Raw genomic sequence first — 109,607 nt, forward strand, 5'->3', positions numbered from 1 at the left:
GGGCTCGAAAGCGTCAGGGAGAACGCGACCGGGGCCGACGTCGTCACGGTCGAAGGCTGAGCCGTCGCTACAATTCCTTTTAGGGAGGGTTTTTCCGACAGCGCCACATAGCCGGTGGCGATGAGAGATTCCGTGAGGGCCGGCAGCGCCGGAGGCGAACGATGAAGGGCAACGACCAGCAGGCGTACGACCGCGGGACGTCCCTGTTCTCGCCCGACGGCCGGATCTATCAGGTGGAGTACGCACGCGAGGCGGTCTCGCGGGGCGCACCATCCGTGGGCGTTCGGACGGCCGACGGCGTCGTCCTCGCGGCCCAGGCGCGGGCCTCCTCGACGCTGATGGAGTCCGAGTCCATCGAGAAGCTCCACAAGCTCGACGACCACGTCGGCACCGCGAGCGCGGGCCACGTCGCCGACGCCCGTCAGCTCATCGACTACGCTCGGCGGATGGCACAGGGCAACCGCCTCCGCTACGGCGAATCGGTGGGCGTCGAGACGCTGACCAAGCACGTCACCGACCACATCCAGGAGAACACCCAGCGGGGCGGCACGCGCCCGTACGGCGCGGCGCTGCTCGTCGGCGGCGTCGAGAACGGGCGCGCACGCCTGTTCGGCGCGGACCCGTCGGGGACGCCCCACGAGTGGAAGGCGACCGCCATCGGCGGCTCGCGCAGCGAGATCCAGGAGGTGCTCGAGGAGGGCTGGACCGACCAGCTCTCGCTCGATGGCGGCATCGACCTCGCGCTCCGCGCGCTGCTCACGGCCGATGACGAACTCGAAGCCGGCGACCTGAGCATCGCCACCATCACCGCGGCGGACGGCTATCGGGCGCTCTCGACCGACGACATCGAGGACCTGGTCGGCGGGATCGACGTCGAATCCGCCGACGACGAGGAAGAGTAGCGCCGCGCTCGCCGCACGGTTCCCGAACTCGTTTTCGGAGTCAGATTCCGCCGGGAGCGACGTCCACGGGCGACGACGCCCGCGGGACCATCGCCGGAATCGGACGACTTTAGCGACCCGCGGTCGTTTCCGGACGCATGTCCCTCGCGACGCTCGACCGACTCCGCGTGTTCCCGATCAAGTCGCTCGACGGGGTCGACGTGGACGCCACACGACTCGGCGACGCCGGTGGTCTCGCCGGCGACCGGGAGTTCGCCATCGTCGACGGCGAGTACGTCAACGGGAAACGGGAGCGGGCCATCCACCGCGTCTCGGCCGCCTACGACCTCGACGCTCGCACGGTCTCGCTCGCCGCGCCCGGAACGGACGACGGCGCGTTCCACCTGGACGGGGACCGCGAGGGGATCGAACGCTGGCTCGGCGAGTTCCTCGGCTACGACGTCTCGCTCGTCGCGGAGCGGCCGGGCGGCTACCCGGACGACACCGAGGCGGCGGGGCCGACCGTGATCTCGACCGCCACGCTTCGGGCGGTCGCGTCCTGGTTCGACGGCATCGACGCGGACGGCATGCGGCGTCGGCTCAGGGCGAACGTCGAACTCGGGGCCGACGACCCGTTCGTCGAGGACCGGCTGTTCGGCTCGCGGGGCGAACACGTGGCCTTCACCGTCGGCGGGACGCGACTGGAGGGCGTCAACCCCTGTCAGCGATGCGTCGTCCCGTCGCGGGACCCCGACACCGGCGAGGAGCGTCCCGGGTTCAGGAAGCGGTTCGTCGAGCGACGGCGCGAGACGCTCCCGGAGTGGAGCGACGGCGACCGGTTCGACCACCCGTTCCGGGTGATGGTGAACACGACGGTCCCGGAGTCCGCCCGGGGTGAACCTCTCCGCGTCGGCGACGAGGTGGCGGTGCAGGGGACGGTCGCCATCGAGGCGTAACCCGCGTTCAGACCGCGTCCCGCTCGGACTCGATGAGGTCGACGTACGCCCCGGTGACCCGCTCCAAAATCAGCTCGCCGGCCTCCGCGGTCGCCTCCCGCGGGTCGCCGAGGACGCCGGTTTCCGTGATCGATTCGAACCCCTCGCTGAGCAGCCGGGCGGTGCTCACCTCCCCCTCGTGTCCGGGTTCCAGGCGATCCGTCCGGACGAGCCCCTCCTCGACGGCCATGACGATCGCCGTCTCGGCCGCGCCCGCGTGGATCACGGGCTCCTCGTCGAGCCCCGCCTCGCGCAGCCCCTCGTTCTGTAGCGACATGAGTTCGTGGAGGTCGGCGACCGCGATCACGTTCGCGTCGACCTCGCGGGCGAGTTCGGGCGCGACGGTGTTGACCGGCGCGAAGTTGCCGCCGTGGCTCGGAACGAGCGCGACGTGCTCGAAGCCGTGTTCGTCCAGCGACCGGCAGTACGCGCGGATGGTGTCCATCAGCGTCTCGGCGGGGACCGTGATCGTGCCGGGGAACTCCATGTGGTGGCCCGAGCAGCCGGGTCTGATGGTCGGTGCCGCGAGCGCGTCGCCCAGTTCCGCCGCGATGCGTCTCGCGAGTTCGTCGCCGGCGAGCGTGTCCATCACGAGCGGCAGGTGCGGCCCGTGCTGTTCGACGGAGCCGACGGCGACGACCGCGGTCCGGCTGCCGTCCTCGAGCGCCGACTCGACTTCCGTCCAGCTCAGCTCCTCGAGCAGGACCGACGTGCGAGAAGACATCAGGTTGTAGCTACGGACCGGGCCGAACGAGTCTGCGGGTTGCGGACACTATCGCCGGGATCTCGCCGGTGGAACGGCGTTCGAGGAGGAATCTTCAGCTGCCGTCCGCCCGCTCCTCGTACTCCTCGGGCGTGTACGTCTTGATCTCCAGGGCGTGGACGTCCCGCGTCATCGCGTCGCCGACCGCGTCGTAGACGAGCTGGTGCTGCTGGACGAGCGACTCCCCCGCGAAGGCGGGCGAGACGACGACCGCGGCGAAGTGCTGGTCCTCGTGGTCGGGATCCGGCGCGCGCGGCGTCGTCACCGTCGCCTCCGCGTCCTCGATGCCGGCCTCGATCGCCGCTTCGACGTCGTCGGCGTCCATGGTCATACCTCCCGGTGGGCGCCGAGAGTGGAAAAGCGGTCGGATGTGCGGACGGCCGCCGGCTTATTCGAGGACGTAGCGGTCACCCTCGCGTGCGACCAGCCCGTTCGTCCGGAGCGTCTTCAGAATGGCGTACAGCGAGATGCGTTTCATGTCCAGTCCCTCCAGGAGCTCCGTCTCGGTGACCGCGCCGTGGGTCGCCAGATACAGGTAGACCAGTTTCGCGCGCGGCGAGGAGAGCTCGCGTGGCACGCGCTGCATCGTCGGCTCGACGTCACCCATCGACTCGGATCGGATCTGCGCCTGCATCGTCTTACGTCTCCCCACCGCTTCGACACCCGTAAAACCTCGGTACGACTATCGTCGAAACGCCGGGGAGAGCCCCCCACGACCGCGAAACGTGGCGGTTCGAGGCTCGTCCCGAACCGGAGCCTCACGACGTCGGCGCTCGTCGAGGTCGAACTTCGACTCGTGACGGACCGCCCCGGCAAAATTCGCGTCCCGGTCGGCGTGGGCGGCGTGGTCGGGTCAGTACGACCGGATCTTCGGCTCGTACTCCTTCTCCTCGCCCTCGAGGATGACCGGGCGGTACCACAGCTGTGGCGTGCCGTCGTTCCAGGACAACAGCGTGTGCTTTAGCCACTCGTCGTCGTTGCGCTCCTGGAACTCCGCGCGCCAGTGTGCGCCGCGGAACTCCTCGCGGGCGAGCGCGCCGAGCGTGATCGCCTCGGCCAGATCGAGGATGTTGCGCGTCTCGATCGTCTGGATGAGGTCGGTGTTGAACGTGCGCGAGGGGTCCTTCACGAACACGTCCTCGTAGCGCTCGCGCGCCTCGCGGACGTCCCGGAGCGACTGCTTCAGCCCCGCCTCCTCGCGGAACACGTTCACGTTCGCGGTCATCGACTCCTGGACGTCCGCACGGATCTCGGCGTGCTGGATGCCCTCGTCCTTCTCGAGCAGTTCCTGCACGCGCTCGCGCTCGGTCTCGACCGCCCGTTCGAGCACGTCGTCGCCCCCGACCGCGGCCGCGTCGGACTCCGTCGCCACGCCGCCGTCGGCCGTGGCGTCGTCCCCGGTCGCCTCGTCCTCGACGCCGGGCCCCCCGACGGCGCCCGGTTCGACGGGCGTGTCGACCTCACCGAGTTCGTACTCGCCGCGCTGGCCGGTCTCGATCTCGGCCTCGCCCAGATCCTTCCCTGCCGCGTGCTGGCCGGCGCGCTTGCCGAAGACGATGAGCTCCGGCAGCGCGTTGCCGCCGAGGCGGTTCGACCCGTGGACCGAGGCGCAGGCGCACTCGCCGGCCGCGTACAGCCCCGAAATACAGGTCTCGCCGTTCTCGTCGGTCTCGATGCCGCCCATCGCGTAGTGCTGGCCGGGCTTGACCGGCATCGGCTCCTCCAGCCCGTCGACGCCCTCGAAGTCCTCGGCGAGGTGGAGGATGTTCTCCAGGCGGTCGATGATGCGCTCCTCGCCGAGGTGGCGCATGTCGAGGTGGACGTACTCGTCCTCGATGCCGCGCCCCGCGTTCACCTCGCTCAACTCGGCGCGGGCGACCACGTCCCGTGAGGCGAGTTCGCCGTCGTTGCTGGCGTAGCCGTACTCGAACATGAACCGCTCGCCCTCCGCGTTGTAGAGGATGCCGCCCTCGCCGCGGACGCCCTCGGAGATGAGCACGCCCGTGCTGGGCAGGCTCGTCGGGTGGAACTGGACGAACTCCATGTCCTCCATCGGGACGCCGGCGCGGTAGGCCATCGCCACGCCGTCGCCGGTGTTGGAGACGGCGTTGGTGGTGTGATCGAACACCTGCCCGGGGCCGCCGGTCGCCAGGATGACGCCGTCGTTCGCGCGGAAGCCCGACAGCTCGCCGCTCTGGATGTCGTAGGCGACGACGCCGTGGCAGCTCCGCTCGGTCGGGTCTTCCTCGTCGGTGACCGCGAGGTTCGAGACGTACCACTCGTCGTAGACGGTGACGCCCCGCTTGACGAGCTGCTCGTACATCGTGTGGAGCAGCTGGTGGCCGGTTTCCGCGCCGGCGTAGGTGGTGCGGGGGAACGAGAGGCCGCCGAACGGTCGCTGGGAGACGCGGCCGTCCTCGTCCCGCGAGAAGGCCATGCCCCAGTGTTCGAGCTGGATGACCTCCTCGGGCGAGTCCTGACAGAGCGTCTCGATTGCGGGGGCGTCCCCGAGGTAGTCCGAGCCCTTCATCGTGTCGTAGGCGTGGTCCTCCCAGGAGTCGCCCTCGCGCAGCGCGGCGTTGATGCCGCCCTCGGCCGCCCCGGTGTGGCTTCGCACCGGGTGTAGCTTCGAGACGATGGCAACGTCCGCGCCCTCCTCCTGGGCGGCGATGGCAGCGCGGAGCCCCGCGCCGCCTGCGCCGACCACGATGACGTCGTGTTCGTACATTGTGTGTGGTGTGTGTCGGTGGTGGAATTCGTCGGTCGTTACCAGAACTGCAGGTTGCTCTTGACGGCCTCGCGCTTCAGCTCCTGGATGTGCTCGGTGAGCGGGATGTCCTTCGGGCAGACCTCGGTACAGGAGAACTGGGTCTGACACCGCCAGACGCCGTGTTCCTGCTCGATGACGTTGAGCCGGTGTTCCTTCACGTCCTCGCCCTCGCGCTCGTCCATGGCAAAGCGGTACGCCTTGTTGATGGCCGCGGGGCCGAGATACTCGTTGTCGCCCGCGGCGATGTTACACGAGGACATGCAGGCGCCACACCAGATACAGCGCGTGGACATCTTCACCTTCTCGCGGTTCTCGGGCGTCTGCCGCTGCTCATCGAGTTCGCCGTCGGGCAGCTCGTTCGTCTGGAAGAACGGCTCGACGGCCTCCATCTGGTCGTAGAAGTGCTCCATGTCGACGACGAGGTCCTTGCGCACCTCGGCGTGCGGGAGCGGTTCGACGCGGACCGGGTCCTCGAGGTCCGAGAGCTGGGTCTTGCACCCGAGGCGCTGGCGACCGTTGATGAAGAACGCGTCAGACCCGCAGATCGCCTGCCGGCAGGAGTGCCGGAACGTGAGCGAGGAGTCGAACGTGTCCCGCGCGTGGATGAGCGCGTCGAGGACGGTCATCCCCTTCTCGAACGGGACGTGGAAGTCGTCGAAGCGGGGCTCCTGTTTCCCCTCCACCTCGGGGTCGTAGCGGAACACCTTGAGGTGGACCGTGTTCTCCTCGGCCGCGGCCTCCTCCTCGGCGGCCTCGCGCTCCCGCCGCTCGCGGGCGGCGCGGGCCTCGGCCTTCTTCTCCATCCGCGCCCGCTGGGCGGGCGGGAGCGACTCGGTCGGCTCCGTCTCGACCGCCTCGGTCTCCGATTCGGTGTCTGGAAGTTGCGTGCTCATTGTTAGAACGTCGGGAAGCCGGCCCACGCGTTCGCGGTGCGGATCCCTTGCACGACGAGGATCGCGCTAGCGAGCACGAGGACGTACTTGACGACCCGTTTCCTGGTTCCGGTAAGCCCCTGGTTGACGAGCGCGTTGTAGACGCCGTTCACGCCGTGGAACGTCGCCGTCACGAGGAACAGCACCATCAGCGAGTAGTAGGTGAGATCCTGCATCCGGATGCTCGACGCCATGAACGTCACCTCGTCGGCGTGGTTCACGAAGTGGAGCAGGAAGAAGTGGAACGCGAGCACCACGACGAGGAACGCCGCGGTGATGCGCTGCCAGAGCCAGCGGCGGCCGCCGCGCTCGAACGAGGAGTAGCGCTCGGCCATCAGCCGAACACCCCCGAGAGGAACGTCGGCACCGACGCCACGACGATCGCCCCCGTCAGCACCAGCGACGCGTAGAAGCTCCGGTCCTGTGCGTCGAGGCCGACCCCCAGGTCCACGAACAGCAGACGGACGCCGTTCAGGATGTGGAAGACGGCGACCGCGAGCAGCCCGATCTCGAGGAAGCGTACGACGAGCAGCGACTCCAGCCCCTGGATCGTGGTCGTGTACGCCGCCTCGCTGGACGTCGCGGTACTCAACACGGCGATGTGGGTGAAGAGGTAGCCCACGAGCACCCAGCCCGTGAACTTGTGGAACACCCAGGCCCACATGCCCGCCGAGAACTCCCGCCACCGGCCGAAGTCCTCGACGAGGCCCCTGTCGTACGACTGGCTCATGCGTGGTCGTGGCTCGGTCCCAAGGGGGTATAGTAGTTACGTGTACGGCAGCGTGGGCGTGGGGTTGGAACCGTTCGCGGACGCGGTCCCGTCCCGCGCGACGTCGCGAACGCGTTCGCGGGTCGCCGACGCGGTCACGTTTCGCCCGTCCCGTTCGGCGACTGCTGGCGCTCGAGGACCCGGCGGGTGCGCTCGTCGAGTTCCACGAGGTGACACAGCGGGTTCCCCGGGTAGACGACCGGGTTCTCGAGCATTCCCACGAGCACGCCGGTGAACGGCGCCTCCACGCGAACGGCGTCGTGCTTGAACGGGTCGCTGACGGTGCAGACGACGTCGCCCTCGTGGACGAGCGCGCCGCGGTCGAAGTGCATGTCCACGATGCCGCCGGCGTCCGCGCGGATCCACGTCTTCTCGCCCGACCCGGAGATGACCGTCCGCCAGCCGGGCCAGCGGACCGACCCCGTCTCCCGGAGGCCGAACTCCGCGAAGACGCTCAGGACGCCTTCGAGGGCGTCGTCGATGAGCGGGCGCTGGAACCGGTGGGCCTCGCCCATCTCCACGGTGATGGTCGGCGTGTCCACCGCGGCCGCCTCCACGCGCAACATCCCGGAACTCCCCTCGCTGTCGATGATGACGTTCGTCCCGTACGCGCGGGCGACCCGGGCGACCGCCGGATCGGACATGTCGGCGCGGACGTGGAGCATGTTCGTCCGACCCCGCGTCGAGGTGTGGAAGTCGAGGCCGATGTCGCAGGGTTCGATGAAGTTCCGGAAGATGCGGTCGGCCATCCGCTTGGCGCTCGTGGAGTCGGCCGCGCCAGGGAACGACCGGTTCAGGTCGCGGTCGTACACCGGCAGGTAGCGCTGCTGGGCGAGGAACCCGGGAACGTTCAACACGGGCAGACAGACCAGCGTGCCCGCGAGGTCCGAGAGATCCCACTCGTGGGCGACCTCCCTGACCACCTCGATGCCGTTGAGTTCGTCGCCGTGTGCGGCCGCCGAGAGGAACGCCGTCGGCCCGTCGCGCTCGCCGTTGACGATCGTCACGGGGATCCTGACCGGGTCGCCGAGGTACGTCTCGCTCACCACGAACCGCAGGTTCCGTCGCTCGCCGGGTTCCACCGTCCCCCCGTCGTAGGTGAACGCCCCGTCCTCGCTCATACCCGGAGGTGGACGGCGGATGGTAAAAAGGGTGCACGCCGGAACGACCCAGTCGTCCCGACGACGACGGTCGATCGGGAGTCGCTCCGTCCGGCGCGTGCCGTCCTCACAGCCCACGGGGGCCGATTCGACCGGGACCTCTTTACTCGCGCCGAGTGACCGTTTCGTATGGACGAGGACCCGGTTCGCGTGGGCGTGCTCGCGCTCCACACGAGCAAGGAGTCGAAGGCGATCTGCAACGCGGTCGAGGACCTGGGACACGAGCCGGAGTGGCTGCGCGAGGAGAACGCGTCGGTCAGCATCGCGGAGGGCGCGGTCGAACTGGAGCCGGACGTCGACGTGGTCGCCAACCGGATGCTGCTCTCGAACACCGAGGAGCCGGCCGAGGGCCTCGGGCTCGCGGGGACGTTCGCGCGGGCGCGGCCGACCCTGAACCCGCCCGAGGCGGTGCTCACCGCGGTCCACAAGTTCGCCACGGCGGTCGCGCTCTCGGAGGCGGGCATCCGCGTCCCGGATGCGCTGCTGGCGCTCTCGAACGCGCGGCTCAACGACGGCCGGGAGCGGTTCGCCCCCGAGGGCGTGTACAAGACCGCCATCGGCACCCACGGCGGCGGCACCTGGAAGCTGGACCTCCGCGAGCCGGTGAACCCGATGGTCGGCAAGCGGCAGGCGTTCCTGCAACAGCTCATCGACCGCGACGAGACGCGTCACCACGACACCCGCGTGTACGTCGTCGATGACGAGGTCGTCGGCGCGATGAACCGGTACGCCCCGGAGGGCGACTGGCGAACCAACGTCGCGCTCGGCGGCGACGTCGAGGACGCGACCGACTCGCTCCCCGGGGAAGCCCGCGAGATGGCGCTCGCGGCGACCGACACGGTCGGGCTCGACTACGCGGGCGTCGACCTCGTGCAGGGGTACGACGGCTGGTACGTGCTCGAAGTCAACCCGACCGCGGGGTTCAAAGGGCTGTTCAGGGCGACGGGCCGCTCGCCCGCCCCTCACATCGCAAAGCTCGCCATCGAGCGCGGCGGCGGCAGCGTCGACGACGAGCGCGTCGCCGAACTGACCGCCGTGCTCGACGACTCGCGCCCCTCGTGCATGCCGTCGCTCGCCCAGCAGCGGCCGAAGGACACGCCGCTGATCGGGTACATCGAGGAGGTCGTCGTCGCCGGCACCCGGGGCTCGACGCAGGCGTTCGCCAAGTCCGACACCGGCGCGACCCGCTCGTCGATCGACACGAAGCTCGCCGCCGAGATCGGCGCTGGCCCAATCAAGAGCATGACACGCGTGAAATCCGGGAGCGTCAAGCGCGGGAAGGCGCGTCCGGTCGTCGACCTCGTCATCGGCATCGGCGGCGACCAGCACACCGTCACCGCGAGCATCGAGGACCGCTCGCACATGGAGTACCCGCTGTTGCTCGGCCGGGACATCCTTGAACACTACCGGGTCGACGTACGGCGTCGAGCGGACGAGTCCCGGAACCGCGAGCGCGACGAGGAGGAGGAGGAGACAGGCGAGGAGTAAGCGGTCGAGGGTCGGCCTGCGGGCGAGCCCCATACCCGACATCGCAGCCGACCCGAAGACAGACCCCTTTTCCGTGCGCACCTCGACTCGCGAGCATGGGCTTCGGTAGCTACGACGAATCCGAGCAGGAACGGAAGCAGTCAGGCGACGGCCCCGGCGACGAGGCGACCGTCGACGCACACGAGAACGAACACGAGGGGGAGATGACGTTCGACACGGGCGCGTCGACCGACGACCTCGTCTCGAAGCTGCAGGAGATGAAGGACGACCCCGACGCGGACGAGGAGTGAGGACGACGGATACCGGGAGGCTTTAGCCCCACAGCACCCTTCTCGCCATCGAACGGTACCATGAACGACGACGCACACGACGTCCTGCGGGAGGACCCGGTGATGGCCGGGCTCATCGAGCACCACGACCCGTTCTCCGAGGCCGACTGGTCGGAGTTCGAGCGGCTCTGCGTCTCCATCATCAATCAGCAGCTCTCGACGGCGAGCGCCGCGGCCGTGAAGGAGCGGGTGTTCGACCTGCTGGCCGGGGGAGTGACGCCGGATTCGGTGCTCGCGGCCGAGGACGCCGCGCTGCGCGAGGCGGGACTCTCCGAGATGAAGGTCGAGTACCTTCGGAACGCCGCGCGGGCGTTCCAGGAGCGGGATTTCACCCGGGAGGGGCTGGCGGACCACTCGGACGCGGAGGTCGTCGAACGCCTCACCGAGATCAAGGGCGTCGGCGACTGGACCGCGCGGATGTACCTGCTGTTCGTGCTCGAACGCGAGGACGTCTTGCCGCTCGGGGACCTCGCCGTCCGCCGCGGCATCGAACAGCTGTATGGCGACGGCGGCGAGCTCACCCGCGACGAGATGCGCGAGATCGCGGAGGCGTGGCGACCGTACCGCTCCGTGGCGACGCGGTACATCTGGGCGGCCTACGAGTCCGCCTAGGAGTTCCTCGAACTGGTCCCTCTCTCGACGTTTCGGTCGCCATGGCACTTGAGCAACCGCCTAACCGCGGCGTTTGGAGCCGACTATCGGGACGCAGGGGGCGCGTCGTGACCCGGCGTGATCGGAGGCGAGCGACTAACTTTGGGCGTCCGTCCCGAACCGGCTCGTGTCCTTGCGATGACGACCGACCAACCGCGCCCGGACCCCGTCGAGGAGGGCTGGCGGGACCTCCCGCTGGACGGCCGGGTGGCGATCCAGATCTTCGCGTTCACCGAGAGCGGGGAGCTGTCGGCCGACGCCTGGGTCCACTCGACCCACTGGACCGATCCGGTTGCGAAGCGATAGCGCCCCGGGACGGCGCTCCGACGCCGGAACCGTGGAACGGCGACCCGATGAACGGGAACGGCGACCCCTGACAACGGGAACGCCGACCGGGAAAACGGGAACGGCAACCCCGGTGAACGAGGTTTCTGTTCACGCGTGCGCGAGGGGAAACGTTGAATCCGGGCCCGTCCCACCCGCCTACCATGGACGCATCAGACGTGGAGACGGTGGCCGTCCTCGGTGCCGGGAACATGGGGCACGGAATCGCCGAAGTCGCCGCGCTCGCCGGCTACGAGGTCCGGATGCGCGACATCAACGACGAGTTCGTTCAGGACGGCTACGACCAGATCGAGTGGTCGCTGGGCAAGCTCGCCGAGAAGGACCAGCTCTCGGAGGGCGACGCGCAGGCCGCCCTCGACAGGGTCACGCCGCTGGTCGACATGGCGGAGACCCTCGAGGGCGCGGACCTCGTCATCGAGGCCGTCCCCGAGAAGATGGACATCAAGAAGGACGTGTACGACGACGTGGTGAAACACGCCGCGGCGGACGCCGTCTTCGCCTCCAACACGTCGAGCCTCTCGATCACGGAGCTCTCGGAGGTCACCGACCGGCCCGAGCGCTTCTGCGGGATGCACTTTTTCAACCCGCCGGTGCGGATGCAGCTCGTCGAGGTCATCTCGGGCGAACACACCGACGACGGCACCCTCGAACTCGTCGAGGACGTCGCCGAGGAGATGGGCAAGACGCCGGTCCGCGTCCGGAAGGACTCGCCCGGCTTCATCGTGAACCGCGTGCTCGTCCCGCTGATGAACGAGGCGGCCTGGATCGTCCACGGGGGCGATGCGACGGTCGCGGAGGTCGACTCCACGGCCAAGTTCGACGTTGGGCTCCCGATGGGGAGCTTCGAACTCGCCGACCAGGTCGGCATCGACGTGGGCTATCACGTGCTCGAGTACATGCACGACGTGCTCGGCGACGCCTACGAGCCGTGCCCGCTCCTGGCGGAGAAGGTCCAGAACGACGAACTCGGCAAGAAGACCGGCGAGGGCTTTTACGACTACGAGGACGGCGGCGTCGACATCCCCAACGACGCCGGCCGCGAGGACGTCACCCACCGCCTGCTGGCCGTGATGGCCAACGAGGTCGCCGGCCTGATCGGCAACGACGTCGCCGACGCCGACGCGATCGACCGCGCGGTCATGCTCGGCGCGGGCTTCCCCGACGGCCCCGCGAAGATGGCCGACGCCGCAGGCCTCGACACCCTGGTCGAGACCCTCGATGACCTCCACGAGGAGACGGGCGCGGCGCGCTACGAGGCGGCCGACTACCTCCGCGAACTCGCCGAGGCCGGGGAGGGCTTCCACGGCGGGAACGGGGACGGCGAGTCGGACCCGACGGAGTTCGACACGATCAGGCTGGAGCGTGACGGGAACGTCGGCCGCATCGTTCTCGATCGGCCCCACCGGATGAACACGGTGTCGGCGGAGATGCTCGAGGACCTCTCGGTCGCCATCGACCTGCTCGACGCGGACGAGGAGGTCCGATCGGTGCTCGTGACCGGCGAGGGCGAGCGCGCCTTCTCCGCGGGCGCGGACGTCCAGAGCATGGCCGCCGGCGGCGCGGACCCCATCGGCGCGGTCGAACTCTCCCGGCTCGGCCAGTCCACGTTCGGCAAGTTCGAGTTGGCCGACGTGCCGGTCGTCGCCGGCATCGACGGCTACTGTCTCGGCGGCGGGATGGAGTTCGCGACCTGCGCGGACATGCGTGTCGCCTCCGAGCGCTCGGAACTGGGCCAGCCCGAACACAACCTCGGCCTGCTGCCCGGCTGGGGCGGCACCCAGCGGCTGAGCAACATCGTGGGAGAGGGGCGCGCCAAGGAGATCATCTTCACCGCGGATCGGTACGAGGCCGGTGAGCTGGCCGAGTACGGCTTCATCAACGAGGTCGTCCCCAACGAGCGGCTGGAGGAACGCGCGCTCGAACTGGCCCGCGACCTCGCCGCCGGCCCGCCGATCGCACAGCGCTACACGAAGCGCGCGATGCTTCGCGGCCGCCACGACACCGACGCGGGACTGGAGATCGAAGCGCAGGCGTTCGGCCACCTCATGGGGACCGACGACCTGATGGAGGGCGTGACGGCGTTCATGTCCGACGAGGAGCCGGAGTTCGAGGGGAAGTAGTCGAACGGTTCACCGAACGAACCTTTTGCGAGCGGCGGCGACTCGATGGTTCGATGGCTCTCCAGTTCGCGGACTACGGCCCCGGGGTCGCCTTCATCTTCGCCGTGGGCCACCGCTTGCGGTGCTCTTCCACGAACTCGGCCACGCCGTCGTCCCACTTCTCGTCTCGGGTGCCGAGGTGACCGTCCCACTCGGTAGGAATCCGAATCGGGACGTGCGAGTCGGCCGACTCCGCGTCGGTTACGGCGTCTCGGGCTACTCGTCGCTCACCGGACTCCGGGGTTCGTGAACTACTCCGGCGGGTCGCTCGGTCGTCGCGCTCACGTCGAGACGTATCTCGGCGGCCCGGCGACCACGCCGTTCCTGCTCGCGGTCACCGTGTTCGTCGTCCCCGCCCTCGACGGTGCCGCTCGCGTCGCCGCCTTAGTGCTCGCCTACTCGTTCGGAATCCAACTACTCGTCACGCTCGCACCAGTGGAGTACCCAGACTGGTGGGGCACGTACGCCGGCACGAAAAGCGACGGTCGTCGGGTGCTCGACGCCCTGCGGGGGGCGTAGTTACTCGCTCTCCGCTTCACGTAGCTCCCGGTAATCCGGCAGGAAGTCGTCCTGCAACACGCCGTTTCGACCGCCGTCGACCGTCAGGTGCGCGCCGGTCACGAAGCCCGCCTCGTCGCTGGCGAGGAACGCGACCGCTGCGGCGACGTCGGCCGGCACGCCGATTCTGCCGGTCGGGTGGATGCGCGCCAGTTCAGCGCGCCGCTCCTCGGACATGTCCGAGGTGGTGCGGTCGATGGCGACCCAGCCCGGGTTGACGGTGTTCACCCGCACGTCCGGGCCGAAATCGAGCGCCACCGCCCGCGTCATCCCGTTGATGCCGGCCTTGACCGCGTTGTAGGGGAAGATCCGCGGGCCGGTCGAGAACGCGTGGTTCGAGGACATGTTTACGATGGCACCCTCGTCCATGTGTTCGCGGGCGTGTTTGGCACAGAGCCAGTAGGAGCGGAAGTCCGTCTCGAGGACGAACGCCCAGTCGTCCATGTCGGCCTCGTCGGCGGCGGTGTACGTCTCCACGCCGGCGTTGTTGACGAGGACGTCGAGGCCGCCGAAGCGCTCGACGGTCGCCTCGAACAGCGCGACGATGTCGTCCGGGTCACGCATGTCGGCCCGCACGAACTGGGCCTCGCCGCCGGCGTCCTCGATGGCCGCGACTGTCCCTTCGCCTGCGTCGGTCGAACGCCCGGTGACGACGACGTTCGCGCCCTCGGCCGCGAGCCGCCGGGCACAGCCCGCACCGATGCCCCGGGTCGACCCCGTGACGACGGCTGTTTCTCCGTGGAATCGGGAGGGGAGCTTCGTGGCGTCGATGGGGGAGTTGTCGATGCTGGTCATTGGTCGTTCAATGGGTCGGTCGCGGGGGACTTCACGTCTGCTACGTCTTCTGCGTCTTCTGATGCGTGATTTTCGGTCGTGCCGTGGTTTTCCTCGGTCGGAACGGCTCGAAAGCCCCCGGCTTCTGCGCTCGCGCGCCTCGCTGCGGTGCTTGCGTCGTTCGCGGGACACGTCCCGCGAGCTCACGAGAGCAGAGCTCTCGTGAACGTCGTGCTTCCCGCAGAAGCCGGCCCCGTTCAGTCCCGCCCGGTGGGACGGTCGGGTCGTCGCGTGGGCTCCCCACGCCTCCCCGGCGGGCGCGGCTCGCTCCCTCCGGTCGCTCGCGTGGGCACCCGCCGCATCCCCCCGACCGTCAGCCGGCCAGCGTCCCGGTGGACTACCGACGTCGTGCACGGTCGGTAGTCGGGGCAGCGACGCTCGACCGGAAAGCCGGCAGGGTGGGACTGGAAGGGGCCGCGGGGGCTTCCGAGGCGTTCAGACCGAGACGAGCGACTGGTTCAGGCAGGTCGGCGCACGCGGGGGTTTCCGCGGTCGTCACTGGAGTACCAGACTCAGGCGCTCCCGTGAACCGTCCGCCATCGCCGAACGATCACCACTCCGCAACCGACCCGTCCGGCCGACGCCACACCGGATTGTGCCAGTCGTCGTGGCCGTCACGCTCCTCCAGCACCTCGCGGTCCACCTCGATGCCGAGCCCCGGGCCGTCCGGCACCGGTACGAAGCCGTCCTCGTACTCGAACACCGAGTCGTCGACCAGATAATCGAGCACGTCGCTCGTCTCGTTGTAGTGGATGTCGAGGCTCTGCTCCTGGATGAGCGCGTTCGGCGCGACCGCGTCGAGCTGGAGACAGGAGGCGAGCGCCACGGGGCCGAGCGGGCAGTGAGGCGCGACCGAGACGTCGTACGCGCCGGCCATCGCCGCGATGCGCTGGACCTCGGTGATGCCGCCCGCGTGGCTCAGGTCCGGCTGGATGATGTCGACCGCGTTCTCCTCGAAGATCCGCTTGTAGTCGGTTCGGTGGAACATGCGCTCGCCGGTGGCGATGGGCACCGAGGTCGAGGCCGCGATGTCCGCGAGCGCGTCGTTGTGCTCGGGCAGCACCGGCTCCTCGACGAAGAACGGGTCGTGGGGCTCCAGGGCCGCGACGAGCTGCTTCGCGGCGGTCTTCGTCGCGCGGCCGTGGAGGTCGACGCCGACGTCCACTTCCGGCCCGACCGCCTCCCGGACCGCCCGCAGGCGCTCGGCGGCCTGGTCGATCGCCGCGGGCGACTCGACGCGCTCCAGTTCGGGCGTCCCGTTCATCTTCAGCGCCGAAAAGCCCGCGTCGACCTTCTCGCGGGCGGCCTCGGCGACGCCCTCCGGTCGGTCGCCGCCGACCCACTGGTACACCCGGACGCGGTCGCGGACCGGGCCGCCGAGCAGCTGGTGGACCGGCGCGCCGAAGTGCTTGCCCTTGATGTCCCAGAGCGCCTGGTCGATGCCCGCGATGGCCGACATGAGCACCGGGCCGCCGCGGTAGAACCCGCCGCGGTAGAGCCGCTCCCAGTGGTCCGCCACGGGGAGCGGGTCCTCGCCCAGCAGGTAGTCGTCCATCAGCTCCGCGACCGCCTCCTTCACGCTGCGGGCACGTCCTTCGACGACTGGCTCGCCCCAGCCGACCGTCCCGTCGTCCGTCTCGACGCGGAGGAAGAGCCACCGCGGCGGCACCGCGTACAGGTCGTAGTCGACGATTCGCATACGCGGGGCGATGAAACGCACCACCAAAAGGCCGCCGTCACCGGAACGTCACGTCGAGCAGGTCGGCCGCGTCGCCACGGACGCGGCGATACCGGGGCTCGTTCCCGTCCCGCTCGACCGCGAACGCCTCGATCTCGATGACGAGTCGGCCCCGCCCCGGAACCGTCGCCCGCACGATGGGGCCGGTCGCGGTCACGACGACGTACGGCGGCGCGGCCACCGGCTCGGCGGGCAGCGACGTTTCGAGCGCCGCGACCGCGGCGTCCAGCAGCGCCGGCAGTCGACCGAGTGCGCCGGCCCGCGAGAGCGTGGCCCGCATCGGCGGAACGACGGCGTCGCGGTCCGCCGTTCCACGCGTCCCCGTCGGTCCGTCCTCCTCCCAGCCGGCGGCGACCGCCTCCGCACGGTCGGCCACCGTCTCCAGCAGGTCGCCGTGCTCGGCGAGGATGCGTTCCCGGACGAGCGCGGCGTCCTCGTTCACGGGCTCACGTGTCGCGCCGCGCCGCCCACGCGCGTCGGTGCCTGTCGGAAAAGCATCCGGAAACCCGCTTACCCGCCGAGGAAGTCCTGGCGGACCTGCTCGTCGGCCAGCAGCGCCTCGCCCGAGTCGACGTAGGCGTTCTCGCCGTTGACCAGCACGTAGCCGCGGTCACAGCGCCCGAGCGCCTCCTTCGCGTTCTGCTCGACCATCAGCACCGACGTGCCGTCGTCGTTGATGCGGTCGATGCGGTCGAACATGTCGGCGACGAGGTCGGGTGCCAGCCCGGCCGACGGCTCGTCGAGCAACAGCAGGTCCGGGTCCAGCATGAGCGCGCGACCCATGGCGAGCATCTGCCGCTGTCCGCCCGACATCGTCCCCGCCGTCTGGCTCTCGCGCTCCTCGAGGATCGGGAAGCGGTCGTAGATGTCGCGGATCCGGTCCTCCGGGACCTCGTCGAGGATGTACGCGCCCATCTCCAGGTTCTCCCGGACGGTCAGCCCTTCGAAGACGTTCTCGTTTTGCGGGACGTACCCGATCCCCCGGTGGATGATCTCCTCGGGTGCGAGCCCGTGGATGGACTCCTCCGCGAACGTGATGTCGCCGCCCATGTACGTCGTCAGGCCGAACACCGACTTCATCACGGTCGACTTGCCGGCCCCGTTCGGCCCGACGATGGTGACGTACTCGCCGTCAGCGACGTCCAGGTCCACGTCCCTGAGGATCTGGAGGTCGCCGTAGCCGGCGTCGAGATCGCGGACCCGCAACAGCGCGTCCTCGTCGGTCGTCGACTCGACCGCCGCCGTCGCGCCCCCTTCCGTTTCGGTTTCTGCTCCGGCGTCGGCTTCGGACGCCATCACACCTCACCTCCGAGGTACGCCTCGACGACCCGTTCGTTCCCCTTGATGTCGGCGGGCGCTCCCTCCGCGAGGACCTGCCCCTGGTGCATGACGATGACGTGTTCGCAGTTGTCCATGATGACGTCCATGTCGTGTTCGACGAGCAGGAACGTGTTCCCCCGCTCGCGCAGTTCGTGGATCCGTTCCAGTAGCTTCTCCTCCAGCGTGGGGTTGACGCCGGCGAGCGGCTCGTCCAGCAGGACGAGATCCGGATCGGTCAGCAGCGCCCGGGCCATCTCCAGCAGCTTGCGCTGGCCGCCCGAGAGGTTGCCAGCGTACTCCTCGGCGAGGTGGTCGATCTCGAAGAACTCCAGTTGCTGCCACGCCCGCTCGCGGAGCTCCTCCTCCTGTTCGATCACGCCGCCGCGGAGGCCGGGGAGCACCGAGTGCCAGAACTTCTCGCCGATCTGGGCTTTCGGCGCGAGCATCATGTTCTCGAGCACCGTCATGTCCTCCAGTTCGCGGGCGATCTGGAACGTCCGCACTAGCCCGCGGTTGGCGATGCTGTGGGTCGCCAGCCCGGTGATGTCCTCGCCGTGGAACCGGACGGTCCCGCTCGTCGGGCGGTGGACGCCGGTGATGAGGTTGAACGTCGTGGACTTGCCCGCGCCGTTGGGACCGATGAGGCCGGTCAGCGAGCCCTCCTCGACGGAGAAGCTCGCGCCGTCGACGGCGGTGATGCCGCCGAACGTCTTGTGCAGGTCTTCGACGAGGAGGGGCGGTTCCTCGCCGGACTCCACCGTGGCCGACTCCCTCGCCGCCTCGTCCGTGTCGGGCGGGGCGCCGGCGCCCTCACTCATCGTCGCCACCCCCGTCCCTCGCCGTCGGCCGAACTCCCAGCGGAATCGCCGCGGCCTCCTCCTTCCGGTGGCCGAGCAGGCCCTCCGGGCGGCGCTGCATCAGCCAGATGAGCAGCACCCCGACGAGGACGAACCGGAGCGCGGAGATGTTGTTGAGCATGAACGCCAGGAACGGGAGCACTTCCCCCTCGAGGAACGGCCCGACGGCTGCGGGGAACGTCGCGGGCGTCGTGTCGAACTCGACGTAGTTGAGCACGACGCGCCGCAGGAACGTCGGCCCGGTCCAGAGCAGCGAGGCGAACAGCGCCCCGCCGAGCACGCTGCCGGTGTTCGAGCCGGCGCCGCCGATGATGAGCGCGACCCAGATGTAGAACGTCAGGATCGGGCGGAACGAGCCCGGGTTCGTGTAGCCCTGGCTGCCGTGCCAGAAGATGCCGCCCAGCCCCATCAGCCCGCAGCCGAACATGAACGCGACGATCTTGAACCGCCGGGTGTCCTTCCCGAGCGCCTGGGCGACCTGCTCGTCCTCGCGGATCGCCTTCAGCACGCGACCGAACGGCGAGTTGCCGACCCGCACGAGCAGGACGTAAAACAGCGCGACGCCCCCGGCGAGCACGAACAGGTAGGCGATGTCGACGATGACCGGCGGGGTCAACGCGAGATCGAGCGTGAACGCGGGGAGCGGGACGAACCCGAGCCAGGAACTGCCCGGCGGGATGAGTTCGATCCTGAGCCCGCTGAACAGCGGGAACAGTACGGAGCCGAGCAGCGCCGGCTCGCTGCCGGTGCCCGCGCCGCCGTAAAACAGGATCCGGATCGGGTTCGTCGGCATCGAGATGCCCCCCGCGCCGCCGGTCCCGGTCTCGATCCCCGTGAACGGGACCGCGAACGTCTGGAACGTCTGTGAGGTGAGCGTGAGCCTGATGATCTCCGAGAGCGCCACCGTAACGATTGCGAAGTAGTCCGCCCGGAGCCGCAGCGCCGGCAGCGCGGCAAGCAGCCCGACGAGCGAGGCGGCGAGCACGCCGCCGAGGACGCCGATCGGGAGCGGCAGTCCGAGCCCCGGGACGCCGCCGACGCCGGCCTCGACGGGCCCGGAGAGGATCGCCATCGTGTAGATGCCGACCGCCATGAAGCCGACGACGCCGATGTTGAACACGCCCGCGTACCCCCAGTGGAGGTTCAGCGCCAGCACCATCATCGCGTACACCGCCGTGAAGAAGAACACCGACTGGAGCGAGTTGACGACGCCGTTGAACGCGAAGTCCAGCGCGATGGCGAACAGGAAGAAGCCGACCGTGACGTGGCCGAGCACGATCAGCAGCTTGTCCACGTCCGAGGTCATCCAGCGCTCGTCCAGCCAGGCGACATACGGCTCGGCCGGTGGCGCGGCGGCGACGTACAGCGTCCCCGCGAGCACGAGCGTGTAGAGGAAGCCGATGAGGCTCCCGCCGACCGGGAGCGAGCCCAGATCGAACGAGAACACCGCGAAGAACAGCAGCAGGCCGACCAGCAGGTGGCCGAAGGCGGTTCCCCACGCGACCGCCCCGCCGGTCGCCCACTGCGTGCGGAACCAGTCCCGGTACTCGTTCCAGACCGGCACGTCGAAGCGGCCGGCTCGGCCCGCCACGGGTTCGTCGCTCACGAGTCCGCACCCCCGTTCGGACGGGCGTGGAGTGGCCGGCCGGCTCTCATGCCGTCGTCACCCCCGAGAAGATGCCCTCCGGCTTGAACAGCAGCACGAAGATCATCACCGCGAAGGCGGCGACCGTGGAGAACTCGTTGGGGATCCAGACCAGCGAGAGGTTCTGTGCGACGCCCATGACGATCCCGCCGAACATCGCCCCGTAGATGGAGCCGATGCCGCCGAGGATCACCGCCGCGAAGATGAGCAACAACAGCAGCCAGCCGAACTGGAAGTTCATCGTCCCGCGCTCCAGCGCGATGAGGAAGCCGCCCGCGCCGGCGAGGCCGGCGCCGATGACCCAGGTGAACCGGATGACGCGCTCGGTCGGGATGCCCGTGATCCGGGCGAGGTCCTCGTTGTCGGCCATCGCACGCATCGCCTTCCCGAGTTTCGTCCGCTGGAGCAGGAAGTGGAGCCCGAGCATCAGCCCGCCCGCGATGACGACGAGCGTGAGCTGGTGTGCGCCGACGTCGATCACGCCGCTCCCGACCGCGAACGAGAACTCGGGTGCGGCCTGGGAGTTCGTCAGCCCCCGCGTCCGCCCGCTGAACACGATGAAGATGACGTACCGGAGCGCGAGCGCGACGCCGATGGAGGCGATGAGCAGCGAGATTCCCTCCTCGCCGCGCATCGGCCTGTAGACGACGCGGTCGATGGCGAGCGAGAGCAGGATCGTCGCCGCCCCGGCGACCAGCACGCCGGCGATGATCGCCAGCGGCGTCGTGGCGATGGAGACGCCGAGTTCCCGCGTCGAGACCTGTCCGATGACCAGCAGCGTCGTGAGATCGAACTGACCGAAGCCGGCGATGAGCCACGTCACCGCCCAGCCGGCGAAGGCGCCGCTGGTGACGTAATCGCCGTGGCTGAAGTTCGCGAAGTTCAGAATGCTGTACGTCATCGACAGGCCCACGCCCGCGAGCCCGATGGACAGGCCGACGACGAGTCCCTCCCACAGATAGCCGACCAGCGTGGCGGCACCGAGGCCGCCCGTCGCCAGCCGTCGCAGGAGGTCCACAAACAAGATTCCACAGAGCACCGCGGTCACGATGACCGGAAGCCGGTCACCGAGAGCGCGACGTCCGCGCGAGTAGGAGTCGCTAATACTCATTGTGATTCCCTCTCACAGAATCGGGGTCCTTTGAGGGAGTTAAAGGTTCCCTCACGCGGGCGCGAACATGAAAAGGTCGCCGACGAACGTTCCCACGGATCCACGCTCGATGGACGGTTCCCGCACGTCCGGGACCCCACAAGGACCAAGCGCCGCGCCCCCGTGGAGGTCGGCATGGACGGCGTCACCATCGAGGCAGCGACGATGGAGGACGCTGATCGGCTGACCGACATGTGGGTGTCGCTCGCGGCCGGCCAGCGCGCCCACGGCTCCTCGCTCCGCGCGGACGCCAACCGGGCGGTCGCCCGCGACGCGGTGGCCCGCCACGTCGTGGCCGGCGGCCTCCTGCTCGCGCGTGGGTCGGACGGGATCTGCGGGTTCGTCATGTTCGGCCCCGAGACGGGCAGTTACGAGCAGGACGTCGAACGCGGCGTCATCAGGAACCTCTACGTTCGCCCGGCGGACCGCGACCGGGGCATCGGCTCCCGGTTGCTCGCGGCCGCCGAGGCGACCCTCGCGGACGAGGGCGCGGACGTCGCCTCGCTGGAGGCGATGGCCGCCAACGAGGACGCGCGCCGGTTCTACGACCGGGCGGGCTACGAGGAGCACCGGATCGAACTGGAGAAGCCGCTGGGGGCGGCTGAAAGCGATACCGATTCAAAGGAGGGGGAGTAATCGCCGACTGCGCCGGGGGAGCATGGGCGGTGCATGCACTCGACTTGTAATCGAGACTTCGCGGGTTCGAATCCCGCCCCCGGCTTCCGTCCTCCGGTGCGGATCCGGGATCGATCCCTCGTTCCGGTTTTGAACCGGGGCTCCCAGCACCACGGGACCTATTCGACCGTGAGCGACAGGTCGGCATCGATTCGGAGCCGCGACTCCCCGTCCGGCCCGGCGTAGGTGACCGTCGGCTCCGTGGCGTCGAGAACCGAGAACTCCCTCGTCATGGCGACGCCGAACCGTTCCCACGCCGACGTCTTCCGCCCGTTGTGGTTGAGCAGGTCGAACACGGCGGGGTGGCGCGTGTGGGTGAGCAACGGGGGCGAGACGCGATCGAACCCGCAGACGAGACAGCCGAGTTCGGCGACCGCGCCGATCCCGAGGTTACAGTGGGGACACAGCGACTCGACGTCGCCCTCGTGTTCGTGACAGACGACGAGTCGACACTCGCTCTCGCTGCCACACTCCGGGCACGTGTCGGCGGCGAGCATGCCGACCTCCCGTTCGAACCGGTCGTGTACCAGTTCGAGCACCTCGTTCGGGCCGCGATCCGTGAGGCCCGCAGGGGGGTACACGAGCGCCGAGAGCGTCCCCGGCGGCGTGTAAGTCAGGTTCAGCGTGCCCGCGCAGTCCCGACAACGCGTGAACACGTGCTCGTTCCGATAGGAGACCGTCACCTCCCCGCCGCATGCGAAGCAGGCGGCGTCAGTGGCGATCGGGCCGAACCGCGGATCGTCCGTGAACGTGCCGCTCAGCACCGACCGAACGACCGTCCTGCCGGCCTGCCGCATCGCGTACCCGCCGTCGACCTTCTCGACGAACTGGCCCCTGAGCCGGCTCAGATGGTAGTTGAACTTGCCGCTGTCGGGCTCCCCGACGGCGTCCTGCAGCTCGGAGTAGGTGATCGCGCTCCGCTCACGCCCGACGCGTTCGGTGGCTTCATAGAGGGAAAACAGGATGGCGAGCCGGAGCTCGTCGCCCAGCAGGGCGAACGCGGACTGCGGGGAGAGGCCCTCCTCGCCGGCGTGGTCCATGCGAACGGGTACGACCAGCGTCCGGAAAACGTTGTTCAAAATTGACAGCGTTCTCGAACTGAATCAACACCCGTCGCTTCGACGGAATCTCGCGGTCTCACGCCGCGCCCCCGACGCGTGTGGCGGTTCCGGCTCACGAGCGAACATGTGCGGTCCGGTCGGCCCGGACGACGGCCGGGCTTATCCCTGAGCGGCCCCTCCGATGGGGTATGACCGACCACGAACTGGCGACGCTCGCGGGCGGCTGTTTCTGGTGTATCGAGGCGGCGGTCAAGGAACTCGACGGCGTCGTCGAAGCGACGTCGGGTTACGCCGGCGGGCACGTCGAGAACCCCTCCTACGAGAAGGTCTGCAGCGAGACGACGGGCCACGCGGAGGTCGTCCAGGTCGAGTACGACCCCGAACGGATCACCTACCCTGACCTGCTTCGCGTGTTCTTCACCGTGCACGACCCCACGACGCTGAACCGGCAGGGGCCCGACGTGGGCGAGTCGTACCGGTCGGCGGTGTTCTACCACGACGACGAGCAGCGGGAGACGGTGGAGGCGTTCATCGAGGAACTGGAGGCCGTAGGGGCCTACGAGGACCCGATCGTCACGGAGGTCGAACCGCTGGAGGCGTTCTACGAGGCCGAGGCGTACCACCAGGACTACTACGAGAAGAACCCGAACGACGGCTACTGTCAGTTCAACGCCGACCCGAAGATCCGGAAGGTCCGCGAGAAGTTCGCGGACAAGGTCAAACGGAGCGCCTGAGTCGACGCCGACTCACGACGCCGCGGTCGGAACGACGCTCAGTCGCTCCCCCGGCCAGCCGTCCCGCCGCCGGTCCCGAACCGCTCGGTCCCCCACCGCACGAGGGCGGGGAACCGACGGACGAGCGCCAGTCCGATCCGCGTGGGCCAGTCGGCGTAAACGACGGGGCCGGTCGAGTCGATCTTCCCGGCGAGGTTCCGGCCCACCTCGGCCGGGTCGCTCATCATCCACGGCGGGAAGCCGAGTTCCGCGGCCGAGCGCGTGTTCGTGAAGGGCGGGTGGACCACGGTGACCGAGACGTGCTCGTCCCACAGTTCCAGCCGCAGCGAGCGGACGAGCGCCTCGACCGCGCCCTTCGTGGACGCGTAGCCGGTGAGCCCCGGCGTGCCGACGAGGCCGACCCCGGAACTCACGTTGTGGATGATCCCTTCTCCCCTGGCCCGCATGTGTGGGAGGACGGCCCTGATGGTCCGGACGTACCCGAAGTAGTTCACCTCGAACTCCCGGCGCGTGTCATCGATGGTCTGTTCCGCGAACGGGGCGTAGTTGAACATCGCGGCGTTGTTGACCAGGACGTCGATCCGTCCCCACTCGTCGAGGACTCCGTCAATCGCCGTCTCCACGTCGCCATCGACCGTCACGTCACACTCCGCGACCCGCATCCGGTCGGGGTTCGCCCCCCGAACCGGCTCCAGGTTCCCCACGTCGACGTCGAGTCCTGCCACCCGATAGCCGTCCGCGAGGAGCGCCCGCAGCAGGCCGTGACCGATCCCCTCGTTCGCGCCGGTAACGACGACGACGTCGTCCGTTACGCTCCCGTTCATCGTCCCATACCGAGGCTCTCCACCCATATAACCGCATAGACGGGTCCGGGTCGGGCCCACCACGCCGACGGTTGTGTGGCGGCACCGCGGTGACGCGAAAGGGCCTCCCCTCCGGGGGCCGTGGCGTGGACCACCGATGGACGGAACCACGGCACCCGACTTCGGGCTGGAGAGCACCGCGGGCGAGGAGGTCACCCTCTCGGAGACGCTCGACTCCGGGCCGACGGTCGTCCTCGTCAACCGCGGTCACTGGTGTAGCTTCTGTGCGGAACAGCTCGGCACGTTCAGCGAGGTCGCCTACGACCTCTGGTTCAACGACGGGGTGGACGTGCTCCCGGTCGTCACGAGCGAGCGCGGGAAGCTGGTCGAGATGCGCGACCGGTTCGACTTCGACTTCCAGCTGCTCGCGGACCCGGACGGCGCGGTGGCCGAGCAGTATAGCGGCACCGAGGAGACGAGCCACGGCGTCACGGGCATCGCGGGGACGTACGTGATCGACACGAACGGCGAGGTCCGGTACGAGCAGGTCGCCGAGCGCGTCGACGACCGGACGTACGGCAACTGGGTCCGCTACTTCGTCCGGAACGACTTCGAGGACCCGTTCGGCGAGTAGCCCGACGGCGTCGATTCCGGACCGAACTCGGGAGGGGTGGAATCGACGGGAACGCTTTTGCCGCTCGCGCGACCTGTCACCGCATGGACGGTGCAGACCGGTTCTTCCTCGTCGTCGTGGCGCTCATCTTCCTGTTCACGCTGGTCGGCGTGCTCGTCAGTTTCCTCTGAGCGGGAGCCGCACTCCCATCGAAAAATCCGTACACGAGCCCCGACCGAACGGGCCGCCGGGAACCGGGCTACACCCGGGGTTCCGCTTCCTCGACGTCCGCCAGCCGCCGGTTCTTCAGGGCGTCCCCGGTAGCCCCGTCGAAGATGTGGACGGCCTCCTCCGGGAAGCGCGCGACGGCGGTGGCGCCGGCCTCGACCGAGCGCATCCCGCCGACGGTGGCGACGAACGTCTCCGGGTCGTCACCGAACGTGAGGTAGACGGAGTTCTCGTTGCCCATCGGCTCGACCACGTCGACGACCGTCTCGTACTCGTGGTCGCCGCCGGTGGCGTCGACGAGTTCGACGTCCTCGGGCCGGATGCCGAGCGTGACGCGCTCGCTGTCGCCCAGCGACGAGGCGCTCTCGTCGCTCAGCGGGTACGAGAAGTGCTCGCCGACGAGCGTGTCGCCCTCGACGGTCATCTCGAAGAAGTTCATCGACGGCTCGCCGATGAAGCCCGCGACGAAGCGGTTCGCCGGCTCGTGGTAACACTCCAGTGGTGTGCCGACCTGCTGGAGTTCACCGCCGTCGAGCACCGCGATGCGGTCGCCCATCGTCATCGCCTCCGTCTGGTCGTGGGTGACGTACATCGTCGTCACGCCCAGGTCCTCCTGGAGGCGCTGGAGTTCGGTCCGCATGTTCGAGCGGAGCTTCGCGTCGAGGTTCGAGAGCGGCTCGTCCATCAGGAACACCTCGGGGTCGCGCACGATGGCGCGCCCGAGCGCGACCCGCTGTTGCTGACCGCCGGACAGCTCCGAGGGCTTGCGGTCGAGCAGCTCGCCGATGCCGAGCGTTCCGGCCGTCTCCTCGACGAGTTCCCGGATCTCCGCGTCCGCCATGTCGGTGGACTCCTCCAGCCCGAAGGACATGTTCTCGCGGACCGTCATGTGCGGGTAGAGCGCGTACGACTGGAACACCATGGCGATGTCCCGCTCCTGGGGCCCCATGGCGGCGATGCTTTCCCCGCCGAGCAGGATGTCCCCGGACGTGACCGTTTCGAGCCCCGCGACCATCCGCAGGGTGGTTGATTTGCCACAGCCGGACGGGCCGACGAGCACGAGGAACTCCCCGTCCTCGATGTCGACCGACACGTCGTCGACCGCGACGATGTCGCTACCGTCGTCGTCGGTGAACACCTTGCTCAGGCGTTCGAGTGCGAGTTCTGACATGGTTACGTTGCGACCCCCTCGGCGAACTCCTCGCCGAATGCGATGTAGACGACGAGCGTCGGCAGCGCGGCGACGAACGCGCCGGCCATCCGAAGCCCGAAGTCGACCCCTTCGAGCGACGCTCCGAGCCCCGCGAGCTTGAGGGTCACGGGTGCGGCCGGGCTCGAGGCCGATGAGACCAGGATGAGCGCGAACAGCAGGTCGTTCCAGATCTGGGTGAACTGGTAGATGAGCACGACCGCGAACATCGGCGTCGACAGCGGGAAGACGATGCGGCGGTAGATGCGCCGCAGCGTCGCGCCGTCGAGCCGGGCGGACTCGAGCATCTCCGTGCTCATCGACTGGTAGTACGACCGGAAGAGGATCGTACAGATCGGGAGCCCGTACGCGACGTGGGCGATGATGAGTTCGATGATCCCGGCGTACTCCGACGGGATGCCGAGCAGCCCCCAGATCGGAAGCTGTCCCAGCGACAGGACGTTGAACACCTGCGAGAGCGGAACCAGCACCGCCTGGTACGGGATGAAGACGCCCGCGACGAACAGCATCAGCACCGGAACCTGGTACTTCCAGTCGACCAGCGTCAGTCCGTAGGCCGTGAGGCTCCCGATGAGCGCCGACAGGATGGTCGCCGGAACGGCGTACAGCAGGCTGTTGAACACTCCGACGGTCAGGGTGTCGAACGCCCGCTGGTACTTCGCCAGCGTCGCCCCGTCGGCCGGGAACTCGGTGAACGGCCAGATCGGCGGCGCGTACGGGGCCGTCCCGGTGACCGCGCCGGTGGTCTTGAACGACGTGACGAGCCCCGCCTCGATGGGGGCGAGGAAGAACGCCACGAGCAGTCCGAGCGTCGCGTACAGCGCGACGCGGTAGCCGTCGATGGACGCGAGCAGGGAGTCGTCGCGTCCGCGTGTCTCGGTACTCATAGGTTGTCCTGCGTGTACTGGTGGTAGAGGTACGGGCCGACGACCGCGAGAGCCATCACGAAGAGGATGACCGCGATCGACGCGCCGTACGCCCAGTTCGTGTTGCTGTACGCCTCCCGGACCATCTTCGTGGCGAGGATGTCCGCCCCGTTAGGCGGGCGATACCCGCCGACGAGCGAGTAGAGGAAGTCGAACGCCTTCAGCGCGAACACCATCAACACGACGGTGGCGCTGATCGTCGCGTTCCGAAGCTGTGGCACGATGACGCGCCAGTACATCTTCGGGACGCTCGCGCCGTCGACCTTCGCCGCCTCGAAGTGCTCGTCCGGGATGGCCCGCAGCGCGGCCAGGTAGACGACCATCGTGTAGCCGCTGAACTGCCAGACCAGCGCGAAGATGACCGCCCAGAGGACCAGATCGGAGTTACCGATCCAGTCGTACGGTCCCAGGCCGACGACCCCGATCACGGAGTTGACGATCCCGCTGTCGAGGTCGTACATCCACAGCCAGAACTGGGCGGTGACGACGAACGACAGGCTCATCGGCAGCAGGTAGATGGTGCGGAACGTGTTCTCGAACCGGATCCCACGGTCGACGAGGATGGCGATGAGCAGCCCGAACACGAGCGCGACGACCGTGAACGCCACGAGCAGGATCAGCGTGTTGACCGCCGCGTCGATGACGAGCGGATCGTTCGCCGCCCGGACGTACATCTCGAAGTCCAGGTTCGTGTAGTCGGGCGAGCCGAACCCCGTGAAGTCCGTGAGCGAGATGAGGACGTTCCAGCCGATGGTGCCGTACACGAAAAACGCCATCAGGAGGAACGGCGGGAGCCAGAACGGGGACGATTCGACGAAGTCGCTCCCCAGTCGGTCGTCTATCCACTCCCTGATTCCGCCGTCCGCGTCCTCGCGGCCGTCGGCGTCCCCGCGGGTCGCCGTGACACCGCCGTCGGTGGCGACGCGGTCGCCGTCGGGTCCGCCGTTCCCGCCGCTGGCCGGCTCCCGCTCGCCGCCGGCCCGGTCCGAGCTGCCGCGACGGCGGAGCCTTCGGAGTAGTTCCGTGAAAAATCGTTGCATTGGTGTCCAGTAGCCGTCTTAGCCCTGAACGACCGACATGAACCCGTCCGTGGCGGCCTCGACGTCGTAGGGCCCGGAGAAGTCGTTCGTGATGACGTTCTCCAGGTCCGTCATCTTCTGCGGTTCGACCGCGAGACCGTGTGCGATCGTCGGCGGCAGGTTCTCGGCGTTCTCGAAGTCCTCGATGGTCTCCACGAGGTACGGGCCGAACTCGCTCGTGTCGACGCCCGTCCGCGTCGGGATCGAGCCCTTGTACTGGTTGAACGCGACCTGTGCCTTCTCGCTTCCGACGAACTCCATGAACGTCCTCGTGTTCTCCGGCGACGGGTTGTCGCTCGGCATGATGAACGAGTCGATGTGGAACGTGTAGAGCCCCTCCGTGCCGGGGAACGTCTTGTGGCCCCAGTGCTCGTCGTAGTTGAAGCCCTCCGCGTTCCGGTACGCGCCCGCGGCCCAGTTACCCTGGTGGATGAACGCGGCCTCGCCGTTGATGATCTTCTGGTTGGCAGCCGTCAGGTTCGTGGAGGCGGCGTCGTCGTTGATGTAGTTCTCGAGGATCTCCCGGGTCGTCTCGAAGGCGGTCCGGACGGCGTCGCGGCCGCCCTCGCCGTTAACCGCGCTCATGTACGCGTCGTACCCGCCCGTCGAGAGCAGCACGACGCCGACGAGCTGGAGCGTCGTCCACGCGCCCTGCATCGCCTGGGCCATCGGGACGGCGTCCGTCTCGTCGCTCACCGTCCCGAGCGCGTCGAGCAGCGCGTCCGCGGAGTTCAGGTCGTCGGGGTTGACGCCCGCGGCCTCGACGACTTCCGCGTTGTAGAACAGGCAGTTGAGCCGGTGGGAGCCGATCGGCATGGCCCGGTACTCGCCGTCGTACTGGCACAGCTCGGCCGCCTCGGGAATGTGGGCGTCGGTCATTCCGTTCTCCCACACGTCCGTGAGGTTGCCGAGCACGCCGTCGTACTTGGTCAGGTTCTTGCCGGGCCACCCGGCGAAGGCGCTCGGCGGGTCACCGCTGTTCAGCCGGTTCGCGACGACGGTGTCGAGGTTCTCGTTCCCGCCGCCGCCGATGGGGCTGAAGTTGGTCGCCATGTCCGGATACTCCTCCTCGAACGCCGCGACGAGGGCGTCCTCGGCCGCGGCCCCGTCGCCGCCGGTCCAGCCGTGGAGGACTTCCAGTTCGTTGTTCCCGCCGCCGCCGATACCCATACAGCCCGCGAAGCCGGTGAGGCCCGCGGCTCCGGCACCCGCCGTGCCTTTCAGGTAGTCTCGTCGTGTGAGTTCCGTGTTCTTCATGGTCTTCCCTCCGTGAGAGAGGTCATCAGACTCTTCCGCGAGGTGCCACTTAACCCTTTCTCAAGTTAACTCCGTTACGAGTGAATTCCAAACCGGACCGCGTGGACCGAACAAATCCCGGAGATATTGGCTTCTTCAGGCAGTTTCCGCTGGTCGCCGCTCGGCCGCCGTGGTTCGAGGTGAGTACCAGCAGTGTACCATACCCTTGTCACGTCCCTGCGGGTCGGTGCCGAGTCGCGCCCGCCTCGTCCGATCAGGGTCCCGAACGGCAGACCGTCAGGGGACCGGCTCGTCCGTCCCGGCGAGCGCGTTCAACAGCGTCACGGCCTCCGGTTTCGACAGCGGTTCGTTCGCGTTGCCACAGTGGGGCGACTGGACGCAGGCCGGACAGCCGTCCGCACAGTCACAGCCGGCGACGAGCCGGGCCGTCCGGGCCATCAGGTCGTCCGCGAAGCCGTAGGCGGCACGCGTGAGACCCACGCCGCCCGGGTAGCCGTCGTAGATGAACACCGTCGATCGACCGGTGTGACCGTGATACGGCGTCGAGAGGCCGCCGACGTCGCCCCGGTCACAGAGCAGCGAGAGCGGCATGAGCGAGATCATGCCGTGTTCGGCGGCGTGGATGCCGCCGTTGAACCCCGCCTCGCCGCCGATCGAACGCATGTCGGACTCGACGTCGTCGGGGACGGTGTAGTAGAGCGCCGTCGTCCGGAGCATCGTCTCCGGGAGGTCGAGCAGCTGGGTGCCGAGCGTCTCGCCGGTGGAGCCGTCGCGCCGCTCGAACCCGGTGATCTGCTCGGTGACGGTCACGTCCGCGAACCGGAGCGGCGTGTCCGGACGCGCCTCCAGCGCCGTCGAGCGCCGGTCGGCCTCCACCGTCACGTCCTTGTCGGTCAGCACGCGGGTGTAGTAGTCGGCCCAGGTCGGCTGGAGGCGGGCGACGTCCCGCTCCAGGTCGAGGTCCGCGACCTCGTAGGACTGGCCCTGGTGGTGATAGATCGCGCCCGGGTGGGCGTCACGGAGCGCGTCCGAGAACGAGAGCGAGGCGACCTGCTCGTTCGACCGGGCGTCCAGCAGGTCGATCTCGCGCTCGTCGATGGTCCGGAGGCTCATCGAGTGCTGCGGGCTCTCGTCGCCGGCGTGGGTCCAGCGGACGCCGTCCGCGGTGGTTCGACGCTCCAGGGTCCCGATGGCCTCCAGATCGCCCACCAGGTCGGGGAACTCCTCGCCGAAGTGCTCCTCGTCGGCCGGCGAGAGCCAGTTCTCGGCGGCCGCGCAGGCGACGTGGCCGGGAAGCAGTTCGTCGTTCTCGGGGTCGACCATCGCTCGTTCTGGCTCGCCCGCGAAGAACTCGTCCGCGTTTCCCATGACGTACTGGTCGAGCTGGTCCTCGCCGCCGACCATGACCACGAGCGCGGGGTCCTCGCCGCGGCCCGCCCTGCCGGCCCGCTGGAACGCCGACATCCGCGTGCCGGGGTAGCCGTCGAGGATGACGACGTCCAGGCCGCCGACGTCGACGCCGAGCTCCAGGGCGTTCGTCGACCAGACGCCGCGGACCTCGCCCGAATGCAGGCCGTCCTCGATCTCCCGACGCTTCTCGTGGGTGAGCGCAGCCTGGTACGCTTCCACGCCGCCGGCGAGGTCGTGGTGTCCCCGGTTCCGGAGTTCGTCGGCCGAATCGGTCGCGTAGCGCTCCGCGGTCTGTCTCGCGCGCGTGAAGACGAGCGTCTGGTAGCCCTTCGAGACGAGGTCACAGAACAGCCGCTTCGCCTCGGTGTGGCTGGAGCGCCGCCGGCCGGACTGGCCGTCCGCGACCTCGTCCTCGTACTCCGGCGGGTTCCAGAGCAGCCAGTGGCGGGGCCCCCGCGCCGAGGCGTCCGCCTCGACCAGCGTGTAGCCGTCCGCCGGTTGGCCGGTGACCCGGCTCGCGTGCTCGACCGGGTTGCCGATCGTCGCCGAACAGCAGACGAACCCCGGGTCGGCGCCGTAGCGCTCGCAGATCCGGTTCAGCCGGCGCATCGTCAGCGCGACCTGGGAGCCGAACACGCCGCGGTAGCGGTGGACCTCGTCGATGACGACGAGTTCGAGCGAGGAGAAGAACCACTCCCAGTGCCTGTACGCCCACGGGAGCAGCGCGTAGTGAAGCATATCCGGGTTCGAGAGAAGCACCGTCGGCTGCCGGTCCCGGACGCCGCGCTTCTCGGAATCCGAGAGCCGGCCGGTGTACTGGTCGACCGAGACTGGGGACCCGAAGCCGAGGCCGGCCGCGAGGTCCGAGAGCGTCTCGGACTGATCGGTGATGAGCGCGTTCTGGGGGGCGAGATACAGCGTCCGGCCGCCGTGGTCCAGCGCGTTCTCGAACGCGGGCACGGTGTAGGCGAGCGATTTCCCGCTGGCCGTTCGCGTCGCCAGCACCACGTCGTCGCCGTCCCGGACCGCTTCGACGGCCTCGGCCTGGTGCTCGTAGAGGCGGTCGATGCCGCGCTCGGCGAGCACGTCGGCGAGCCGGGAGTCCGGATCGAGGTCGGCGAACGCGGCCTCGCGGCCGGGGAGGGTGCGTTCGGCGGCGACCTGACCCTCGTAGTACGGGCGGTCGCGGAGCCACGCGACGGTGTCGTCCACGGGCGCACTGGGGCGGCCGCCGGCTTACGGATTCCGGTCGCGTGGGGACCGCGCTCGGTCGGTGGACGTCCTTCACTTGCGCTCCGACCCGCGACGTTATGCCCGGCGCGCGACACACTCCACCATGGACGACTCGTTCACGCTGGAGACGCCGGGCGGGACGCTCACCCTCGACGACTCGTTCCTGGACGCGTCCCGGGACGACGTCCGCGAGCAGGCGGCGGCGTACGCCGCCGGCGAGCGCACGGCGTTCGACGTGACCGTCCGCTACCCCGACTCGTTCACCGGTGACGTGATGCGCGCGATGGCGGCCATCCCGTACGGCGAAACGCGGACGTACGGCGAACTCGCGGCCGACCTCGACACCAGCCCCGTCGCGGTCGGGGGCGCCTGCGGGCGGAACCCGGTCCCGCTGGTCGTCCCGTGTCACCGCGTCGTCGGCGCCGACGGCCTGCGCGGGTTCTCCGGTGACGGCGGCGTCGCCCACAAGCGCGCCCTGCTGGAACACGAGGGGGCGTTCCCCCACTGTGCGGACGACGGGCTGACGCGGCAGGCCACGCTGTAGGTTCGGTCGTCGCGGTCCCTCGCCCGGTCGAGTCGCCGTCGGACGACCGTTTCGCCGTCAGCCGGCGTCACCCGGTCCCCCTCCTCGCCGTCCCTCGTCCCCACGACGATCGAACCCTGGCGGTCTGCCGACGGATGTGCTTTTGTTCCCCGCGACGAACCCGTTTCCATGTTCCCGCCGCTTCCGTACCTGGAGTGGATCGAGGGCCGTCCGGCCGCCGCCCGCCACGATCTCGCGTCGAGCGACCTCCGTCCGAACCCGTCCGGGTCGCCGCCGGCGCTCGTGCCCGGGCGGCTCGCCGACCTGCCGGACCCGGACGGCGGGACGACGCTCCGCGAGTACGTCGCCGCCGAGTACGACGTGTCGCCGTCGCGGGTCGTGCTCGCGGCCGGCGCGACCCACGCGAACTTCCTCGCGGTCGCAACGGCGGGCGCGCTGGCGGCAGAGCGCGACGACGCGGCGGACCCGACGCTTCGCGCGGTCGTCGAGACCCCCGGCTACGGGCCGCTGGTCGAGACGCCGCGGGCGCTTGGCATCCGGACCGACCGCTTCCGCAGGCCGCTCCCCGACGCGACGCTCGACCCCTCGCGCGCGGCCTCCGCCATCGAGGAACCGGGCCTGGAGCGCCGGTTCACCCACCTGACGGTCACGAACCGTCACAACCCGACGGGGGTGCTGGCGAGCCGCACGGACCTCCAACGGCTCGCCACGATCGCCCGCGGGAACGACGGCTACCTCCTCGTGGACGAGGTGTACGCGCCCTACGTCGCCGAGTCGACCGGCGACCGCGGGTTCGGCGGGCCGACGGCGGCGGGACTGGACGGGGCCGTCACCGTCGGCTCGCTGACCAAGTTCCACGGCCTCGGTGGCCTCCGCGTCGGCTGGCTCGTCGCGCCCGAACGGTTCGCGCGACGGGCCGAAGCGGTTCGTAACCACGTCCCGGCGCTCGCGGACCCGAGCGTCGCGCTCGCGCGGCGGTTCTTCTCGAACCGGGACGCGGCCGTCGCCGACGCCCGGGACCACTGCGCGGCGAACCACGACCTGCTGGCGGAGTTCGTCGCCGGGCGGTCGGACCTCTCGGGCCCGGTTCCGGACGGCAGTTCCTTCGCGTTCCTCTCCCACGAGTCGGCCGACGGCGACGACGTCGCCGAGGCCGCCTGGGGGGCGGGCGTGCTGGTCGTTCCGGGCCGGTTCTTCGGCGAGCGCGGCGGCTTCCGCGTCTCGCTCGGCGGCGGTGAGGAGGCGTCCGCGGCCGCGCTCTCGGCGCTTGGATCAGTGCTCGACGGGTTCTGAGTCGGCGGGGTTCCGTCCCGCGATCTCGGTACGCTCCTCGCCCTCGGTCCGATCCCCGTCGGTCGGCTCTTCGTCATCGGCTCGCTCCGCTCCGTCGTCGGATTCGCGGAAGCCGCGGGCGAAGGAGAAGCCGGCAACGAGCGCGAGCACGCCGACCGCGCCGACCGCGATCCAGCCGAGACTGGTCGCCAGCGGAACGCCGTCGAAGCCGCCGATGGCGGCGAAGATCCCGACGACGGTGAGGTAGCCGGCGACGGGCAGCGCGAGCAGGCGGTTCATGCCTTCGGGTTCGTCGGGGCGGGCTTAACGGTTGCTCGTGTTGGTGGTCAGTTCCGTTGACTGATGGGGTATCCTCGTTGGCACCGGTGTCGTGATTCAGGTTCTTCGTTCAGAGTGGGGGTGAACTTTCTGTTCGATACAGCAGACCTACTTACCGTCCCGTCTTCCCTTCGGGTGAACGCTAGGTGCAGGTCAGATACGAAGCTCTTCTATTGAATTCGTCTCGGCAGCCAAACTTTATTACCAAATTCGGGCTTACAAGGAGTAATCTGATGATTTCAGGCCTTTCCGGCACAGAAGTTTCATCTGTAGTGTTAGCAGCTTTGATTGCCCTGTTTCCTATTCTCTACCCGAAATATTCTTTATTCATCAAAGAGGCACGCATTGGTATCGAATCGTTGAGAGACTGGGACGAAACGGGGATCCAAAACGACCAAAATAACAGAGTCCAAAAGCAAAGCTATCTGGAGCCGGGCGATACTGGATTTTCGCAAATCGAAGCTGCTCTTGATGACCGGATCCCTCCAAATCGAACAATTAAGCGATTTATACAGATACATTCTGACAAACCCGATAGTCGAGGGGGTATTGCTTTTGGAGGGGGCAGCGTTAGAAGCATTGAGCAAGCCGTATTTTTAGCGGAATTTGAAAATGATGACTCCCAAATACTGCTACAAAGACCGTTCGAGATCGAGAGCATTCTCGAACTTGACGAGTTAGAGCAAATTGTACGGAACCAAGCAAAAGCGAGAGCGCATCAGTGGACAGTCTTTCTGGTATTAGTTTGGACAGGTATCTCGATAATATCCACAACATAGCTCTCAAATTAGATTAGTGATGGTTCCGAGCCAGAACAGGATAATTTGACCACCGGTTCAACGATAAAGCACTGTAACTTCGCAGTTCAACACACCGATTCGCCCGCTTCCTCCTCTCAACCCCGAACTGTTCCGAGGACCCGCGCCGGCAGCGACCCGGACGGATGGACGTCGAAACGCGCTAGACCCTACTCGTCAGCGAGCGCGTCGGCGAGCTTCTCGACCGGGTGTGGCGGCTCCTCGGCACCGTCCCGATCTTCTAGCTGGGAGCGACACGACGCGCCGGGCGCGACGACGGTGTCGCCGCGGCTCCCCTCGACCTGGTCGTAGAGGATGCCCGCGACGGCCTTGCTCATCGAGTAGTGTTCGGCCTCGTAGCCGAAGCTGCCGGCCATGCCACAGCAGGTCGAGTCCAGCGGGTCGACGTCGTAGCCGGCCCGCCGGAGCACGCCCACCGCGTGGTGGTCCTTCTTGGTCGCCTTCTGGTGGCAGTGGCCGTGGTAGGTGAGCGACTCGTCGGCCGCGCCACCGCCTCGCCCGCGCTCGTCGCCGCCGTCGTCGCCGTCCCGTCCGAACGCCATCGCCTCGTCGAGCCGGAACGCGTCGACGTACTCCATCACGCCGTACGTGTTGTTCGCGACGAGCGCCGCGTCCTCGTCGGGGGCGACGACCTCGTCGCCGGTCGGGTCCGGGTCCTCGACCACCTCGCCCCTGAAGTCCAGCATGTCCGACTGGAGCATCACCGCCTCCGAGGGCTCCACGACGACCACGTCGCGCCCCTCCCTGATCCGCGGCGCGAGGTCGGCGACCGCCTCGTCCAGGTGCTCGCGGGCGCGGTCGAGGAAGCCGAGCGAGTGCGCGGGTCGACCGGTGTCCTCGACGTCCGCGAGTTCGACGCGAACGCCCGCGGCCTCCAACGCTCGGACGGCGGCCTTGCCCGCGTCCGGGTGGTTGTAGTTCGTGTACGTGTCGGGCAGCAGGACGGCGACCCGGTCCGCGTCGGCCTCGGGGATGGCCGGCCCGCCGCGCGACGCGAACCAGTCGCGCAGCGTCTCGCGGTGGAACGTCGGGAGGTCGCGCTCGCGGGCGATGCCCAGCGCGTGTTCGGTCACCACGTCCGCGCCGGGGAGGTCGCTCGCCCAGTTCGAGACCGGCGCGAGCGCCGAGCCGAGTTTGCTCAGGGTGTTCACCTCGGCGAACAGGCGCTCGCGGAGGCTCGCCCCCTCGCGCTCGTGGTGCTCGTGGACGACCTCGGCCTTCAGCTTCGCCAGGTCGACCCCGCTCGGGCAGTTCACCTTACAGCCCTTGCAGCCGACACAGAGGTCAAGCACCTCCTCGCGGAACTCGTCGGTGAACGGGTCGCCCGGCAGGTCGCCCGAGAACGACTGACGGAGCAGGTTCGCTCGCCCGCGCGTGGACTGGATTTCCTCGTTCGCGGCGCGGAACGTCGGGCACATCACGCCCCCGGTCGTGGACTGCTTGCCGCGACAGCCGCCACAGCCGTGACAGAGTTCGGCCATGCCCGCGAAGCCGTTCTCGTTCCGCCAGTTCAGTTCGGGTTCGAAGCCCGCGTCGAAGTCGTAGGCCGAGTCGAACCGGAGGTTCTCCGTCAGGTCGGCGTCGCCACAGACGTTCCCGGGGTTCAACAACCAGTCCGGGTCGAACGCGGTCTTGAGCGACCGGAACGTCTCCCAGAGCTCGTCGCCGTACAGCTTCCGGTTCCACTGGGTTCGCGCCCGGCCGTCGCCGTGCTCGCCCGACACCGACCCGCCGAACTCGACGACCAGATCCGTCGCGCGGTCCGCGATGTCGTACATCGTCTCGCGGTCGTCCACGTCCTTCGTGTTGACCAGCGGCCTGACGTGGAGCACGCCCGGCCCCGCGTGGGCGTAGAAGGCGGCGAACGTGTCGTTGTCCGCGAGGATCTCCTCGAAGCCGGCGACGTACTCCGCGAGGTGCTCGGGCGGCACCGCACAGTCCTCGATGTACGAGATGTGCTTGGCGTCGGAGGTGCGGCTGAGGAGGATCGGCATGCCGGCCTTGCGCATCTTCCAGAACGTCGCCCGCCGGTCGGCGTCGTGGGCTTCGAGGGCGGCCTCGGCGCGGACCGGCGCGTCGGCCTCGACCCGTCCCTCGGTCGGATCCGCATCCGTCTCCGTTCCCGGAACGCGGTCGGCGACCAGATCCGCGACCTTCCCGCGCCCCTCCGCGTCGTCCCCGGCGTAGAACTCGACGAGCAGCACGGAGTCGGTCCCCTCCGGGAGCAGATCCACGACCGGGCCGAACTCCGCCGTCTCGCGGGCGAGTCCGAGGAACACGTCGTCCATCACCTCGACCGCGGCCGGGTCGTGTTCGAGGATGGGGCCGACGTCCTCCATCGCGTCCGCGAGCGACGAGTAGGTGAGCAGCGCGACCGCCTTCGTCTCGGGCACGGGGACGAGCGACACCTCGACCTCGGTGACGACCGCGAGCGTCCCCTCGCTGCCGGCCATGAGCCGGCCGAGGTTGACCACGTCCGCCTCACCCCGCTCGCCGTTCGCCTCCTCGACGAGCACGTCCAGGTTGTACCCCGACACGTTCCGCTTCATGTCCGGGAACCGCTCCTCGACGGCGTCGGCGTCCTCCTCGAGGATCCGGACGACCTCGGCGTAGATCCGTTCGCGGACGCTCCCGTCCGGGTCGCCCGCCTCGCGCATCGTCTCGACCGCGACGTCGCCGAACGTCTCGACGCTCCCGTCGGCGAGCACCACCTCGCATTCCTCGACGTACGCGTCCGTCTTCCCGTACTTCAGCGAGTGTGACCCGGTGGAGTTGTTGCCGACCGCGCCGCCCATCGCCGACTTGTCGCGCCAGGCGGGGTCCGGCGCGAACTTCAGGCCGTCGGGCGCGAGCGCCTCGTTCAGATCGCCGAGGATGCACCCCGCCTGGACCCGCGCGCGACGGGCGTCCGCGTCCGTCCCGAGGATGCCGTCCATGTATCTGGTGAAATCCAGCACGACCGCCTCGTTCACCGTCTGGCCCGCGAGCGAGGTGCCGCCCCCGCGCGGCAACACCGGAATCCCCTCGTCCGCGCAGTAGCCCATCACCGCGGCGACGTCCCCGGTCGAGCGGGGGAGCACGACGCCGATCGGCGTCACCTCGTAGGCCGACGCGTCCGTCGCGTACAGCTGTCTGGAGTAGGTGTCGAAGCGGACGTCGCCCTCGACGCGCGTCTCCAGGGCGGCAACCAGGTCCGGTCGGGCGACCTCCTCGGAGGTGAAGTCGTAGTCCGCCCCCTCCAGCGCCGGATCGCCGGAGGGAGTCGGTGCGTCGGAACTCATTGTCGGTGGTGTGGGTCCGAGTCGCATAAGCCCGGTGAACGCGGCGACGCTGGGTGGCCGTGCGCGGACGAGCGGGAGCGCCTACGGAAGGCGGCAGATGACACGCGTTAACGCAACACACAAGCGCCGTCGGCCGAAGACGCTGGTATGAGTACGGAGACGCTCGACTCGTTCCGAAGGAACGCCGAGCACCACCACGCGACCGTCCACGAAACCGCGCCGGAGGACGTCCGCTCGACGGTGGCCTCGCTTATCGACCCGCCCGCCGTCGGCGTCGCCGCCGGCTACGACCTGCCGGCGGGAATCGAGACGAACCCCACGCCGACCGAGCTGTCGGCCGCGAACACGGGCGTCACCGTCGCGAGCGTCGCCATCGCGGACTACGGGACGCTCGTCCTCGAGGACGACGCGGCCGGGAGCGAACCGGCCTCGCTGTTCCCCGAGCGACACGTCGCCATCCTCCGGACCGACGACGTCGTCCCGAGCATCGCCGATGCGCTCGGGACGCTCGGGCCGAGACTGCGCGAGGGAGCGAGCGCGATCCTCGCCACCGGCCCGAGCGCGACCGCCGACATGGGCGAACTCGTCCTGGGCGCGCACGGCCCCGAGGCCGTGGACGTGGTCCTGGTGGGAGAGGACGCGGATGCGGGCGAGACCGCCGGAGACGGGGACGAAGCCGGCGGGGAGGCCGACCGATGAGCGAAGCGCGGGAGGGGAAAGCCGAGAAGCTCCACAGGCTCCTGGAGACCGAGGGCGACGCGGTCGCCGAGAACACCCGCGGCTTCAACCGCGGCCGCTACGAGTCGACCGACGACCTCCCGGCCTACGAGGCGCTGAAGGACGAGGCGCGCGCGATCAAGGAGGACGCCATCGAACGCCTGCCCGAACTGATCGAGGAACTGCGGGAGGCGGTCGAGTCGAACGGCGGGACGCTGTACGTCGCCGACGACGCCGCGGACGCGAACGAGTACGTGCGCGACGTCGTCACCGAACGCGGCGACCGGGTCGTCAAGAGCAAGTCGATGACGACCGAGGAACTGGAGCTGAACGAGCACCTCGAGGGGGCGGGCGTCGACGTCACCGAAACCGACCTCGGCGAGTGGGTGCTCCAGATCGCGGACGAGGCGCCCTCACACATCGTCGGCCCGGCGCTGCACAAGTCCAGCGAGTCCATCGCGGAGCTGTTCAACGCGCACTTCGATCCCGACCCGCCGCTCTCGACGCCCAAGGAGCTGACGAACTTCGCCCGCGACATGCTGCTGCAGGACATCGAGGCGGCCGACGTCGGCATCACCGGCGCGAACTTCGTGACGGCCGACTCGGGCACCATCGCGCTCGTGACGAGCGAGGGGAACGCCCGCAAGACCGCCGTCGTCCCCGACACGCACGTCGCCGTCGCCGGCGTCGAGAAGGTGATCCCGTCGGTCGAGGACCTCGCACCGTTCCTCGAACTCATCGGCAAGTCCGCGACCGGCCAGGACGTCACCTCCTACTTCTCGCTGTTCACGCCGCCGATCGCGTCGCCGCCGGTGGCGTTCGACCGGCCGGACCGACCGATGGGCGAGGACCCAGCCCGGCGGGAGTTCCACCTCGTCCTCGTCGACAACGGCCGGACGGCGATGCGCGAGGACGAGGACCTGCGCGAGACGCTGTACTGCATCCGGTGTGGCGCCTGTGCCAACTCCTGCGGGAACTTCCAGTCGGTCGGCGGCCACGCGTTCGGCGGCGAGACGTACACGGGCGGCATCGCCACCGGCTGGGAGGCCGGGGTCGAGGGGCTCGACAGCGCGGCCGAGTTCAACGACCTCTGTACCGGCTGTTCGCGCTGCGTGCCGGCCTGTCCGGTGAAGATCGACATCCCGTGGATCAACACGGCCGTCCGGGATCGGGTGAACCACGCGGACGGCGACGGGTCGTTCGACTTCCTCGTCGAGGGGCTGACGCCCGACGAGGAGCCCGGTGGGCTCGCCCCGGCCAAACGCCTGTTCGGCAACTTCGAGACCCTGGCGAAGTGGGGGAGCCGCACCGCGCCGCTCTCGAACTGGATCGCCGGCAGCAGGCCGGCACGGTGGGCGATGGATCGCTTCGTGGGCGTCGCCGCCGAACGCGAGTTACCGGCGTTCCAGCGCCGGACGCTGGTGGACTGGTTCGAGTCGCGCGGGAGCTGCGTCGCCCCGGAGGACGCCACCCGGGAGGCGGTGCTGTACCCGGACGTCTACACGAACCACGTCGCCGTCGAGCGGGGGAAGGCTGCGGTCCGGGTGCTGGAGGCGCTCGAGGTACGCGTCGTCGTTCCCCGCCGGACGGCGGTCGGCAGCGGGCGAGCGCCGCTCTCGCAGGGGATGGTCGACACGGCCCGCCGGCAGGCCGAGCGGTGCCGCGACGCACTGGAGCCGGAACTCGACGCCGGACGCGACGTGGTCGTCGTCGAGCCGAGCGACCTCGCGGCGTTCCGGCGGGAGTACGAGAAACTGCTCCCGGCCGGGGACTTCGAGCGCGTTTCGGGGTCGAGCTACGAGGTGCTGGAGTACGTGTTCGGCCTGCTGGAGAACGGCGCCGACGAAGGGCGCCTCTCGGCCGGCGACGACGAGCCGGTGGACTATCACGCCCACTGCCAGCAGCGCACCCTGGGGCTGGACGAACACACCGTCGCGGTGCTGGAGCGGCTCGGCTACGACGTCACCACGTCGGACACGGAGTGTTGCGGGATGGCCGGGAGCTTCGGCTACAAGTCCGAGTACTACGAGCTGTCGATGGACGTCGGCGAGCCACTCCAGCAGCAGTTCGGGGAGGACGAGCGGCGCGTGCTCGCGTCGGGGACCTCGTGTGTCGACCAACTGGAGGCGCTGCTGTCGCGGCCGGCGACGCATCCGATCGAACTGCTCGCGCCCGACTCGTCCGCACGGTGAGTAAGTCGTCCGCGCGTTGACGGGCGTCTGACGGGCGTCCGCCCGTGGGGACGCTTTTAAGACCCGGCGTTCCGTTCGCGGCTGTATGGACGCAGACGGCTCCCCACAGGAGATCACGACGCTCGTGGGACGCGAGGTGTACTCCAACAACGGGGTCTTCGTCGGCGAGGTCGAGGACGTCCGCCTCGACCTCGACGGGCAAGCAGTGACCGGGCTGGCGCTCACCGAACTGAACGGGGAACTGTTCTCGGGCCGCATCGAACCCGGGAAGGGCGTGATGGTGCCGTATCGGTGGGTACGCGCCGTCGGCGACGTCATCCTCGTCAACGACGTCGTCGAGCGCCTCAAGGACGACGAACACGAGGAAGCGGTCGCCTGAGCCCGATCGACGGCCGAACCGCCACTCCGATTTTCTCGCTACCAACCTCCGAGCGGCGACGTCCGAGGCGGTTTCCCGGCCGGGTCAGGAGCCGTTGGTGGCGTCGCCGCCCGAACTCGACCCCGAGCTCTCGACGCCCATCGCGTCGAACAGCTTCCTGCGGACCGCCTCCTCGGAGAGCTGGAGGAGCGTGTCGCGGTTCGACTCGCTCGCCTCGATGCCGGTGAACAGCCCGAGCGGGATCTCCGCGTTCCCCTGCGTCGAGTGGCCGGCGGCCTCGCCGATGTCCGAGAAGCCGTCCTGCAGCACGGTGCCGATGTTGATGCGGATGTCCTTCGAGCGCGCCGCGAGGTAGATGGTGTCGTCCGCGATGCCGAACACGGCGGAGGTCGTGATACCCTCGAGGTCGAGGAGTTGCTGGGCGGCCTGCGCGAGCGCCTCGCGGTCGCGGATGAACCCCGCGTTCGAGACGAGGTGGCTCCCCTGGACCTCCCGGTTCTGGATGGCCTCGGCGAGGACGTCCAGCGTCTCTGGCGACATCGACGGGGACTCGACCTCCTCCAGCATGTCGTGGTCGGCGAACGGGTGGAGGTACGCCGCGGCGGTGAGGTCCGCGGGCGTCGTGTCCCGCTTGAAGTCGACCGTCTCGGCGCGGATGCCGTACAGCAGCGCGGTGGCGACCGTCTCGCTCGGCGAGAGGTCGAACTCCTGGATGTACTTCGTGAGGATGGTCGAGGTGGCCGAGACGTTCTTGCGGATGTCGGTGAACTGCGCCTCGATCGGCTCCTCGGGCACCTCGTGGTCGATGTAGATGTCGACGTCGGAGTCGACGTCGAGTTCGTCGGCCTCGGAGTAGTCGACGATCGCGAGGGCCCCGTACTCCGAGAGCGGGGGGGCGTCTTCGCGTGCCAGCAGGTCGATGCCGAGCGTGTTGACGAACGCACGGTTCTCCTGGTGGCCGATCTCGCCGTCGTAGAGGATGTCGGCCTCGACGCCGTACTCGTCCGCGATGGCCCCGAGCGCGACCGCGGAGGCGATGGAGTCGGGGTCCGGGTTGTCGTGTGCGAGGATGGCGAGGCGGCCGTCAGCGCTCGAAATGATGTCGGCGAGCTGGCGCGCCTTGTACTCCAGTTCGCCCGATTCGAGCGAGCGGAGCGCCGAGTCGGCGATGACCGTCGAGGGGGTGATCACCACGTCCGCGCCCAGTTCCGTGAGTTCGTCCTGGCTCACCGGGTCGGAGGCGCGCACGACGACGTACTGCTCGCCGTCGTGGTCCCGGATGGCCCGCACCGCCTCCTTGTTCGCGTCCACGTCCGAGGAGAGGATGAGGATGACGTCGCGGTCGGCGACGACCCCGGCGACGTCGTCCTCGGCGATGTCCTGGACCTGCGCGTTGAGGTCCTGGTCGCGCAGGGCCTCCACGCGGGCCTCGTCCTTGTCGAGGATGAGCACGTCCTTGCCCTCCTCGGTGAGTTCGTCCGCGACGGCGTGCCCGACGCTCCCACACCCCAGGATCGCGTAGGTAGACATCGAGGAAATCGTCACCCCAGCACTCATTGGTGACTCGCCGTCGGGGGTGACGGGCCTTAAGCGGTGATGTTCGTTCACGCCCGCGCGGCGGGTGGGAAGCGGAAGGCATTTTACACGCACGGCGGAACGTAGACTCGCCGAGGGCCGGTAGCTCAGTTAGGGAGAGCGACGGACTCTTAATCCGTCGGTCGGGGGTTCAAATCCCTCCCGGCCCGTGGAACGAGACGGTGAGCGGAGCGAACCCTCGAGTGGAACGGAGAGGGAGGGATTCGAACTAGACCGGGCGCGCGCAGCGAAGCGAGCACGTCCGGGCGTGGTTCAAATCCCCGGCCCGTTTTCTCTCGGACGCGGACGACGACCGACGAGCGGCGCCGCCGTCAACGGTAGGCGGAACCGGGGCCAGGTTCCAGCACGACCCCGCGTAGGGGTACTCCCCAAAAGCACCAGTTGACCACCGCTTCCTCCGAAGTACTCCCTCCCGGCCTGGCCAATCTACAAGTACAGTCGAGTGGTATGCGTACACATGGCTATCTGTCCCCACTGCGATCAGTCCATCACCGACTGGGCGGAGCGCATCGAGGGCGCGACCCACCCCCCGAGCACGCCGAAAGTGTGGACGTGTCCGAACTGCGACGTCGTTCTCGGCATCTCCGACTGGGGGATGCGAGCGGAGTGAGTCCGGCGACTTCGCGTCGACGCGGCGCCGGATCGAACGACCCGCGGTTCAGTGTGCCGACATCCCGGAGACGACGTTGAGACAGTAGACGCCGGCGACGATCAGTCCGACGCCGACGACGCCTGCGGGGTCGAGCGTCTCGTCGAACACGACGACGCCGATGGCCGCGACGCCGACGATGCCGAGCGCCGCCCAGGTGCCGTAGACCACGCCGATGGGAAGGTCTTCCAGCGTGAGCGAGACTAGGTAGAAGGCGGCGGCGTAGCCGGCGACGACGCCCAGGCTGGGCAGCGGGCGCGAGAAGCCCTCCGAGAGTTTGAGCGAGGTCGTTCCCAGCAGTTCCGAGAGGATCGCCACGCCGAGCAACACGTACGGGTTCATACACCCCGGTCCTCACAGGCGTCTGATAGGCGTTTCGAGAGCCCGTCGGCAGGATGGCTGGCCGCCGGACCGTGGCCGTCGTCGGACTCACTACTCGGGTCCGTCCCTGCGGTTCGGCCCAGACCGGCCCGTTCCGGCGGTTCGACCCCGACCGGTCTCAGTTCACGAACGGGTCCCGCTCCATCAACGCCAGCAACTCGGCGACGAGAACCAGTTCGGGCACGACCGCCTCCGCCGAAGCGGGACCGCCGAAACAGGACTGCTCGGTCGTGAACCCGACCCATCCGTCACGCACGCCCCACTCCAGGTCCGGCCCCTCCTCGACTCGCCACGAGGCGGCGTCACCCTCCAGCGACGTCCTGGTGAACCCGCGGTAGAACGTCGTCGCGGCGTCGCCCCCGACGACTGACTCGTCGAGGGGCGACGTCTCGCGCCCGAGCGCGGTCGGCGGGCCACAGACGACCAGTGGCCGACCGTCGTGCTCCGTCGTGTAGACCACCTCCTCGGGGAGCACGTGTGGGGGCGTGGTGGAACTCATCGGGCTGTTCTCCGCGGGAACGCGAATAAGGCTGTCGTCGGCAGTGACAGGGGCGTCTTCACGCAGTCCCGATTCTTCACGCAGTCTCAGTCGTCATCGCGCCCGCACGCGACGGAGACGTCGTAGGTGACCGGCAGCTCCTCACAGTCCATGATCTCGGCGATCTGTTCGGCGGTCAGGCTCCCCTCCTCGCGGGCCCGCCGGATGAGCCGCGCGACCCGCCCGCCCGCCGGCTGCAGGCGGTTGTCGCCGGCCATGAAACAGTAGTACTCCGCGGCGACGTCGATCGCCTGGGATCGGGAGCGCTCGCCCGTCGCCTCCTGGAGGGCGTCGTACACCGACTGGCGTCGGTCCGTCAGCCTGATCGTCGTCGCCTGGCTCATACGAGCAACTAGACGCGAAACGGCAAATATCCACAGTTGACTGAAAGCGGCGTTTCAGCAACCGGGCCGCGCCGGACTCGCCGCTCAGCGTTCCGGCGCGTCCCCGAGCGCCTCCTCCCGGAGTCGTCGCCCCTCCGCCGAGTCGACCGAGAGGTCCGGAACCGGCGTCGGTTCGAGGGTTTCGTCGACGGCGACGAACACGAAGTACGACGCGGTCGTCTGCTCGCGCTCGCCCGTTCTGGGGTTCTCGCGGAAGGCGCGAAGTCGGACCCGGACGCTCGTCCTGCCCGTCGCGTAGGCGTACGAGTCGATGACGCAGGTGTCGCCCTGCGGGACCGGACGCTCGAAGTCGAGGCGGTCGATGCTGGCGGTGACACACGACTCGCCGGCGAGCCGCATCGCCGACATCGCGCCCGTCTCGTCCATCCATCGTGCGACGTTGCCGCCGTGGGCGGTGCCGTAGTTGTTGGTGTCGTCCGGCTGGACGCGCTCGCGGTTCTCGATGCGCGTGTCGAGCAGGGTGACCATGCTCGCCCTTTCGGGCGCGTCCGCTTGAAATCGAGCCATCGTCTCCCGCGTCCGCACCGCCGAGTTCGGACCTGGTTCCGGCCACCCTTGCCGCCTCACTCGTGCGGTTTCGACGGACCTTTGACGGCGGTACTCCGAGCGCGACCGTGTCCCGCGACGCCGACCCGTCAGCGCTTCAGTTCTGGACGCTGTATCTCTCCCGGTTCGCCGGCGGGTTCGGGTCAATCACGCTCGTCATCCTCATCCCGAAACTGGCCCCGGAACTCGGGCTGGGCGGGGTCGGACTCGGCCTGCTGTACACCGCGTTCACCCTCGCCCAGACGCTCATGGTTGTCCCGCTCGCGTGGGCGGGCGACCGGTACGACAAGCGGCTCGTCCTGCTCGGGACGCTCGCGCTCGGCGTGCTCACGTACGCCGCGTTCGGGTTCGTCACCACCGGACGGCAGCTGATGGCCGTCCGCGCGTTCCAGGGCGTCGTCTTCACCGGGATGGGGCTGATGACGCTCGCGCTGGTCGGCGAGCTCGCCACGAAGGGCACCCGTGCGAACCACATCGGGAAGGCGAACGCCGCCTCGTTCGCCGCGTCCATCGTCGGCGGCCTCTCGGCCGGCTTCCTCTACGACTACTTCGCGGGCGGCCGGGAGGTGTTCCTGCTCATCACCGCCCTGTACGTCGTCACGTTCGGGGCGACGGCGCTGCTCCTGTCTTCGGACGACACGCGCATTCACGGGTTCCCGTTCTCGGACCTCGCGGTCAACCGGCGGATCCTCACGCTCACGTCCTTCCGCGCGCAGTACTCGGTCGCGGTCACGCTCGTCCGGAACTGGGTGCCGGTGTTCGCGGGCTACGCGCTCGCGCAGGGCGGGCTCGGCTACCCGGCCTTCGCGGTCTCGGTCATCACCGTCTCCGAGAAGTTCACCAACATGCTGCTCCAGCCGTTCACCGGCCGGCTCTCCGATCGGTCCGGTCGGTCGCTGTTCGTCTTCGCGGGCGGCGGCACGTACGGGGTCGTCGCGCTGCTCGTCCCGTTCACGCCGATGATCGGCGCCACGGTCGGTCTCCCCGAGAGCTACCCCATCGTCGGCGCGGTCTCGGCCGCCTTCCTCCCGCTCGTCGCGCTCAACTGCGGGCTGGGCATCGCCGACAGCTTCCGGGAGCCGGCCAGCATGGCGCTGTTCGCGGACGAGGGGAGCGACGGGGAGGGCGTCGCGTCGAGCTTCGGCATCCGCGAACTCGTGTGGCGGCCCGGGTCGGTGCTCGCGCCGGTCGCGGGCGGGTGGCTGATGGCCGAGATCGGGATGGACTCGGTGTTCTACGTCGGCGGCGCGTTCGCGGTGCTCGGGGCGCTGACGTTCCTCGGCATCCTCTGGCGTGCCCACGGCGCGGGTGCCCTCCGGGAGTGGTAGGGAGGGAAAATCCCGGCCGTCCGGCGGGTTCGACGTCGCTTACAGTTCGGCCGCGACGGTCTCGGTTCCCGCGCCCACGTCCACGTTCGCACCGTGGTCGCGGAGCGTCTCGCCGAGCGCGCTCGCGAGGAACGAGACGTTCCCCGGGCGGGCGGAGTGGCCCATGCAGCCGATGCGGAAGACGTCCCCCGAGAGGTCGCCGAGCCCGCCGGCGATCTCGAGGTCGTACTCCGAGAGCAGGTCGTCGATGACCGCGCCGTCGTCGACGCCGGCCGGGACGCGGACGGCGTTGAGACTCGGGAGCCAGAACTCGTCGGCGGCGTTCATCTCCAGCCCCATCGCCTCCACGCCGGCCTTCAGCGCGCCGGCGACGCGGCGGTGACGGCCCCACCGCTCCTCGATGCCCTCCTCGGCGACGAGACGGAGTGCCTCCCGGAGCGCGTAGACGTTGGTGATCGGTGCCGTGTGGTGGTACGCGCGCTCGTCGCCCCAGTACCCCTCCAGCAGCGAGAGGTCGAGATACCACGAGCGGGCCGGCTCCTCCCGGCTCAACACCTTGTCCATCGCGCGGTCGTTCAGGGTGAGCGGCGACGCGCCAGGCGGGCACGAGAGACACTTCTGGGGGCCCGAGTAGGCGACGTCGACGTTCCAGTCGTCCACCCGTAGCTCCACGCCGCCCAGCGACGTGACGCAGTCGGCGACGACGTACGCGTCGTGGTCGTGCGCGATGGAGGTGAGTTCGGGGACGCTCGGCTGCAGCGCGCCGGTCGACGTCTCGGCGTGGACGAAGCCGAACACGTCGGGCTGGTGTTCGTCGAAGGCGTCCTGCACGTCGGCCGGGTCGAGCGGTTCGCCCCACGGCGCGTCGACCTCGGCGACCTCGCCGCCGGCGCGGCGGGCCATCTCGGCCATCCGGCCGCCGAAGTAGCCGTTCGTCGGGACGAGCATCGTCTCGCCCGGCTCGACGAGGTTGCCGATGGCGGCCTCCATCGACGCCGACCCCGTCCCCGAGACGGGAATCGTCCACCGGTTGTCCGTCCGGAACGTGTAGCGGAGCAGTTCCTGGGTCTCGTCCATCACGTCGATGAACGACGGGTCGAGGTGTCCGACGAGCGGGGTCGCCATCGCGCGGAGCACGCGCGGGTGAACGTCGCTCGGGCCGGGGCCCATCAGGGTTCGATCGGACGGCGTGAGTTCGCCGACGTCGGGTCGGTCCATGCTCATGGCCACCACGGGCCGGGGCAAAAGCGCCGCGCTTCCGGACGGTGCGGCCGCGTCCAACGGGGAACGCTTACCCGCGCCCCCTCGGAAGACGACGGTATGACCGACGGGGACACCGACGCGGACGCCGGGTGGTTCGCCGGCGACGACCCGGTCGATCGCGTCCGCACCGGCAGCGCGAGTGCGCCCGCCGACTGGCCGGAACTGGCCGTGGAGGCGGGCGCCGCGAGCGACCGCGAGGACTACTACCGCCGACTCAAGGAGGCGACGACGGAAGCGGCGCGAGCGGCCGTCGCCGAGCGCGAGCGGGCAGACGACAGACAGCTCCTGCACGCCGTCCGCGCGATGGACGACGCGGACCGGACCGCGAACGAACTGTCGGAGCGGCTCGCGGAGTGGGCCGGCAGCGTCTACGACGAGTCCGGCTCGGGCGTCGAGTACGCCCGCGAGGTCGCCGGCCGCGAGCCCGACGGGCCGACCGAGGAGCGGGTCGGCTCGCTCGCCACCCGGATCGTCGAACTGACCGAGGAAGCACGCGACCTCGAAGCGTTCATCGAGTCCCGTGGGCCGGTGGCAGCGCCGAACCTCTCGGCGCTCGCCGGTCCGGTGCTCGCCGCGCGGCTGATCTCGCTCGCGGGCGGACTCGAACCGCTCGCCAAGAAGCCGTCCGGGACGCTCCAGGTGCTCGGCGCGGAGGACGCGCTGTTCGCACACCTCCGTGGCCACGCGCCGTCGCCGAAACACGGCGTCATCTACACCCACGACTACGTCCGGGGAACGCGGGCCGAGGACCGCGGGTCGGCCGCCCGCGCGCTCGCCGGGAAGCTGACCATCGCGGCGAGAATCGACCACTACTCGGGCGACCTGCGCCCGGACCTCGAAGCCGACCTCGACGAGCGGATGCGGACCATCCGTGCGCGTGGTGAGGGTGGCGTCGACGGGAGTGAGGAGGCGACCGATGGATAATCTGCCCGAGGGAGTGACGCGCCGCGAGTTCGACGGCCGCGACCGACTCTGTACGCGGGGTGAGCCGGTGTATGGCGAACCGACCGACGGCGACTGGCGAGTCTGGGACGCCTCCCGGTCGAAGCTGGGTGCGATGCTCGAACTGGGGATGGAGACGGGGCTCTCCGGCGGCGACTCGGTGCTGTATCTCGGCGCGGCGAACGGAACCACCGTGAGCCACGTCGCCGACGTCGCCGGGCCGACCTACGCCGTCGAGTTCGCGCCCCGGCCCGTGCGGGACCTGCTGGCGGCGGCGGAGTCGCGCTCGAACCTGCTCCCCCTGCTGAAGGACGCCCGGCGCCCGGAGTCGTACGCCCACGTCGTCGAGTCGGACGTCGACGTGCTGGTCCAGGACGTGGCGACCCGCGGACAGGCGACCGTGGCGACCAGGAACGCCCGGTTCCTGTCCGGGGACGGGAGGCTCGTGCTCGCCGTCAAGGCGCGCTCTGAGGACGTCGCCGCCTCGCCCGAGTCCGTGTTCGCCGACGTGCGGACGGAGCTCTCGGAGGCCTACGAGATCCTGGGGGAGTCGCGGCTCGATCGCTTCCACGCGGACCACCTCGGCATCGTGGCGCGGCCACGGTAGCAGTTGCCCGGCGGCGTCGGTGCCACGTCCGTGACCAGCACGTCCCGGTTTCTCTGCTCGGCCTCCCGGCTACGCGGACTACGGGTTCGGCCAGCCACGCCGAACCACCGGCGTCCGTGCGTGCTGGCCCCGGATTCGTATTTGAAGCTTCGCCCGTGAACCGGCGGTACGCTGTGACACGCCGAACCGTCGGCGCTCGTGCGCGGAAAGCGCACGACGTGAGCCGCTATCCCGGGATATATACCACCCCGTGCCCAACCCCGGTTCGATGGAGCGAGGTTCGCGGGAGGCGTTCACCCGGCTCGGGACTCTCGGCGTCGAGGAGGAGTTCTACATCGTCGACGACACGGGGCGGCCCGTCTCGGGCACCGACGACCTCGTCTACGGCGACCCGCCCGAGTCGGACCTCCTCGCGGACCGCATCGACCACGAACTGTTCAAGTGTACGATCGAGACGCAGACGCCGCTCATCGAGAACCCCGGTGACGTGGAACCGAACGTCGTCGCGGTCCGGGAAGCGCTCGTCGAACACGCCGAGCGTCACGGCTATCGGATCGCCGGTGCGGGCCTCCACCCGGCGGCGAAGTGGCGCGAACTCGATCACGCGGAGAAGCCACGCTATCGGGCCCAGCTCGACCGGATCCAGTATCCACAGCACCGAAACACGACCGCCGGACTCCACGTCCACGTCGGCGTCGACGACGCCGACAAGGCGGTGTGGATCGCCAACGAACTCCGCTGGCATCTCCCACCGTTGCTCGCGCTGTCGGCCAACTCGCCGTTCTGGAACGGGTTCGACACCGGGCTCGCTTCCGCCCGTGCCAAGATATTCGAGGGGCTCCCGAACACTGGGATGCCCACGCGCTTTGCGGACTTCGAGGCGTTCGACCGGTTCGAGCGGCGGATGATGGCCCACGGGTCGATCGACGACCGCGGCGAACTCTGGTACGACGTCCGCCCGCACACCGACCACGGGACCGTGGAGGTCCGTGCCCCCGACGGGCAGTCCGACCCGGCGGTCGTGTCGCCGTTCGTCGAGGTCGTCCACGCGCTCGTGCTGGATCTCGCGGCACGGTACGAGGACGAGGCGACGCCGAGCGACGACGGGTCGACCGTCGGCGGAGCCGGCGGTCGCGCCGCCGCCGACGGCGCCGTCGGGTCGTCGTCGGACGGGCTCCGACGCGAACTCCTCGACGAGAACAAGTGGCGGGCGATGCGGTACGGGCACGGAGCGTCGTTCATCGACCGCGACGGCGACTCGGTCGTCGATCTCGCCACCGTCGTCGACGGGCTGGAGGAACGACTGGGCGTCGAGTCGCTGTCGACCCTGTACGAGCGGGAATCCGGGGCCGAACGACAGCGTCGGATCCACGAGGAGGGCGGCTTCGACGCGCTCCGTGAGTCGCTTCTGGTTTAGTCCTCGCCGCGCCGACGGGTTTTTTCCGACGGAGTTCCGAGCGCCTACAGAACCATGGCTTCCGAGGACGGCCCGGAGGACGCGGGCGAGGACGACGACGGACGGGTGAGCGTCGGCGCGGAGGGCGCACGGGAGCAGTTGCGGGAGGCGACCGAGCGGATCGGCGAGAGCGCGGGCGACGTCGCGGAGAGCTTCGACGAGCGCGCCATCGACCTGCTGTCGTGGCTACTGGACACCGAGACTCGAGCGCGGATCTACGTGTTCCTCCGCGAGAACCCGGACTCGACCAGCCAGGAGGTCGCCGACGGGACCGGACTCTACCCGAGCACCGTCCGGGAGGCGCTCGCGGAGCTTCACGAGGACGAGACCGTGACGCGACGAAAGCGGGAGGCGACGGGGGCCGGCAACAACCCCTACGAGTACGAGGCCATCGCGCCGTCGACGCTGGTCGAGGGCGTCGTCGAACAGGTCCAGACGGAGCTCAACACCGTGTTCAACCTCGACCGTCACCTGGGCCGGGACGCCTCCGACGAGACGACGCCGGTCACCATCTCGGTCGAGACCGCCGACGGCGACGCCCGGAACGAACCGGGTGGCCGGGGCGACGGCGGCGGTCCGGAGCGTCGCGGCGACCGGGAGGACCGGGGCGAGCGTTCCGGGACCCACGGGGACGAACCGCCCGCCGACGACTCGTAGCGCCCCATTTATGGTCCGGCGGGCAAACGGAGTTCCATGAACGTCGCGCTGGGCGGGACATTCGACCCCATCCACGACGGCCATCGCGTGCTGTTCGAGCGCGCGTTCGAACTCGGCGACGTGACGGTCGGGCTCACCTCCGACGAACTCGCGCCGAGGACGCGCCACGAGGACCGCTGGGTCCGCCCGTTCGACGAGCGAAAGCGCGATCTGGAGGCCGAACTCGCGCCGCTGGCTGCCGAACACGGCCGCGAGTTCTCCGTCAGGCCGCTCACCGAACCGACCGGCATCGCGACCGAACCGGAGTTCGACGCGCTCATCGTCTCGCCCGAGACCCGCGAGGGGGGCGAGCGGATCAACCAACTCCGCCGGGAGGCCGGTCACGACCCGCTCCGCATCGAAGTCGTCGAACACGTCCCGGCCGAGGACGGCGACCGGATCTCCTCGACCCGCATCGTCAAGGGCGAGATCGACCAGCACGGGAACCTCACGCCCGAGCGTGAGGGCCGTGGCACCGCCCGCCCGGACTGACGTGCCGTTCAGCGGTGCAACCGGGTGGCTCTCCCGGCGGTCGGCACCGGTGCTCCTCCTCTCGGGCGGCGCGGGACTCGCACTGGCCGGCTACGCGCTGATCCGTTCGACTGGAACGGATCCCGACAGCCTCCTCGCGTACGTCGGCGGCGCGCTGCTGCTGCTCGGTCAGCTTTCGGCAGTCGTCGGCCTCGCGATCCTCGCCTGGTGGCTCGTCAGCGACTGATCGTCTTCGCTTCCCTCGCGGAACGGGAGCGCGTTGGGCCGGGTCACCACGTCGGCGGGGAGAACCCCGCATCCCTGAGGATCTCCTTCCAGCGCTGCTGGACCGACAGCCGCGTCACGTCCATCGACTCGGCCACGCGAGTCTGTGACCGCTCGTCGCCGGCGATGAGCGCGCCGGCGTACAGCGCCGCCGCGGCCATCGCGGGCTTGGACCGCTCGGCCTCGGGGACGTGGGAGAGGAACAGGTCCGTCGCGTTCGACCGCGCCTCGCTCGAGAGCTCCAGCGACTCGGCGGCCCGCCGGAGGTCGCGGAGCCACTCCTCGTTTTCCACCTCGTCGCTCGCGCGGTACACGGTGGGACTGTCGTCGTTCCGCTACTTAAGGGCTCGGCGTCCTCCGACAGCTACTTACGACGATTTCCGGTAGTATTCGATGCGCGCGGGTAGCCAAGCCAGGCCAACGGCGCAGCGCTTAGGACGCTGTCCCATAGGGGTCCGCCGGTTCGAATCCGGTCCCGCGCAGTGACCGTCGCGAGCGGAGCGAGCGGCGTGAACGAGCAGGACCGAATTCGAAGGAGACGAGGCGCGCACGGTGGAGCGAGCAGGTCTCGGGGTGGTTCGAATCCGGTTTCCGTGCTTGGGGGATGAAGTTGCGACTGAGAGGGAACACCTAATGACGACCGCAAAATCCCCCACTTCTGTCGGCTCGGTGCGGCCGCTGTGCTCCTCGCGCTCACTCGCTTCGCTCGTTCGCGCTGTGGTGCTTGTCGGTCCGCGCTTACGGAAGACTCGCTTCGCTCGACTTCCGAATTCTCGTTCGCTTCTCGCTCACGAGAGCTTCCCCGACGGAAGCGGCCCCTTTCAGTCCCACCCGACCGCGACCGTACGGCACGGCCACATGCCTCCCTTACCTCGGAGCACGCTCCTCGGAACTCACCCTCGCTTCGCTCGCGTGAACAGCCGATTCGCTCGGTTGGCTCGCTTCGCTCGCCGCCCTCCACTCATCCCTCGCGCGGTTCGGCCGCCCACGGGGGGCGGCCGCCGCGCGCCACCGCACACCGCCCAGCCAACCGCCACCGCAGACGGTCACGGTGAACCGCCGGACTGCCCCCCGTCGTCGCTCCGATTCGAACGTCGTCTCGCGGTCCCGAACACCGCAAGCCGGGCGCATGACGGGTTCGCAAGGACTTTGGCACAGCCCCGGCACCGTATAGGAAATGTCCCGTCCGACCGACCTCCTGTCCGACCTCGTCGGGGACGTCGACGGGGTCGTCCTCTTCTCCCCGTCCGGCTCGCAGTACACCGAGTTCGTCGAGGCCGAGGGGGACCCGGTCGTCGTCGCCGCGGACAACGACGTGGAGGCCGAGCGGTACGTCGAACTGCCGCTGACGTTCGACAACGTCAAGGACAGGATCCGGTTCGGGATCGAGGGGGCGATGGAGCGCGACTTCCTCGAGGACGGCGACACGGTCGCCTGCGCGGTCGGGGTGTTCGACGACGCCATCGACGGGGTCGTTCGGACGCCGGTCGACGAGTCGATGCACTCGGGCATCTTCGACCTGTTCGCCAACTCGCGGGCGGACCCGAACGTCGTCCGCGACGTGTTCGACGTCGCCATCGAACTCGGGAAGAAGGGCCAGAAGGGCAAGCCCGTCGGCGCGCTGTTCGTCGTCGGCGACGCGGGGAAGGTGATGAACAAGTCCCGTCCGCTCTCGTACAACCCGTTCGAGAAGTCCCACGTCCACGTCGGCGACCCCATCGTGAACGTGATGTTGAAGGAGTTCTCCCGACTCGACGGCGCGTTCGTCATCAGCGACTCGGGCAAGATCGTCTCGGCCTACCGCTACCTCGAACCGGCCGCAGAGGGCGTCGACATCCCGAAGGGGCTCGGGGCACGCCACATGGCCGCCGGGGCGATCACCCGCGACACGAACGCCATCGCCATCGTGCTCTCGGAGTCCGACGGCCTCGTCCGCGCGTTCAAGGGCGGGACGATCATCCTCGAACTCGATCCGGAGGAGTACTGACCCATGTCGGTCCTCGACCCCACACTCGCGCTCGTTCAGGCGACGCCCAGCCCCCTCGATCGAGCCGTCCGGTCGGTTCCCGCGAGGGTGTGGCTCGCCGTGGGCGTCCTGCTGTTCGGCGCGCTGCTCAGCTACGCCGTCATCGCCGTGAACCGTCGGATCCTCGAGAGCGCCGGCGTTCCGGGGACGATCGAGGGGACCGCGTTCGAGCGGACAGCACGCGAGTTCGGGACCTCGACCGTCTCCATCATCGCGAAGCTGTCCGGCTACTTCATCTTCATCCTCTCGATGCTCGTCGCGCTGACCGTCGCGGACGTGAGCTTCATCTCGGAGTTCTGGAACCGCGTCGCCGTCTTCCTCCCGAAGGTGTTCATCGCCATCCTCGTGCTCATCGTCGGCATCGTCGTCGGCGACAAGGTCCAGTTGCTCGTCGAGGAGCGACTCCGCGGGGTGAAGCTCCCGCAGGTGAGCGTGCTCCCGCTCGCCGCGAAGTACAGCGTCTTCTACATCGCGGCGCTCGTCGCGCTCAGCCAGATCAACGTCGCCACCGGCGCGCTCGTCGTGCTGCTCGGGGCCTACGCGCTGGCGGTCGTCCTGTTCTGCTCGCTCGCGTTCCGCGACCTGCTCGCCTCCGGTGCGGCCGGCATCTTCCTCCTGCTCAACCAGCCGTACGGCATCGGCGACCGCGTCCGGATCGGGGAGACGGAGGGCATCGTCCAGGAGGTCGACATCTTCGTCACGCACGTCGAGACCGACGACGAGGAGTACGTCGTGCCGAACCGCCGGGCGATGACCGACGGCATCGTTCGAATCCGCTCTTGAGGGGCCGCGTTCGCGGCTCGCGTTCGGCCGGCGCGGCCCGATGCGCTCATCGGGTCACTCCCGTCGGACGGGCTCGGCCGGAACGCCCGCGACCGTCTCGCCGTCCGGGACGTCGTCCGCGACGAGCGAGTTCGCGGCCACCTGCGCGTCGTCGCCGACGTGGACGCCCGGGAGGACCGTCACGTTCGCGCCCAGCATCGCGCGGTCGCCGACGACGACGTCGCCCACCCGGTACTCGTCCTGCAGGAACTCGTGACACAACAGCACCGAGTCGTAGCCGACGATGGCGTCCTCGCCCAGGCTGATCCGTTCGGGCCAGAACACGTCCGGGGTCGCCTCCAGCCCCCACGAGACCCCCTCGCCGACGTCCGCGCCGAGCCGACGGAGCAGCCAGTTCTTCGCGCGAAGGCTCGGCGAGATCCGGATCAGCCAGACGACGAGGTAGTTGAGAGCGACCCGTACCGGCGACTTCGCGTCGGTCCAGAACCGGAGCGAGTTCCGGCCGCCCGGGGTCGGGTGCCGTTCGAGCCGGTCGTAGCGGGCGGGTCCGCCGGAGCCGGCCGGGACGTGGTCGGTCGGTACGTCGTCGGCCGGGTCCTGGTCTGCCGTGGCGCTGTCGGCCGAGGCGTCGGCGTCCCGATCGTCGTCGCCCTGGTCGTCCTCGATCACGTTCCCCTCTCGGACTCCCCGGCTAATCAAACCGTGTGGGCCGGGGTTCGAACAGCGGCGGCCCCTCAGTCGTCCTCGCCGCGAAGCTCGGCCATGTGGTCGACCCGTCGTCGGACGAGCGATTCGGTCCCGACGTCGTGCCGGACGTGGAACCCCTCGCCGGCCGCGGCCAGCGCCGACTCGGCCCGCCCCTCGGCGGCGGCGATCGAGTCCCCCAGGCCGACGACCGCGAACGACCGGGAGGTCGTCGTGTACAGGCCGTCCTCGCGCTCGTCGACGCTGGCGTAGAAGAGGATCGCCTCGCCGGCGGCGTCCTCGTCGACCTCGATTCGCGCGCCCGCCTCGGGGTCCGTTGGGTAGCCCGCCGGCACGGCGTACTTGCAGACCGTCGCGTCCCCGGAGAACGACAGTTCGGGGAGCGAGTCGCCGTCGCGTGCCGCGGTCAGCACGTCGAGGAACGGCGTCTCCAGGGCGGGCAGCGTGTTCATCGCCTCCGGGTCGCCGAAGCGCGCGTTGAACTCGACCACCTTCGGTCCCTCGGCACCGAGCATGAACTGGCCGTAGAGGACCCCCTTGTACTCCGGGAGGGCGTCGACGACCGCCTCCAGCACCGCGACCGCGTCCTCGTAGTCGTCCCCGGTCATGAACGGCAGCGTGGGGGTCGTGTCCGAGTAGCTCCCCATCCCGCCGGTGTTGGGCCCCTCGTCGCCCTCGTAGGCGCGCTTGTGGTCCTGGATGGCGGGCGTGACGCGGACCTCGCCGTCGGCTACGAACGCCTGGACGGTGAACTCCTCGCCGACGAGGCGCTCCTCGACCACCCACTCGTCGTGGTCGGCCTCGCGGACGTACGCGGCGGCCTCGGCGTGGGCCACCTGGTCGCCGGTGACGCGGACGCCCTTCCCGCCGGTGAGCCCCGTCGGTTTCACGGCCACGTCGTCGTCGACCGACTCGACGTACTTCGCCGCCGACTCGGCGTCCTCGAACGTCTCGAACGCCGGACAGCCCGGGATCGACTCCTCGCGCATGAACCGCCGCTGGAACGCCTTGTCCGTCTCCAGGCGTGCTTGGGCGGCCCGCGGGCCGAACGTGTAGACGCCAGCGTCGTCGAGGGCGTCCGCGACGCCCGCTTCGAGCGCGGACTCCGGGCCGACGACGGCGAGATCCGCGCCGACGTCCGCCGCGTAGTCGACGATTTCGCCGGCCTCGCGCTCCCCGACGGCTTCGAACCCGTCGGCGAGGGCGGCGATGCCGGGGTTCCGGTTGCTCGCGCAGGCGTACAGGTCACAGTCGTCGGCCAGCGCACGGGCGATGGCGTGTTCCCGTCCGCCGCCGCCGACGAGCAGCACCGTCTCTGTCATGGGTGCATTCGGTAGGCATACGAGTGTAAGTCTTGCTCTCTCACGGCGCAAGAATGTTCACGAACGTGGTCACCGTTTCCGTACCCCGGGTTCGCCCCGAAGCCCGCCCGACCGCCCATCTTTTCCGGCGGGCGCGCGACCATGATCCATGAGCGACCCCACGGCGCGAAACCGGCTGGACGAGGAGGCCAGCCCGTACCTGCGCCAGCACGCCGACAACCCCGTCAACTGGCAGCCCTGGGACGACGACGCGCTCGCTGCCGCCCGCGAGCGGGACGTGCCCATCTTCCTCTCGGTCGGCTACTCGGCGTGCCACTGGTGTCACGTCATGGAGGAGGAGTCGTTCGAGGACGACGCGGTCGCGGCGGTGCTGAACGAGTCGTTCGTCCCGGTGAAGGTCGACCGCGAGGAGCGCCCCGACCTCGACCGCGTCTACCAGACGGTCTGTCAACTGGTCAGCGGCCGCGGGGGCTGGCCGCTCTCCGCCTGGCTCACGCCCGAGGGGGAGCCGTTCTACGTCGGGACGTACTTCCCGCGCGACGGGCGGCAGGGGATGCCCGGCTTCCTCGAAATCTGCCGGAACATGGCCGACTCCTGGGCCGACCCGAAACAGCGCTCGGACATCGAGGACCGGGCTGACCAGTGGACGACCGCGGTGCGTGACGAACTCGAGGAGTCCGAAACGGGGGCCGGAGCCGCCGACGATTCCGGCTTCGATTCCGACTCCGACGACGGTGACGACCGGACGCTCCTCGACGACGCGACGACGGCGGCGATCAGGAGCGCGGACCCCGAACACGGCGGCTTCGGCCACGGCGGGCCGAAGTTCCCCCAGCCCGAGCGGGTCGACCTGCTGATGCGGGCCTACGCGCGTTCCGGTCGACAGGAGCCGCTCGACGTCGCGCTGGGCGCGCTGGAGGCGATGGCGAACGGCGGCCTCTACGACCACGTCGGCGGCGGCTTTCACCGCTACTGCACCGACCGCGAGTGGGTGGTCCCCCACTTCGAGAAGATGCTGTACGACAACGCGGAACTCGCGCGGACGTACCTCGACGCCCACCAGTTGACGGGTCGGTCGCGGTACGGCGTCGTCGCCCAGGAGACGCTCGGGTTCGTCGACCGCGAACTCTCCCATCCGGACGGCAGCTTCTACGCGACGCTCGACGCGGACTCCGGCGAAGGCGAGGGGGCCTACTACGTCTGGACGCCCGAGGGCGTCCGGGAGGCGGTCGGCGACGAACTGACGGCGGACCTGCTGTGCGAGCGATACGGGGTGACCGAGGGCGGGAACTTCGAGGGCGGCCGCACCGTCGTGACGATCGCTGCCGACGTCGAGGCGCTGGCGGAGCGGCACGAGCTCGACGTCTCGGACGTCCGTCGGCGGCTCGTCGACGGTCGGCTCGAACTGTTCGCCGCGCGCGACGGGCGGGAACGACCGCCGCGCGACGAGAAGGTGCTCGCCGGCTGGAACGGGCTGATGATCTCGGCGTTCGCCCGGGGCGGCAGGGTGCTCGGCCCGGAACTCGGCGAGCGGGCCGAGCGGGCGCTCTCGTCCGTCCGCGAGCACCTCTGGGACGGCGAGCACCTCTCGCGCCGGGTGATGGACGGCGAGGTCAAGGGGGTCGGCTACCTGGAGGACTACGCCTTCCTCGCGCGCGGCGCGTTCGACACCTACCAGGTGACCGGCGACGTGACCCACCTCTCGTTCGCGCTGGACCTGGCGCGGGTCGTCGTGGACGCGTTCTACGACGCCGAGGCGGGCACCGTCTACGCGACGCCGGCGGACGGCGAGGAACTCGTCGCACGGCCACAGGAGCCGAAGGACCAGTCCACCCCCTCGAGCCTCGGCGTGGCGACGTCGCTCCTGCTGGACCTGCACCAGTTCGCGCCCGACGAGGGGTTCGAGGTGGCCGCGACCGACGTGCTGGCGACCTACGAGGATCGGGTCCGCGCGAGCCCGCTCGAACACACGACCCTGGCGATGGCGGCAGCCAAGCGTGCGCGCGGGCCGATCGAGGTGACGCTGGCGGCCGGGTCGGTCGGGACTGCTGGCTCGGCCGAATCCGCCGGGTCGTCGGACCGGATCGACCTCCCCGACGGGTGGCGAGAGACGCTCTCGGACCGGTATCTCCCGGGGGCGGTCGTCGCGCCACGGCCCGCCGACGAGGACGGGCTGGCCGAGTGGCTCGACGCGCTGGACCTGGACGACGCGCCACCGATCTGGGCGGATCGGGGCGCTCGCGACGGCGAACCGACGGCGTACGTCTGTGAGAACTTCACCTGTTCGCCGCCGAACCACGACCTCGCGGAGGCGCTGGCCTGGGCTGACGACCGGGAAGCGTGAGCGGCCGGATGAGCCATCTCGGGGACGTTTCGGCCGGGCCGGCCGACTCGCCGTGTGCGGCCCGCTCACACCCGCGCAGGGCGGTCACTTCGTGATGTTTAAGTACGGCTCCCGTGTCCGTGCAAACGGAGACACTGCAGGGGCGATCGGGTCCCGAGTCCGACGCACGGACGCGGCGGGCGGTGATACTGAACGCAGGTGTTGCGGTAGCCAAGCCTGGCCCAAGGCGCTGGGTTGCTAACTCAGTGGCGCAAGCCTCCGGGGTTCGAATCCCCGCCGCAACGCTGTCTAGCCACCAAAAGACATGAGTGCAGAAGAACCAGAGGACGCGCCAGACGGCGAGGAGGACGACGACGACCTCCAGTACTTCGTCCGGATCGGGCAGACCGACCTGGACGGGACGAAGACCGTCGAGCGCAGCCTCACGGACATGAAGGGTATCGGCCAGCGGACGGCGCGACTGGTCGCCGAGTCGGCGGACGTGGACCGAACGGCCACGTTCGGCCGCCTCGACGAGGAGGCCATCGACGCCGTCGTCGACGTCGTCGAGCACCTCGAGGACCACATCCCGGCGTGGATGGTCAACCGGCAGAAGGACTTCTTCACCGGCGAGACCGCCCACAAGACGGGCTCTGACCTCCAGGAGAAGCGACGTCACGACATCAACCGCATGAAAATGATCGACTCCTACAAGGGGACTCGCCACAAGCGCGGGCAGAAGGTCCGCGGACAGCGGACCAAGTCCACGGGCCGGACCGAGGGCACCATCGGCGTCAACGTCGAGGAGATCCGCGAGGAGGCGGCCGAGGAGGCCGCAGCCGCCGAGGAGGAGGGTGAGGAGATCTGATGACGACCGGAAACTCCACCAAGCGATACGAGACGCCCAACCACCCGTACCAGGGCGAGCGCATCGCCCAGGAGTCGGACCTGGTCGGGCGCTACGGCCTGAAGAACAAGGAGGAGCTCTGGCGCGCGCAGTCGGAACTGCGCGACTACCGCCGCGAGGCGCGACGCCTCATCGGCGAGGCCCAGGGTGACGTCGAGGCCGCCGGCGAGGCGGGCGCCGACTTCGTCGATAGCCTCCGCCGCTACGGCATCCTCGGCGACAACGACGACATCACCGAGGTGCTCTCGCTCGAGGTCACCGACGTGCTCGAACGCCGCCTCCAGACGGTCGCCTACCGCAAGGGCGTCGGCAACACGCCCGACCAGGCGCGACAGTTCATCGTCCACGGCCACGTGGTCGTCGGCGACGCCCGCGTCACGCGGCCGTCCTACCAGGTCCCGAGCGACGAGGCGGACCTCGTCTCCTTCGACGAGACGAGTCCGCTCGCGGACGAACTCCACCCGGAACGCGCGGAGGGTCAGTAAATGAGCGAATCCGAGAACACGCCAGAGGGCGAGGGCAAGTGGGCCATCGCCAACGTCTTCGCATCGTTCAACAACACGCTCATCACCGTCACGGACGTCACGGGCGCCGAAACGCTCGTGAAGTCCTCCGGCGGCGCGGTCGTGAAGCAGAACCGCGACGAGGCGTCGCCCTACGCCGCGATGCAGATGGCGGAGGGCGTCGCCGAGGACCTGCTCGCCCAGGGCATCGAGGGCGTGCACGTCCGCGTGCGCGGTCCCGGCGGGAACGCACAGAAGTCCCCCGGCCCCGGCTCGCAGGCGACGATCCGTGCGCTCGCGCGGGCCGGACTCGAGATCGGTCGCATCGAGGACGTGACTCCCATCCCGCACGACGGCACGCGGGCACCGAAGAAGAACCGGCTGTAATCCACCATGGCAGACGAATTCGACGTGGAGGTGGTTTCCCGGGACGACCGCACCGCGAACCTGCTCGTGCGGGGGCTCACGCCCGCCGTGGCGAACGGGATCCGGCGCAGCGTCCTCGCGGAAGTGCCGACCCTATCCATCGACACCGTCCGGTTCGTGGAGAACACGTCGGTGATGTTCGACGAGATGGTGGCGCTCAGGCTCGGGCTCGTCCCGCTGACGACGCCGCTCGACGACTACGAGATCGGTGACACCGTCACCGTCGCGCTCGAGGTCGACGGGCCGGCCACGGCCTACTCGGGCGACATCGAGACGTCCGACTCGCTCGTCCAGCCAGCCGACGAGAACGTTCCCATCATCGAGCTGAAGGAAGGCCAGCGCCTCGAGTTCGAAGCCGACGCCGTGCTCGACACCGGGAAGGGCCACGCCAAACATCAGGGCGGCGTGGGCATCGGCTACCGACACCTCCAGAAGGTGGAGGTCGTCGGGGAGCGCGGCGAGTTCGACGAGGAGGAGCCTCACATCCTCCGGGGCGTCATCGAGACCGAGGACGGCGAGTACGTCCACACCGACGAGTTCGACGCCGACCTCACGAACCGCTACCCCGGCAAGGAGCTGGAGGTGACCGACGTCCCCGACGCGTTCGTCTTCCACGTCGAGTCGGACGGCTCCGTGGACGTCGACGAACTGATCCTCCGCGCGGTCGAGTCGCTGCAGGACCGCGCGGACGAACTGGCAACGAAGGTCGCAGTCTGACGTGACCATGTCCGCATCCCCCACACGAACGGCGTTCGCTCCCGCAACGAGCGGCGCGTCCGCGAGCCGAATCGCGGCGCCCGCGGCGGGTGGGACCGAAAGCCGTTTAACCGGGGATGCGGTACGACGGAGTGCTTGCAGGGATAGCCAAGTCTGGCCAACGGCGCAGCGTTCAGGGCGCTGTCCTGTAGAGGTCCGCAGGTTCAAATCCTGCTCCCTGCACTCCCACTCCGTTTCTCTCGCGGCTCCGAGCCGGAGCGGCCGCCCCGCGACTGGGCGGCGCTCCGGGGACGGGGCCACCCACTCCACTACGGAGGTTCACTATGAGTAGTAGCAAGACCAATCCGAGACTTCAGAACCTCATCGCCGAACTGAAGTCGGTCGCGCGCTCGTCCGAGGCCAGCGTCTGGCAGGACGTCGCCGACCGGCTCGAAAAGCCGCGGCGCACGCACGCGGAGGTCAACCTCGGCCGCATCGAGCGGTACGCGAACGAGGACGAGACCGTCATCGTGCCGGGCAAGGTGCTCGGCTCGGGCGTGCTCCGCAAGGACGTCACCGTCGCCGCCGTCGACTTCTCCGGCACCGCCGAGACGAAGATCGACCAGGCCGGCTCCGCGGTGACCCTGGAGGAAGCGCTGTCGAACAACCCAGACGGGTCCGACGTACGGGTGATCCGATGAGCCTCGCCGAGTTCGAGGCCGACCTCGTCGTCGACGCCCGGGACTGCATCATGGGTCGGGTCGCCTCCGAGGTGGCCCAGCGCGCGCTCGAGGGCGAGCGCGTCGCGGTGGTGAACGCCGAGCGGGCGGTCATCACCGGCAACGAGGAGGCCACGATGGAGACGTACCGCACGCGCGCGGAACTCGGCTCCGACCGTGGCCCCGAGTACCCCAAGCGGCCGGACCGCATCTTCAAGCGGTCCATCCGCGGCATGGTCCCGTACAAGAAGCCCCGCGGCCGCGAGGCGTTCGAGAACGTCCGCGTCTACGTGGGCAACCCGTTCGCGGACGACGCCTCGACGCGGTCGCCCGCCGGCGACGCCGAGTCGCCCGAGGCCGAGATCCTCGAGGGGACCTCGCTGGACCGACTGTCGACCATCAAGTTCACGACCCTCGGCGACGTCGCCGAGGACCTTGGAGCGAACGTCACATGGTAACGAACACATCAGGAAAGAAGAAGACGGCCGTCGCCCGCGCCACGGTACGCGAGGGCGAGGGCCGCGTCCGCATCGACTCCGAGCCCGTCGAGCTGGCAGAGCCGGAGCAGGCCCGCCTGAAGATGCTGGAGCCGTTCCGCATCGCCGGCGAGGACCTCCGCTCGCAGGTCGACATCGACGTCGCCGTCAACGGCGGCGGCTACGCCGGGCAGGCAGACGCCGCCCGCACCGCCATCGCCCGCGGGCTCGTCGAGTATCTCAACGACGCCGAACTCCGCGACGCGTTCATGGAGTTCGACCGCTCGCTGCTCGTGAACGACTCGCGGCAGTCCGAGCCGAAGAAGTGGGGCGGGCCCGGCGCGCGCGCCCGCTACCAGAAGTCGTACCGCTGAGGTGATCCATCCATGATGATTCCAGTCCGGTGTTTCACGTGCGGCACGGTCATCGGTGAGCACTGGGAGGAGTTCAAGGCCCGCGCCCGCGAGGGCGAGGAGGACCCCGGCGAGGTCCTCGACGAGCTGGGCGTCGACCGGCACTGCTGCCGGCGGATGATGATCTCCCACACGGACCTCGTCGACGTCGTCTCACCGTACCAATGAGCGGGAACGAGCCCGCCATCCGGTACAACCGGTACGAGAAGGCACGCATCCTCGGGGCACGAGCCCTGCAGCTCGCGTACGGCGCGCCCGTGCTGGTCGAGAGCGACCAGTCCGAGCCCATCCTCATCGCGGCCGAGGAGTACGACGCCGGCGTCCTGCCGTTCACGGTCAGGCGGGAGGGCAAATGACGCGCATCGCCTCGGTGTCGCTCCGGCGCGTGCTCGACTCGCGGGGGAACCCGACCGTCGAGGCGGACGTCCTCACGGAGTCGGGCGGCTTCGGCCGTGCGGCGGCCCCGTCCGGGGCGAGCACGGGCGAGTACGAGGCGATCGAGCTCCCGCCGCGGGAGGCGATCGCCGCGGCCCGCCAGCACGCGGTTCCCCGGCTCGTGGACGAGGTTCACGCCGGCAACCAGCGCGACGTCGACGCGGCGCTGCGCGCGGCCGACGGCACGGACGACTTCTCCGAGATCGGCGCGAACAGCGCGGTGGCCATCTCGATGGCGGCCGCGAAGGCCGGCGCCGACGTGCTCGGCGCGCCGCTGTTCCAGCACCTCGGAGGGACGTTCCGCGACGCGGAGCGCTCGTTCCCGGTGCCGCTCGGGAACGTCGTCGGCGGCGGCGAACACGCGAAGGAGGCGACCCACATCCAGGAGTTCCTGGCCGCGCCGGTCGGCGCGCCGTCGGTCTCCGAGGCCGTCTTCGCCAACGCCGCCGTCCACGCGACCGTCGGCGATCTGCTCGACGAGCGGGGCGTCGCGGCCGCGAAGGGCGACGAGGGCGCGTGGGCGCCCGCCATCGACGACGCCGAGGCGTTCGAACTCGTCGCGGAGGCGACCGAACTCGTCGCGGACGACGTGGGCTTCGAGGTCCGCTTCGGCCTCGACGTCGCCGCCTCCGAACTGTGGGACGCCGACGCCGGCGTCTACCGCTACGGCGACGATGAGCGCACGCCCGACGAGCAGGTCGACTACGTGGCCGACCTCGTCGAGGAGTACGACCTCGCGTACGTCGAGGACCCGCTGGAGGAGGACGACTTCGACGGCTTCGCCGCCCTGACGGATCGGGTCGGCGACCGGACGCTCGTCTGTGGCGACGACCTGTTCGTCACCAACGTCGAGCGGCTGGAGACCGGCATCGACGTCGGCGCGGCCAACAGCATCCTGATCAAGCCGAACCAGATCGGCACGCTGTCGGACGCGTTCGACGCGGTCGAACTGGCCCAGCGGAACGGGCTCGACGCCGTCGTCTCCCACCGCTCGGGCGAGACCGAGGACGCGACGATCGCACACCTCGCCGTGGCCACGGCCGCCCCGTTCATCAAGACGGGCACCGTGGGCGGCGAGCGAACCGCCAAGCTGAACGAACTCATCCGCATCGCGGAGGAGGCAGTATGAGCGAAAGCGAAAACGACACAGACGAGGCGCCCGCCGAGGAGGAGGTCGAGGAGACCGAGACCGAGGCAGAGACGGCGCCCGAGACGAACGCACAGCCGGACGAGGCGGCCGAGGCCGCCGACTCCGAGGGAGCCGAGGAGTCCGAGGAGGGCGCGGAAGCCGACGAGGCCGAGACGCGCTTCGACGAGGACGTCATGCCGGACGAGGAGGCCGACCTCCTCATCCCGGTCGAGGACTACCTCTCGGCCGGCGTCCACATCGGCACCCAGCAGAAGACGAAGGACATGGAGCGGTTCATCCACCGCGTCCGCGACGACGGCCTCTACGTGCTCGACGTGAGCCAGACGGACGGCCGAATCCGGACGGCGGCGAACTTCCTCGCCAACTACGACCCCGAGCAGGTGCTCGTCACCTCCTCGCGGCAGTACGGCCGGTTCCCGGCCGAGAAGTTCGCCGAGGCCATCGGGGCCCGCGCCCGCACCGGGCGCTTCATCCCGGGGACGCTGACGAACCCCGAGTACGCCGGCTACATCGAGCCGGACGTCGTGGTCGTCACCGACCCGATCGGCGACGCGCAGGCGGTCAAGGAGGCCATCACGGTGGGCATCCCGGTCATCGCCATGTGCGACTCGAACAACCAGCTCAGCAACGTCGATCTCGTCGTCCCGACGAACAACAAGGGCCGCCGCGCGCTGTCGGTCGTCTACTGGCTGCTCGCCAACGAGACGCTCGACCGCCGCGGCGCCGAACCCACCTACGCCCTCGAGGACTTCGAGGCGGAGATCTAGTCGGGACCAGATTTTCAGTTTCTCCCGCCGGGGTCGACACCACTCGGTAGCCGTGGCACTGTCGATCCGGTCGTCCCGAAACCGAACTCCCGTGGGCCGTTACTCCGCGAGCACCCGCTCGGCGGTCCGCCTGTCCGGAGCGGTCCGTTCGGCGTTCGACACCGCCTCGCCCTCGCCGACCCTGACCACGGCACGAGCACCGGCGAACTCGAGAACCCGTTCCCACTCGGCGAGCGTGGGGAGCGCCCCCGGGTCGTCCGCCGTGAACTGCCGGGCGTCGATGATGACCGTGAACCCGGACTCGCACTGCTCTGCGGCGTGTCTGACGCGGGCCATCGCGGCGACGACTCCCGACGTGGAGAACGCGCCCGAGAGTGTGAGATACAGCCGGTTTCCGTCCGGGTCTCGGTTCACTGTCGGGCCGGAGTTGGTGGGAGTCGTCGAACTCATCGAACTGGACACGGGGCCGGGAGCACATAATTCCACCGCCTGATTATTTGATTGGATAACTGGAAGGGATAACCAGTCGCCGTCCGTCCGGTTCCACCGTCCCGTTCGGTTGGTTCCCCGGTGAAGACGGGTTGGCGAAGGTTTCGGCGCGTTCGCCGTCGATTACTCCGGGGAGACGACGCTCGTGGGAACGCGAGCGCTGGTCGGAACGAACCGGCCGTACGAGAAGCGTCCATCCGCGGAACCGGGGACCGAGCGCCCGTCGACACGGGCTGCGGCGCGGCGCCCTTCCCCCTGCCCCGTCCCCGGTCGAGCCGCGACGAACGAACTGTCACACGCGCAGTGGCGACGCTGCGCCACAGCATCAAGAGCGGCCGTCTCTAGCTTAAACCTACCGGTGCGGTATCAGTACGAAAAGAAGTCCCTCCCGCTCGCACGCGGGCGGGAGTCGCAACTTCTGTTACCCCTCCCCCGGAGTAGGAGATATGACTACCTGCAGCGCGCCGGGGAAGGTGTACCTCTTCGGCGAGCACGCCGTCGTCTACGGCGAGCCTGCGGTCCCCTGTGCCATCGAGCGGCGGGCGCGTGTCACCGCCGAACCCCGCGAGGACGGCCGGGTCCGGGTCGAGGCTGCCGACCTCTCGCTGGACGGGTTCACCGTCACCTGGGGCGACGGGACCGACGACCACCCGGACATCGACGCGCCGACGCCGCTCGTGGAGGCCGGGATGGGCTACGTCAACGAGGCGGTCGAACAGGCCAGGGACGCGGCCGACGCGCCCGAGGTCGGCTTCGACGTCACCGTCGAGTCGGACATCCCGCTCGGCGCGGGGCTGGGCTCCTCGGCGGCGGTCGTCGCCGCGGGCATCGACGCCGGCACCCGCTCGCTCGGCGTCGAACTCCCTCCCGAGGAGATCGCGGACCGCGCGTACCGCGCCGAGTACGAGGTACAGGACGGCCAGGCGTCCCGTGCCGACACGTTCTGTTCGACGATGGGCGGGGCCGTCCGCGTCGAGGGCGCGGACTGCCGGACCATCGACGCGCCGGAACTGCCGCTGGTCGTCGGCTACGACGGCGGCGCGGGCGACACCGGGAAACTCGTCGCCGGGGTCCGGGCGCTTCGTGACGAGTACGAGTTCGCGGCCGACACCGTCGCGGCCATCGGCGACGTGGTCCGCGAAGGGACCGAGGTGCTCCGCGAGGCCGACCCGGACGGGGAGGCCGACCCGGACCTGCTCGCCGAACTGGGTCGTCTGATGAACTTCGATCACGGCCTGCTGTCGGCGCTGGGCGTCTCCTCCCGCTCGCTCGACGCGATGGTCTGGGCCGCCCGCGACGCCGACGCCCACGGCGCGAAACTCACCGGCGCGGGCGGGGGCGGCTGCATCGTCGCGCTCGACGAGACCGGCGGGACGGAGACGGCGCTCGATTACACGCCGGGCTGTGAGAGATCGTTCCGCGCGGAACTTGCGACCGAGGGGGTGCGCGTCGAGGAGCCATGACGGTCGTCCTGAAGCTCGGCGGCTCGGTGATCACCGAGAAGGACAGCCCGGAGACGCTGGACGGGCGGGCGCTCGACGCGCTCGCGGCTGCCATCGCGGCGGCCGACGTCGAGAACCTGGTGATCGTCCACGGCGGCGGCTCGTTCGGCCACCACCACGCCTCGGCCCACGGCGTCTCGACGACGGAGGGGTCACACGACACGGCGGCGATCATGGACGTCCACGGCGCGATGACGACGCTCAACCGGTTCGTCCTGAGTCGGCTCCACGAACACGACGTGCCCGCGCTCCCCGTCCACCCGTTCTCGGCGGCCGCCCGCGACGAACACGCGACCCTCTCGATGCCGACCGACCAGGTCGGAACGATGCTGGAGGAAGGGTTCGTCCCCGTGCTCCACGGCGACGGCGTCGTCCACGCGGGCGAGGGCGTGACGGTGCTCTCGGGCGACGAACTGGTGACACACCTCGCGTCGGCGCTCGACGCGGACCGGGTCGGCGTCTGTTCGACGGTCCCGGGCGTGCTGGACGCCGAGGACGCGGTGGTCCCCGAGATCGACTCGTTCGAGGAGGTGGCGGACCTGCTCGGCGCGAGCGACGCCACGGACGTCAGCGGCGGCATGGCCGGCAAGGTGCGGGAACTGCTCGACCTGGGCGCGCCGGCACACGTGTTCGGCCCCGACGCGCTGGCGGCGTTCCTGGCGGGCGGCGAGCCGGGAACCAGGATCGGTTGAGCCGACGCCCCGCTCACCCGAACGCGCGTCGCAGTCCCGACCGCAGCGACCGTCGTTTCACGACGAGGAACGCGAGCAGGATGAGCAGGAACCCGGCGACGGTGTCCCACGTCACCGTCTCGTCGAGCACGAGCCAGCCGAACAGCGCGGTGAACGGTGGGATGGCGTACTCCAGCATCCCGGCCTGGATCGGACCGAGCCTGTCGAGCAGCCGGAAGTACAGCAGGAAGCCGCCCGCGCCGGGAACCACGCCGAGGTAGACGAGCCAGCCGACGCTCTCGGCTGTCGCGGTCACGTCGCCGAAGCCCTGCCCGAGGGCGACCGCCGCGAGATGGAGCGACGCGGCACCGACGAACGCCATCCAGGCCTGCATCGGGAGCGGCGAGAGCGTCGCCCCGTCCTCCCGGGTCGTCACCGCGCCCAGCACCCACGCGACCGCCGAGCCGAACACGAACAGCGCACCGGCGTTCGACGCGAGCGCCCGTGGCTCAGGCCTCGCGACGACGAGCAGGCCGGCGAACCCGACGACCACGCCGGCCGCGCTGACGGCGTCCAGCCGCTCGTCCGGACGGAGGACCCGCGTCGCCATCGGCGTGAGCACGGGGATGAGACCGACCAGCGTCGCGGCGACGGCGCTCGTCACGTACGCCTGGCCGCTGAACAGGAGCGCGTGGTGCGCGCCGATGCTGAACAGCCCGCCCGTTGCGATGGGCCGAAGGTCGCCGGCGCCATCGGGGCGGATGGACCGCCCGGTGGCGAACGCGAGCGCGAACAGGAGCACCGACGCAACGTCGAACCGCAGGGCGGCGAGCAGTACGGGTGGGAAGTCCGGAAGCGCCGCCTTCGTCGCCACGAACGCGGTTCCCCAGACCGCGGCGAGCGCGAGAAAGCCAGTCCAGTCCCCGAGGTCGCTCACACCTCGAACCGGAGACCGTCGCGCGCCACCCGAACGTCGCCGTCGAACCGCTCGCGTACGCTCTCGATCATTTCCTCGTGACGGCCCTCGGTGTGCGGATAGAGGTGCGTCAGGTACAGTCGCCCGACGTCGTATCCGGAAAGCGCCGCGCCGAGCTGGCTCGGGATCGGGTGGTTGTCGACGTCGACCTCGTCGGGGAACGAGCAGTCGTGCGCGAGCACTTTCGCGCCGTCGGCGAACGTCGAGAGCCCCTCGAACGCCTCCGTGTCGCCCGAGAAGACGAACTCGTCGTCGCTCCCGGGCTCGGAGAACCGGTAGGCGAGACACGGCATCGAGTGGCGGGTCTCCCGCGCGGCGACCTCGAAGCCGGAGACGGCGAACGGCTCGTTCGGGTGGATCTCCCGGACCTGGAGGTCGACGCGACCGTCGAGATAATCGTGAACGCCGAGCAGGTCGTCGACCAGCGCCTTGGTTCCCGTCGGCCCGACGACCTCGAGGTGGTCCTCGCCCGCGAGCCAGCGGGCCTTCAGCAACGCGAGCAGGTCCGAGACGTGGTCGAGGTGGTGGTGGGTGAGCAGCACCGTCGAGACGGCCTCGTAGCCGGGATCTGTCTGGGAGAGCCGGTGGAGGACGCCCGCACCGCAGTCGACCAGGAGCGGCCCGCCGTCGTCGGCCGCGGGTTCGAGGAGGAGCCCCGTCTGGACCCGCTCGGCCAGCGGCATCGCGGAGCCGGTGCCGAGGAACGTGACGCGCATGTCATCGGGTCCGGCGGCGCGTCGGATAGCCGTGGCGGTTGGTGCGAGGAGGGGACGCCGGGGTCGGTCGGCCTCAGCCGTCTGCGAGTCCGAGCTGTTCGAACGTCTCCTGTCGGTCGAAGCAGGTCCGGTACTCCTGAATCCTCCCGTCATCGACGCGATAGCTTGCCATCTCTCGAACCTCGGCCGTCCGTCCCGTCGGTGCGATCCCTTGGAACTCGCCCTCGTGGGTCATCGAGAGCGTCGCCTCGTACATCACCACGTCGTCGCTCGACAGCATCTCGTGAACCGTCACCCGGAAGTCGGGGAAGCCGGACAGGATTCCCCGCATGAACGCCTCCAGGTCCTCCCGTCCGTGGAGGGCGCCCCCGGGTGCGGTCGGGTTGTGGGCCACGACGGACTCGGAGACGAGGTCCGGTAGCCTCCCGAACTCCCGTTCGTTCCATGCCGTGACGTACGCATCGACGATCGGCTCGGGTTTCGCTTCGATCTTAGACATCCGTGAGCCACCGTGTGTTACTGGGGCGCAGCGCCGCTTAGCGTTACGCCGTGGGAGCGTTCCCACGGTGTGGACGGCAGTGGGCCCACACGCCGATGGATGTCCTGCCCGGGGGACTTTTACGCGACGGCGTGGTAATAAATGACATGGGCGGCGCGCTCGAGGGCGTTCGGTTCCTGGCGAACTCCGCGAACCGTGTGCGGGTCCTGGAGGCGCTCGCGGACGGGTCGGCGACCCGACGCGAGGTTCAGGAGACGACGGGAATCCCCCGCTCGACGGTGGCCAGGAACCTCGCCGCGGCCGAGGACCGCGGGTGGGTCAGTTCGGAGGGGAGCCGCTACGACCTCACAACGTCGGGTGAACTGTGGGTGGCGGAGTTCCGCGGCTACCTGGAGACCACGGCCGGGATGAAGCACCTCGGTCCCGCCATCGAGTGGCTTCCCGACCCCGCGTACGAACTCGACTTCCGTCACTTCCGGGGCGCGACCGTCACCACGCCGACGGACGGTAATCCGACCGCCCCGTTCGATAGGGCGCTGAAGCTCGTTCGGGAGGCGGACTCGTACCGTGGCCTCACGCAGAATTCGCTTCCACAACTCATGAGCGTCGTCCGCGACCGCGTCGTCGCCGACGAACTGGCATACGAGGGCGTCATCGAAGCCAGCTTTCTCGACGTCGTCCGGGAGAGTGAGGATCGGGCGGCACGCTGGCGGGGTATCGCATCCCGAATGTATCGGTACGACGGCCACGTCCCCCTCAACGTGCACATCGTCGACGGGCGGACGCTCCTCTGGCTCTGCACCGAGAACGAAGCCGGCGAGGACGTGATCGTCAAGGGGCTACTGGAGAGCGAGGTGCCGGCTGTAGTCTCGTGGACGGAGTCACTGTACGAGGAGTTCCGGGCCGAATCGGACCCGGTCGACGCCGAACTGATGTCGCCGGAGGGGCCGGATCCGCCGGAGTCCTGATTCCGCTACGGGATCGCCCCCGGTGTAGCCCGAGCCGTCACCGCGCTCGTCCGGCGCCGCTCCCGCTCGATTTCACTTCCGGCGTCGGCACAACCCACTTACCCGCTCGCCACGTCCCCTCGCCAATGCGAGGACGGGAACTGCTCGCGACGTCCGGGATCGACTACGGCTTCGACCCCGCGTCGGTTCCCGTCGAGGACGGCGACGTGCTCGACCTGCTCGAACCGTCGGTCCGGGAGTGGTGGGTCGACCAGTTCGGCGAGTACGTCCCGGGAAACGGCGGCTTCTTCACCCCGCCACAGCGCGAGGCGATCCCGCTCATCCGCGAGGGGACGAACAGCCTCATCTGCTCGCCGACGGGGTCGGGCAAGACGCTCGCCTCCTTCACCGCGATCATCAACGACCTCTACCGCCGGGAGCGCGAGCGAGCGGACGGGCTCGACAACGCGGTGTACTGCCTCTACGTCTCCCCGCTCAAGTCGCTCGCCAACGACATCCACCGGAACCTCGAACGCCCGCTCGCCGGCATCAAGGAGAACCTCGCGGCCGACGGGCACGAGACGGAGATCCGCCACGCCATCCGCCACGGCGACACGAGCGACAGCGAGCGACAGCGGATGCTCGAGGAGACGCCCCACATCCTCAACACGACGCCCGAGACGCTCGCCATCCTGCTGAACTCCCCGAAGTTCAAGGAGAAACTGGCGAGCGTCGAGTACGTCGTCGTCGACGAGATTCACAGTCTCGCGGGCAACAAGCGCGGCACGCACCTGTCGGTCTCGCTGGAACGGCTCGAACGAATGTGCGAGGGATCGCCGACGCGAATCGGCTGTTCGGCGACCGTCGAGCCGCTGGAGACGATGGCCGAGTTCCTCGTGGGGGGCGAACGGACGGCGGGAAACTCCGGTGCCGGTGGAGGTGCGGGCGACTGGGAGCCACGCGAGTACGAGATCGTCGACACCCGGTTCGTCCGCGAGTTCGACCTCCGACTGGAGTGTCCGACCGACGACCTCATCGGCACGCCCCGGGACGTCGTCACCGACCGCTTCTACGACCGCCTCCACGACCTGATCGGCGACCACGAGAACACGCTCGTCTTCACGAACACCCGGTCGGGCGCCGAGCGGGTGCTCGGCACCCTCCGCGAGCGGTTCGACGCGTACGACGGGGACAACTCCGGCTGTCACCACGGGTCGATGTCGAAGGGGACGCGGGAGTCGATCGAGGCGAAGCTGAAATCGGGCGACGTGGACGTCGTCACCTCCTCCACGTCGCTCGAACTCGGCATCGACATGCCCCACATCGACCTGGTCGTCCAAGTGGGCTCCCCCAAGTCGGTCGCCTCGCTGCTCCAGCGCGTCGGCCGCGCCGGCCACCGCCTCGGGCAGACCGTCGAGGGGCGGGTCGTCGCGCTCGACCGCGACGAACTCGTCGAGTGTGCGGTAATGTTGCGGAAGGCCGAGGAGGGGTTCGTCGACCGCGTGTTCGTCCCCGAGAACGCCCGGGACGTCGCCGCCCAGCAGGTGTACGGGATGGCGATCAACGACGTGTGGCGCGAGTCGGACCTGCGCGAGACGCTGGGTCGGGCGTACCCGTACCGGAACTACGACGGTTGCGACTGGGAGGAACTCATGCGGTATCTCACGGCCGGCTACGAGGGGATGGAGGATCGGAACGTGTACGCGAAAGTCTGGCGCGACACGAACGACGCGCCCGACGGCGAGCACCACTACCCCGAGTACGACGTCGGCGAGCCCCTGATCGGAAAACGCGGCCGGCTCGCACGGGTCATCTACATGACGAACGTCGGCACCATCCCGGACTCGTTCACCTGCGACGTCTACACCCGCGCCGACGACGAGTGGGTGGGACAACTGGACGAGAACTACCTCGACACGCTGGAGCCGGGCGACGTGTTCCAGCTCGGCGGCGGCACCTACGAGTACCGCTACCGGCGCGGCTCGAAGGTCCGCGTCGACCCCTCGAGCGCCCGGCCCACCGTCCCGTCGTGGTACTCCGAACGGCTCCCGCTGAGCTACGACCTCGGACGGGAGGTGCTCGACTTCCAGGCGGCGGTCCTCGACCGGCTCGAGGACGGCGGCCAGCCCGCGGCCCGCGAGTGGCTCCGGGAGTTCCCGCTCGACGAGAACTCGGTGCGGGCCCTCGCGCGGACGTTCGACGAGCAGGTTCGCTACGCCGGCCGGGAGTCGGTGTCGACGCCCGACAGGCTGGCGATCGAAGTCGAACTGGACCGGGAGGAGTACCGCCGGCACTACTACGTCCACTCGAACTACGGCCGCGAGTTCAACGACGGCCTCTCGCGGCTCGTCGCGTACCACTGCACGAGACGGGCGAACACGAACGTCCAGGTCGCGGTCGCCGACAACGGCTTCACGGTCTCGATGCCGCTCAACCGGAAGGTGGACGTGCCGGGCGTCATCGAGGAGCTCGATCCAGACGAGGTCCTTCCGGACCTCCGTGCGGCCCTCGACGGGACCGACCTGCTGAAGCGCTACTTCCGCATCAACGCGACGCGGGCGCTGATGATCCTCAAGCGGTACAAGGGGTACGAGAAGTCGGCCGCCCAGCAGCAGGTGTCCTCGGAGATGCTCATCTCGTTCGCGCGGGACCTCGACTCGTTCGCGGTGATGGAGGAGACGTACCGCGAGATCACCGAGGACAAACTGAACCTCGGGGGCGTCCGGGAGGTGCTCGGCCGCGTGCAGGCGGGCGAGATCGACGTCGTGGACCGGGAGGTCGAGAGCCCGTCGCCCCGGGCGTTCGGCCTGGCGACGCTGATGGCGAGCGACGTCGTGCTCGCCGAGGACGAGTCGGCCGTGCTCCAGGAGTTCCACGAGCGCGTCATGGACGAACTCGGCGACGACGCGAGCGACGGCGCGCTGGCCGAGATCGAGGGCGACGACTGAACCGCTCGCTCTCGGAACACGGGGACGTGGTCGAGGCGAGCACCGCGGTCGCCTCGCGACGACACCGACGGTGGCGAGGAATTTCACGTCGGGATGGATGCCATGACCCCGGAGGAACTCAGCCGGAAAGCGTGTCCGCTTCCTGATCGGAAGCTCGATCCCAAAGGCTATCTGTTTTTCGTCTGATGTCTACGTATGCTGCCCTCCTTTCGGCTGACGCTTCGAAAGGCCTGTAAACGGTACGGCCCCGGTCGTCTTCCCAGCGCAGATCGCCCCGACGTCGGCGCCGGATACGCAGCCGCTTCCGCGGCGGTTTTCGCGACCGTCCTGTACGGCATCGTGCTGAGCGCGTATGCCGTGGGAGGGCCGAGCGACGACTGGATCGCGAGTTTCCTGTTTCCCGCCCTCGCGCTCCCGCTCGTCGTGCCGTCGGCGTTTCTCCTCGGCGTCGTCGGCTGGCGGCTGTCGCCGTCGGCCTCCTCGTTCGCCGGCATCGTTGCCGGCGGGCTCGGAGCGATCGCGACGTATCTCGTGTCGCTCGTCCTCCTCGCGGGAGTGCTCGCCGCCGGAGCCGTCCTTTCACTGACCGGTGGGACCCTCGTGGAGGCCGCCGAGTTCTCGGCAGCGCTCGTCGCGCTGGCGTTCGTTCTCACGTGGTGGGTCTCCATCCCGGTCGGCTGCCTCTCGGGACTGGTGTACATGAACGTGACCGGGACCGCCGCGAACGCCACGTGACCGAGCGCCGATACCCCTCACCCTTTTGATGGAGCGTCTGAACCCACGCCCATGGAGACACTCGACTCTCGCGTCCGTCTGGTCTGGATCGCGGGCACGCTCGTCACGGCCGGCGTCCTCGCCGTGATCGGCTACGGCCTCCTGCGGTTCGACCTCCCGGTCCCCCGGGCGCTCGTCGTCGCCGTCGTCGCGCTCGTGGCGATCGCCGGCGTCGTGCTCGCGCTCCTCCGCTACCGCGTCTGGCGGTTCGAGGTGCGAGAGGACTCGCTGTATCTCGTTCGCGGCGTGCTGACGCGGACCGACACCTCGGTGCCGTTCGTCCGCGTCCAGCACGTGGACACCCGACGCGGGCCGGTCGAGCGCGCGGTCGGCCTGGCGAGCGTCGTCGTCTACACCGCCGGCACCCGCGGCGCGGACATCTCGATCCCCGGACTGACGCCGGAGCGCGCCCGGAGCCTCCGCGAGCGACTGCGCGATCTCGCGACCGAGAGCGAGCTGGACGCCGTCTGAGATGACCCGACTCCACCCGCTCTCGGCCGGCATCGACGCCGTCCAGCGCGCGATCCAGTTCGGGTCGTTCGCCTTCTTCGGGGTGATCATGCTGTCGGGACCCCTCGGCGTCCTCGAGTTCTTTCCGGCGCTGCTGCTCGCGCCGGTGGCGGCCGTCGTCGGCGCGGGCTATGCGGTCGCGCGCTATCTGCGGTTCGAGTACGAACTCGCCCCGGAACACCTGATCGTCACGTCCGGCGTGTTCTCACGGCAGGAGCGGGAGATCCCCCTCCGTCGGGTCCAGAACGTCGACGTCTCCCGGACGCTCGTCCAGCGCGTCCTGGGGCTGGCGACGGTCCGGTTCGAGACGGCCGGCGGCAGCGCCACGGAAGCGGAACTCGACGCGCTCGACGCGGACGAGGCGGACCGACTCCGACACGAGGTCGGCGAGCGCGTCAGGGCGATCCGGGATGCGGAGCAGACCGGGGACGACGAATCCACGGTCGACGACGGCGAGCCCGGCGTACCTGCCGACCCTGCCGACTCGGCCGCCGAAACGCGTCGACCCGCGTCGGCACCCGACTCCCGGGGCGAGACCCTGTACGAGATCTCGACCGAGGACCTCCTCGTCCTGAGCGCCGTCTCGTTCCGTCCGAGCGCGGTCGTCGCACCCGTGTTCGGCGCGCCGTTCCTCGGGGACGTCGTCGCGGAAGGCGGACTGTTCGTGTTCCGTCTGGTCGGCGGTGCCAGGGCGGGCGGGCTCTCGGACGTGCTCGCGGCCGGCGCGACCGCGCTCGTCGGCGTCGTGGCGTTCGCGCTCACCGTCTGGGTCGCCAGCGCGGCGCTGACGTTCGCCCGCTACTACGACTTCAAACTCGACCGGGTGGCCGACGAACTCCGGTACGAGCGCGGCCTGCTCGGTCGGTACAGCGGGACCGTCCCGCTGGGGAAGGTCCAGACGGTTTCGGTCGGCGAGAACGTCGCCATGCGTCGGCTCGGCTACGCCAGCCTCTCGGTGGAGACGGCCGGCTACGCGCCGGGGTCGAGCCGCGCGGGCGGCGCCGAGACGGCGATCCCGCTCGCGGCGCGAACGCGGGTCGTCGAACTCGCCCGGGACCTCCAGCCGTACGGCGAGCCGACGTTCCAGCGCCCGCCGAACCGCGCGCGGCGGCGGTACGCGATCCGGTACGCGCTCGTCTCGCTCGCCGTCGCTGCCGGCGTCTTCGGACTCAGCGTCGCGGTGGCCCCGCTGCCGGCGTTCGCCGCGGTGGCTCCGCTCCTGGGGCTCCTGCTCGCTCCCGTCGCCGCCCGGGCCAAGTGGCGACACCGCGGCTTCGACGAACGCGCGGACGCGGTGCTCACCCGGTCGGGGTTCTGGCACCGGACCACGCGAGTCGTGCCCTACTACCGGCTCCAGACCGTGTTCGTGCGCCGGACGATCTTCCAGCGCCGCTGGGGACTCGCCAGCCTCACGGCCGATACGGCCTCGACGACGAGCCTCGTCGGCGGCGACGCGACCGCCCACGACATCGACGAGGACGCCGCGGACGGGCTCCGCGAACGCCTGATCGAGCGACTCCGGGAGGATCTGGCGGAACGACGCGAGGACGTGAGCCCGAACGGAACGGCTCGCGGGCCGAACGGTGTCGGGGAACTCGATGACGGTGACGGCACCGGACGGGGCCGCGGAACTACCGGACGAGGAGACGCGGACGGTGTCGGTGACGGTACCGGCGTCGGCGGCGACGGAAGCAGCGCCGGTGGCGACGGAACCGGCGTCGGTCGTGACGGCGGACGCGATGGTGACCGCGGCGGGGATGGCCGAACCGACGACGGCACCGCCGACGGTTCCAGCGGGTGAGGCCGGCGCGGCGTGGTAGCCCTCTCAGGGCTCCCACTCCACCTCCGCGTCGGGAGCGTTCTTCAGGACGCTTCGCAGCCCTCGCCGGGCGGAGCGATCGGACGAGTAGCCCTCCCCGGATGTGGCGATGACGTTCCCGTTCCGGTGGACGAGCCGCCAGCGCCACTCGTCGGCGCTGTCACGGTAGAGCTGGAAGCGGGCCAGGCTGGGTCCCTCGGCGGTCGGGGCGTCGGCGGGCGGGGCCACGAACGCGTCGCACTCCTCGATCCCCTCGGCGTCCCGGTGTCCCGCGGCCTCGGCGCGCATCGGTTCGCCGGGCGGTGCGCCCCAGAGCCTGGACCCGGTCGCGCTCCCGACCGTCGCCGCTCGCCCGCTCGCATCCGCACCGGTCGTTCCCGACGCCGCGTACTGCCGGCTCGACGTGCCGAGCGCGCTCGCGGGCGAGAGGCCGCCGGCGAGGATGGCCGCGACGACCAGCAGCGCCGCCGAGAGCACGACGAAGTTTCCGCTCGGCGCCTGTCCGGCCAGCGCGCCGCCGGTCCGGACGACGAACACGGTCAGGTAGAACGCGACGACCGCGAGCACGATCATCACGAGGAACCCGACGACGCTCTCCAGGAAACTGCCGAGTGCCCTGCCAACTCGTGACATGCCTAGGCGGACCCGACCCGCCCCAATAACTATTCTCCGCTTACCGTCCCATCGCGGACGCGCTTAACCCGGATTCCCGCCGCTCAGGCGGTACGGGTTCCCTTCCTGTTTCCTCGTCGCCCCCATCGAGACGACGCGGACCGGAACCGGTCGGCCGTTCCGGTGGGCGCCGCGAGGTATCCGGGGCTCGCCGCGGTCGGCACCGACCCGCCTCACACGTCGTACCGGGGGATCCGGGCGAACCGCGCGAACAGCGAGCCGAGGACGTACCCGTACACGAAGTGTGCCAGCAGGGTGACGACGACGAACGTCCAGAACGTCCCCTCGGCCCTGTTGGCCCCGAACGCGAAGAAGAAGCCGGTCCAGACGATGCTCGCGAACACGACGCCGCGGAGGCCGATGGAGCGCGAGGGGGGCAGGGAGCCGGCTAGGGCGACGAACAGTGTCGGGAGCATCGTCATCCCGATGGCGACGAAGAGGGCGACCCCGACCGGGAACGCCCAGGGGGAGGGGACTGCCACGCCGAGGAAGGTCGCGAGGCTGGCGAACTCCGTCGGCGAGAGCGCGCCGAGGGCGGCGGCGGCGACGAGCAGCGGTGCCATGGCGAGCACGCCGACGAGGCCGGCCCCGCCAGCGATCGCCAGCTTCCGCGGGGTGATGTCGCTCGACCCGTCCGATTCCGACTCCGTGGACGTCGCCGTCTCGGCGGAGTTCGACACGGGTCGACGGAGGGGCAGGCCGACAATAAACGCCGAGCCTGCACTAGCGACGTGCCCACGAGAGCATCCGCTCGTAGAACGGCTCGGAGGCGAGCGCGTCGGCGTCGCCGACGAGACAGAGGGCCTTCTTCGCCCGCGTCAGCGCGACGTTCACCCGCCGCGGGTCCTCGAAGATCGGCGAGGCGAGCGAGCCGGTGGCGACGAACGAGACGACGATCACCTCCTCGCTCGACCCCTGGAAGCGGTCGACCGTGTCCACCGTCACGTCCGTGCGACGACCGATCTCGGCGACCTGTGCGCGGAACGGCGCGATGACGCCGACGTCCTCTCGGGGGACGCCGGCGTCGACGTACTCCGTCACGATCTCAGCGACGCGCTCGGCCTCCACGGGGTTCGCGTTCCCCGCACGCTCGCCGTCGGGGTCGACGAACGAGACGCCCTCGCGGAGTTCCGGCGGCAGGTCGCCGACGTCGACGCCTACCTCTCCGAGCGTCTGCCCGGCGACCTCGGGGGTCGCCGGGCGCAACGCCCCGTCGTAGAACTCGCTCGAGGAGAACGCCTGGATGCGCTGGCTCATCCGGTACTGCCGGTCGAGCATGACGCCTGCGTCGGGGTGCTCCTCGATGAGCCGCTGGAACAGCGAGCGCCGGAGGTCGGCTCGCGGCCCACTCCCCTCCCCGCTCGTACCCGAGGCGTGGAACGCCTCGCCGTTCTCCGCGCGGACGACTGGCGGCAACTGCTCGTGGTCGCCGACCAGCACGAACCGGTCGGCGAGGTTGACCGCGGCGAGCGTTCCCGGCTCCGTGAGCTGTGAGGCCTCGTCGACGAGCGCGACGTCGAACGCCTGCTCGCGCATCGCTCGCGACCCGCAGGCGGCCGTGGTGGCCGCGACGACGGGTGCGGAGTTCAGTTCGGCGGCGCGGTCGTTCGGCTCCCCCTTCCTGACGAGCCTGACGTCCTGCATGTCGCCCCGGACGCCGGTCTCCGTGCCGTAGCGGACCGCTCCCTCGAACCCCTGCTCCCGCAGTGCTTCCAGCGCGTTGTCGACCGCGCGGTTCGTGAACGCCGACAGCAGGACGCGGTCGCCGCGGTCGACGAACGCGCGGACGATGCGGGCGATGGTGTACGTCTTTCCCGTTCCGGGCGGTCCGTGGACGAGCGCGAAGTCCTCGGCGTTCAGCGCGCGGTTCACGGCCTCGTTCTGGGCGTCGTTGTTGTCGACGTACGTCGACTCCCCGGAACCGAACTCCGGGTCGCGCCGGCCGAACAGCACGTCCTTCCGGTCGGGGTCGCCCTTGAGGACGGCGTCGTGGAGCGCGGTCAGCATCCGGTCGACCGAGATCTCGGAGGGGTAGACGTCGAGCCGTCGCAGGTCGACGGGCTCGTCGGTCGTCACGACGACCGACTCGCCCAGTTCCTCGATGCGACAGAGTTCGCTGTGGCCGCCCGTCGGGTCGCCGTCGGAGGCGAGCGCGACGTCGCCCTCGCGGAGCTTCGACACGGCCTCCGGGTCCTTCTCGGCCCGGAGCCGCCAGCGCCCGCCGGGGAGTTCCTCGCGGTCGACGGGGTCGAGGTCGATCAGCGCGCGGTCGTCCGCGGCGCGCCCCTGGGGGGTCTGCTCCCAGAGCTTCCGGTACTCGGCGTGGGTCTCGGCCCGCTCCTCCTCGATGGCGCGGTAGAACCGGTCGAAGTACTCGCGCTCCTCCGCGGGGAGCGGGGTGCCGATCTGGCCCGCCTTCGACTCCTGGTCCAGGCGGCCCGAGACGACCATGCAGGTGTCCTGCTCGAAGCAGTACTCGCAGTTCGCGTCTGCTTCGAACCCCGTCGGAATCGACGTGTCGTACTCCATCGCGGCGATCTCGTTGCGCGTGCGGACGACGAAGTCGAGCAGCCCCTTCCCGACCGAGAACTCCTTGGCGGGCGAGAGGTCCCCGCTGGCCTCCGACCGGTCGAGCGCGGTGTTCTTCGTGTACAGCAGCGTCCCCGTGTCTGCAGACACGCCGCGCTCCTCCAACAGCAGCGCGTAGCAGGCCGCCTGGATCTTGTCCTGGAACCGCGGGTCGCGGTTGGTGTTCTTCCCGGTCTTGAGTTCGACCGGCATCCCGCGGCGCAGGGCGTCGGCCCGTCCCTTGATGCCGAACGTCGGCGAGATGAGCGTGTACTCCGAGCGCCAGTCGTCCTCCTCCGGGGTCAGCGTCCCCTGGTTCAGCCAGCCCTCGATGGCGGCGGCGTTCCGGCGAACCTCGTCTTCCACCTCCTCGCGCTCGCGCCCCAGCAGGCCGAGTTCGAGGCCCGCCTCCGCGACCTGCTCCTCGATGGACTCCTCCAGGTCGACGCCGCGGAGCAGGTCCCCGAACACCTCGTGGACGATGGTCCCCTTGACGACCGGGTAGTTCAGCGGGATGCCCGAAAGCTTGTTCAGGTAGTACATCCGCGGGCACTGCACCCACGAGCGGACGTCGGTCACGTCCACGAGGAAGTCCGGTTCGAGGACGACGGACGACTCCGAGGAGGTGGTGTACCCCTCGCGGTCGCCGAAGTCGTCCCGCTCGGCCTCGGTGAGCAGCAGTTCCATCCCGACCGCGGCGTGCTCGGCGGTGTGGGTCCACTTGCCCCACAGCGTCACCGTGACGGGGTCGCCCGCGCCGCCGTCCGGCCGGACGGTGAGTTCCGCCAGGTCGCGCTCGCCGTACTTGGTGTCCACCGAGCGCACCGCGCCGACGTCAAGGATGGGCCCGCGAACGTTCACTACCCGAATGGACGGCCCTGCGCGAAAAACGGTGTCGGTACCCGGGCCGGAGCGGGAACCCTCCGGTGGAGTTTACCCCGCCGCCGACCCAGGGTGTCCCATGGAGTACTTCGTCGTCGCGGTCCGGTGGCTCAGTCTGGGCGACGACGGCCTCGCGGGCAAGCACCGCGCGCTCGTCGAGCACGTCGCCCCCGCGATGCGCGCCGTCGAGGACGCGGGCGAGGTCGCGCTGTGGATGCACTCGTTCTGGGACGCGAGCGGTCGGTTCGACGCGCCGACGCTCCGGGTCATCGTGGCGACCGACGGCGACGCCGCGGCCGCCGCCGCCGCGGTCGCGGACTCGCTTGAGGCACACGGCGTCTCCGCGGACGAGTTCGACCTCGACACGTCGTTCGCCGCCGAACGACTGCACCGGTTCTGGGGCGAGCACCTCGACCAGTGGGCGGTCGCCAAGGCCGCCCTGTCGGATCTCGCGGTCGCGGCGATCGCCGACGATCTGGGCGAGTCGTTCGCGTTCCACCGGACCGTGAACCGGCCGGGCCACGTCTGGGCGAACATGCTCGGCTGCACGTACCTCGACGAGGCGGCGCTGTACGTCGCGCTCGCCCGCGGCTACCTCCAGTTGCTGAACCACGGCGACGGCCCGGACGCCGGTCCCGTCGCCGACGCGCTCGCCAGCCTCGACGCGGCCGCGGCCGACCTCCCGGACCCGATGCGGGAACTCGACACCACGGAACTGGGCTCGGCGAACGCGAGCGGGACGCGGACGCCGCGGCGCTAGCGGGTCCGGCCGGTCTTCGGGTTCCGATCAACGACCCGCAGAATGGCGACAGTGGCTCCGGAGAGCGACGGACGGGTGCGCTCAGTCGCCGTCCGGGGAGAACTCGACGAGCGTGAGGTCGCGGTCCAGCGCACACGTCTCGTGGGGCGGGTCGCCGCGGACCTCGTCGATGCGACGTTCCTCCTCGAAGTCGGCGCCCAGCGGGACGCAGTACTCGTGGCTCGGACACTCGACGTGGGGACACGGCCCCGCGAGCGAGGCTTTGCTGCCGGCGTACGCGCCACGCGAGGGGACGCAGGCGGTGAGGCCGGTCGGCTCGACTTCGACCGCGCGGACCCCCTCGTCGTGGACCGCACAGTCGAGCAGTTGCGTGTTGTCGCGGACGCCCGTCACGCGGTAGCGTCGCCCCTCGGTGAGGTTGAGACACTGGCTCCGATAGGGGCAGCCCTCGCAGGCCGAGGACTCGCCCTCGTAGACGAACTCGGCGCCCGCCTCCGCAAGACGGCTCCCGACGAGCGTGACAGCGGTCATGTGACCCCCTTCCGCGGGGTCGCGGTTACGCCTTTCGCCCGACCAGTTCGTCGAGCTTCTCGAAGTAGCGCTCCCGGGGCACCTGATAGACGTCGCGGTAGTCGATCCCGCCCGAGGCGAACCGGTCCGCGAGCTCGCGCGCCGCAGTCACCGCCGCCGCCCTGTCGTCCAGCCGCTCCGACGTCGCCTCGACCTCGGGTTCGAGAAACAGCGTCACCCGCCACTCGTCGGTCTCGCGGTGGGCCGCACCCGGCCGTTTCCGGGGCGAGCCGTTGGTCACGTACAGCGTCGGGAGACAGGCGGCCGGGGAGGCGTCACCGTCGAACACGTCCGGCCGGTAGACGAGGACGGTGCGACCCTCCGGCTCCTCGTTCCACACGCGCCAGCCGTCCGCGAGGGCGTCCGACTCGAAGCTCATGCTCGAACGGACGCGCCCGGTCCACTAAGGCAGTCCGCTCCGCAGGGGCGGGACTTATAAAGCCTGTCGGACGCCCGGCTGCCGTGAGGCTGACGCGTGCGACTTCTCCCACGGGGGGCACAAGGCTTTTAGGTGTTAACAACCCACATGGCATTAAGCCTCCCCTCCGGAGGAGGGAGGTCGACCCCGCTCGCCCCGCTGCTCTGGTCGCATCCCCGCCGTCACGTCGCGTGGGTAGGGTCGCACACGGTCGGCGCTGTATCGACGGAACTCGTCGAACACGCGGACACACAAACCACAATGACCGGAGCCATGAAAACCCTCGAGGAGCTCAGTGATCGGTACAAGGAGACGGTGCCCTCGGACCTGCGCGAGGCCAAGTCGTTCGACTGGTACCTCTCGGAGGTCCACGAGCACCCCCGGATCGCGCGCAACGCACACCAGCGCGTCGCCGACATGTTCGACCACTACGGCACGCGCTACGACGAGGACGCGGGCGTCGTGGAGTACCAGCTCGCCAGCGAGGACCCGCTGCACGACGGCGAGAACAACTTCTACGGCAGGGAGGTCCACGAGTCGATCCACGAGTTCGTCAACAAGGTGAAGTCGGGCGCCCGCGGGCTCGGTCCCGAAAAGCGGATCAAACTCATGCTCGGCCCCGTCGGGTCGGGCAAGAGCCACTTCGACTGGCTCGTGCGTCGCTACTTCGAGGACTTCACCCGAACCGACGAGGGGCGACTGTACACGTTCCGCTGGACCAACCTCTGTGAGGTCATCCCCGACCAGGACCCCGCCGACGACACGGTCCGGTCCCCGATGAACCAGGACCCGCTCGTCTTACTGCCCCAGCCCCAGCGCGACGAGGTGATCGAGAACCTCAACGCGTCGCTCGATGCGCCCTACACCATCCGCAACGAGCAGAGCCTCGACCCGGCGTCGGGCTTCTACATGAACGAACTGCTCGCCGAGTACGATGACGACCTCCAGGCGGTGCTCGAGAACCACGTCGAGATCGTCAGGCTCGTCGCCGACGAGAACCGTCGCCGCTGCGTCGAGACGTTCGAGCCGAAGGACAAGAAGAACCAGGACGAGACCGAACTCACCGGCGACGTCAACTACTCCAAACTGGCCGTCTACGGCGAGAACGACCCGCGCTCGTTCGACTACGCGGGGGCGTTCTGTAACGCCAACCGCGGCATCTTCAGCGGCGAGGAGCTGTTGAAGCTCCAGCGCGAGTTCCTCTACGACTTCCTGCACGCCTCCCAGGAGCAGACCATCAAGCCGCGGAACAACCCGCGGATCGACATCGACCAGGTGATCGTCGGCCGGACGAACATGCCCGAGTACCGGGACAAGAAGGGCGACGAGAAGATGGAGGCGTTCAACGACCGGACCAAGCGGATCGACTACCCGTACGTCCTCGAGTACGACGAGGAGGCCGAGATCTACCGGAAGATGCTCCGGAACGCCGACGTGCCCGACATGCACATCGAGCCCCACGCCATGGAGATGGCGGGGCTGTTCGGCGTGCTCACCCGCATCGAGGAGCCCTCCGACGGCGGCGTCACGCTCGTCCAGAAGGCGAAGGCCTACAACGGGGAGATCGACGAGACCGACGACGTCGACGAGCGGAAGCTCCGGGAGGACGGCGACGCAGTCGCCGACATCGCGGAGGGGATGGAGGGCGTCTCCGCGCGCTTCATCGGCGACGAGATCGCCGAGGCGATCATGGACGCGACCCACCGCGGGCGCGGCTACCTCTCGCCGCTCTCGGTGTTCACCCACTTCGAGGAGAACCTGGAGAACCACGGCTCGATCCCCGAGGAGAACCTCGACCGGTACGAGCGCTACCTCGAACTCGTCCGCGACGAGTACCGCGAGCGCGCCATCGAGGACGTCCGCCACGCGCTCGCCTACGACGTCGAGGAGATCCAGCGCCAGGGCGAGAAGTACATGGATCACGTGATGGCGTACATCGACGGGGCGACCGTCGAGGACGACATCACCGGCCGGGAGCAGGAGCCCGACGAGACGTTCCTGCGTTCCGTCGAGGAGAAACTGGAGATCCCCGGCGACCGGAAGGACGACTTCCGCCAGGAGGTCGCAAACTGGGTGTCCCGACGCGCCCGCGAGGGCGTGAGCTTCGACCCGCAGGACAACGACCGCCTGCGCCGCGCGCTCGAGCGGAAGCTCTGGGAGGACAAGAAGCACAACATCAACTTCTCCGCGCTGGTCTCGGCCGGGGAACTGGACGACGACGAGCGGAGCGCCTGGGTCGACGCGCTCCACGAGCAGGGCTACTCGCGGGAGGGGGCCCGCGAGGTGCTGGAGTTCGCCGGCGCGGAGGTGGCAAAGAGCGAACTGGAGGACTGATGACCGACTACATCGACCGCGCCGACCGCGCGCTCGCCGGTGCCTACGAGCCGCCGATGAGCATCGCGGAGTACGTCGAGCAGGTGTTCGAGCGGCCGGAGACGGCCGCCGGTTCCGCCGCGTACCTGCTCGGCGCCATCGAGTCGCTCGGCACCCGCACGGTCGTCGAGGAGGGGGAGACGCGCGAGCGCTTCCGCTTCTTCGACGACCCGCACAACGACGGCGAGCACGCCGTGCTCGGGAACACGGCCGTCCTGAACGCGTTCGTCGACGACCTCAGAACCCTGGCTGCGGGCCGCGGTAAGGACGAGAAGATCCACTGGTTCGACGGGCCGACCGCGACCGGCAAGTCCGAACTGAAGCGCTGTCTCGTCAACGGCCTGCGCGAGTACTCGAAGACCGACGAGGGCCGACGTTACACCGTCGAGTGGAACATCGCCGACGGGACCGACGCCGGAAGCCTCGGGTACGGTCCCGCACAGGACCACGAGGACGACTGGTACGAGAGCCCCGTCCGGAGCCACCCGCTCTCGGTGTTCCCCGACGACGTGCGACGTGACCTGCTCGCGGAACTGAACGAGCGAGCCGACCCGGAGTTCCCGATCCGCGTCGACGCCGGCATGGACCCGTTCAGCCGCGAGGCGTACGACTACCTCGAGGAGGAGTACCGCCGTGCTGGACGGAGCGACCTGTTCTCGGCGGTCACCGACGACCGCCACCTCCGGGTGAAAAACTACGTCGTCGACGTCGGCGACGGCATCGGCGTCCTCCACGCGGAGGACGACGGTAGCCCGAAGGAGCGGCTCGTCGGCTCGTGGATGCCGGGGATGCTCCGCGAACTCGACAGTCGCGGCCGGAAGGACCCGCGGGCGTTCAGCTACGACGGCGTGCTCTCGCAGGGCAACGGCCTCCTCACGGTCGTCGAGGACGCCAGCCAGCACGCCGATCTGCTCCGGAAACTGCTGAACGTCCCCGACGAGAAGCGGGTCAAACTGGACAAGGGGATCGGGATGGATCTGGACACCCAGCTCGTCGTCATCTCGAACCCCGACCTCGACGCCGAACTCGACCAGTTCTCCGACCGGAACGGCCGCGACCCGCTGAAGGCGCTCAAGCGCAGGCTCGACCGCCACGAGTTCCGCTATCTCACCAGCATCTCGCTGGAGACCGAACTGGTCCACCGGGAACTCACCGACGAGACCGAGGTGTGGGAGACGGTCGCCGCCGAGACGACGGGATCGGAGGCCGCCCGCGGACCTCGTGCCGTCGGCGGCCCCGGCCCCGGCGCCGAGTACGACGGCGGGGCCGACGCGGCGCGAGCCGACGTGGAGCGTGCCGACGTGGACGACCTGGACGCCGTCCGCGAGGCGGTCGACGAGCGCGTCCGCGCGCCGCTGTTCATGACCGTGCGCGACGAACGGGGGCGGACGACCGAGCGTGAACTTGCGCCCCACGCCGTCGAGGGCGCGGCGACCTACAGCGTCCTCACGCGGCTGGACGGCGAATCGCTGCCGGCCGACCTCTCGCTGGTCGACAAGGCGCTGCTGTACGAGAACGGGTTCCTGCGGGAGGGCGACGAGCGCGTCGACGCCGACGAGTTCGACCTGGACGGCGAGGACGGCGTCCACGGCATCCCCGTGACCTACACCCGGGACGTCATCGCGGACCTGCTCCACGAGCGGTCCGAGCGTGCCCACCCCGAACTCGACGTGGAGTCGGTGCTGATGCCCGAGGACGTGCTCGACGCGATGGCCGAGGGGCTCGACGACGCGCCGGTGTTCTCCCGCGCGGAGGCCGCCGAGTACGAGAACCGGCTCGCCGAGGTGAAAGAGTACGTGTTCGACAGACAGGAGCAGGACGTGCTCGACGCGGTGCTCGCGGACAAGGGCGTCCCCGAGGACACCGTCGCGGAGTACGTCGAGCACGTGTTCGCCTGGGACGCCGGCGAGCAGGTGCGGACCGACCGCGGCGAGGTCGACCCCGATCCGCTCCTCATGCAGGTGTTCGAGACCGAACACCTCGGGCGGTTCGAGGAGGCAGACTACGACGGCACCGACCCGACCTCGCCGGTCGCCCGCTTCAGGTCCGAGAAGGTCATCACCGCGCTGAACCGCTACGCGTGGGAGCACCGCGACGAGGACTTCGCCGTCTCGGACGTCGACCTCTCGGAGATCCCGGTCATCCGCGAGGTGATCGACACCCACTCGTGGGACGACGTGAAGCGCATCTACCCCGACTTCGACCCGACGCGGTGGGACGACCCGCCCGCCGACACCGAGACCGAACGGGTGAAGGAGCGAACCGTCGATCACCTCCGCGAACGCGGCTACACCGCCGCATCCGCGGAGCTGACCGGCCGGGCCGTCCTCAAGGAGGTGAGCGCACGATGGGACTGAGAGAGGATCTCGAGCGGTTCCGCGCGGTCGGCGAGGAGCGCCGGCCGGACCTGGCCGAGTTCATCCGCGAGGGCGACCTGGCGGGCGGCAGCGACACGGTTCGCATCCCGGTGAAGCTGGTCGATCTCCCGAAGTTCGAGTACGACCGGCGCGACATGGGCGGCGTCGGCCAGGGCGAGGGCGGCACGCCAGAGCCCGGGCAGCCCGTCGACGTCCCCGGCGACCCCGAGGACGGCGACGACGACGGCGACGAGGCCGGCGACGGGCCGGGCGAACACGGCTACTACGAGATGGACCCGGCCGAGTTCGCGGAGGAACTCGACGAGACGCTGGGGCTGGATCTCGAACCCAAGGGCAAGCGCATCGTCGAGGAACTGGAGGGCGACTTCACCGAACTCGCCCGCGCCGGCCCGAACTCCACGCTCGACTTCGAGACGCTGTTCAAGCGCGGGCTGAAGCGGAAGCTCGCGACCGACTTCGACGAGTCGTTCGTCCGGGAGGCCTGCAAGGTCGAGGGTGCCAGCGCGCGGGACGTGTTCGAGTTCTGCCGCGAGGAGAACGTCCTCGTCTCGCTCGCCTGGGTCGAGGAGGCGATGACCGACGTCGCCGACGAGCGGGGCGCGTGGGACTCCTTCGAACAGGTCCGCGAGGCGGTCGAGCGCGAACCCGTCACCGACCGAATCCGGCGGGACGGGCTCCGTGAGGTGCCATTCCGCAGCGAGGACGAGCGCTACCGCCACCCCGAGGTCGTCGAAAAGAAGCGGAAGAACGTCGTCGTCGTCAACATCCGCGACGTCTCCGGGTCGATGCGCCAGCGCAAGCGCGAACTCGTCGAGCGGGTGTTCACGCCGCTCGACTGGTATCTCACCGGGAAGTACGACGAGGCGGAGTTCCGCTACGTCGCCCACGACGCGGAGGCCTGGGAGGTCGAGCGGGGCGAGTTCTTCGGCATCCGCTCGGGCGGCGGGACGCGCATCTCCAGCGCGTACGAACTCGCCGCGGAGATCCTCGAGGAGTACCCGTGGCACGAGTGGAACCGATACGTGTTCGCCGCGGGTGACTCGGAGAACTCCAGCAACGACACCGTCGACAGCGTCGTCCCGCTGATGCGCGAACTCGACGCGAACCTCCACGCCTACGTGGAGACACAGCCCGGCGGCGGTGCCGTGAACGCGACCCACGCCGAGGAGGTCGAGCGCGAACTCGCCGACCGGGACAACGTCGCCGTCACCCGCGTCGGCGGCCCCGAGGACGTGACCGACGCCATCTACGACATCCTCAGCACGGAGGAGGAGACGTGACCAGCAACGCCGAGGTGCGATCATGACAACGAACCAGAACCGACACGCCCGCCGCGAGGCGGCGCGGCTGACCGAACCGACCGAGAGGGCCCGGGAGCTGGCCGAACGGCTCGGCCTGCGGCCGTACCCGGTGAACTACTGGGTCGTCGACTACGACGAGATGAACGAGCTCATCGCGTACGACGGCTTCCAGACGCGCTACCCGCACTGGCGCTGGGGGATGAAGTACGACCGCCAGCGCAAGCAGGACGCGTTCGGCATGGGGAAGGCGTTCGAGATCGTCAACAACGACAACCCCTGCCACGCGTTCCTCCAGGAGTCGAACGGCCTCGCCGACCAGAAGGCGGTCATCACACACGTCGAGGCCCACGCGGACTTCTTCCGGAACAACGAGTGGTTCGCCCGGTTCGCGGGCGACCGCGAGGAGCCCGCGGCCGCGGCGATGCTGGAGCGACACGCCAGCACCATCGCCGGGTTCATGGCGGACCCGGAGATCGACCGCGGCGAGGTCGAGCGGTTCATCGACGCCGTGCTCTGTCTGGAGGACACCATCGACCAGCACCGGGCGCTCGCCGAGGAGCGCGGCGGCGAGTTCGAGGAGGACGTCGCCGACATCGAGGAGCGGCTCGACCGGCTCGGGCTCTCGCCGGAGGTCCGCGACCAGGTGTTCGACGAGGAGTGGGTGTCGGCCCGCGAGAGCGAGGAGAGCCCGAGCGTGCCGCGCCCGGACGTGCTCGCGTTCCTCCGCGAGCACGGCGAGCGGTACGACGAGGACGAGGGCAAGGCCGAGGAGCGCGAGCCCTGGATGGACGAGACGCTGGAACTGCTCCGACGCGAGGCGTACTACTTCGCGCCACAGAAGCTGACGAAGGTGATGAACGAGGGCTGGGCGGCCTACTGGGAGTCGCTGATGATGGCCGAGGAGGGGTTCGCCACGACCGACGAGTTCCTCACCTACGCCGACCACCAGTCGCGCGTCCTCGGCTCGAAGGGGCTGAACCCGTACAAGCTGGGCAAGGAGCTCTGGGAGTACATCGAGAACACCACGAACCGCCGCGAGGTGGTGGACAAACTGCTTCGCGTGGACGGCATCACCTGGCGGAGCTTCCACGACGTGGTCGACTTCGAGGCGGTCGAGGAACTGCTCGCGCCCGACGAGATGGTCGACGAGATCCGGTCCGACACGCTGGACCGGCTCGACCCCGAGGATCCGCGGGTGGACGCGGACGGGCTCACGGCGGCGCGCGACGGGGAGGTTGACGTCGACCGCTATCCCTGGTACGTGCTCACCTCCGACGGCCTCGCGGAGCGACACTTCTCGCTTGCCAAGCCGGCCAATCGGGGGTTCCTCTCGCGCGTCGGACGCTCGGAACTCGAACGGCTCGCCCGGTACATGTTCGACGACTCGAAGTACGCGAGCGTCGAGGAGGCGCTCGCCGAGGTCGACTACGGCCTCGGCTGGGACCGGATGCGTGAGGTCCGGGAGAGCCACAACGACGTGACGTTCATCGACGAGTTCCTCACCTCGGAGTTCGTCACCGAGGGCAACTACTTCACCTACGAGTACTCGCGGGCGGCGGGCGGCTATCGCGTCTCCAGCACCGACCCCGAGGACGTGAAGAGGAAGCTCCTGCTCCGGTTCACGAACTTCGGCAAGCCCAGCGTCGCCGTCTTCGACGGCAACTACGCCAACCGCGGCGAACTGCTGCTCGGGCACCGGTACAACGGCGTCGCGCTCGACGTCGAGCAGGCCGAGCGGACGCTCGAACGCGCGTTCGAGCTCTGGGGCCGCCCGGTGAACCTCGCCACCATCGTCACCGAGTACGACGAGCACGAACTCGAGGTGGCGAGCCGCCGCGGCTACGAGCCGGCCGGCGAGGAGGTCGGCACGCTCATCAGGTACGACGGTGCCGAGATCGAGCACCACGACCTCGACCCGGACCTGGAGGAGCGTATCGGCGCGGAGGGCGTCGATTACGACACGAAGCCCGAGGAGTGGCTCGCGTAGTCCGACCCCTTTTCCGTGGGTTTCGATCCGATCGAAACGAAACCTCCGATCGGTGAGTCGCGTCCCGGCGGGGCATCGTCGTCCCACCGAGGCCCGCTCCGTTGTCGGCCGAGCTAGACCCGTCGCGCGATTCGGGGGTATCTCCGTCTTCCACCGGGGCGATCTCATCCTCCCGTTGCCAGATTCACAGCTGTTTTATCACCGCTCCGTCATCTCCCGGCCATGTGGGGTAGTGCCAGATGTCACTGACGGACGCGTGGAGACCGGAGAACAGACGCGAGCGGTACAGTCTGATGGCGGATGCGGCGGATCGGAAGTTTACGACCGGCGCGGTCGCCGTCCCACTGATACTCCCGATCGCGGGCTACCTCTCGAACGACCCGCGAATCCTGTTCACCGTCCACCTCTTTCTCGGGGCGTTCTGGTTCGGTACAGCGGTGCTGGGGGCGGTCGTTCTCGGCCCCGTGATGGGGAGTCTCTCCCGGGAAGCGAACGCCGAGTTCGCCGAGGGGTTCGTGCCGAAGATGACGTTCCTCATGGAACCGCTCTCGATCGGCGTCGTCGGGTCCGGTATCGGCCTCGCCGGGTTGATGGGGCTGTGGGACTCCCCGACGCCCGCTCTCTGGACGTCACTCGTCCTCGCCGTCGCACTCCTCGTTCTCGGCTTCGGACCGCTGCACAAGTTCACCGTCGGAATGTTCGACGAGATCGCCGCACAGGAGACGGATCACGAGCGTCTTGCCGATCTCAACCGGAAGTATGGCATGCTGAGCATGGTCGAACTCGTGTTGATGGTTGCGATCGTCGTCTCGATGTCCGGCCTTCGCTGGGGTTTCTAGCGCCGGTTCGTCACCCGAAGGGGAACGGGCGACGTCTCCCCGAACAGGACGCGCTCGCTTCGCACTCGGTCCCTCCACGCTCTTCCTGCGCTTCAGCTCGTCACTTCGTTCCTCGCAGAATGCTCGGTCAGGGATTGGAACCACACCGAGACGGTCGCCTCGCTTCGCTCGACGCCGCGTCTCGTCTACTTCAAATCCCCTACCTGGGCGTGTTCTTCCTCACTCCGTTCGTCAGAACATGCTCGGTCAGGGATTTGAACCCTGGTCGTCGGCTCGAAAGGCCAACATGATTGGCCGGACTACACCAACCGAGCGTATCACCACCTTCCGCTCCGGGTGTGTTAATCGTGTCGAATCGCGGTGCCGGCGCCCGGTCAGGTCCAGTCGTCCAGTCCGGTCTGGGTCAGCCCCTCCTCGATGCGCTCGAAGCCGCGTTCGACCTCCTCGGGGTCGACCTCCCACTCGTCGACGACGTACTCCCGGGCGGCGGCGACGTCCGGGCTCACCGTCGCGTCGAGATCGTAGTCGTCCGTGACCGGCGGGTGGTGGAAGAACTCGCGGATGCGCTCGGCGTGCTCGATGTCGGCGTCGCGGGCGTCCAGAACGGCGAACAGGTCGCCGTGCTCTCTCACGAGTTTCAGCGCCGTCTTCGGCCCGATGCCCGAGACGCCCTCGTTGAAGTCCGTCCCGCAGAGCATCGCGATGTCGACCAGCTGCTCGTAGCTCACGTCCAGCTCCGCGAGGGTCGCGTCGAGGTCCATCAGTTCGGGGTCGCCGGACGAGGTGAGCTTTCTGAGCGTCCGCGGCCCGCCGAACAGCAGCACGTCGTAGTCCTCGCTGCCGGTGTAGTCCACGTCGCCGACGCGGTTCATGTGGGCACACTGGGCCTCGCCCTCGGCCGGCGCTTCGATCACCGGCACGTCGAGCAGTCGGAGCAGTTCGCGCGACGTCTCGTGGATGGTGTCGGTGAGCCGCTGGGTCCTGGCCTCCAGGCGCGCCGCCTCGACGGAATCGCCGCGGTCCTCGGCCGCCTGCCGCCGCTCCTCGGCCTTCTCTCGCGCCTCGCGGCGCTTGGCCACCTCGTCGTCCTTCAGGTCCGTGACGCCGCCGTCGAAGACGAACACGGGAGTGAGGTCGTGCTCGAAGAACTTCGGCAGCCCCTGGACGATGCCGATCAGGTTCGCCACCTCCGTCCCCGACGCCGTCGTGTACGTCCCGTCGGCGGTGAACTTCACCGTCGTCGTGAGATAGCGGTAGAGCCAGTTGTGCGCGTCGACCGCGACGACGCCGCCCAGGTCCTCGAAGGCCACCTCCTCGATGGCGGCCAGGTCACGGAGGTCTGCGTTTCCCATCGGCGGCCATAGGACGGTCCGGGTGTTGAAACTCCCGAGTCGCGTTCGCCCGTCCGGAACGGCCCTTCGAACCCCCGGCCTTCCCTCGAACCCTCGGCGCACTCGAATTCTCGGGCCTCCCCCGAACTCTCGGCTCACTCGACCGCGGTCGGCTCCGGTGGTCCGCGCGCCCGCTTCTCCCGGATGAACGTCCGCTCGGCGTCGGTCAGTTCCCCTCGCCGGGCGAAGGCGTCCAGGCCCGCCCGGTACCGCTCCGGATCCGACGTGGCGGGCGCGCCCGTCGGCCGTTCGAGCACGAGTTCGGCCAGCCCCGTTTCCTCGCCGGTGAACCCGAACCCGGCGCGGTGGAGCGCCTCGTAGGAGTACGGGTTGTTCACCGCGATGCCAATGCGGTCGTAGCCCCGCTCGGCGGTGCGCTCACAGACGAACGCACAGAGTCGTGGGCCGAGCCCCTCGCCGCGTTTGTCGTCCCGGACGGTGACGTATCGGAGCCGAACGGTTCCGGGGTCGGTTCGGTCCTCGTCGAACGCCACGCCCGCGAACACGTCCGTCCGCATGGACGCGTCCGCGTCGGTCGGATCGGTCGGATCGGCCCGTCCGGACCGGCCTTCGCGACCGTCCCACCCGTCGGGGACGAGCACGGCCTTCCCGGTGCTCGACATGACGAACTTCCCGGCGTAGGCGTACCGACGGTAGTCGAGTCGGAGCGTCGGGCCCGCGGCGGGCCAGCCGAGCAGCCGGGACTCCATACCCCCACTCGGGCCCGGACCGCCATGAGCGCCACGGCTTTGCCCGGCGCGGACGAACCACGACGCATGCTCGGGCACGGAGACGTCAGGTTCTTCGACGCCGTCGCCGCGGGGTACGACCGCGTGATGCCGGCCGCGACGCCCGAGGACCTCCGGGCCGGACTGGCGTTCGCACACCGGCCGCTCGAGCGAGTGCTCGACGTGGGCGGCGGGACCGGGCGTGCCGCACGCGCGCTCGGCGGTCGCGGGATCGACCCGATCGTCGTCGATCTCTCGGTCGGGATGCTCGCCCGTGCGCGGAACGCGGGTCACCCGGTCGTCCGCGCCGACGCGGGCGCGCTTCCGATCGGCGACGGGACCGTCGACGCGGTCGTCGTGACCGACGCGCTCCACCACTTCCCGGCCCCGGAACTCGCGCTCGCGGACTGTGTTCACGTGCTCGCTCACGGTGGCGTCCTCCTCGTCCGGGAGTTCGATCCGACCACGCGACGGGGCCGTCTGCTGGCCGCGACCGAACACCTCGTCGGGATGGACTCACGCTTTTTCGCGTCCGAGGACCTCGCGTCGGTCCTCGAGACGCTCGGTCTCCGGAGCTACGTCGTCCATCCCGGCTTCGGCTACACGGTCGTCGGCGTAAAACCGACCGACGCAGCCTGATCGCTCGACGAGAGGGGCGCGATCGGCCGACCGAGAACCCGGGAGATTAAGCCGGGTCGGGCGAACGCCCGGACATGGCAGTCGCCGACTTCCTCGACCGCCGGGTGGACGCGGGGGCGCTCCCGCTCGCACTCGGGGACGTGCTGGTAATCCTGGCGTTCGTCTACGCCGGGTCGATCCGTCACCAATCGGTCTCGTTCCCGCCCGCGGGGGTCGGGGACCTGACCGCCCTGCTCGCCATCGCCGCGCCGTTCCTGCTCGGATGGGTCGTCGCCGCGCCGCTCGTCGGCGCCTACTCGGCGGGCGCGGTCGAGTCCGCGAAGGCGTCGGTCCCGCTGACGATCCGCTCGTGGGTCCCGGCGGCCGTCATCGGCCTCGCGGTCCGGGCGACCCCGTGGGTCGACGGGGGCGTCCAACTCGTCTTCGCCGTCGTGATGATCGTCGTCGGCAGCGTCTGTCTGGGCCTCTGGCGGGTCCTCGCGGCACGACTCGTCTGAGCGTCCGGGTCGACGGAACCCCGGCCACGCTCGACCGACGGAACCCACCGCAGTACGCCGACTTTCGCCCCCGTTCAGTGCGCGCTTGCCATCGAAAGCCGTCGCTTCTTCCCTCCGACTGGCGAATATTACGGGGGTGGCACCATGAGTGAACGAACCGGAGACACGGAGATGGACGACGAGCGGACGGGAGAGACCGACCGCACGACCACAGGGAGCACGACGGCGGACGATCGCGGCAGGTGGATCTCGGCGATCATCGCGCTGCTGGGCGTCTGGATGATCGTCGAGGCGGTCCTGCTCGACCTCGTCGCGGGACAGTTCTGGAACGACGTCGTCGTCGGCCTGCTGTTGCTCGCTGCCGGCGGGTACAACTACTACAGACGGGCCGACGCGCAGATGGCCAACGTAGCCGCAGCGAGCCTCGCGGCCGTGCTCGGTCTGTGGCTCGTCGCGTCGCCGTTCGTGTTCGGCGACGCCGGAGCCGCGACCGGCTTCGCGTTCTGGAACGACGTCGTCGTCGGCCTGTTCGCGTTCATCCTGGGTGCCTACAGCGCCTACAGGGGACGTGACCGGCGACGGACCGCTCGACGGACGACGGGGTAGTCGAGGAGGTCGACCCGCCACGGCCGGTCCTCGTCCCGGCGGTCGGCGAGGCCCGGCCGGTCGAGCGTCCTACTCCGCCGGCGTTCGGGTCACGCGCTGGCGTCGGTACGACGCCACGTGGTACTGGGTGACGAGAACGGAGTAGGCGACCACCACGGCGGAAAAACAGGCGATGACGAGGAGCGAGCCGTCGTTGATGACGCCGTTGATCAACTGGAACAGCGCGAACAGCGGCAGGCCGAACGTGAAGATGCACGTCCGTACCGGGAACTCGCGCGCCATCCGGTAGAACAGGTCCACGTCGCCCGCGGTTTCGGTCGTCGGTACGCGGCTCATATCGCTTCTTGTTCACTCCCTACCGAGGACAGGGATACGTGCTTCGAATCCGACCGGGATGACGGACTATCGGCCCCGTACGAGCCGGGAACCGACGCTCACCGACCGCGTGAGAGCCAGATGCCGACCGCGCAGGCGACCAGCGCGAAGCAGGCGAGCACCGCGAACAGCGTCGGCGGGTTCGCGTACTCGAGGACGACGCCGGCGACGGTGCCGCCCAGCGCGCCGACGCCGAACACGCCGAGGTAGGTGTAGCCGTACGAGAGGCCGCGCGTCCCGGCCGGGGTGTACTCCGCGACGGTCGCCTGGTAGAACGGCTGAACGACGAATAGCGCCGCGCCGAGCACGAACCCGAGCGCGAGCAGCGGGATCACGCCGGCGTTGGCCGCGGGGAGGAACAGCACCGCGAGGACGGCGAGCAGCCCGAAGCCGCCCGCGATGCCGTGCTCGACCGGGATGCGGTCGGTGAGCTTTCCGCCGACGAACTGGCCGAGCACGCCGACCATCAGCAGGCCGGAGTAGAAGTAGTCGCCCGGGCGAACCCGGGTCGACCCGACCTGCTCGATGCCCAGCGTCTCCAGCAGGCCGCCGGGAACGACCGCAGAAACGGGGATCGGCTCGAACGTCGGGAGCCCCTGGAGGAGGTCGGGCATGAACGTGAGGATGCCCCGGTAGTAGAGTCCGGAACACATGACGACGAGGAAGACGAGCGCGAACGAGCCGGTGAACAGCTTCGCGCTCTCGGCGCGGAACTCGGCGAGCGAGTCGACTCCCGAGGACGCCTTCGAATCGCCGCCGTCGGCGGCGGGTTCGACCGCGGCGTTCTCGTCGAAGCTGGCCGTCGTCGCGTACGCCGCCGCGAGCAGCGCGGGCACGGCCAGCACCATCGCGACGGCTCGCCAGTCGAACACCAGCAGCATGACGGCGGTCAGCAGCGGGCCGAGCCCGATGCCGAGGTTCCCCGCGATGCCGTGGTAGGCGAACCCGGAGCCGCGCTCCTCGACGCCCTTGGAGATGAGCGCGAGCCCCGCCGGGTGGTAGACGGAGGCCGAGACGCCCCAGACGACCATCGCCAGCGTGATGGCGACGAGCCCGGGGGCGAGCCCGAGCAGGAGGAACGAGCCGGCCATGCCCGCGAGACAGGCGACGATGAGCCGACGCGAGCCGACGCGGTCCACGAGGATGCCGCCGGGGAGCGCGCCGAGCCCGAACAGGCCGTAGCCGACGGTGACGAGCACGCCGAGCGTCGCGGAGGTGACCGCGAGTTCGACGGGGCCGAGGCTGATGACGTCGAACGCGTCGAGCCAGACCGGGATGAAGATGGGGATGGAGAGCTCGTAGGTGTGGACCATCCCGTGGGCCAGCATGACGAGCGCGACGATCGAGCGATCGTTTCGATTCACTAGTTCGGCGTGCGGGACTGGCGCACCTGTAAGCGTCGGTTGCGGCACATTGGGGTTCGAAGGTTTAGGTCCGAGCGACTCGATCCCGAGAGGTTTGCCTACCGAATCGTTCGTTATATTACGAAACCCCGAGACGATGGTGTATCTGTCCGCAGTCACGGAGTATGTCCGAAAAAATAACCGTAAGGCGGCAAACTCGAGGGACTGATCCACTCGCGGTCTCGATAGTTATTCCGACGTACAATGAGTCCGAGACCATCGGCTCCGTCGTCAAGGGGGCTATCGCTGCTCTCTCGGGGTATTCGTTCGAGGTCCTTGTTGTCGATGACAGTAGCCCCGACCAGACGGCACAGACAGTCAGACGTGAGTTCGAGAACGACTTTCGTATCACCGTTGTCGAACGCAGTAGTAAGCAGGGCCGTGCGAGCGCGGTGGTAGAGGGGATCGAGCGCTCCGAAGCCGACATCGTTGCTGTACTCGACGGTGACGGCCAGCACCCGCCGGACGTTCTCCCCGAGCTATTCACGAATGTTAATTCTGGCACATGTTCCGTCGCAGTTGCATCACGGTACCGGGCCGGTTCGGCAGTTCAGTGTTCACTCCCCCGGGAGGCGATCAGTCGGGCCAGTACTCGACTGGCGAAGATGAGTTGCGAGCAACTCAGGCCGCTTTCGGATCCACTCAGCGGACTGTTCGTTGCCGATAAATCCTGTCTGTTCGACATAGAGATTTCCGGATACGGACTGAAAATCCTCCCGGAAGTACTCGCACAGGTGGGTAGCGATGCGGTAATCGAGGTCCCCTACCGCTTCGATAGGCGAGCCGCCGGCCGAAGCACCGTGTCACTCCGGACCGGCGTCGCGTTTCTCCATCACATACTCCGGGTCGGCCGCGGAAATTTCGGGACAGTAGAGTGATTATTCCGGGACCGTAATCTCCTCGTACCATTCGGAGTGTTTGCCCTGGTGATACGAGACGTAGAGAAAGACGGTAGAACCCAGGATGAGGAGGATCATCCCGCCCCCGCCGAACCACCACCAGACGGTGTCGGATACGGACGTCGAAAGCAGCCAGGAGAACGCACCTCCAGCGGTAAATACGCTGGCGACTAACATTCCTTTGGCGTTTTTCGTCATATCCTTCCCCTTCTCGAACACTTCTGAGTCGTTCCGGCTCACGCCACAGGAGAACACCGTGTTCGCTACACTGAAGGTGTGAAACGAGATGGACGTACTCAGGGTCGCAAGCGTAAATGCGCCGACGACGGAGACGCTCTTGCTGTCGATCAGGAACAGCGCGGACAACGCAACCGAGGCGACAATCTGTATGCTCCCCACCGCTACCCATGCCTCCCTTCCACGAAACGTCTCGAGCCGTGAGTAGAAGGCATCGAGTGCGTTTCCCGCACCATCTGACCTGTTAGAGCCTGAATCAGTCACGATGAGTACACCTATCGTTTCGGTCCCGAATGCGTAGCTTCATAATTTTTCCTCCCGAAACCGGGGGACTCAGTCGGCGCTTCCGAGGAACGAAACACCTAATCCGAGCCCGTCTGTACGCAGTTGCAATGAGCGCGCAGGACTGGCCACACGACCCGGACGGCGAGCAGGGTAGCGAGGGTCGACGCAAGTACGGCCACGCGGTGCTGGTGAAGAACGTCGACGAGGAGGAGGACTTCCCGCTTCGGGCCGGCGACTACGCCGAGGAGTACGGTGACTACCCGGTTCGGCTCGACGCCGACACCGTCGTCTCCGTCGAGGACATCTTCGCCGGCATCGACGACGACGAGGTGTACGACGACATCGTCGCGTTCCACAAGGCGGTCGGGGCCGCCATGCGCGAACAGGGCTACTGGACCTACGAGGGCGCCGACGCCTTCCTGGAGTAGCACTCGACGGCAGGGTCCCGGGGACTCTCCTCCCGTTCGGATCGGTCCGTGGTCGCGCCCGGCGGATCGACCACGCCGTCCCGGATGCTCACTCGACGTCGAGCTGTCCGCCGGTGACGCGTTTTTCGAGCGCGCCACGTTCCCAGGTGCGCGTCGCGTCGCCGGCGATCTCGTTTTCGATCCGCTCCTCCAGGAGGTTGATCGCCATCGAGTTCGCCCCCTCGGGGATGATGAGGTCGGCGTGTTTCTTCGTCGGCTCGATGAACTGCTCGTGCATCGGCTTCACCGTCGAGAGGTACTGGTCGATGACGCCCTCGAGGTCGCGGCCCCGGTCCACGACGTCGCGCTCGATGCGCCGGAGGATGCGCACGTCGGCGTCCGTTTCGACGTAGAGCCGGAGGTCGAGCATGTCGTTGATCCGCTCGTCGTACAGCGCCAGGATCCCCTCCAGGATGATGACGTCCGTGGGCTCGACCGGGACCGACTCGTCCTTCCGGTTGTGTACCTCGAAGTCGTACTGTGGCATCTCGACCCGCTGGCCGGAGAGCAGCGTCTCGAGGTGGTCGCGGAGCAACGCCCACTCGAACGCGTCCGGGTGGTCGTAGTTGATCTCCTCGCGCTCGTCGAGGTCGAGGTGCGAGAGGTCCTCGTAGTAGTTGTCGAGCGGGATTCGCGTCACCGAGTCCACCACGTTCTCGGTAATGAGCCGTGAGACGGTCGTCTTGCCGGCACCGGTACCCCCGGCGATGCCGACGACGAACGAGGGGTAGGTCATCGTCCGATACCGCGGCGCCCGACGGTTTGAACGCATCGTTCGTACTTCGGAGAACGTGCGTATTTTCGGAACTCGTTCGTTCCCGAGGACCCGTCCGGCCCGCGCCCTCACGACGACGGTGGGTCGTGGCTCGGGTGCAGTCGGACCGTCGGCGTGGGGGACCTCCGAGTGGCCACGGCCAGGGGGCCCCGGGTGCTGACTGGAGGCCCGTCGCTGACCGACTCACTCGTGACCGGGTTTCGAGCGTTCGATCCCGCTTACTGTTGGAAGAATACCACCACTGTTCGGGCAACCGTCGGAGAACGCACCATACCCCCTGCAAATCGGTAGATGGCTAGTACCATCACATCGGACAACTTTATAACCGGTTGGGGCATGTTCGACTATATGGTACGTGATATCGACCGTCGTGACGTGCTGAAGAGCGTCGGAGGCGCTGGCGTCGTCGGCCTCGCCGGCTGTATTACCCAGGACGGAAACGGCGGGGACGCGACCCCGACCGAAGGGGACGCCGGCGACGGTGACACGGACGGCGACGCCGAAACCGACACGCCGGAGGACTCGGGCGGCGAGTCCCGCACCATCAACCACGGCGTGCTGATGCCGGTCACGGGCGACCTCGCGTCGCTCGGCGGCCCGATCCGTGACGGCGCGATCCTCCCGGCGGCGGTGCTGGAGGACGCGGACATTCCGGTCACGATCGAGCTTCAGGAGGAGGACACCCAGACAGACCCGCAGGCTGGCGTTCAGGCGGCGAGTTCGTTCGCCAGCGCGGGGACGCCATCCGTCACCGGCGCGGCGTCCTCGGCGGTGAGCCTCCAGGTGTACCAGCAGACGTTCATCCCGAACGGCATCGTCGGCTGTTCGCCGGCCTCGACGTCCCCGGCGATCACCGACCTCGACGACGACGACCTGATCTACCGGACCTGCCCCTCGGACGCGCTCCAGGGTGAGGTCATGGCACAGGTCGCGACCGAGGAGCTCGGCGACTCCTCGGCGTCGGTGCTGTTCCTGAACAACGACTACGGCCAGGCGCTGAAGGACTCGTTCGTCAGCGCGTACGAGAGCGGCGACGGTTCGGTTCAGTCCGAGGTCGCCTTCGAACCCGAGCAGTCCTCGTACTCGTCGCCGCTCTCGGAGGTCATGAGCGGCGACCCGTCGCTGCTGGTCGTCATCGGCTACCCGGCGTCCGGGATCCAGATCTTCCGTGACTTCTACGCCGACTACGGTACCGAGACCAACATCATGGTCACGGACGGCCTCCGCGACTCGACGCTCCCCGACGAGGTCGGCAACGACATGGCGAACGTCTACGGGACGGCCCCGCTCGCGCAGGGCCCCGGCCAGGAGGCGTTCGTCGAGCAGTACGAGAGCGAGTACGACCGTGCGCCGGGCGTGTTCAACGCCCAGGCGTACGACGCGACCGCCGTCTGCCTGCTCGCCAACGCGGCGGCCGGCGAGAACGACGGCAACGCGATCAAGGAGCAGCTGAGGGCCGTGGCGAACCCGAACGACGGGACGGAGATCACCGCCGCGAACCTCGCGGAGGGGATCCGGCTGGCCGCCGAGGGCGAAGCCGTCTACTACACCGGCGCGTCCTCGAGCGTCGACTTCGACGAGAACGGCGACATGACCGCCGTGACCTACGAGTACTTCCAGTACAACACGGACGTCGAGAACAACATCGAGACGGTCAGCACGATCGACTTCCAGGCGTAACTCCACCCGCGATCCGAATTTTTCGCCGACCGCCGACACGGGCTCTCACCGTCGAGCGGCGCGTACGCGCGCCGACCACCCGCGCTCGGCCGTGCCTCGCTCCGTCGATGCGATCTGTGGTCCCCTGGTTCCGTTGCTGGCCTCGTGTCCGTCGTTCACGGGCTCGTACCGGCAATCGCGCTCGCTACCCTGGGGTTTACGCCCCGGTACTCGTACCCACCCACGAGATGCACGTACTCAGAAACGGGACGGTCGTGGACGCCGACGGCGTCCGCGAGGCCGACGTCGCCATCGAGGACGGCGACATCGTCGCCGTGGGCGACGTGGGCGACGGCGACGAGGAGACGGACGTGTCGGGGCAGTTCGTCGCCCCGGGACTCATCGACTGTCACGTCCACCTGATGATGGACGGCCGGCCGGACGTCGCCTCCGCGATCACCGAGAGCGACTTCGATCACGCGTACGTGGCCGCCGAGAACCTCCGGGCCGCGGTCGAAGCAGGGGTGACCACGGTCCGCGACCTGGGCGGGACGGGAACCCTCGCGCTCGACGCCGGCAACGCGGTCGCGGACGGTCGCCTCGTCGGCCCCCGCGTGCTCGCGTGCGGGCAGAACGTGACGATGACCGGCGGTCACGGCCACTGGTTCGGACGCGAGGCCGACGGTCCGGCGGAGGTCAGACGCGCCGCCCGCGAGCAACTCAAGCGCGGCGCGGACGTGATCAAGTGCATGGCCACCGGCGGCGTCCTCACCGAGGGAGCCCAGACGGGCGCGCCCGAACTGACCTTCGAGGAGATCGAGGCGGCAGTCGAAGCCGCATCGGCGAAGGGGGTCCCCACCGCCGCGCACGCCCACGGGAAGGAGGGCCTGTTGAACGCCGTCGAGGCGGGCATCACGAGCATCGAGCACGGCACGTTCATGGACCGGGAGGCCGCGGCGGCGATGGCCGAGGCGGACACCTGGTGGGTCCCGACGGCGTGTGCGGTGTTCAACATCGTCGAGAACCCGGACGCCGGCATCCCCGACTCCGCGATGGCCAAGGCCGAGGCGGCCGTCGACTCGTTCGTCACCTCGTTCGACCACACCGCCGCCGAGGGCGTCAGGGTCGCCATGGGGACCGACGCCGGGACCCCGTTCAACTACTTCGGTGACATCCCCCAGGAGATGAGCTACATGGTCGAGTACGGGATGACGCCCGGGGAAGCGCTCGAGGCGGCGACCGTGAACGCCGCCGAACTCTGCGGGCTCGACGACGTCGGGAGGGTCACGGAGCAGTTCCGCGCGGACCTCGTCGTGCTGGCGGAGAACCCCGCCGAGGACGCCGACGCCTGGGTCGACCCGGCCCACGTGTTCGCCGACGGCGAGAAGGTCGTCTGAGTGAACCGGGGTTCAGGATCGAACCCCGTGAGTCGCGGAGTCCATCGGCCGTGCGCGCGCCAATCCGCCACACGGCGGGGTCGAAGCGACACCGTTTTAATCCGGTCCGCGCTACCTGTGAGTGCACACCGACGCGGTGTGACGGACGCTCTGGTGGTGTAGTCCGGCCAATCATATCACCCTCTCACGGTGATGACCGGGGTTCGAATCCCCGCCGGAGCATTTCTCCTTCGACGGTGCCTCCCGCAGCGGCGGGCGGGCTCACGACCGGATCTTCTCGACGATCTCCTCGGCTCGCTCCCGGGCTTCGTCGTCGTCCTGCACCCCGTCGGTCGGGACCAGCACGGCCTGGACGACCCAGTCGTCGCCCTCCTCCGGGTGGCCGGTCCGGACCTCGCTGCCTTCCACGACCGACCCGGCCGGCTCCTCGGCCCAGTCCGGCGTTCGGATCGCGTCGAACTCGTCCGGGTCCCGGAAGCGGACGTGGTAGTAGTCGTCGGTTCGCTCGATCGCTCGGGCGGACGGTGACTCCGACATGGTTCCCCCTGGGGCCCGGACGCGCAAGAGGGACGGGCCGACATACGCAAGCGCCGCGCGAAAAATGTGGCCGCGACGGGTCGGCGGTCAGTACTGCTGGGCTCCCTGCGTTCCCTGGGCCGCCTGCGGGCCAGTGGCTTCCTGACGCTCCATCGACTCCAGCATCGACCACGTCGAGTCGACGGCGCGCCGCAGGACGCTCGCGCACTCCCGACAGTGGTCCTGCTGGTGTCGAGCGCACTCGTTCGCACACTCCTGAGCGACGAGCGCGAACGTCTCGGCCAGTTCGGGACCGAACGGGGAATCCCGGGCCATGAATCGGACGTTCTGCCCCGCGAGATCGGCGACGTCGCGGCAGAGCCGAACGCAGGTCGCCATCTCCGGCCCCTCGTCGAGACAGCGGTCGGCACACCACTCGCAGACGTTGCCGGCCTGGACGAAGTCGTGGAGCGCGAGTCGCATCTCGCCCGTGAGCGACGCCTCGAACTCCTCCGAGACCGCCCTCCCGGGTTCCAGTCCGGCCGATGATCCAGGCTGTCGCCCCGAGAACTGTGTCTGCTGTGTTTCCCCTTGCTGGCTGGGGAACTGCGTCGGCTGCCTTCCACCTTGCTGGGCGGGCGACCCCGTCGACTGGGCTCCCCCTTGCTGGGCGGAGGGCCCTTTCTGCTGTGCGTTCGGCTGTTGACCCGAGAACTGGGCCGGCTGTGTGCCCGGCTGCTGGCCCGAGAACTGACCCTGCGCTCTCGTCGGCTGCTGGTCCGTCCGACCGCCCCGTTGTTCGCGGGGGCCGGCATAACCGGTCGCTCGTCGTCCCCTTTCGCCGGATCCCGCCCGTGGCTGGATCTCTGGCTGGGACATGTTACAGGTCCCGCTTGAGCCGCACTTCGTCGCCGGTGATCGCGTCGATCTTCGATTCGTCGAGCGGATAGTCGTCGTCGTCCCGGTCGCTCCACCCGAGCTTCGACATGATCCGCTCTGCCATTCCCGGGTCCGGATCGACGTATCCGGTGCCGCCCCTGACGTCCGAAATCATGCCGATCCTGTCGCCGTTGGCGTTTACCACGCGCTTCCCCTGATCGTCGTCCGAAAGTGTTCGTTGTGCCATAGTGAGTGTCCTGTCGGTTTCGACGTCCGTGCAGTCGCAGTGATCGTCTCCCAGTCCGTCGGTTCGAACGGTCGGTCCGATGCTCGCCCGGGGGGAGCCGCCCCGCATCCGGGCGACGTTGGCCCGTCGCCGCTGAGAGACTTTGTTATAGTTTTCGTAGTCCGGCGACGCCCTGCCGCCGATCCGTCGACGAATCAGTACGAGAGAACTACCCGACACGTCGGTCCCCCGGTCCGGATCGGCCGGCCGACTCGGAACCACGCCCCACGCTCCCTCCACCGTTCATCGACGGCCGCTCTCGGCGGCTCTCGGTGGCGACAAGCCGAGGTTACCGGCGGAGTCGGCAGCGGGAGGCTCTCCAGGGTCGACTTACGACGATGGACGGCCACGGTACTGTCTCGTTCCTGAACGGACCCGGGGCGCCGCGAGTACAAATTCAGTGGACTTCCGTTCGAATCGGCTTGTCCTAGGACAACCAGGATTTTGTGGGGGTCGCCGTACCGTTCGAATTCCCCCGCTGTCGTCGGGGGGACGAAAAAGTACTTGCACTCGGCTCCCCGACACTGGGCCATGAGTGAACAGGGGATGGACGGGAGCCTCGCCGGCGTCCTGCAGAACAAGCGGGACGCGACGCGCTATCAGATCCTCGTTCAGATCGCCGAGCGCCAGCCGGCAGTCAGCCAGCAGGAGGTCGCGGACGCGATCGGCATCACCTCACAGGCCGTGAGCGACTACCTCCAGGGGCTCGTCGAGGACGGCTACGTCCACAAGCACGGTCGCGGCCGCTACGAGGTGACCAAGGAGGGCGTCGACTGGCTCATCACCAGAACCGACGAACTCCGCGAGTTCACGGGCCACGTCTCCGAGGACGTCATCGGGCAGGTCGAGATCGACACCGCGCTCGCCACGACCGACGTCGCCGAGGGCGACCCGGTCGCCATCTCGATGCACGAGGGCGTCCTCCGGGCGGCGGCCGGCGGCGGCGGGACGGTCACGGCCGTCGCCGTCACCGACGCCCGGGCGGGCGAGGACGTGGGCGTCACCAACTTCGAGGGGGTCCTCGAGTACGATCTGGGGACCGTGACCGTGTTCCCGGTCCCGCTCGTTCAGGACGGCGGGAGCGGCACGGTCGACGCCGAGGCGGTCGCCGCGGCCGCCGCCGACCACGACCTCGTCGGCGTCGCCGGCACCGAGGCGCTGGCGTTGGCTCGCGCGGCGGACGTGGCTCCCGACATCCGGTTCGGAACGGCGCTCGGGGTGCAGGAGGCCGCGATGAAGGGACTGGACGTGCTGTTGCTGGCGGCCACGAGCGAGGTGGCCGCACACACCAACAAGCTCGTCGCCGAGAACATCGGCTACGAGGTCCTCGACGCGACCGACTGAGGGGCCGGCGCGTTCGGCGGACGTCACCGGCTGCCGGGCGTCGCCGGCTGCCGGGCGTCCTCGGCGTCGTGAAGCGTCATCAGGAGTTCGGTCCCGCCGTCGGCGGGGGTACGGATGTCGAGCGTTCCCCGCGAGGCCGTCACGACCCACTTGATGAGCCAGAGTCCGAGCCCGCTGCTGTGGGTGAGCGCCGTTTCGGTGCGGCGTTCGAGGGCGGCCCGGTCCTGCTCGGGGATGCCCGGACCGTCGTCGCGGACCGACAACAGCACGTCCCCGCGTTCGGCCTCGACGTCGGTCTCGACCGCGATTTCGACGCGGACGGGCGCGTCGCCGCCGTGGCGAGCCGCGTTCTCCAGGGCTTCCTGGACGGCCGCGCCGAGAACCGGGACCGCCGTGACCCGACACGCCTCCGGAACGGACAGCTCGACCTCGACGGGGAACCTGCGTTCCACGGCCTGTGCGCGCCTGCGGACGATCGACACGAGGTCGAGCGGGGTCCTGGCGGCCTCCTCGTCGCTGCCGAGTAACCCCTCCAGCGTGCCCGCCTTCTCGCTGTGGCCGATGAGCTTCGCCGCGGCCGTCTGGATGCGCTGGAGGCCGTCCAGCTTCTCCCCGTCGTCGATCGTCCGCGCCAGGTTCTCCGCGTTGCCGTAGATGACCTGCACGTCGTTGCGGAGGTTGTGTCTGAGGAACCGGTTCATCACCTCGAGCTGTGCCCTGCGCCGGTTGCCCGTCACGTCGGTGAGGAACCCCTCGAGCGTCGCGGAGTCGTCCGCCTTCTCCGCGAACAGGCCCGTCGCCCGCTCGCGGACCCAGCGCTCGCCCGAGTCGGCCGTCAGGAGCCGGTAACTCGCCTCGTAGGAGGTCCCCTCCGCGAGCGCGGACTCGCGTTTCGAGACGATGGCGGCCCGGTCGTCCGGGTGGACCAGTTCGCCGAACCCGATGCCGTCGGTGCTCGTGAGCGCGGCGGCGTCGTGACCGGTCAGCTCGGCCGCGTAGTCGTTGACGAACGCCAGCCGGTCCACGTCGTCGGTCGACGTGCGGAACACCATCCCCGGCAGGCTCGCGACGAGCGAGGAGAACTGGGTCTTCTGGCGCTCCAGTGCCCGCTCGGACCGGGTCCGCTCGATGCAGGTCGCGACGTGGGAGGTGAGCAGCTCGGCGAGCTCGACGTCGCGCTCAGAGAACGCGTCAACCTCCTGGGAGAACGCCTGGAACACGCCGATGGTCCCGATCGGCACCGTGATCCCGGACACGATGTCCTCGCGCAGCGGCTCGGCGTCCTCGGCCGTCACGATGTCGTCCATGAGCTCGCTCTCGCCCGTCCGGAGCACCCTGCCGGCGATGCCTTCGCCCGTCCCGAGCGCGGTCTCCGGGATGTCGAGCGCGGCCGACGTCGTGGCGACGACGAACTGGTCGTCCTCGGCCCGAACGAACGTACACTGGTCGAAGTTGAGGATGTCCTCGGCGGCATCGACCGCCAGGTCGAAGATCTCCGACTCCCGCTCGGCCGAGACCATCTCGTCTGCGACGTCGTGGAGTCTGGCGATCTTCCTGCGGTTGCTCCGCAGGGCCTCGACGCTTCGGATGCGTTCGAGCGCGTCGGCCGCGTGGCCGGCCAGTAGCTCGGCCAGTTCCAGGTCCCGCTCGGAGAACGCTCCGACGTCGGTCGCGCTCGCCTGAAACACGCCGGCGTT

112 protein-coding genes, 7 tRNA genes and 1 pseudogene (2 of these 120 running past the window's edge) are annotated in these 109,607 nt (G+C 69.1%); 67 read left to right on the forward strand and 53 right to left on the reverse strand.

What is annotated here, in order from left to right; all coding sequences use genetic code 11:
• The 3 genes and pseudogenes from RJT50_RS07030 to RJT50_RS07040 all read left to right on the forward strand — a co-directional run.
• Positions 1–60: pseudogene (locus RJT50_RS07030) on the forward strand (HVO_2922 family protein); its annotated part reaches 129 nt to the left of the window's first position; the annotation flags it as partial.
• Between the two features lie 101 nt (positions 61–161).
• Positions 162–902 (forward strand): archaeal proteasome endopeptidase complex subunit alpha, encoded by a 741-nt coding sequence (gene psmA, locus RJT50_RS07035; RefSeq protein WP_313695371.1) that lies wholly within the window; start codon positions 162–164, stop codon positions 900–902.
• A gap of 137 nt (positions 903–1,039) precedes the next feature.
• Positions 1,040–1,837, forward strand: coding sequence for an MOSC domain-containing protein (locus RJT50_RS07040; RefSeq protein WP_313695373.1), 798 nt, complete (start codon positions 1,040–1,042; stop codon positions 1,835–1,837).
• 7 nt (positions 1,838–1,844) lie between these two features.
• On the opposite strand, the gene RJT50_RS07045 is transcribed toward RJT50_RS07040, so the two are convergent.
• The 8 genes from RJT50_RS07045 to RJT50_RS07080 form a co-directional block, all read right to left on the reverse strand.
• A complete protein-coding gene (locus RJT50_RS07045; RefSeq protein ID WP_313695375.1) occupies positions 1,845–2,600 on the reverse strand; it encodes a creatininase family protein in 756 nt (251 codons plus the stop codon).
• A gap of 94 nt (positions 2,601–2,694) precedes the next feature.
• Positions 2,695–2,964 carry a BolA family protein gene (locus tag RJT50_RS07050; protein ID WP_313695942.1) on the reverse strand — a complete coding sequence of 90 codons (270 nt, stop codon included), beginning with the start codon at positions 2,962–2,964 and terminating at the stop codon, positions 2,695–2,697.
• 63 nt (positions 2,965–3,027) lie between these two features.
• Complete coding sequence (locus tag RJT50_RS07055) at positions 3,028–3,273, reverse strand: helix-turn-helix domain-containing protein (RefSeq protein ID WP_313695376.1); 246 nt, start codon at positions 3,271–3,273, stop codon at positions 3,028–3,030.
• 219 nt (positions 3,274–3,492) lie between these two features.
• The gene (locus tag RJT50_RS07060) at positions 3,493–5,367 is read right to left on the reverse strand and encodes an FAD-binding protein (RefSeq protein ID WP_313695378.1); all 1,875 of its coding nucleotides are present in this window, start codon (positions 5,365–5,367) and stop codon (positions 3,493–3,495) included.
• 38 nt (positions 5,368–5,405) lie between these two features.
• Positions 5,406–6,302 (reverse strand): succinate dehydrogenase/fumarate reductase iron-sulfur subunit, encoded by an 897-nt coding sequence (locus RJT50_RS07065; protein ID WP_313695379.1) that lies wholly within the window; start codon positions 6,300–6,302, stop codon positions 5,406–5,408.
• A gap of 2 nt (positions 6,303–6,304) precedes the next feature.
• On the reverse strand, positions 6,305–6,676 hold the full coding sequence (locus tag RJT50_RS07070) for a succinate dehydrogenase hydrophobic membrane anchor subunit (RefSeq protein WP_313695381.1): 372 nt from the start codon (positions 6,674–6,676) through the stop codon (positions 6,305–6,307).
• Positions 6,676–7,071: a succinate dehydrogenase, cytochrome b556 subunit gene (gene sdhC / locus RJT50_RS07075; protein WP_313695383.1), complete on the reverse strand. Its 396-nt coding sequence runs from the start codon at positions 7,069–7,071 to the stop codon at positions 6,676–6,678. The genes RJT50_RS07070 and sdhC overlap by 1 nt, the downstream gene beginning before the upstream one ends.
• A 134-nt stretch (positions 7,072–7,205) precedes the next feature.
• Positions 7,206–8,231, reverse strand: coding sequence for a succinylglutamate desuccinylase/aspartoacylase family protein (locus tag RJT50_RS07080; protein WP_313695384.1), 1,026 nt, complete (start codon positions 8,229–8,231; stop codon positions 7,206–7,208).
• 168 nt (positions 8,232–8,399) lie between these two features.
• Between RJT50_RS07080 and RJT50_RS07085 the strand changes: the two genes are divergently transcribed.
• The 6 genes from RJT50_RS07085 (at position 8,400) to RJT50_RS07110 (ending at position 13,761) form a co-directional block, all read left to right on the forward strand.
• A complete protein-coding gene (locus RJT50_RS07085) occupies positions 8,400–9,758 on the forward strand; it encodes a putative ATP-dependent zinc protease (protein ID WP_313695385.1) in 1,359 nt (452 codons plus the stop codon).
• Between the two features lie 95 nt (positions 9,759–9,853).
• The gene (locus RJT50_RS07090; protein ID WP_313695387.1) at positions 9,854–10,048 is read left to right on the forward strand and encodes a DUF5786 family protein; all 195 of its coding nucleotides are present in this window, start codon (positions 9,854–9,856) and stop codon (positions 10,046–10,048) included.
• Positions 10,049–10,108: 60 nt separating this feature from the next.
• Positions 10,109–10,699 carry a DNA-3-methyladenine glycosylase family protein gene (locus RJT50_RS07095; RefSeq protein ID WP_313695388.1) on the forward strand — a complete coding sequence of 197 codons (591 nt, stop codon included), beginning with the start codon at positions 10,109–10,111 and terminating at the stop codon, positions 10,697–10,699.
• Between the two features lie 177 nt (positions 10,700–10,876).
• A complete protein-coding gene (locus RJT50_RS07100; RefSeq protein WP_313695391.1) occupies positions 10,877–11,044 on the forward strand; it encodes a hypothetical protein in 168 nt (55 codons plus the stop codon).
• Positions 11,045–11,226: 182 nt separating this feature from the next.
• A complete protein-coding gene (locus RJT50_RS07105; RefSeq protein ID WP_313695392.1) occupies positions 11,227–13,203 on the forward strand; it encodes a 3-hydroxyacyl-CoA dehydrogenase/enoyl-CoA hydratase family protein in 1,977 nt (658 codons plus the stop codon).
• A 285-nt stretch (positions 13,204–13,488) separates the two neighbouring features.
• Positions 13,489–13,761 (forward strand): hypothetical protein, encoded by a 273-nt coding sequence (locus RJT50_RS07110; protein WP_313695394.1) that lies wholly within the window; start codon positions 13,489–13,491, stop codon positions 13,759–13,761.
• On the opposite strand, the gene RJT50_RS07115 is transcribed toward RJT50_RS07110, so the two are convergent.
• The 7 genes from RJT50_RS07115 to RJT50_RS07145 all read right to left on the reverse strand — a co-directional run bounded on the left by RJT50_RS07115 (position 13,762) and on the right by RJT50_RS07145 (position 21,305).
• Positions 13,762–14,595 (reverse strand): SDR family NAD(P)-dependent oxidoreductase, encoded by an 834-nt coding sequence (locus RJT50_RS07115; protein WP_313695396.1) that lies wholly within the window; start codon positions 14,593–14,595, stop codon positions 13,762–13,764. It abuts the gene before it with no gap.
• 589 nt (positions 14,596–15,184) lie between these two features.
• Entirely contained in the window at positions 15,185–16,333 is a 1,149-nt protein-coding gene (dgoD, locus tag RJT50_RS07120; protein WP_313695398.1) for a galactonate dehydratase, read from the reverse strand.
• A 37-nt stretch (positions 16,334–16,370) separates the two neighbouring features.
• Complete coding sequence (locus RJT50_RS07125) at positions 16,371–16,814, reverse strand: DUF7988 family protein (RefSeq protein ID WP_313695400.1); 444 nt, start codon at positions 16,812–16,814, stop codon at positions 16,371–16,373.
• Between the two features lie 68 nt (positions 16,815–16,882).
• Positions 16,883–17,668: an ABC transporter ATP-binding protein gene (locus RJT50_RS07130; RefSeq protein ID WP_313695402.1), complete on the reverse strand. Its 786-nt coding sequence runs from the start codon at positions 17,666–17,668 to the stop codon at positions 16,883–16,885.
• On the reverse strand, positions 17,668–18,510 hold the full coding sequence (locus tag RJT50_RS07135; RefSeq protein ID WP_313695403.1) for an ABC transporter ATP-binding protein: 843 nt from the start codon (positions 18,508–18,510) through the stop codon (positions 17,668–17,670). Before RJT50_RS07135 ends, RJT50_RS07130 begins: the two co-directional genes overlap by 1 nt.
• A complete protein-coding gene (locus RJT50_RS07140; protein WP_313695405.1) occupies positions 18,503–20,155 on the reverse strand; it encodes a branched-chain amino acid ABC transporter permease in 1,653 nt (550 codons plus the stop codon). Before RJT50_RS07140 ends, RJT50_RS07135 begins: the two co-directional genes overlap by 8 nt.
• Positions 20,156–20,201: 46 nt before the next feature.
• Complete coding sequence (locus RJT50_RS07145; RefSeq protein WP_313695406.1) at positions 20,202–21,305, reverse strand: branched-chain amino acid ABC transporter permease; 1,104 nt, start codon at positions 21,303–21,305, stop codon at positions 20,202–20,204.
• A 174-nt stretch (positions 21,306–21,479) separates the two neighbouring features.
• Here RJT50_RS07145 and RJT50_RS07150 point away from each other — a divergent pair, with 174 nt between their 5' ends.
• Together RJT50_RS07150 and RJT50_RS07155 are read left to right on the forward strand one after the other, a co-directional pair.
• Entirely contained in the window at positions 21,480–21,980 is a 501-nt protein-coding gene (locus tag RJT50_RS07150; protein WP_313695407.1) for a GNAT family N-acetyltransferase, read from the forward strand.
• Between the two features lie 11 nt (positions 21,981–21,991).
• A tRNA-Thr gene (locus RJT50_RS07155) sits at positions 21,992–22,065 on the forward strand.
• Between the two features lie 73 nt (positions 22,066–22,138).
• Here RJT50_RS07155 and RJT50_RS07160 read toward each other — a convergent pair.
• Complete coding sequence (locus RJT50_RS07160) at positions 22,139–23,059, reverse strand: DUF7351 domain-containing protein (protein ID WP_313695409.1); 921 nt, start codon at positions 23,057–23,059, stop codon at positions 22,139–22,141.
• Positions 23,060–23,268: 209 nt separating this feature from the next.
• Between RJT50_RS07160 and msrA the strand changes: the two genes are divergently transcribed.
• Positions 23,269–23,814, forward strand: coding sequence for a peptide-methionine (S)-S-oxide reductase MsrA (gene msrA / locus RJT50_RS07165; RefSeq protein ID WP_313695410.1), 546 nt, complete (start codon positions 23,269–23,271; stop codon positions 23,812–23,814).
• A 38-nt stretch (positions 23,815–23,852) separates the two neighbouring features.
• Here the strand turns inward: msrA and RJT50_RS07170 are convergent, their stop codons facing one another.
• Positions 23,853–24,638, reverse strand: a complete 786-nt coding sequence (locus tag RJT50_RS07170) for an SDR family NAD(P)-dependent oxidoreductase (RefSeq protein WP_313695412.1) — start codon at positions 24,636–24,638, stop codon at positions 23,853–23,855.
• Between the two features lie 136 nt (positions 24,639–24,774).
• Between RJT50_RS07170 and RJT50_RS07175 the strand changes: the two genes are divergently transcribed.
• Complete coding sequence (locus RJT50_RS07175; protein WP_313695414.1) at positions 24,775–25,251, forward strand: peroxiredoxin family protein; 477 nt, start codon at positions 24,775–24,777, stop codon at positions 25,249–25,251.
• A 238-nt stretch (positions 25,252–25,489) separates the two neighbouring features.
• Here RJT50_RS07175 and RJT50_RS07180 read toward each other — a convergent pair whose 3' ends face one another.
• The 5 genes from RJT50_RS07180 to RJT50_RS07200 form a co-directional block, all read right to left on the reverse strand.
• Positions 25,490–26,629, reverse strand: a complete 1,140-nt coding sequence (locus tag RJT50_RS07180; RefSeq protein WP_313695415.1) for an ABC transporter ATP-binding protein — start codon at positions 26,627–26,629, stop codon at positions 25,490–25,492.
• Between the two features lie 2 nt (positions 26,630–26,631).
• The gene (locus tag RJT50_RS07185; protein WP_313695418.1) at positions 26,632–27,555 is read right to left on the reverse strand and encodes a carbohydrate ABC transporter permease; all 924 of its coding nucleotides are present in this window, start codon (positions 27,553–27,555) and stop codon (positions 26,632–26,634) included.
• Positions 27,552–28,634: a carbohydrate ABC transporter permease gene (locus RJT50_RS07190; RefSeq protein ID WP_313695421.1), complete on the reverse strand. Its 1,083-nt coding sequence runs from the start codon at positions 28,632–28,634 to the stop codon at positions 27,552–27,554. Before RJT50_RS07190 ends, RJT50_RS07185 begins: the two co-directional genes overlap by 4 nt.
• An 18-nt stretch (positions 28,635–28,652) precedes the next feature.
• Entirely contained in the window at positions 28,653–29,930 is a 1,278-nt protein-coding gene (locus RJT50_RS07195) for an extracellular solute-binding protein (RefSeq protein ID WP_313695422.1), read from the reverse strand.
• Between the two features lie 276 nt (positions 29,931–30,206).
• Positions 30,207–32,552, reverse strand: coding sequence for a DEAD/DEAH box helicase (locus tag RJT50_RS07200; protein ID WP_313695425.1), 2,346 nt, complete (start codon positions 32,550–32,552; stop codon positions 30,207–30,209).
• 124 nt (positions 32,553–32,676) lie between these two features.
• Between RJT50_RS07200 and RJT50_RS07205 the strand changes: the two genes are divergently transcribed.
• Positions 32,677–33,117 carry a methylated-DNA--[protein]-cysteine S-methyltransferase gene (locus RJT50_RS07205; protein WP_313695427.1) on the forward strand — a complete coding sequence of 147 codons (441 nt, stop codon included), beginning with the start codon at positions 32,677–32,679 and terminating at the stop codon, positions 33,115–33,117.
• Positions 33,118–33,285: 168 nt separating this feature from the next.
• Positions 33,286–34,410 (forward strand): pyridoxal phosphate-dependent aminotransferase, encoded by a 1,125-nt coding sequence (locus RJT50_RS07210; RefSeq protein ID WP_313695430.1) that lies wholly within the window; start codon positions 33,286–33,288, stop codon positions 34,408–34,410.
• Here RJT50_RS07210 and RJT50_RS07215 read toward each other — a convergent pair.
• Positions 34,390–34,689: a hypothetical protein gene (locus RJT50_RS07215; RefSeq protein ID WP_313695431.1), complete on the reverse strand. Its 300-nt coding sequence runs from the start codon at positions 34,687–34,689 to the stop codon at positions 34,390–34,392. The two genes, RJT50_RS07210 and RJT50_RS07215, sit on opposite strands and share 21 nt — an antisense overlap.
• 272 nt (positions 34,690–34,961) lie before the next feature.
• Here RJT50_RS07215 and RJT50_RS07220 point away from each other — a divergent pair, with 272 nt between their 5' ends.
• A complete protein-coding gene (locus RJT50_RS07220; protein ID WP_313695433.1) occupies positions 34,962–35,507 on the forward strand; it encodes a hypothetical protein in 546 nt (181 codons plus the stop codon).
• Positions 35,508–35,695: 188 nt separating this feature from the next.
• Here RJT50_RS07220 and RJT50_RS07225 read toward each other — a convergent pair whose 3' ends face one another.
• Entirely contained in the window at positions 35,696–38,827 is a 3,132-nt protein-coding gene (locus RJT50_RS07225) for an FAD-binding and (Fe-S)-binding domain-containing protein (protein ID WP_313695435.1), read from the reverse strand.
• Between the two features lie 147 nt (positions 38,828–38,974).
• Here RJT50_RS07225 and RJT50_RS07230 point away from each other — a divergent pair, with 147 nt between their 5' ends.
• The 3 genes from RJT50_RS07230 (at position 38,975) to RJT50_RS07240 (ending at position 42,115) form a co-directional block, all read left to right on the forward strand.
• On the forward strand, positions 38,975–39,526 hold the full coding sequence (locus RJT50_RS07230; RefSeq protein WP_313695437.1) for an LUD domain-containing protein: 552 nt from the start codon (positions 38,975–38,977) through the stop codon (positions 39,524–39,526).
• On the forward strand, positions 39,523–41,736 hold the full coding sequence (locus RJT50_RS07235) for an LUD domain-containing protein (protein WP_313695438.1): 2,214 nt from the start codon (positions 39,523–39,525) through the stop codon (positions 41,734–41,736). The genes RJT50_RS07230 and RJT50_RS07235 overlap by 4 nt, the downstream gene beginning before the upstream one ends.
• 85 nt (positions 41,737–41,821) lie before the next feature.
• The gene (locus tag RJT50_RS07240; RefSeq protein WP_313695440.1) at positions 41,822–42,115 is read left to right on the forward strand and encodes a PRC-barrel domain-containing protein; all 294 of its coding nucleotides are present in this window, start codon (positions 41,822–41,824) and stop codon (positions 42,113–42,115) included.
• 84 nt (positions 42,116–42,199) lie between these two features.
• On the opposite strand, the gene RJT50_RS07245 is transcribed toward RJT50_RS07240, so the two are convergent.
• On the reverse strand, positions 42,200–43,672 hold the full coding sequence (locus tag RJT50_RS07245) for a DHH family phosphoesterase (protein ID WP_313695441.1): 1,473 nt from the start codon (positions 43,670–43,672) through the stop codon (positions 42,200–42,202).
• Positions 43,673–43,786: 114 nt separating this feature from the next.
• On the opposite strand from RJT50_RS07245, the gene RJT50_RS07250 reads away from it, so the two are divergent.
• Together RJT50_RS07250 and RJT50_RS07255 are read left to right on the forward strand one after the other, a co-directional pair.
• Positions 43,787–43,860, forward strand: a tRNA-Lys gene (locus RJT50_RS07250).
• A gap of 308 nt (positions 43,861–44,168) precedes the next feature.
• Entirely contained in the window at positions 44,169–44,321 is a 153-nt protein-coding gene (locus RJT50_RS07255) for a hypothetical protein (protein WP_313695442.1), read from the forward strand.
• A 48-nt stretch (positions 44,322–44,369) separates the two neighbouring features.
• Here the strand turns inward: RJT50_RS07255 and RJT50_RS07260 are convergent, their stop codons facing one another.
• The 4 genes from RJT50_RS07260 to RJT50_RS07275 all read right to left on the reverse strand — a co-directional run bounded on the left by RJT50_RS07260 (position 44,370) and on the right by RJT50_RS07275 (position 46,151).
• Entirely contained in the window at positions 44,370–44,702 is a 333-nt protein-coding gene (locus RJT50_RS07260; protein ID WP_313695444.1) for a DMT family transporter, read from the reverse strand.
• A 157-nt stretch (positions 44,703–44,859) separates the two neighbouring features.
• Positions 44,860–45,240, reverse strand: coding sequence for a hypothetical protein (locus RJT50_RS07265; protein ID WP_313695446.1), 381 nt, complete (start codon positions 45,238–45,240; stop codon positions 44,860–44,862).
• An 86-nt stretch (positions 45,241–45,326) separates the two neighbouring features.
• Positions 45,327–45,623 (reverse strand): hypothetical protein, encoded by a 297-nt coding sequence (locus RJT50_RS07270; protein ID WP_313695447.1) that lies wholly within the window; start codon positions 45,621–45,623, stop codon positions 45,327–45,329.
• An 84-nt stretch (positions 45,624–45,707) separates the two neighbouring features.
• On the reverse strand, positions 45,708–46,151 hold the full coding sequence (locus RJT50_RS07275; RefSeq protein ID WP_313695944.1) for an acyl-CoA thioesterase: 444 nt from the start codon (positions 46,149–46,151) through the stop codon (positions 45,708–45,710).
• A 146-nt stretch (positions 46,152–46,297) separates the two neighbouring features.
• On the opposite strand from RJT50_RS07275, the gene RJT50_RS07280 reads away from it, so the two are divergent.
• Positions 46,298–47,557 carry an MFS transporter gene (locus tag RJT50_RS07280; protein ID WP_313695449.1) on the forward strand — a complete coding sequence of 420 codons (1,260 nt, stop codon included), beginning with the start codon at positions 46,298–46,300 and terminating at the stop codon, positions 47,555–47,557.
• 39 nt (positions 47,558–47,596) lie between these two features.
• Here RJT50_RS07280 and RJT50_RS07285 read toward each other — a convergent pair whose 3' ends face one another.
• Complete coding sequence (locus RJT50_RS07285; protein WP_425499713.1) at positions 47,597–48,781, reverse strand: pyridoxal-phosphate-dependent aminotransferase family protein; 1,185 nt, start codon at positions 48,779–48,781, stop codon at positions 47,597–47,599.
• A 96-nt stretch (positions 48,782–48,877) separates the two neighbouring features.
• Here RJT50_RS07285 and RJT50_RS07290 point away from each other — a divergent pair, with 96 nt between their 5' ends.
• From RJT50_RS07290 to RJT50_RS07315, 6 genes are all read left to right on the forward strand, one after another.
• A complete protein-coding gene (locus RJT50_RS07290) occupies positions 48,878–49,744 on the forward strand; it encodes an NOP5/NOP56 family protein (protein WP_313695454.1) in 867 nt (288 codons plus the stop codon).
• Positions 49,737–50,369, forward strand: a complete 633-nt coding sequence (locus RJT50_RS07295; protein WP_313695457.1) for a fibrillarin-like rRNA/tRNA 2'-O-methyltransferase — start codon at positions 49,737–49,739, stop codon at positions 50,367–50,369. Before RJT50_RS07290 ends, RJT50_RS07295 begins: the two co-directional genes overlap by 8 nt.
• Positions 50,370–50,637: 268 nt before the next feature.
• Positions 50,638–51,786, forward strand: a complete 1,149-nt coding sequence (locus tag RJT50_RS07300; RefSeq protein WP_313695458.1) for a glutamate--cysteine ligase — start codon at positions 50,638–50,640, stop codon at positions 51,784–51,786.
• 54 nt (positions 51,787–51,840) lie between these two features.
• Positions 51,841–52,482, forward strand: coding sequence for a winged helix-turn-helix domain-containing protein (locus tag RJT50_RS07305; RefSeq protein ID WP_313695460.1), 642 nt, complete (start codon positions 51,841–51,843; stop codon positions 52,480–52,482).
• Between the two features lie 36 nt (positions 52,483–52,518).
• Positions 52,519–53,013, forward strand: a complete 495-nt coding sequence (locus RJT50_RS07310; protein ID WP_313695462.1) for a phosphopantetheine adenylyltransferase — start codon at positions 52,519–52,521, stop codon at positions 53,011–53,013.
• A complete protein-coding gene (locus tag RJT50_RS07315) occupies positions 52,991–53,239 on the forward strand; it encodes a hypothetical protein (RefSeq protein ID WP_313695465.1) in 249 nt (82 codons plus the stop codon). The genes RJT50_RS07310 and RJT50_RS07315 overlap by 23 nt, the downstream gene beginning before the upstream one ends.
• A gap of 43 nt (positions 53,240–53,282) precedes the next feature.
• Here the strand turns inward: RJT50_RS07315 and RJT50_RS07320 are convergent, their stop codons facing one another.
• Positions 53,283–53,591: a transcription initiation factor IIB family protein gene (locus RJT50_RS07320; RefSeq protein ID WP_313695466.1), complete on the reverse strand. Its 309-nt coding sequence runs from the start codon at positions 53,589–53,591 to the stop codon at positions 53,283–53,285.
• A gap of 83 nt (positions 53,592–53,674) precedes the next feature.
• Between RJT50_RS07320 and RJT50_RS07325 the strand changes: the two genes are divergently transcribed.
• The 3 genes from RJT50_RS07325 to RJT50_RS07335 all read left to right on the forward strand — a co-directional run bounded on the left by RJT50_RS07325 (position 53,675) and on the right by RJT50_RS07335 (position 56,086).
• Positions 53,675–53,759: transfer RNA gene (locus tag RJT50_RS07325), tRNA-Leu, on the forward strand.
• A 695-nt stretch (positions 53,760–54,454) separates the two neighbouring features.
• Complete coding sequence (gene dacZ, locus RJT50_RS07330; protein WP_313695468.1) at positions 54,455–55,264, forward strand: diadenylate cyclase DacZ; 810 nt, start codon at positions 54,455–54,457, stop codon at positions 55,262–55,264.
• 3 nt (positions 55,265–55,267) lie between these two features.
• Positions 55,268–56,086 (forward strand): mechanosensitive ion channel family protein, encoded by an 819-nt coding sequence (locus RJT50_RS07335; RefSeq protein WP_313695471.1) that lies wholly within the window; start codon positions 55,268–55,270, stop codon positions 56,084–56,086.
• A 54-nt stretch (positions 56,087–56,140) separates the two neighbouring features.
• Here RJT50_RS07335 and RJT50_RS07340 read toward each other — a convergent pair whose 3' ends face one another.
• Both RJT50_RS07340 and purD read right to left on the reverse strand, forming a co-directional pair.
• Complete coding sequence (locus tag RJT50_RS07340) at positions 56,141–56,752, reverse strand: acyltransferase (protein WP_425499723.1); 612 nt, start codon at positions 56,750–56,752, stop codon at positions 56,141–56,143.
• Between the two features lie 68 nt (positions 56,753–56,820).
• Positions 56,821–58,113: a phosphoribosylamine--glycine ligase gene (gene purD, locus RJT50_RS07345; RefSeq protein WP_313695474.1), complete on the reverse strand. Its 1,293-nt coding sequence runs from the start codon at positions 58,111–58,113 to the stop codon at positions 56,821–56,823.
• A 148-nt stretch (positions 58,114–58,261) separates the two neighbouring features.
• Here purD and RJT50_RS07350 point away from each other — a divergent pair, with 148 nt between their 5' ends.
• The 14 genes from RJT50_RS07350 (at position 58,262) to rpsB (ending at position 66,928) form a co-directional block, all read left to right on the forward strand.
• Positions 58,262–60,457 (forward strand): thioredoxin domain-containing protein, encoded by a 2,196-nt coding sequence (locus RJT50_RS07350; protein WP_313695476.1) that lies wholly within the window; start codon positions 58,262–58,264, stop codon positions 60,455–60,457.
• Positions 60,458–60,657: 200 nt separating this feature from the next.
• Positions 60,658–60,741: transfer RNA gene (locus RJT50_RS07355), tRNA-Ser, on the forward strand.
• 20 nt (positions 60,742–60,761) lie between these two features.
• Positions 60,762–61,304: a 30S ribosomal protein S13 gene (locus RJT50_RS07360; RefSeq protein ID WP_313695477.1), complete on the forward strand. Its 543-nt coding sequence runs from the start codon at positions 60,762–60,764 to the stop codon at positions 61,302–61,304.
• On the forward strand, positions 61,304–61,828 hold the full coding sequence (locus tag RJT50_RS07365) for a 30S ribosomal protein S4 (RefSeq protein ID WP_313695478.1): 525 nt from the start codon (positions 61,304–61,306) through the stop codon (positions 61,826–61,828). The genes RJT50_RS07360 and RJT50_RS07365 overlap by 1 nt, the downstream gene beginning before the upstream one ends.
• Positions 61,829–62,233: a 30S ribosomal protein S11 gene (locus RJT50_RS07370; RefSeq protein ID WP_313695481.1), complete on the forward strand. Its 405-nt coding sequence runs from the start codon at positions 61,829–61,831 to the stop codon at positions 62,231–62,233.
• A 6-nt stretch (positions 62,234–62,239) separates the two neighbouring features.
• Positions 62,240–62,989: a DNA-directed RNA polymerase subunit D gene (locus RJT50_RS07375; RefSeq protein WP_313695482.1), complete on the forward strand. Its 750-nt coding sequence runs from the start codon at positions 62,240–62,242 to the stop codon at positions 62,987–62,989.
• A 137-nt stretch (positions 62,990–63,126) separates the two neighbouring features.
• A tRNA-Leu gene (locus tag RJT50_RS07380) sits at positions 63,127–63,211 on the forward strand.
• Between the two features lie 101 nt (positions 63,212–63,312).
• A complete protein-coding gene (locus RJT50_RS07385) occupies positions 63,313–63,669 on the forward strand; it encodes a 50S ribosomal protein L18e (protein WP_313695484.1) in 357 nt (118 codons plus the stop codon).
• The gene (locus RJT50_RS07390; protein WP_313695486.1) at positions 63,666–64,145 is read left to right on the forward strand and encodes a 50S ribosomal protein L13; all 480 of its coding nucleotides are present in this window, start codon (positions 63,666–63,668) and stop codon (positions 64,143–64,145) included. The genes RJT50_RS07385 and RJT50_RS07390 overlap by 4 nt, the downstream gene beginning before the upstream one ends.
• Positions 64,139–64,537 (forward strand): 30S ribosomal protein S9, encoded by a 399-nt coding sequence (locus RJT50_RS07395; RefSeq protein ID WP_313695487.1) that lies wholly within the window; start codon positions 64,139–64,141, stop codon positions 64,535–64,537. Before RJT50_RS07390 ends, RJT50_RS07395 begins: the two co-directional genes overlap by 7 nt.
• Positions 64,538–64,549: 12 nt before the next feature.
• Entirely contained in the window at positions 64,550–64,744 is a 195-nt protein-coding gene (locus tag RJT50_RS07400) for a DNA-directed RNA polymerase subunit N (RefSeq protein WP_313695488.1), read from the forward strand.
• A complete protein-coding gene (locus RJT50_RS07405; RefSeq protein ID WP_313695490.1) occupies positions 64,741–64,932 on the forward strand; it encodes a DNA-directed RNA polymerase subunit K in 192 nt (63 codons plus the stop codon). The genes RJT50_RS07400 and RJT50_RS07405 overlap by 4 nt, the downstream gene beginning before the upstream one ends.
• On the forward strand, positions 64,929–66,140 hold the full coding sequence (gene eno, locus RJT50_RS07410) for a phosphopyruvate hydratase (RefSeq protein WP_313695493.1): 1,212 nt from the start codon (positions 64,929–64,931) through the stop codon (positions 66,138–66,140). Before RJT50_RS07405 ends, eno begins: the two co-directional genes overlap by 4 nt.
• Positions 66,137–66,928 carry a 30S ribosomal protein S2 gene (gene rpsB, locus RJT50_RS07415; RefSeq protein WP_313695494.1) on the forward strand — a complete coding sequence of 264 codons (792 nt, stop codon included), beginning with the start codon at positions 66,137–66,139 and terminating at the stop codon, positions 66,926–66,928. Before eno ends, rpsB begins: the two co-directional genes overlap by 4 nt.
• Positions 66,929–67,027: 99 nt before the next feature.
• Here the strand turns inward: rpsB and RJT50_RS07420 are convergent, their stop codons facing one another.
• Positions 67,028–67,378 (reverse strand): hypothetical protein, encoded by a 351-nt coding sequence (locus RJT50_RS07420; RefSeq protein WP_313695496.1) that lies wholly within the window; start codon positions 67,376–67,378, stop codon positions 67,028–67,030.
• 485 nt (positions 67,379–67,863) lie between these two features.
• Between RJT50_RS07420 and mvk the strand changes: the two genes are divergently transcribed.
• Positions 67,864–68,880 (forward strand): mevalonate kinase, encoded by a 1,017-nt coding sequence (gene mvk / locus RJT50_RS07425; protein WP_313695497.1) that lies wholly within the window; start codon positions 67,864–67,866, stop codon positions 68,878–68,880.
• Positions 68,877–69,611: an isopentenyl phosphate kinase gene (locus tag RJT50_RS07430; protein WP_313695499.1), complete on the forward strand. Its 735-nt coding sequence runs from the start codon at positions 68,877–68,879 to the stop codon at positions 69,609–69,611. Before mvk ends, RJT50_RS07430 begins: the two co-directional genes overlap by 4 nt.
• 13 nt (positions 69,612–69,624) lie before the next feature.
• Here RJT50_RS07430 and RJT50_RS07435 read toward each other — a convergent pair whose 3' ends face one another.
• The 3 genes from RJT50_RS07435 to RJT50_RS07445 all read right to left on the reverse strand — a co-directional run bounded on the left by RJT50_RS07435 (position 69,625) and on the right by RJT50_RS07445 (position 71,781).
• Entirely contained in the window at positions 69,625–70,527 is a 903-nt protein-coding gene (locus RJT50_RS07435; protein ID WP_313695502.1) for a DMT family transporter, read from the reverse strand.
• The gene (locus tag RJT50_RS07440; RefSeq protein ID WP_313695505.1) at positions 70,524–71,282 is read right to left on the reverse strand and encodes an MBL fold metallo-hydrolase; all 759 of its coding nucleotides are present in this window, start codon (positions 71,280–71,282) and stop codon (positions 70,524–70,526) included. The genes RJT50_RS07435 and RJT50_RS07440 overlap by 4 nt, the downstream gene beginning before the upstream one ends.
• A gap of 73 nt (positions 71,283–71,355) precedes the next feature.
• A complete protein-coding gene (locus RJT50_RS07445) occupies positions 71,356–71,781 on the reverse strand; it encodes an ester cyclase (RefSeq protein ID WP_313695508.1) in 426 nt (141 codons plus the stop codon).
• Between the two features lie 146 nt (positions 71,782–71,927).
• Here RJT50_RS07445 and RJT50_RS07450 point away from each other — a divergent pair, with 146 nt between their 5' ends.
• From RJT50_RS07450 to RJT50_RS07470, 5 genes are all read left to right on the forward strand, one after another.
• Positions 71,928–72,749, forward strand: coding sequence for a helix-turn-helix transcriptional regulator (locus RJT50_RS07450; RefSeq protein WP_313695511.1), 822 nt, complete (start codon positions 71,928–71,930; stop codon positions 72,747–72,749).
• A 125-nt stretch (positions 72,750–72,874) separates the two neighbouring features.
• On the forward strand, positions 72,875–75,676 hold the full coding sequence (locus tag RJT50_RS07455; RefSeq protein ID WP_313695514.1) for an ATP-dependent helicase: 2,802 nt from the start codon (positions 72,875–72,877) through the stop codon (positions 75,674–75,676).
• A 357-nt stretch (positions 75,677–76,033) separates the two neighbouring features.
• On the forward strand, positions 76,034–76,411 hold the full coding sequence (locus RJT50_RS07460) for a hypothetical protein (protein WP_313695515.1): 378 nt from the start codon (positions 76,034–76,036) through the stop codon (positions 76,409–76,411).
• Between the two features lie 51 nt (positions 76,412–76,462).
• Positions 76,463–76,921, forward strand: coding sequence for a PH domain-containing protein (locus RJT50_RS07465; RefSeq protein ID WP_313695517.1), 459 nt, complete (start codon positions 76,463–76,465; stop codon positions 76,919–76,921).
• A 1-nt stretch (position 76,922) separates the two neighbouring features.
• Positions 76,923–78,761, forward strand: a complete 1,839-nt coding sequence (locus tag RJT50_RS07470; RefSeq protein WP_313695519.1) for a PH domain-containing protein — start codon at positions 76,923–76,925, stop codon at positions 78,759–78,761.
• Positions 78,762–78,785: 24 nt separating this feature from the next.
• Here RJT50_RS07470 and RJT50_RS07475 read toward each other — a convergent pair whose 3' ends face one another.
• The 3 genes from RJT50_RS07475 to RJT50_RS07485 form a co-directional block, all read right to left on the reverse strand.
• A complete protein-coding gene (locus tag RJT50_RS07475; RefSeq protein ID WP_313695522.1) occupies positions 78,786–79,412 on the reverse strand; it encodes an HVO_2922 family protein in 627 nt (208 codons plus the stop codon).
• Positions 79,413–79,624: 212 nt separating this feature from the next.
• A complete protein-coding gene (locus tag RJT50_RS07480) occupies positions 79,625–80,131 on the reverse strand; it encodes a DUF6789 family protein (RefSeq protein ID WP_313695524.1) in 507 nt (168 codons plus the stop codon).
• Positions 80,132–80,174: 43 nt separating this feature from the next.
• Complete coding sequence (locus RJT50_RS07485; protein ID WP_313695527.1) at positions 80,175–82,880, reverse strand: AAA domain-containing protein; 2,706 nt, start codon at positions 82,878–82,880, stop codon at positions 80,175–80,177.
• 100 nt (positions 82,881–82,980) lie between these two features.
• Here RJT50_RS07485 and RJT50_RS07490 point away from each other — a divergent pair, with 100 nt between their 5' ends.
• The gene (locus RJT50_RS07490) at positions 82,981–83,661 is read left to right on the forward strand and encodes a hypothetical protein (RefSeq protein ID WP_313695529.1); all 681 of its coding nucleotides are present in this window, start codon (positions 82,981–82,983) and stop codon (positions 83,659–83,661) included.
• An 81-nt stretch (positions 83,662–83,742) separates the two neighbouring features.
• Here RJT50_RS07490 and RJT50_RS07495 read toward each other — a convergent pair whose 3' ends face one another.
• Both RJT50_RS07495 and RJT50_RS07500 read right to left on the reverse strand, forming a co-directional pair.
• Complete coding sequence (locus RJT50_RS07495; protein ID WP_313695530.1) at positions 83,743–84,192, reverse strand: UPF0179 family protein; 450 nt, start codon at positions 84,190–84,192, stop codon at positions 83,743–83,745.
• A gap of 25 nt (positions 84,193–84,217) precedes the next feature.
• Complete coding sequence (locus RJT50_RS07500) at positions 84,218–84,610, reverse strand: DUF5820 family protein (RefSeq protein WP_313695533.1); 393 nt, start codon at positions 84,608–84,610, stop codon at positions 84,218–84,220.
• A gap of 300 nt (positions 84,611–84,910) precedes the next feature.
• On the opposite strand from RJT50_RS07500, the gene RJT50_RS07505 reads away from it, so the two are divergent.
• The 5 genes from RJT50_RS07505 to RJT50_RS07525 all read left to right on the forward strand — a co-directional run bounded on the left by RJT50_RS07505 (position 84,911) and on the right by RJT50_RS07525 (position 93,527).
• Entirely contained in the window at positions 84,911–86,983 is a 2,073-nt protein-coding gene (locus RJT50_RS07505) for a PrkA family serine protein kinase (protein ID WP_313695536.1), read from the forward strand.
• Positions 86,983–89,379: a PrkA family serine protein kinase gene (locus tag RJT50_RS07510; protein WP_313695537.1), complete on the forward strand. Its 2,397-nt coding sequence runs from the start codon at positions 86,983–86,985 to the stop codon at positions 89,377–89,379. The genes RJT50_RS07505 and RJT50_RS07510 overlap by 1 nt, the downstream gene beginning before the upstream one ends.
• Positions 89,370–90,680 (forward strand): DUF444 family protein, encoded by a 1,311-nt coding sequence (locus RJT50_RS07515; protein ID WP_313695540.1) that lies wholly within the window; start codon positions 89,370–89,372, stop codon positions 90,678–90,680. The genes RJT50_RS07510 and RJT50_RS07515 overlap by 10 nt, the downstream gene beginning before the upstream one ends.
• Positions 90,681–90,702: 22 nt before the next feature.
• Positions 90,703–92,688, forward strand: coding sequence for a SpoVR family protein (locus RJT50_RS07520; RefSeq protein WP_313695542.1), 1,986 nt, complete (start codon positions 90,703–90,705; stop codon positions 92,686–92,688).
• A 239-nt stretch (positions 92,689–92,927) separates the two neighbouring features.
• A complete protein-coding gene (locus tag RJT50_RS07525; RefSeq protein WP_313695545.1) occupies positions 92,928–93,527 on the forward strand; it encodes a hypothetical protein in 600 nt (199 codons plus the stop codon).
• Between the two features lie 239 nt (positions 93,528–93,766).
• Here the strand turns inward: RJT50_RS07525 and RJT50_RS07530 are convergent.
• The 3 genes from RJT50_RS07530 to RJT50_RS07540 form a co-directional block, all read right to left on the reverse strand.
• Positions 93,767–93,841: transfer RNA gene (locus RJT50_RS07530), tRNA-Glu, on the reverse strand.
• 60 nt (positions 93,842–93,901) lie between these two features.
• On the reverse strand, positions 93,902–94,879 hold the full coding sequence (fen, locus tag RJT50_RS07535) for a flap endonuclease-1 (RefSeq protein ID WP_313695547.1): 978 nt from the start codon (positions 94,877–94,879) through the stop codon (positions 93,902–93,904).
• 134 nt (positions 94,880–95,013) lie between these two features.
• Positions 95,014–95,628: a GNAT family N-acetyltransferase gene (locus RJT50_RS07540; RefSeq protein WP_313695549.1), complete on the reverse strand. Its 615-nt coding sequence runs from the start codon at positions 95,626–95,628 to the stop codon at positions 95,014–95,016.
• 66 nt (positions 95,629–95,694) lie between these two features.
• Here RJT50_RS07540 and RJT50_RS07545 point away from each other — a divergent pair, with 66 nt between their 5' ends.
• From RJT50_RS07545 to RJT50_RS07555, 3 genes are all read left to right on the forward strand, one after another.
• The gene (locus tag RJT50_RS07545; RefSeq protein ID WP_313695551.1) at positions 95,695–96,285 is read left to right on the forward strand and encodes a class I SAM-dependent methyltransferase; all 591 of its coding nucleotides are present in this window, start codon (positions 95,695–95,697) and stop codon (positions 96,283–96,285) included.
• Positions 96,286–96,359: 74 nt separating this feature from the next.
• Positions 96,360–96,782 (forward strand): DUF3054 domain-containing protein, encoded by a 423-nt coding sequence (locus RJT50_RS07550; RefSeq protein WP_313695553.1) that lies wholly within the window; start codon positions 96,360–96,362, stop codon positions 96,780–96,782.
• Between the two features lie 144 nt (positions 96,783–96,926).
• Complete coding sequence (locus RJT50_RS07555) at positions 96,927–97,388, forward strand: SPW repeat protein (RefSeq protein WP_313695555.1); 462 nt, start codon at positions 96,927–96,929, stop codon at positions 97,386–97,388.
• 69 nt (positions 97,389–97,457) lie between these two features.
• Here RJT50_RS07555 and RJT50_RS07560 read toward each other — a convergent pair whose 3' ends face one another.
• Both RJT50_RS07560 and RJT50_RS07565 read right to left on the reverse strand, forming a co-directional pair.
• Positions 97,458–97,724, reverse strand: coding sequence for a hypothetical protein (locus tag RJT50_RS07560; protein WP_313695556.1), 267 nt, complete (start codon positions 97,722–97,724; stop codon positions 97,458–97,460).
• 98 nt (positions 97,725–97,822) lie between these two features.
• Positions 97,823–99,091 (reverse strand): MFS transporter, encoded by a 1,269-nt coding sequence (locus RJT50_RS07565; RefSeq protein ID WP_313695946.1) that lies wholly within the window; start codon positions 99,089–99,091, stop codon positions 97,823–97,825.
• A gap of 200 nt (positions 99,092–99,291) precedes the next feature.
• Here RJT50_RS07565 and RJT50_RS07570 point away from each other — a divergent pair, with 200 nt between their 5' ends.
• On the forward strand, positions 99,292–100,044 hold the full coding sequence (locus tag RJT50_RS07570) for a glycosyltransferase (protein WP_313695557.1): 753 nt from the start codon (positions 99,292–99,294) through the stop codon (positions 100,042–100,044).
• Here the strand turns inward: RJT50_RS07570 and RJT50_RS07575 are convergent, their stop codons facing one another.
• Positions 100,045–100,566 (reverse strand): hypothetical protein, encoded by a 522-nt coding sequence (locus RJT50_RS07575; protein ID WP_313695558.1) that lies wholly within the window; start codon positions 100,564–100,566, stop codon positions 100,045–100,047. It lies immediately after the preceding gene.
• A gap of 128 nt (positions 100,567–100,694) precedes the next feature.
• Here RJT50_RS07575 and RJT50_RS07580 point away from each other — a divergent pair, with 128 nt between their 5' ends.
• Positions 100,695–101,015, forward strand: a complete 321-nt coding sequence (locus RJT50_RS07580) for a DUF5785 family protein (RefSeq protein WP_313695561.1) — start codon at positions 100,695–100,697, stop codon at positions 101,013–101,015.
• 88 nt (positions 101,016–101,103) lie between these two features.
• Here the strand turns inward: RJT50_RS07580 and udk are convergent, their stop codons facing one another.
• A complete protein-coding gene (gene udk, locus RJT50_RS07585; protein WP_313695564.1) occupies positions 101,104–101,790 on the reverse strand; it encodes a uridine kinase in 687 nt (228 codons plus the stop codon).
• Between the two features lie 387 nt (positions 101,791–102,177).
• On the opposite strand from udk, the gene RJT50_RS07590 reads away from it, so the two are divergent.
• From RJT50_RS07590 to RJT50_RS07600, 3 genes are all read left to right on the forward strand, one after another.
• The gene (locus RJT50_RS07590; protein ID WP_313695566.1) at positions 102,178–103,509 is read left to right on the forward strand and encodes an ABC transporter substrate-binding protein; all 1,332 of its coding nucleotides are present in this window, start codon (positions 102,178–102,180) and stop codon (positions 103,507–103,509) included.
• A gap of 227 nt (positions 103,510–103,736) precedes the next feature.
• The gene (locus RJT50_RS07595; RefSeq protein ID WP_313695568.1) at positions 103,737–104,885 is read left to right on the forward strand and encodes a metal-dependent hydrolase family protein; all 1,149 of its coding nucleotides are present in this window, start codon (positions 103,737–103,739) and stop codon (positions 104,883–104,885) included.
• Between the two features lie 147 nt (positions 104,886–105,032).
• Positions 105,033–105,107: transfer RNA gene (locus RJT50_RS07600), tRNA-Glu, on the forward strand.
• Between the two features lie 39 nt (positions 105,108–105,146).
• Here the strand turns inward: RJT50_RS07600 and RJT50_RS07605 are convergent.
• The 3 genes from RJT50_RS07605 to RJT50_RS07615 all read right to left on the reverse strand — a co-directional run bounded on the left by RJT50_RS07605 (position 105,147) and on the right by RJT50_RS07615 (position 106,527).
• On the reverse strand, positions 105,147–105,422 hold the full coding sequence (locus tag RJT50_RS07605; protein ID WP_313695569.1) for a hypothetical protein: 276 nt from the start codon (positions 105,420–105,422) through the stop codon (positions 105,147–105,149).
• An 87-nt stretch (positions 105,423–105,509) separates the two neighbouring features.
• Positions 105,510–105,884, reverse strand: coding sequence for a four-helix bundle copper-binding protein (locus RJT50_RS07610; protein WP_313695570.1), 375 nt, complete (start codon positions 105,882–105,884; stop codon positions 105,510–105,512).
• A 397-nt stretch (positions 105,885–106,281) separates the two neighbouring features.
• A complete protein-coding gene (locus RJT50_RS07615; protein WP_313695572.1) occupies positions 106,282–106,527 on the reverse strand; it encodes a PRC-barrel domain containing protein in 246 nt (81 codons plus the stop codon).
• A 570-nt stretch (positions 106,528–107,097) separates the two neighbouring features.
• On the opposite strand from RJT50_RS07615, the gene RJT50_RS07620 reads away from it, so the two are divergent.
• Positions 107,098–107,910 (forward strand): DUF7839 domain-containing protein, encoded by an 813-nt coding sequence (locus RJT50_RS07620; RefSeq protein WP_313695575.1) that lies wholly within the window; start codon positions 107,098–107,100, stop codon positions 107,908–107,910.
• Positions 107,911–107,933: 23 nt separating this feature from the next.
• On the opposite strand, the gene RJT50_RS07625 is transcribed toward RJT50_RS07620, so the two are convergent.
• Positions 107,934–109,607: the 3' portion of a GAF domain-containing protein gene (locus RJT50_RS07625; protein WP_313695577.1), read on the reverse strand. Its footprint extends 720 nt past the window's final position; only the last 1,674 of its 2,394 coding nucleotides appear in the window; the start codon falls outside the window, past its right edge; the stop codon is at positions 107,934–107,936.

Origin of the sequence: Halobaculum sp. XH14, from assembly GCF_032116555.1 — an archaeon.
GTDB classification, from domain to species: Archaea; Halobacteriota; Halobacteria; order Halobacteriales; family Haloferacaceae; genus Halorarum; species Halorarum halobium.

What these genes read in the sequence shown, in the direction of transcription:
- RJT50_RS07610 (WP_313695570.1), bottom strand. Translation starts at nt 105,884, where the DNA reads ATGCGACTCGCGCTCCACGACTTCGTCCAGGCCGGCAACGTCTGCGAG.
- RJT50_RS07515 (WP_313695540.1), top strand. Translation starts at nt 89,370, where the DNA reads ATGGGACTGAGAGAGGATCTCGAGCGGTTCCGCGCGGTCGGCGAGGAG.
- RJT50_RS07520 (WP_313695542.1), top strand. Translation starts at nt 90,703, where the DNA reads ATGACAACGAACCAGAACCGACACGCCCGCCGCGAGGCGGCGCGGCTG.
- RJT50_RS07265 (WP_313695446.1), bottom strand. Translation starts at nt 45,240, where the DNA reads ATGAGTTCCACCACGCCCCCACACGTGCTCCCCGAGGAGGTGGTCTAC.
- RJT50_RS07245 (WP_313695441.1), bottom strand. Translation starts at nt 43,672, where the DNA reads ATGAGTGCTGGGGTGACGATTTCCTCGATGTCTACCTACGCGATCCTG.
- RJT50_RS07290 (WP_313695454.1), top strand. Translation starts at nt 48,878, where the DNA reads ATGACCGACGGGGACACCGACGCGGACGCCGGGTGGTTCGCCGGCGAC.
- RJT50_RS07495 (WP_313695530.1), bottom strand. Translation starts at nt 84,192, where the DNA reads ATGACCGCTGTCACGCTCGTCGGGAGCCGTCTTGCGGAGGCGGGCGCC.
- RJT50_RS07510 (WP_313695537.1), top strand. Translation starts at nt 86,983, where the DNA reads ATGACCGACTACATCGACCGCGCCGACCGCGCGCTCGCCGGTGCCTAC.
- RJT50_RS07070 (WP_313695381.1), bottom strand. Translation starts at nt 6,676, where the DNA reads ATGGCCGAGCGCTACTCCTCGTTCGAGCGCGGCGGCCGCCGCTGGCTC.
- purD (WP_313695474.1), bottom strand. Translation starts at nt 58,113, where the DNA reads ATGACAGAGACGGTGCTGCTCGTCGGCGGCGGCGGACGGGAACACGCC.
- RJT50_RS07055 (WP_313695376.1), bottom strand. Translation starts at nt 3,273, where the DNA reads ATGCAGGCGCAGATCCGATCCGAGTCGATGGGTGACGTCGAGCCGACG.
- RJT50_RS07405 (WP_313695490.1), top strand. Translation starts at nt 64,741, where the DNA reads ATGAGCGGGAACGAGCCCGCCATCCGGTACAACCGGTACGAGAAGGCA.
- RJT50_RS07390 (WP_313695486.1), top strand. Translation starts at nt 63,666, where the DNA reads ATGAGCCTCGCCGAGTTCGAGGCCGACCTCGTCGTCGACGCCCGGGAC.
- RJT50_RS07255 (WP_313695442.1), top strand. Translation starts at nt 44,169, where the DNA reads ATGGCTATCTGTCCCCACTGCGATCAGTCCATCACCGACTGGGCGGAG.
- RJT50_RS07450 (WP_313695511.1), top strand. Translation starts at nt 71,928, where the DNA reads ATGGGCGGCGCGCTCGAGGGCGTTCGGTTCCTGGCGAACTCCGCGAAC.
- RJT50_RS07135 (WP_313695403.1), bottom strand. Translation starts at nt 18,510, where the DNA reads ATGAGTGAGGGCGCCGGCGCCCCGCCCGACACGGACGAGGCGGCGAGG.
- RJT50_RS07350 (WP_313695476.1), top strand. Translation starts at nt 58,262, where the DNA reads ATGAGCGACCCCACGGCGCGAAACCGGCTGGACGAGGAGGCCAGCCCG.
- RJT50_RS07215 (WP_313695431.1), bottom strand. Translation starts at nt 34,689, where the DNA reads ATGAACCGCCTGCTCGCGCTGCCCGTCGCCGGCTACCTCACCGTCGTC.
- RJT50_RS07040 (WP_313695373.1), top strand. Translation starts at nt 1,040, where the DNA reads ATGTCCCTCGCGACGCTCGACCGACTCCGCGTGTTCCCGATCAAGTCG.
- RJT50_RS07385 (WP_313695484.1), top strand. Translation starts at nt 63,313, where the DNA reads ATGAGTAGTAGCAAGACCAATCCGAGACTTCAGAACCTCATCGCCGAA.
- RJT50_RS07205 (WP_313695427.1), top strand. Translation starts at nt 32,677, where the DNA reads ATGGACGACTCGTTCACGCTGGAGACGCCGGGCGGGACGCTCACCCTC.
- RJT50_RS07195 (WP_313695422.1), bottom strand. Translation starts at nt 29,930, where the DNA reads ATGAAGAACACGGAACTCACACGACGAGACTACCTGAAAGGCACGGCG.
- RJT50_RS07240 (WP_313695440.1), top strand. Translation starts at nt 41,822, where the DNA reads ATGGACGCAGACGGCTCCCCACAGGAGATCACGACGCTCGTGGGACGC.
- RJT50_RS07130 (WP_313695402.1), bottom strand. Translation starts at nt 17,668, where the DNA reads ATGGCGTCCGAAGCCGACGCCGGAGCAGAAACCGAAACGGAAGGGGGC.
- RJT50_RS07145 (WP_313695406.1), bottom strand. Translation starts at nt 21,305, where the DNA reads ATGAGTATTAGCGACTCCTACTCGCGCGGACGTCGCGCTCTCGGTGAC.
- RJT50_RS07300 (WP_313695458.1), top strand. Translation starts at nt 50,638, where the DNA reads ATGGAGCGAGGTTCGCGGGAGGCGTTCACCCGGCTCGGGACTCTCGGC.
- RJT50_RS07500 (WP_313695533.1), bottom strand. Translation starts at nt 84,610, where the DNA reads ATGAGCTTCGAGTCGGACGCCCTCGCGGACGGCTGGCGCGTGTGGAAC.
- RJT50_RS07595 (WP_313695568.1), top strand. Translation starts at nt 103,737, where the DNA reads ATGCACGTACTCAGAAACGGGACGGTCGTGGACGCCGACGGCGTCCGC.
- RJT50_RS07465 (WP_313695517.1), top strand. Translation starts at nt 76,463, where the DNA reads ATGGAGACACTCGACTCTCGCGTCCGTCTGGTCTGGATCGCGGGCACG.
- RJT50_RS07210 (WP_313695430.1), top strand. Translation starts at nt 33,286, where the DNA reads ATGTTCCCGCCGCTTCCGTACCTGGAGTGGATCGAGGGCCGTCCGGCC.
- RJT50_RS07420 (WP_313695496.1), bottom strand. Translation starts at nt 67,378, where the DNA reads ATGAGTTCGACGACTCCCACCAACTCCGGCCCGACAGTGAACCGAGAC.
- RJT50_RS07060 (WP_313695378.1), bottom strand. Translation starts at nt 5,367, where the DNA reads ATGTACGAACACGACGTCATCGTGGTCGGCGCAGGCGGCGCGGGGCTC.
- RJT50_RS07370 (WP_313695481.1), top strand. Translation starts at nt 61,829, where the DNA reads ATGAGCGAATCCGAGAACACGCCAGAGGGCGAGGGCAAGTGGGCCATC.
- RJT50_RS07335 (WP_313695471.1), top strand. Translation starts at nt 55,268, where the DNA reads ATGTCGGTCCTCGACCCCACACTCGCGCTCGTTCAGGCGACGCCCAGC.
- RJT50_RS07550 (WP_313695553.1), top strand. Translation starts at nt 96,360, where the DNA reads ATGGCAGTCGCCGACTTCCTCGACCGCCGGGTGGACGCGGGGGCGCTC.
- RJT50_RS07570 (WP_313695557.1), top strand. Translation starts at nt 99,292, where the DNA reads ATGTCCGAAAAAATAACCGTAAGGCGGCAAACTCGAGGGACTGATCCA.
- RJT50_RS07220 (WP_313695433.1), top strand. Translation starts at nt 34,962, where the DNA reads ATGATTTCAGGCCTTTCCGGCACAGAAGTTTCATCTGTAGTGTTAGCA.
- RJT50_RS07085 (WP_313695385.1), top strand. Translation starts at nt 8,400, where the DNA reads ATGGACGAGGACCCGGTTCGCGTGGGCGTGCTCGCGCTCCACACGAGC.
- RJT50_RS07295 (WP_313695457.1), top strand. Translation starts at nt 49,737, where the DNA reads ATGGATAATCTGCCCGAGGGAGTGACGCGCCGCGAGTTCGACGGCCGC.
- mvk (WP_313695497.1), top strand. Translation starts at nt 67,864, where the DNA reads ATGACTACCTGCAGCGCGCCGGGGAAGGTGTACCTCTTCGGCGAGCAC.
- RJT50_RS07080 (WP_313695384.1), bottom strand. Translation starts at nt 8,231, where the DNA reads ATGAGCGAGGACGGGGCGTTCACCTACGACGGGGGGACGGTGGAACCC.
- RJT50_RS07490 (WP_313695529.1), top strand. Translation starts at nt 82,981, where the DNA reads ATGGAGTACTTCGTCGTCGCGGTCCGGTGGCTCAGTCTGGGCGACGAC.
- RJT50_RS07540 (WP_313695549.1), bottom strand. Translation starts at nt 95,628, where the DNA reads ATGGAGTCCCGGCTGCTCGGCTGGCCCGCCGCGGGCCCGACGCTCCGA.
- RJT50_RS07440 (WP_313695505.1), bottom strand. Translation starts at nt 71,282, where the DNA reads ATGCGCGTCACGTTCCTCGGCACCGGCTCCGCGATGCCGCTGGCCGAG.
- RJT50_RS07175 (WP_313695414.1), top strand. Translation starts at nt 24,775, where the DNA reads ATGGACGGAACCACGGCACCCGACTTCGGGCTGGAGAGCACCGCGGGC.
- RJT50_RS07160 (WP_313695409.1), bottom strand. Translation starts at nt 23,059, where the DNA reads ATGGACCACGCCGGCGAGGAGGGCCTCTCCCCGCAGTCCGCGTTCGCC.
- RJT50_RS07615 (WP_313695572.1), bottom strand. Translation starts at nt 106,527, where the DNA reads ATGGCACAACGAACACTTTCGGACGACGATCAGGGGAAGCGCGTGGTA.
- RJT50_RS07455 (WP_313695514.1), top strand. Translation starts at nt 72,875, where the DNA reads ATGCGAGGACGGGAACTGCTCGCGACGTCCGGGATCGACTACGGCTTC.
- RJT50_RS07235 (WP_313695438.1), top strand. Translation starts at nt 39,523, where the DNA reads ATGAGCGAAGCGCGGGAGGGGAAAGCCGAGAAGCTCCACAGGCTCCTG.
- RJT50_RS07170 (WP_313695412.1), bottom strand. Translation starts at nt 24,638, where the DNA reads ATGAACGGGAGCGTAACGGACGACGTCGTCGTCGTTACCGGCGCGAAC.
- RJT50_RS07555 (WP_313695555.1), top strand. Translation starts at nt 96,927, where the DNA reads ATGAGTGAACGAACCGGAGACACGGAGATGGACGACGAGCGGACGGGA.
- sdhC (WP_313695383.1), bottom strand. Translation starts at nt 7,071, where the DNA reads ATGAGCCAGTCGTACGACAGGGGCCTCGTCGAGGACTTCGGCCGGTGG.
- RJT50_RS07365 (WP_313695478.1), top strand. Translation starts at nt 61,304, where the DNA reads ATGACGACCGGAAACTCCACCAAGCGATACGAGACGCCCAACCACCCG.
- RJT50_RS07560 (WP_313695556.1), bottom strand. Translation starts at nt 97,724, where the DNA reads ATGAGCCGCGTACCGACGACCGAAACCGCGGGCGACGTGGACCTGTTC.
- udk (WP_313695564.1), bottom strand. Translation starts at nt 101,790, where the DNA reads ATGACCTACCCCTCGTTCGTCGTCGGCATCGCCGGGGGTACCGGTGCC.
- RJT50_RS07105 (WP_313695392.1), top strand. Translation starts at nt 11,227, where the DNA reads ATGGACGCATCAGACGTGGAGACGGTGGCCGTCCTCGGTGCCGGGAAC.
- RJT50_RS07545 (WP_313695551.1), top strand. Translation starts at nt 95,695, where the DNA reads ATGCTCGGGCACGGAGACGTCAGGTTCTTCGACGCCGTCGCCGCGGGG.
- RJT50_RS07190 (WP_313695421.1), bottom strand. Translation starts at nt 28,634, where the DNA reads ATGCAACGATTTTTCACGGAACTACTCCGAAGGCTCCGCCGTCGCGGC.
- RJT50_RS07310 (WP_313695462.1), top strand. Translation starts at nt 52,519, where the DNA reads ATGAACGTCGCGCTGGGCGGGACATTCGACCCCATCCACGACGGCCAT.
- RJT50_RS07445 (WP_313695508.1), bottom strand. Translation starts at nt 71,781, where the DNA reads ATGTCTAAGATCGAAGCGAAACCCGAGCCGATCGTCGATGCGTACGTC.
- RJT50_RS07305 (WP_313695460.1), top strand. Translation starts at nt 51,841, where the DNA reads ATGGCTTCCGAGGACGGCCCGGAGGACGCGGGCGAGGACGACGACGGA.
- RJT50_RS07275 (WP_313695944.1), bottom strand. Translation starts at nt 46,151, where the DNA reads ATGGTCACCCTGCTCGACACGCGCATCGAGAACCGCGAGCGCGTCCAG.
- RJT50_RS07470 (WP_313695519.1), top strand. Translation starts at nt 76,923, where the DNA reads ATGACCCGACTCCACCCGCTCTCGGCCGGCATCGACGCCGTCCAGCGC.
- RJT50_RS07505 (WP_313695536.1), top strand. Translation starts at nt 84,911, where the DNA reads ATGACCGGAGCCATGAAAACCCTCGAGGAGCTCAGTGATCGGTACAAG.
- RJT50_RS07150 (WP_313695407.1), top strand. Translation starts at nt 21,480, where the DNA reads ATGGACGGCGTCACCATCGAGGCAGCGACGATGGAGGACGCTGATCGG.
- fen (WP_313695547.1), bottom strand. Translation starts at nt 94,879, where the DNA reads ATGGGAAACGCAGACCTCCGTGACCTGGCCGCCATCGAGGAGGTGGCC.
- rpsB (WP_313695494.1), top strand. Translation starts at nt 66,137, where the DNA reads ATGAGCGAAAGCGAAAACGACACAGACGAGGCGCCCGCCGAGGAGGAG.
- RJT50_RS07525 (WP_313695545.1), top strand. Translation starts at nt 92,928, where the DNA reads ATGTCACTGACGGACGCGTGGAGACCGGAGAACAGACGCGAGCGGTAC.
- RJT50_RS07395 (WP_313695487.1), top strand. Translation starts at nt 64,139, where the DNA reads ATGGTAACGAACACATCAGGAAAGAAGAAGACGGCCGTCGCCCGCGCC.
- RJT50_RS07400 (WP_313695488.1), top strand. Translation starts at nt 64,550, where the DNA reads ATGATGATTCCAGTCCGGTGTTTCACGTGCGGCACGGTCATCGGTGAG.
- RJT50_RS07270 (WP_313695447.1), bottom strand. Translation starts at nt 45,623, where the DNA reads ATGAGCCAGGCGACGACGATCAGGCTGACGGACCGACGCCAGTCGGTG.
- RJT50_RS07360 (WP_313695477.1), top strand. Translation starts at nt 60,762, where the DNA reads ATGAGTGCAGAAGAACCAGAGGACGCGCCAGACGGCGAGGAGGACGAC.
- dgoD (WP_313695398.1), bottom strand. Translation starts at nt 16,333, where the DNA reads ATGCGAATCGTCGACTACGACCTGTACGCGGTGCCGCCGCGGTGGCTC.
- RJT50_RS07260 (WP_313695444.1), bottom strand. Translation starts at nt 44,702, where the DNA reads ATGAACCCGTACGTGTTGCTCGGCGTGGCGATCCTCTCGGAACTGCTG.
- RJT50_RS07285 (WP_425499713.1), bottom strand. Translation starts at nt 48,781, where the DNA reads ATGAGCATGGACCGACCCGACGTCGGCGAACTCACGCCGTCCGATCGA.
- RJT50_RS07230 (WP_313695437.1), top strand. Translation starts at nt 38,975, where the DNA reads ATGAGTACGGAGACGCTCGACTCGTTCCGAAGGAACGCCGAGCACCAC.
- msrA (WP_313695410.1), top strand. Translation starts at nt 23,269, where the DNA reads ATGACCGACCACGAACTGGCGACGCTCGCGGGCGGCTGTTTCTGGTGT.
- RJT50_RS07180 (WP_313695415.1), bottom strand. Translation starts at nt 26,629, where the DNA reads ATGTCAGAACTCGCACTCGAACGCCTGAGCAAGGTGTTCACCGACGAC.
- RJT50_RS07605 (WP_313695569.1), bottom strand. Translation starts at nt 105,422, where the DNA reads ATGTCGGAGTCACCGTCCGCCCGAGCGATCGAGCGAACCGACGACTAC.
- RJT50_RS07090 (WP_313695387.1), top strand. Translation starts at nt 9,854, where the DNA reads ATGGGCTTCGGTAGCTACGACGAATCCGAGCAGGAACGGAAGCAGTCA.
- RJT50_RS07115 (WP_313695396.1), bottom strand. Translation starts at nt 14,595, where the DNA reads ATGACCAGCATCGACAACTCCCCCATCGACGCCACGAAGCTCCCCTCC.
- eno (WP_313695493.1), top strand. Translation starts at nt 64,929, where the DNA reads ATGACGCGCATCGCCTCGGTGTCGCTCCGGCGCGTGCTCGACTCGCGG.
- RJT50_RS07050 (WP_313695942.1), bottom strand. Translation starts at nt 2,964, where the DNA reads ATGGACGCCGACGACGTCGAAGCGGCGATCGAGGCCGGCATCGAGGAC.
- dacZ (WP_313695468.1), top strand. Translation starts at nt 54,455, where the DNA reads ATGTCCCGTCCGACCGACCTCCTGTCCGACCTCGTCGGGGACGTCGAC.
- RJT50_RS07580 (WP_313695561.1), top strand. Translation starts at nt 100,695, where the DNA reads ATGAGCGCGCAGGACTGGCCACACGACCCGGACGGCGAGCAGGGTAGC.
- RJT50_RS07185 (WP_313695418.1), bottom strand. Translation starts at nt 27,555, where the DNA reads ATGAGTACCGAGACACGCGGACGCGACGACTCCCTGCTCGCGTCCATC.
- RJT50_RS07100 (WP_313695391.1), top strand. Translation starts at nt 10,877, where the DNA reads ATGACGACCGACCAACCGCGCCCGGACCCCGTCGAGGAGGGCTGGCGG.
- RJT50_RS07065 (WP_313695379.1), bottom strand. Translation starts at nt 6,302, where the DNA reads ATGAGCACGCAACTTCCAGACACCGAATCGGAGACCGAGGCGGTCGAG.
- RJT50_RS07095 (WP_313695388.1), top strand. Translation starts at nt 10,109, where the DNA reads ATGAACGACGACGCACACGACGTCCTGCGGGAGGACCCGGTGATGGCC.
- RJT50_RS07565 (WP_313695946.1), bottom strand. Translation starts at nt 99,091, where the DNA reads ATGCTGGCCCACGGGATGGTCCACACCTACGAGCTCTCCATCCCCATC.
- RJT50_RS07620 (WP_313695575.1), top strand. Translation starts at nt 107,098, where the DNA reads ATGAGTGAACAGGGGATGGACGGGAGCCTCGCCGGCGTCCTGCAGAAC.
- RJT50_RS07590 (WP_313695566.1), top strand. Translation starts at nt 102,178, where the DNA reads ATGGTACGTGATATCGACCGTCGTGACGTGCTGAAGAGCGTCGGAGGC.
- psmA (WP_313695371.1), top strand. Translation starts at nt 162, where the DNA reads ATGAAGGGCAACGACCAGCAGGCGTACGACCGCGGGACGTCCCTGTTC.
- RJT50_RS07475 (WP_313695522.1), bottom strand. Translation starts at nt 79,412, where the DNA reads ATGTCACGAGTTGGCAGGGCACTCGGCAGTTTCCTGGAGAGCGTCGTC.
- RJT50_RS07225 (WP_313695435.1), bottom strand. Translation starts at nt 38,827, where the DNA reads ATGAGTTCCGACGCACCGACTCCCTCCGGCGATCCGGCGCTGGAGGGG.
- RJT50_RS07045 (WP_313695375.1), bottom strand. Translation starts at nt 2,600, where the DNA reads ATGTCTTCTCGCACGTCGGTCCTGCTCGAGGAGCTGAGCTGGACGGAA.
- RJT50_RS07375 (WP_313695482.1), top strand. Translation starts at nt 62,240, where the DNA reads ATGGCAGACGAATTCGACGTGGAGGTGGTTTCCCGGGACGACCGCACC.
- RJT50_RS07430 (WP_313695499.1), top strand. Translation starts at nt 68,877, where the DNA reads ATGACGGTCGTCCTGAAGCTCGGCGGCTCGGTGATCACCGAGAAGGAC.